Source organism: Streptomyces sp. So13.3 (assembly GCF_005860785.2).
Classification (GTDB): domain Bacteria; phylum Actinomycetota; class Actinomycetes; order Streptomycetales; family Streptomycetaceae; genus Actinacidiphila; species Actinacidiphila fildesensis.
Window position 1 is genome coordinate 5292501 of record NZ_CP048835.1, and the last position, 111745, is coordinate 5404245.

A 111745-nucleotide genomic window follows, 5' to 3' on the forward strand; every position below is an offset into this window, starting at 1 on the left:
CGACTGTTTACTAAAAACACAGGTCCGTGCGAAGCCGTAAGGCGATGTATACGGACTGACGCCTGCCCGGTGCTGGAACGTTAAGGGGACCGGTTAGTCACATTTCGGTGTGGCGAAGCTGAGAACTTAAGCGCCAGTAAACGGCGGTGGTAACTATAACCATCCTAAGGTAGCGAAATTCCTTGTCGGGTAAGTTCCGACCTGCACGAATGGCGTAACGACTTCTCGACTGTCTCAACCATAGGCCCGGTGAAATTGCACTACGAGTAAAGATGCTCGTTTCGCGCAGCAGGACGGAAAGACCCCGGGACCTTTACTATAGCTTGATATTGGTGTTCGGTTCGGCTTGTGTAGGATAGGTGGGAGACTTTGAAGCGGCAGCGCCAGCTGTTGTGGAGTCGTCGTTGAAATACCACTCTGGTCGTGCTGGATGTCTAACCTCGGTCCGTGATCCGGATCAGGGACAGTGTCTGGTGGGTAGTTTAACTGGGGCGGTTGCCTCCTAAAGAGTAACGGAGGCGCCCAAAGGTTCCCTCAGCCTGGTTGGCAATCAGGTGTTGAGTGTAAGTGCACAAGGGAGCTTGACTGTGAGACTGACGGGTCGAGCAGGGACGAAAGTCGGGACTAGTGATCCGGCGGTGGCTTGTGGAAGCGCCGTCGCTCAACGGATAAAAGGTACCCCGGGGATAACAGGCTGATCTTCCCCAAGAGTCCATATCGACGGGATGGTTTGGCACCTCGATGTCGGCTCGTCGCATCCTGGGGCTGGAGTCGGTCCCAAGGGTTGGGCTGTTCGCCCATTAAAGCGGTACGCGAGCTGGGTTTAGAACGTCGTGAGACAGTTCGGTCCCTATCCGCTGCGCGCGTAGGAATATTGAGAAGGGCTGTCCCTAGTACGAGAGGACCGGGACGGACGAACCTCTGGTGTGCCAGTTGTCCTGCCAAGGGCATGGCTGGTTGGCTACGTTCGGAAAGGATAACCGCTGAAAGCATCTAAGCGGGAAGCCTGCTTCGAGATGAGTATTCCCACCCCCTTTGAGGGGTTAAGGCTCCCAGTAGACGACTGGGTTGATAGGCCAGATGTGGAAGCCCGGTAACGGGTGGAGCTGACTGGTACTAATAGGCCGAGGGCTTGTCTAACTATTTTTGCTTCGCGTCCACTGTGTAGTTCTGAAGTAACGAACCGTGATAACACCCGGTTGGTTAACTTCATAGTGTTTCGGTGGTCATAGCGTTAGGGAAACGCCCGGTTACATTCCGAACCCGGAAGCTAAGCCTTTCAGCGCCGATGGTACTGCAGGGGGGACCCTGTGGGAGAGTAGGACGCCGCCGAACAATCATTGGCCTCAGGCCCGGGATCTCTGATCCCGGGCCTGAGGTTTTTTGCGTTGCGATGCTGCCCGGACGGCTGACACGATCGCCCTATGGGATACGAGATACGTGCCACCCAGCCGCACGAGTGGCAGCAGCGGAGGCAGCTGAGGCTGGCCGCGCTTCTGGATCCGGCGAGCAGCGTGGCCTTCGTCAACACCTACGAGACGGAAGCGGCCTTCCCCGAGGAGACGTGGCAGCGCAGAGGGACCACCCCCGGGTTCGTGGCCGTCAACGAGGCCGGCGAATGGGTGGGTTCCGCAACCGTGCTGGTGGAGGTCGGAGCGGCGTTCCCGGTCCCGCAGACCCATATCGTCGGCGTCTACATGGCGCCGGAGGGCCGCGGCAACGGGCTGTCCGAGCGGATGCTGCGGGCCGCGATCGACTGGTCCTGGGAACTGCCCGAGAAGATCGGCCGGGTCCGGCTGTGGGTGCACGAGGACAACGCGCGGGCGCAGGCGTTCTACGCGCGGCTGGGGTTCACGAGGACCGGCGAGACGATGGCGTTCCCGCTCGACGAGTCGCAGACCGAGTACGAGATGGAGCTCCCCCGCCCTTCCTGAGCACGAGCCCACGCAACCGCGGGGCTACGCGATGCGCTCCAGGTCGGCCGCGCTGACCTCGCCCAACAGACGCTCGCCCCGGGTCCAGCGCCGTACTTCGTCGACGGCGTAGGCGCCGAGGCGGCGGACCTCGCTGCCCTGGCAGCCGGCGATGTGCGGCGTGACCAGGACGTTGGGGAGGCCGAACAGCGGGTGGCCGTGAGGGAGTGGCTCCGGTTCCGAGACGTCGAGGTAGGCCTCCAGGCGGCCGGTGGAGCATGCGCGGACCAGGGCGTCGGTGTCGATGAGCCGGCCGCGGGCGGTGTTGATGAGTGCGGCGCCGTCGCGGAGCAGGGCCAGCCGCCGGGCGTCGAGCAGATGGTGCGTCTCGGGCAGATCCGGGGCATGGACGGTGACGACGTCGGAGGACCGGCACAGGTCGTCCAACTCCACGAGCTGGACGCCGAGTTCGGCGGCCGTCTGCGCCGATACATACGGGTCGGCGAGGAGCACGCGGTAGCCGGCGCTCGCGGTCGTGAGGCGGTCGATGACGCCTCGGCCGATACGGGAAGCCCCGATGACGCCGATGGTCGCCCCGTCGCCCCCCTGACGTTCGCCGAAGCCCGGCAGGTCGCCGCGGGCGTACTGGGTTGCGGTGCCCAGGGTGCGGCGGGCGGCCAGCACGATGGTGGCCAGAGCGAACTCGATGACCGGGCCCGCGTTGGCGTCGGCCGCGGAGGAGACGGAGATTCCGCGCTGCCAGACGGCCGGGTGCACATGGTCCTTGACGGTGCCGGCGGCGTGGATGACGGCGCCCAGCCGGGGGGTCGCGGCGAGGGTGTCCGGGCCGATGAGGGGGCAGCCCCAGCCGGTGATGAGCAGGTCCGCGGCGCGGAGTGCCGTGCGGGCCGCGAGGGTGTCGAAGCCGCTGGTGATGACGTCGGGATGGAGTCGTACGCAGCTCTCGAGCCGGGCCCGCAGATCGGCGGGGAGTACCGCGTCGACCACGTCCGCGCGCATGGCCAGGACTGCGGTCGGTCGGTCCGGCATGACAACCCCCACGATGTAAACGGTTACTTGATGTTGATCGGAGGCTAGAACGGCCAGCCCCTCAGGTCAAGAACAACACTGGTTGAAGGTCTTGACCCTGCGTAGTAACCGGTTTAGTTTCCTCCCACCTTGACCGTCAGGGAGGACGCGATGGCGATAGCCAATCGGGGCGCCACCGACCGCAGTCATGCGGTCGTAGCGCCCTTCGAGGAGCAGGAACGGGAGGGGTGGGCGGCCGAGCCGGGTGGGCCGCCCCGCCGGGACTCGCGGTGGAAGCGGTTTCGCAAGGACCGGGTCCTGCTGCTGCTGATGCTGCCGGGACTGGCGTACTTCCTGCTGTTCCACTACGGCGCGATGGCCGGCAACGTCATCGCGTTCAAGGACTACGTGCCGTTCGACGGGCTGTGGGCCAGCCAGTGGATCGGGCCGGAGAACTTCCAGCGGATGGTCGAGGACACCGACTTCTGGGCGGCCGTTGTCAACACCCTGTGGATAGCGCTGCTGCAGCTGGCGTTCTACTTCCCCGTCCCGCTCGCGCTCGCCATGCTCCTGCACAGCCTGACGAGGGACAGCGTCCGGCGTTTCGTCCAGAGCGTCGCGTATCTCCCGCACTTCCTGTCCTGGGTGATCGTCGTCGCGCTCTTCCAGCAACTGCTGGGCGACACCGGCCTGCTGAACAGCGCGCTCGGCGACGCCGGGCTGCACAGCGTCGACATCATCGGGAACCCCGATGCCTTCAAACCGCTGGTCGTGGCGCAGGTGATCTGGAAGGACGCCGGCTGGGGGACGATCATCTTCCTCGCCGCGCTCGCCCAGGTCGACGAGCAGCAGTACGAGGCGGCCGCGATCGACGGCGCCGGACCGTGGCGGCGCTTCTGGCACGTCACGCTGCCCGCCGTGCGGCCCATTGTCGTGCTGCTGCTGATCATGCGGCTCGGCGACGTGCTGTCCGTCGGCTTCGAGCAGATGCTGCTGCAGCGCCCGGCCGTGGGGCCGGAGGCGGCGGAGATCATCGACACCTTCGTCTACTACAAGGGCATCATCGGCGGCGACTTCGGGTTCGCCGCCGCCGCGGGGCTGTTCAAGGGCCTGGTCGGTGCCGCGCTGGTCTACACGGCGAACAAGATCGCCCATCGCCTCGGGGAGCAGGGGGTGTACCGATGAGCGCTGTCCGACCCAGCTGGATGGAGAAGCCGCGGCCGGTCACGCGGGCGGCGAAGGCCGTGGCGCTGACGGCGGTCGTGGCGCTGGTCCTCGTCCCGTTCCTGATCATCGTCTCGACCAGTCTGGCCTCCCACCAGGAGGTCGTGGACAACGGCGGCTGGGTGCTGTGGCCGCAGCACCCGACCCTGCGCGCCTACCACCAGATCTTCGACGGCGGGATCGTCGGCCATGCGCTGATGGTGAGCGCCGGGGTGACGATCGTCGGTACGGCTGTGAGCCTCGCGTGCACCATCGGACTGGCCTACGCGCTGAGCCGCCCCGGGGTCTTCGGCGGCCGCCCGGTGCTGCTGCTGATCCTCTTCACGTTTCTCTTCCCGCCCGGCATGATCCCCGGCTTCCTGCTGGTCAAGGGGCTGGGCATGCTGGACAGCTACTCCTCGCTGGTCGCTCCCGTGCTGATCAACGTCTTCAATCTGATCGTGCTGCGCGGCTTCTTCCAGTCGGTGCCCGAGGAACTGTACGAGGCGGCCCGGCTCGACGGGGCGGGGGACTGGACGGTGCTACGGAAGATCGTCCTTCCGCTCTCCAAAGCGGCACTGGCCGTCGTCGGGCTCTTCTACGCGGTCTCCTACTGGAACGCCTGGTTCTACGCCTCGATCTATCTCAACTCCGACCACTGGCCGCTGCAGCAGGTGCTGCGGACGTATGTGATCAACGGCGCGCAGATCGCCGACACCGGGGTGAGCGAGGCGGGCATGGTGTCGGCGCCGCAGACGATCCAGATGGCGGTGCTCGTCGTGGCCACGGTGCCGATCCTCGTCGTCTACCCCTTCCTGCAGAAGTACTTCACCAAGGGCGTGCTCACCGGCGCCATCAAGAGCTGAGCTCCCCGCCCACCTTCGCGAGTCCTCCGTTGCGAGTCTTCCTTCCGAAAGGACACCTCCGTTGAGTTCCTCGTCGTACTCGCGGCGTACCCTGCTGCGCTCGATCGCCGCCGGTGGCGCCGCCCTCGCGGTCCCGTCCGTCCTCACCGCCTGTTCGTCCTCCGCGGGCGGGCACGACGTCTCCAACGCCGGCAAGAAGCTGGCCGCCTGGCCGACGCATCTGCCCTTCCAGGGGCCGGTGCCTGACCTGCCGGGTTCGGCGAACGGTGTGCAGGCCGGCTTCACCTCCTACCCGAAGAACCTGGTGCGGGCGGTGGCCGCCAAGCCGGGTGACGGCAGCACGATCAAGGTGCTGACGATCACGTACGGGACGCCGCCCAAGGCGGCCGCGCAGAATAAGTTCTGGACGGCCGTCAACGAGGCGCTGGGCGTGAAGATCGAGTACACGGTCGTCCCGGACTCGGACTACCCCAACAAGATGGCGACGCTGATGGCCGGCGACGACCTGCCGGACATCATCAACATCGGCGGCGGGTACGTGCTGCCGCGCGAGGCCGAGTTCGTGCAGTCCAAGTGCGCCGACCTGTCGGAGTTGCTGTCGGGCGACGCCGTCAAGCAGTACCCGAACCTGGCGAACATCCCCAGGTACGCCTGGCAGGACATGGGCCGTATCGGCGGCCGGATCTTCGGGGTGCCGGTGGAGCGCTCCAAGCCCGGCAACCAGCTGTGGATCAACCGGAACCTGTTCGCCGGGGCCGGGATGAAGGACGGCTGGACCGCGGACGACTTCCTGGCCGTGTCGAAGGCCGCGACCAAGGGCAGGACGTACGCGCTGGGTGCCTCGCAGCAGGGCGTGTTCGGGCTCAACCTGCACGCGATGGCGTTCGGTGCGCCCTACGAGTGGAAGGTGGAGGGCGGCACGTTCACCGACGCGTACGCCACCTCCGAATTCCGGGCGGCCATCGAGTACATGGCGAAGCTGCGGTCGGCCGGGGTGTTCGAGCCGAACGCCTCGGCGACCTCGCAGGTGGATCTCAAGACGCAGTTCTACAACGGCACCGTCGGCTCGATGACGGACGGTTTCGGCGCGCTGATCAGCAACGTCCAGGGCATCAAGGGGAAGTTCGACCTGGACGTCGCGCTGCCGTACGACGCGAGCGGCTCGGGCGGTGCGAAGCCGGCGATCCAGCAGGCGCGCAACATCTTCGGCTACACCGTGCTGAAGAAGGCGTCGAACGACCGGATCAAGCTCATGCTGCGGGTGCTGGACTATCTCGCCTCGCCGTTCGGCAGCAAGGAGTACGAGCTGCTGCACTTCGGCATCGAGGGCACCCACTTCAGCCGCGGTGCCGACGGGTCGCCCAAGCTGAACGACCTGGGGCTGCTGGAGGGCAACACCAACCTGCCGTTCAAGTACCTGTGCGACGCGCCGCAGGTGCTCTTCATCCCCGGCCGGCCGGAGGCGGTCCGGATCAACCACGCGTGGCAGGTCAAGGCCATGCCGATGATGGTCCGCAATCCGCGCTTCGGACTGCAGTCGGCGACGCTGAGCCGGGTCGGCGCCACTATCGACCAGTATCTGAAGGACAGCGTGATGAGCATCGTGGCCGGACGGAAGCCGATCGGCGAATGGGACGCGGCGGTCAAGAAGATGCGCAACGACGGCCGCGCGAAGATGGCCGACGAGCTGGCCAAGGACTACGCCGCCAACACCTGAGCGGGCGCCTGAGCGGGCGGGGATCCGCTCTGCGGATCAGTGGGTGTGGAGGGCGCTGCCGCCGGGCGTGGCACGACTACGCTGGGTGGCAGCGTGGGGTGGGGCGCACGGAATCGGACGGCAGGCATGCGGGCATGACGGAAGCAGCATCACGGGCCGGCGGTCAGCGTCGGGTGACCATCCGGGACGTCGCCGAGCGGGCGGGCGTATCGGTCGCGACGGTCTCGCGGGTCCTGGCCGGGAACTATCCGACGTCCGCCGCGGCGCGCGCGAAGGTGCTGCGGGCGGTGAAGGACCTGGACTACGTCATCGACGCGCGGGCGCGGGCGCTGGCCGGGACCGGTCCGAAGACCGTCGCGGTGATCGTGCAGGCCGTCGACAGCCCGTTCTACGCCGAGGTCGCCCAGGGCGTCGAGCAGGAGGCCGCGGCCCGCGGCCGGCTGTGCCTGGTGTGCAGCCACGGCGGGGACATCGCGCGGGAGCTGGCGCTCGTGCAGATGATGCGCGAGCAGCGCGCCGAGGTGGTGGTGCTGGTCGGCGGCGCCGTCGAGGACGAACCGTACCGGGCCCGGCTGAACGAGTACGCGCACGCGCTGTCGGCGGCCGGGTCCCGGCTGGTGCTGTGCGGCCGCCCGGCGCCCACCCCGGACATGCCGGTGCTCGTCGTCGAGTACGACAACGAGGCGGGCGCCTATGCGATCACCAGCCATCTGCTGTCGGCCGGGCACCGGCGGATCCTGTTCCTCGGCGGGATCCCGGGCCACAGCACCTTCGAGCCGCGCCTCTCCGGGTACCGCCGGGCGCTCGCCGACCACGGTCTGGACCCGGAGCCGGCGCAGGTCTCCGGATCGGGCATGGGGCGGGACAACGCCTATGCGGCGGTCCGGTCCATGATCGCGGTGTCGGGCGGCAGACCGGAGTTCACGGCGGTCTTCGCGGGCGACGACCTGGTCGCGGCGGGTGCGATGTCCGCGCTGCGCGACGCCGGACTGCGGACTCCCGAGGACGTGTCGGTCGTCGGCTACAACAACGAGCATTTCGCGCAGGACCTCAACCCGCCCCTGACGACCGTGCACATCCCCTCGTACGAGCTGGGGCGCGAGGCGGTCAGGATCGCGCTGTCCGAGGACGTGTCGGGCGGGCCGGCGCAGCGCCGCCATCTGCTGGGCACGCACATCGTGGTGCGCGATTCGGTGGGACGGGCGCCGCGGGGCTGATGGTCCTGCCGGCCCATCAGGAACGGTGACGGCAGGAACGGTGACGGTTCGGGTTAGCCGAGCCGGACGGCGTCCGGGATCTCGTCGGCGATCGCGCCGACCGGATCGCCCAACGACAGGCGCACGTCCGCCTGTTGCCAGAGCGCCGTCCGCCAGCGGTCCCTGGCCTGTTCCGGCGAACGGAACACCGCGAGCACCGGAAGCCCGTCGGCCTGTCCGGTGGCCAGCAGCGCGGGCAGCTCCGGGATCGGAGCAAGCGCCGCGATGTCGTCGAGGACCAGCGTGATTGGTGGGTCGAGCCGACCGGCAGATGACCTCGCAGCCATGGACCGGCCGTGCTCGACCACGCTCGATACGAGTGCGGTCAGCAGTGGCATCGCACCCGGGCGGGCTCGTGGATCCTCGATCGCTTCACCCACCACGTAGAGCGTTCCCCTCTCGGAGACGAACGACTCCCAATCGGGTGCACCGGCTCGACCGGGATTGCAGGCGTCCCTGATATGGATGGAGTTGAGGCACTCCAGCCCCCGGTGTATCAGCGCTTGCGCGGCATCCCGGCGCTCGGGGTGGGCGTGGAGTATCGACTCCAACTCGCCGCTCCAGCCGGGAGCGGCCGTTCGCGCCGTACGCAGGATCCGTACCGCCTCGCCGCCCGCGGCGCCGCCCGCCGCCCAGCGGTGCACCTGACGGAACGGCAGTCCGTCGACGGCCGCCGCGTGCAGCCAGCAGCGCAGCAGCGTCTCCGCCGCCGCGAACGTGAGGGAGTCCAGGCTGCTGGTGGGCCGCAGCGGTGCGAGGAGTGCGGCGGCGCGGGTCGCCGCCTTCGGCGCGTCCTCGCAGCCGGTGTGCGGGGCCCAACGGAGGCGGCCCGGAAGGTCGATCAGATGCGCCGGATCGTAGACGGTGACCGGGCCCAGCTTGCTGCGGTTGCCGACGGTCCTGCGGTACGTCTCGGCGTCGGCGGTCGTGACGATCACCGCGCCGGCGGCGTTCAGGATCGCGGGCTCCACGGCCCGCTTGGCCTTGTCGCCGCGCGGGGCCGCGAACAGGGCGTACGTACGGGTCAGTTCACCGCTGGCGAGCGGGTCGGCCGCGGGCGGGGCGAGCGGCGGTATCCCGTGTCCCGTGGGGACGGCGGCGTTCTGCTGGCCGGGAGCGCCCTGGCCGCCCGGTACCGGGGCGAACTCCGGCTGGACGGGGGTGCCGTGGCCCTGCGGCGGCGCGGGGGCGGTGACCGGGGGCTGCGCCTCGTAGGCCGTGGGTACGGCGGGCGTCGGCTCCGGCCGCCGCTCGGGTTCGGGCTCCGGCTGACGTTCCCGCTCGCGGTCGGACTCGCGGTCGGGCTCACGTCGCCGGGGGCGGGGTACGGCGCCGATGTCCTCGGACTGTTCTCCTCCGGCGGTGTCCTGGGCGGCTTTCGCCGCCGCGCGGGCCTCGCGGCGGTTGGCGCGCACCACGCGGTACCGGGTGAGGACACCGATCAGGAAGACCGTCAGGACGAAGAGAACCATCAACTGGCCGATGAAGATGCCCCAGAAGAGCCCGGAGCCGGGGAGCTCGGGCGGCGGGGACTCCGGCCAGGCGCCGGGGATGTCGTGCGGGTCGCCGATGAGGTGGCGCATGGCCAGCGGGGTGCGGGTGAAGTGCACCGCGGTGGGCCACTGGCCGTGGGCGAACAGCCCCGCGATGCCGGTGGCCGTCCAGACCATGATGGTCATGCCCAGCAGAAAGCCGAGGATCCCGAGGATCAGCCCGTCGGGGACACCGCCCTCGGCCCGCCGCTCGGCGGTCCCGCGTCGCTCCGCCGCCACGTCAGGCCACCGCGTCGTCGGCCAACTGCTTCGCGAGCGAGACCTCCGCGGCCGCGGCCGCGTCGGCCACCGCCTCCGCCTCGACCTGGGCCGTGTGGTCGACGGACGACTGGGTCATCGCGCTGTCCGTGAAGACCAGCGGGCGTTCGGACTCGGTGATCAGGTGCTTGACGACCTGGACGTTGCCGTTGACGTCCCAGACCGCGATACCCGGGGTGAGCGTCGGGATGATCTCCACCGCCCACCGGGGCAGGCCGAGGACCAAACCCGTCGCGCGAGCCTCGTCGGCCTTCTGGGCATAGATCGTCCGCGTCGAAGCCATCTTCAGGATGGCGGCGGCCTCCTTGGCCGCTGCGCCGTCCACGACGTCCGACAGGTGGTGGACGACGGCGACGAAGGACAGGCCGAGGCGGCGGCCGAACTTCAACAGCCGCTGGAAGAGCTGGGCCACGAAAGGGCTGTTGATGATGTGCCAGGCCTCTTCGACCAGGAAGACGCGCTTGACCCGGTCGGGCCGGATCCAGGTGTGCTCCAGCCACACGCCGACGATGGCCATCAGGATGGGCATGGCGATCGAGTTGCGGTCGATGTGGGAGAGGTCGAAGACGATCAGTGGCGCGTCCAGGTCGATGCCGTTGGTCGTCGGGCCGTCGAACATGCCGCGCAGGTCACCGTCGACCAGCCGGTCCAGCACGAGGGCCACGTCCAGGCCCCATGCCCGGACGTCGTCGACGTCGACGTTCATCGCCTCGGCGGAGTCCGGCCTGGGATGTCGGAGCCGCTCGACGATGTCGGTGAGGATCGGCTGCCGCTCGGTGGTGGTCTCCGTGACATACGCGTGGGCGACCTTGAGGGCGAAGCCGGACCGCTCGTCCAGGGCGCGCCCCATCGCGACCTCGATGATCGTGCGGAGCAGCGCGAGCTGCCCGGTCGCGGCGATCGCCGGGTCCAGCGGGTTGAGCTTGATGCCGCCGTTGAGGGCGGCCATCGGGTCCAGGCGGATAGGAGTTATTCCGAGCGCCTTCGCGATCAGGTTCCATTCGCCGACGCCGTCCTCGCCCTGGGCGTCGAGCACGACGACCTGGCGGTCGCGGAAGCGCAGCTGGCGCAGCACGTACGTCTTCTCCAGCGCGGACTTGCCGTTGCCGGACTCACCGAGCACCAGCCAGTGCGGGGCGGGCAGCTGCTGGCCGTAGAGCTGGAACGGGTCGTAGATGTAGCCCTTGCCGGAGTACACCTCGCGGCCGATGATCACGCCGGAGTCGCCGAGGCCGGGGGCCGCGGTGGGCAGGTACACGGCCTGCGCCTGTCCGGTGGAGGTGCGGACGGGCAGCCGCGTCGACTCCACCTTCCCGAACAGGAAGCCGGTGAACGCGTCGGTGAGCGCGGCGAGGGGGTCCAGCATGGGCATGATGGGCCTCCTGTTAGCGGCGGATTCCGGTCGCGAACGGCAGCGTGTTCACGAACGCACGGTGGTGCTCGCGGTCGCACCACTCCAGTTTCAGATACGACTTACCCGCTGAGGCGCGGATCGTGCGCTTGTCACGCGCAAGGGCTTCGGGCGAGCGGGAGGAAACGGTGATGTAGCCGACGAGGTTCACTCCGGCGGCCCCGCTGGCGAGGTCCTCGCCGCGCTGGTCGACGCGGCCGTGGTGGGCGACGTCGCGCGGGTCGATCACCCGGTTCATCTTGGCGGCGCGGCTGGCGTCCGCGTCGTCGTTCGTCTTCTCGGTCAGCATCCGCTCGATGGCGACATCGGTCGGCTCCAGGTCCATGCAGACCGCGACCGTGCGGATCACGTCCGGGGTGTGGACGAGCAGCGGGGCGAGGAAGTTGACGCCGACGGGCGTCATCGGCCATTCCTTCACCCAGGCCGTGGAGTGGTGCCAGGGCGCGCGGGTGGACGATTCGCGGGTCTTGGCCTGCAGATACGTCGGCTCCGTCGCATCCAGCTCGGCCGGCCAGGCGTTGCGCCGGGTCATCGCCTGGATGTGGTCGATGGGGTGGTCCGGGTCGTACATCGAGTGGACGAGGGACGACAGCCGGGCCTGGCCGAGCGGCTGGCGGACCCGGATGTCCGCCTCGGCGAGCCGGGCGCAGATGTCGGTGAGCTCACGGGCCATGACGGCGGCGAGCCCCGCGTCCTTGTCGACCTCGGAGCGGCGGGTGACGGTCGCGCGGGCCAGCGCGTGGCCCTCGGCGGCCAGCTCGCGGGTGAAGTGCATACAGGCGACGAGATAGGCCCGGTGCTGCTCGGAGGAGGTCGACACCATCGACTGCAGCTGCTCGTAGGAGTCCTTGAGCCAGGACTCGGCCTGTGGGTCACCGCGCAGCGAGACGTCCTTCGCGTGCGCGTCCGGGTCGGCGGGCAGCGTACGGGCCAGCATCTGGAGGCGGGTGACGTAGCCGTCGCCGTTCGCCACGTGCTTGAGCAGCGTGCCGAACCGTTCCACCAGGGCTTCCTGGTCCTCGCTGTCGCGCAGCCCGACGCCGGGGCCCTCGATCTCGATCGCGGCGGTCACGGTCCTGCGGTCGATGTGCAGCAGTACGGCGATCTCGTCGGGGCCGAACGGCGCCGACAGCCAGTTGATCCGGCCGATGCCGGGCGGCGGCCCGACCTCGACCTCACGCCCGTCGAGCCCGATACCGGCCTCGGAGACCGCGGACCGGTAGGCGGGGGAGCGGCGCAGCGTACGGCGGTAGGTGCGGTTGATCTCGAACCAGCGGTAGAACGTCCGCCGCCGGTACGGCATGTAGACGGCGGCGAACGCCAGCAGCGGCCACCCGACGAGGGTGAGGATGCGCAACGGGAGTATCGGGACCAGCAGGCCGCACATCATGCCCAGGAACGCGCCGACGACGATCAGCGCGATCTCCCCGGTCTCCCGGTTCTTGCCGACGATCGCGTTCGGGCGGGCCTTGCCGATCAGATATGTGCGGCGCGGCTGGGTGAAGGGCTGGGACGTCACCGGCGATCACCTCCGTGCTTGTTTCCGTTGCCGTTGCTGTTGTTCCCGCGGTCCGGTGTGGTGCGGGGCGCGGGCGCCGCCGGGACACCGTTCGAACCTCCGCCACCGCCTCCGCCGCCGCTCGGGCCGGGGTTGCCGTTGCGGCTGCCGTGGGCGGCCACGCCGCCGGACACCGGGTTGGACGGCTGGCCGCCCCCACTGGTTGCCTGCTCCTGCGGACCACCGCGCGCGCTGTGCGTCTTGATGCCCTGCTTCACCAGCGCGGCGGGCGAGGAGATCACGGCCGCGGCCTGGGCGCCGCCGGCTTCCTTGCGGTTGTTCTTCAGGCTCACGACGTCATCGCCGAAGCCCGGCACGAAGCGGTAGATCATGAAGCTCGCGAAGATCGCCAGCAGGATGATCGCCAGTCCCGAGACGACGGCGGAGAACGAGTTCGGCCCGTCGGACGCGCTCAGCGCCCCCGCCAGGCCCAGCACGATCACGATCACCGGTTTGACGAGGATGACCGCGATCATGATGCCCGCCCAGCGGCGGACATGGCCCCACATGTTCTTGTCGACCAGCCCGGAGTACACCGCGGTGCCGAGCAGCGCGCCGACGTAGAGCAGCGCGGCCCTGATCACCAGCTCCAGCCACAGCACGCCGGCGGCCAGCACCGACACCATGGACACGACGATCAGCATGATCGGGCCGCCGCCGATGTCCTGGCCCTTGGCGAGGGCGGCGGAGAAGTTGCCGAAGAACGTGTTGGTGTTCGACGACGTGCCGGCCGCGATCACATCCGTCACGGCGTCCGTCGCCGACACCACCGTGTAGAGCACCAGCGGCGTGAACGCCGAGGCCAACACCGTCAGCCACAGGAACCCCACGGCCTCCGTCAACGCTTCCGTCAGCGGCACACCGCGCACGGCCCGCTTGGCGACGGCCAGCAGCCAGAGGACGAGCGTGAGGATCGTGGAGGCGGCGAACACGACGGCGTACTGGCGCAGGAAGGTGGTGTTGGTGAAGTCCACCTGTGTGGTGGACGTGATCGCCTTGGAGAGCTTGGTGATCACCCAGGAGGCGGCGTCGGCACAGCCCTTCGCGAGGGCGCTGAGGGGGTCGAGGGTGTCGGGGAGGGGGTTGGAGGGGCCGCCTCCGCCGCCTTTGCCCTTCTCGCAGTACTCCTTGGCGGGACCCGAGATGAGCGCGCAGGGGTCGCTGCTCGCCGTGGGGGCCGGCGTCGGAGTAGGGGTCGGGGCCGCGGCGGCGCGGGTCGCCAGGAGAACGGCGGCGGTCTGGATGCCCGCCACGACTCCTGTGAGCGAAAGGGCACGTAGACGTCGGCTACCGCGCATACGTGAACCCTCCGAAACCCTTGACCGCGTCCGCGATCTCGCCAGCACCGGACACCGGATTGTCGCCGCTCACTGGGGTCGGGCCCTTCTTCTGTCCGGTATCGAGGACCTTCCAGTCCGAACCGTTCCACTTCAGCGTGAAAGTGACGGTGAACCAGTTGTTCGTCACCGGTTTGGTCGAGGCGTTGCCCGCCAGGCCGAACATGCCGGCGCACCATACCGAGACGTTCGCCGTGTCACCGTCGAACTTGTCGATCTTCGTGCCGGCCGGGATGGTGCGGTCGACGAAGGTCAGACCGGCCGGGGCGGCACCGTCGGCGCTCAGCCCGATGCCGGCCAGGAAGGCCTTCGAATAGTTGGTGTCGAAGCCTGCCTGCATCGTGCCGACCGTGCTCCTGTCCGCGATCGCGTCGATGATCGCGTGGCGGCGGTCCGTGTTGAACATCCCGTCACCCCCCAGCGCCACCGCGTAGTTCGCCGCCGCGGACTGTGCCCCCTGCTCCGACTTCGCGAAGCCCGCCGCGATCCCCGCGTTGTTGCCCGTGACCGGTTTGTCGCCGGTCGGGGCGGTGGGGTTGGCGTTGGTGCCCTTGGTGCCGCCGGAGGACGCGCCGTCGGAGGCGGTGTTGCCACCGCCCCGGTTGGCGAGGACGATCACGGCGACGAGGAGGACGACGACGCCGAGGACCGTCACCAGGGCGCGGCTCGGCTTGGTGCGGCGTGGCGCGGCGCCGTGCCCGCCGTGCCCTTCGGGCATGCGGGTGCGCGTCGGTGGGCCGTCCTGGCCGGTATCGCTGCTGGGGTGAGTGGGCATCAGCACGCAGCCTCAGGTGGGGGAGGGGGCCTGGGACGGGCTCCCGGGGACATGGGACAGGCTGGCTCTGGGCTACACGACTACACGGCCATGCCGTAGACGATGGTGAACAGCGTGCCGAGGGATCCGATGATGAACACGCCGGTCAGGCCGGCGATGATCAGACCCTTGCCCTGTTCGGCGCTGAAGGTGTCGCGGAGGGCTGTCGCGCCGATCCGCTGTTTGGCCGCGCCCCAGATCGCGATGGCGAGGCAGAGCAGGATCGCTACCGCCATGACCACTTCGATCATCACGCGTGCTTCGTTCCCGAGGGACCCGAAGGGCCCCCAGTTGGGGGCGATGCCACCGATAATGGTGTTGATGTCGCCCTTTGTGGCTGCCAAGAACATATGGAACTCACCACCCCGCTCGGTCAGTTGGAGCCCTCGCCGGGGCGCAAGGGTCCAGGGTCTATCTTGGCCGATGTGTCAACCGGTTCTTGTCGACTCGGCGACTTTCTCGACGGATCCCCCGTGTGATCCGGACCGCAGCGTCCAGAATGTTGCACGGACCGGTGTTCGATGGGACGTAGACGACTACTCTGTGTATCACGAGCGTCACCGTAGGGCAACGATTGGAACGAAGGCGCGGACGAATGCTGCGGAAAGTCTGGCGCACCGTCACCATCGGTGCCCCGCAGCCCGTGCATCACTCCTGAGAGGGCATGGCTGATGGCGAAGAAGGTCTGGCTCACCGTCACTCTCGGCTTCGGGCTGTGCCTTTCGTTCATGGCGCTGCTGGTGATCGGCACGTTCTCGGCCGCCGCCGGGCTGGCCGGCGGGAGCGGCGGGTCGGTCACGCTCGCCAAGGGTTCGGTGCCCGCGATGTACCAGTCGATCGTGCAGAAGTGGGGCAACCTCTGCCCGGAGATCAATCCGGCGCTGCTGGCCGCACAGCTGTACCAGGAGAGCGGCTGGAACCCGCGGGCGCAGAGCGCCGCCGCCGCGCAAGGTATCGCGCAGTTCATCCCGGGTACCTGGGCGTCCCACGGAGTGGACGGGAACGGGGACGGGAAGCGGGATGTGTGGGACCCGCAGGACGCGATCCCGTCGGCCGCCTCGTACGACTGCGAGCTGGCCAAGTACGTGAAGGACGTGCCGGGGGACCACAGCGACAACATGCTCGCGGCGTACAACGCGGGTGCGTACGCGGTGATCCACGCGGGCGGGATCCCGCCGTACCGCGAGACGCAGAACTACGTGAAGACGATCAGGACGCTGGAGAAGAGCTTCGCCGCGCCCGTGGGCCGCGTGGCGCCGTCCCAGCAGGCCGCGGCGGCGATCTACTACGCGCAGGGCAAGCTCGGCACGCCGTATCTGTGGGGCGGCAACGGGACGGCCGACCAGGGCGGGCGGTTCGACTGTTCCGGGCTGACGAAGGCGGCCTACGAATCGGTCGGCATCGAACTGCCGCGGGTGGCCAACGACCAGTGGAACGCGGGGCCGCACCCGAAGCGGGACGAACTGCTGCCGGGCGATCTGGTCTTCTTCGCCACCGACCTCAACGACCCCCGGTCGATCCACCACGTCGGACTGTACGTCGGGGGTGGGTACATGATTAACGCCCCGTACACCGGCGCGGTCATTCGCTTCGACAAGATCGACACACCGGACTTCATCGGCGGGACCCGCGTGACGAAGGACGGAGCGCAGGCGCTGCCGACTACGGGCGCTGCGTGAGGCTTTGGCCTGGGGATGCGCTTTCCGATCTCTCTTGGATAACTTCCTGGTGATCATCCGGTAGAGACCGGAACGCTACGTACCGTGTCCGCCGTTGCACAGGGACAATGGCGCGAAGAAACGGCGTTCATGGCCTGGAGGCCAGCAGCGGGGCCGGAGTATGGACCAGGTAAGGGGCACCACCACATGGCAGAGCACGCAACCGACGGCTCGAACCCTGACGTGGGCCTGCTGCGCGACATCAACGGCCTTGCCAAGGACTCCCCGCACTGGGTCGACCGCTCCGTGGAGTTCATCGGCGAGTACGGGCTGATCGTGCTCATGCTGCTGCTGGCCGGCTGGTGCTGGTGGCGGGTCGCGCGGCGCAGCGAGCAGGCGCCCGCCGCGGTCGCCGGGGTGGTGTGGTCCGGCCTCGCCGCCGGCATCGCGCTGCTGCTGAACATCCCGGTGCGCGGTCTCGTGGAGCGGCCCCGGCCCTTCGTGGACCATGAGGGGCTCGACGTCCTGATCAAGGGGAAGTCCGACTTCTCGTTCGTGAGCGATCACGCGACGCTCACGATGGCCATGGCTGTCGGGCTGTTCATGGTCAGCCGCAAGGTGGGTGTCGTCGCCATACTGATCGCGCTCGCCGAGGGTTTCTGCCGGGTCTTCATGGGCGTGCACTACCCGACCGACGTGATCGGCGGCTTCGCCCTCGGTACCGCCACGGCGCTGCTGCTCGCACCGCTCGCGATGGCGCTGCTGACGCCCGTCACGGCGGCGATGGGCCGGTCCCGGATGCGCGGGCTCGTCCGGTCCCCGGCGCGGCGGGGTGGGGCGTACCCGATGCCCACCGCGTACGACAAGGACCTGGCGGCCTGAGCCCGCCGGCCGCCTGAGCCCGCCGGCCGCCTGAGCCCGCCGGCACCGGGGCCCGCCGGCACCGGGGCCCGCAGCGGGCCTACACGGCCTGCGGGTAGTCGAAGAGCCGGTCCGGGTCGTACTTCTTCTTCACCTCCGTCAGACGGGCCGCGGCGCTGCCGTAGTAGGCCTGGCGCCAGTCCTTCAGGGCCGGGTCGGCGTAGTTCTGGTAGGCGGCGCCCGAGGCGTAGCGGCGCATCGCCCCGTACAGCGTGTCCAGCCAGCTCGTCCGGCTGAGGGCGTCCGAGGCGATGTATTGCGCCAGGAAACGGGAACGGCGGTGCACGAACGCTGTCGCGCCGGGGTCGACCCGGTTGACCGCGCCGCCCAGGGCGGTCAGCGCCACGCTGCCGGCGCCGCCGCCGGAGAGCGAGCCGAGCCGCTCGACCTGGCCGAGCAGGGCCTGGATGCCCGCGGGCGACAGCGAGTGGTCGTAGAAGTCCGAACGGGCGGTGTACGTCTCGCGCTGCAGCCGGCCCTTGGGCGGCAGATGGCACTCGGCGGTGGTCAGGCCCGAGCAGCCGGCGTACGAGAACATCGCCTCCATGTAGGAGCGCGGGTGCGTCGAGAAGGAGGGTGATCCGCCTCCCGCGGTCCCGGCGAGCCGGTCGACGGCGTTGGCCAGATCGCTCCGCGAGCCGGTCGACAGGGTGGCGAGCGAGACCGTCGGAGAGCCGCCCGCCGGCCCCTCCAGGTGGAGCGCCGACCAGATGTGGTCCGGCTGGTCGGGTCCCCACTCCTGCCAGGCCCGGACGACGGCCGCCGCCCGGCTCCACGGCCAGGTGGCGTACCCCGTCACGACGGACGGCGCGGGGTGGGTCGCGAAGCGGAGCTCGGTGACGACCCCGAAGTTGCCGCAGCCCGCGCCGCGCAGCGCCCAGAAGAGGTCGGAGTTCGTGGTCGCGTCGCAGTCCAACTGCTTGCCGTCGGCGGTGATGATGGTGGCGCCCGTGAGGCTGTCGCAGGTCAGACCGTACGAGCGGCTGAGTACGCCATGGCCGCCGCCGAGGGTGAGACCGGAAACGCCGACCGAGGGGCAGGAGCCTGCGGGGACGGTCCTGCCGTGCTCGCCGAGGCGGGAGTACACATCGATGAGTTTCGCGCCGGCGCCGACGGTGGCGGTTGTTCCGCCGGTGCTGATCGCGTTGAGCCGGGACACGTCCAGGACGAGGTGGTCCTGGCCGCCGCCGGACCAGCCGCCGTACGAATGGCCGCCGCTCCTTACCGACAGCCGGACCGACCGGGAACGGCGTGCGAAGTCCAGGCACTCGCGGATGTCGTCCGGGCCCGAGGCGTAGGCGATGGCGGCGGGGCGCAGCCCGTCGAAGCGGGTGTTGTAGAGCCGGCGGGACGCGTCGTACGCGCTGTCGTCCGGGCGGATCAGCGCGCCGCCCAGGCCCTTGGCCAGGGCCGGCCAGTCCGGCGGTGAACCGGGGGTGGTGGAGGTGCCGGTCCCGCTCGGGGTGGTGGGGGCCGGGGTGCCGGAAGGACCCGGCGGCTTCGCGTCGGCGCTGTCGCCCGTGCTGCAGCCGGCCAGCCACGTCGACGCGGCGACGCCGTATCCGGCGCGGAGCGCATCTCGTCGGTTCACGGCCGCAGCCTCCTGCCCGGGGCCCGCCGTCGGCGGGCGACTGCTCACCCTCCTACCCGCCGCATGCGGTACGCAAGGGGCAGCAGGTGCCGGAAACGCCGCGAGTGGTGCGGGGCCGGGGAGTTCAGGTCGGGAAGATCGGGAAGATCGGGCCGGGGGACGCCGGGGGCGTCAGCCGCCGGTGTGCGCCTCGGCGTCCCGGCGGGCGCGGTCGCGGGCGCGGCGGGCGGGGCCTTTCCAACCGCAGGAACAGCGGGCGCTGGCGAAGGAGCCCTGGTCGGTGACCGTCGTGTGGTGGGTTCCGGACGGGGCGGCGGCGGACTGGATGAGCACACAACCACGGTACGGGACGGGGGAGCGGGTCGTGGAGGGGTTGCTTCCCTGCGCTCGCGGCCGGTGGCCGCTCCCCGCGCGCTCCCGTGCGACCGGGGCGTCACCCGCGGTTCGCGGCGGGCGCCGTTACGGGGGCGGGCGGCCCGTCGTTAGTCGGGCGAGGCCGGTGGCGGGATTCCCAGGGGGTAGCGGGCGATGGTGATGCAGCGCAGGCGGATGGTGACGGCCGCCGCCGCGGCGGGGTTCGTGTGCGGGGTGACGGTGCTGACCGGCTGTGCCGGGGACGGCGCGGCGGCCGACGGACCGGGCGCGGACTCCGGCGAATCCGTGCGCCGGTCGGCCGACGCCCTGATCCGGGCCGGGAGTTCGAAGGTCAGCACGTCGATGGAGATGGCGAGCGGCGGGACCCGGGTGGTGATCACCGGGTCCGGCGGGTTCGACTACGGCAAGGGCCAGGGTGAGCTGCGGGTCACCCTCCCCAAGGACGCCGCCGGGGCCGAGGAGCACCGCCCGGTCACCGAGCTGATGACGCCGGGTTCGCTGTACATGAAGGACCGCGGCGCCGGCGTGCCCGTCGACAAGTGGGTGCGGGTGGACACCACGCAGCTGTCCGACGGCAACCTCGTGACCGGCGGTGCGACCGATCCGCTGGCGGCGGCCGAACTCCTGCGCGGGGCGCAGCAGGTGGAGCTGGTCGGCGACGAGATGTTCCACGGGGTGAAGGTGCGGCACTTCCGGGGAGTGACGGACATCGCCCGCGCGGCCCGCGGTGCCTCGCCGGCCACCCGGCAGCCGCTCGCGGCGGCGGCCAAGGGATTCTCCGTGACGCAGGTGCCGTTCGATGTGTACCTCGACGCGCAGGGGCGGCCGCGGAAGGTCAGCCAGCGCTTCACCTTCAGCGGGACGGCGGGTGCGGCGGGTACAGCGGGTGCGGCCAAGCCGTCCGCGCCGAGCGATGTGACGGTGACGTCGATCACGCTGTTCGACGCGTTCGGTACGCCGGTGACCGTCGTTCTGCCGAAACCGGCCGATATTTACAACGGGAAGATCGTTACTGCACCTCCGAAATGACGGTGGGCGAAATGGTCCTTCCGTGCCATGCGCGGACCGTGTGCGGGTGCCTACTCTGACCAGTGGCCGATGAAACCGGCCACTGCTCGAGGACGAGGAGGTGGTGCACGTGGCTTTGTCTCGCGAAACGCACATGTCTACGCATAACGGGTCGAGTCAGGACTTCGTGGCCCTCGCGGAGATCGAGCTGTGCGGCGAGCTGATGATCGCGGCTTCCGCCGCCGGTGAGGAGCGGTTGAGCTTCGCCCGGATCGACGAGGTGCTCGAAGTGGACCGGACGACGGAGCTTCAGTCGGTGCGGATCCCCGCACAGGCGGCCCGGCGCCCGAACTGAACCACCGAACGACCGCATCACCGAACGACCGCATCACCGAAGAACCGCAGCACTGAACAAGCTCAGTACCGCATGACCGCAGCACCGGACCACCGTGGAGATATTCGTCTCGGTCGCCGGCCGGGTCCGTGGGAACGCTACGGGCCCGGCTGCCGGCCGGGGCTCAGGTGCGCAGCAGCCGGGCTATGGCCGCGGTCGCTTCGGCGACCTTGTCGTCGATCTGCGGCCCGCCCTCGGCGGCGGCCGCGGCGACACAGTGCCGCAGGTGCTCCTCCAGCAGCTGGAGGGCGAACGACTGCAGGCCCTTGGTACTGGCCGAAACCTGTGTGAGGACATCGATGCAGTAGACGTCCTCCTCCACCATGCGCTGGAGCCCGCGGATCTGACCCTCGATCCGGCGGAGCCGCTTGAGGTGGGCGTCCTTGTGGTCGCTGTAGCCGTGCGGGCCGGGCGGGCTGTGCGGTGCCGAAGCGCTCGGCGCGGCCTCCGCGGTCTCGTCGGCCTGGTCGGTCTCGGTGGTCGTCATCCCGTTCTCCCTGCCCGAAAATACCCCTGGTGGGTATATCTTACCGATCGGTGCCTTATGGGGGCACCTCCCAGCGTTAGCTGGGGGAGTGGCCCCGGTGAGGGGCAGTCTGTCCGATGGGCGACACTGGGTGACGCCGGTTAGCCGTGGCCGGATGATGCGCCTAGCATCAACGAGACCTGACGAGACCGAATCCGATGCACCCCGAGGACCTCACGTGCGCTTTCGTCTGACCCCCAGGGAGACGAGCTTCTATGACATGTTCGCCGCATCCGCGGACAACATCGTCACAGGTTCGAAGCTCCTCATGGAACTGCTCGGGGCCGATTCGGCCACGCGTATCGAGATCGCCGAACGGATGCGGGCGGCGGAGCACGCGGGGGACGACGCGACCCACGCGATCTTCCACCAGCTGAACTCCTCCTTCATCACCCCGTTCGACCGTGAGGACATCTACAACCTCGCGTCGTGTCTCGACGACATCATGGATTACATGGAAGAGGCCGTCGACCTCGTCGTTCTCTACCAGGTGGACGAGCTGCCGAAGGGTGTCGAGCAGCAGATCGAGGTGCTGGCGCGGGCAGCGGTGCTGACCGCCGAGGCGATGCCGAACCTGCGGACGATGTCCAACCTCACCGAGTACTGGATCGAGATCAACCGCCTGGAGAACCAGGCGGACCAGGTCCACCGCAAGCTGCTCGCACACCTGTTCAACGGCAAGTACGACGCCATGGACGTGCTGAAGCTCAAGCAGATCGTGGACGTACTGGAAGAGGCCGCGGACGCGTTCGAGCATGTCGCGAACACCGTGGAGACCATCGCGGTCAAGGAGTCCTGACCTTCTGTGGACACCTTTGCACTGATCGTGACCATTGGCGTCGCGCTCGGATTCACGTACACGAACGGGTTCCACGACTCGGCGAACGCCATCGCCACGTCGGTGTCGACGCGCGCGCTGACGCCGAAGGCGGCGCTCGCCATGGCCGCCGTCATGAACCTGGCCGGTGCCTTCCTCGGCAGCGGCGTGGCCAAGACGGTCAGCAAGGGGCTCATCGAGACGCCGCAGGGGCGGTCCGGGATGGCCGTCCTGTTCGCGGCCCTGGTGGGCGCGATCGTATGGAACCTGGTCACCTGGTACTTCGGACTACCGTCGAGTTCCAGCCACGCGCTGTTCGGCGGGATGGTCGGCGCGGCCCTCGCGGGCGGCATCACCGTCATCTGGTCGGGTGTGGTCGAGAAGGTCGTCATCCCGATGTTCCTGTCGCCGGTGGTCGGCCTGGTGGTCGGCTATCTGGTGATGCTCGCCATCCTGTGGATGTTCCGTAAGTCCAACCCGCACAAGGCCAAGCGCGGTTTCCGGATCGCGCAGACGGTCTCGGCGGCGGCGATGGCGCTCGGCCACGGTCTGCAGGACGCGCAGAAGACGATGGGCGTCGTGGTGATGGCCCTGACCATCGCTGATGTGCAGAACGGCGACTCGATCCCGACCTGGGTGAAGTTCGCGTGCGCGGCGATGCTCTCGCTCGGCACCTACGCCGGCGGCTGGCGGATCATGCGGACGCTGGGGCGCCGCATCATCGAACTGGACCCGCCGCAGGGCTTCGCGGCCGAGACGACCGCCGCCTCGATCCTCTACACGACGTCGTACGTCTTCCAGGCCCCGGTCTCGACGACGCATGTGATCACCTCGGCGATCATGGGTGTCGGCGCGACGAAGCGGGTCAAGGCCGTGCGCTGGGGTGTCGCCAAGAACATCGTGGCCGGCTGGTTCATCACGATGCCGGCCGCGGCCGTCGTCGCCGCGGTCAGCTACTGGATCGTCGCACTGATCTTCTGAGCACTGGACTTCTGAGCACTGGTCTTCTGAGTACGGGTCTTCTGACCTGCACAACCCGGAACGGCAAAAGGAATGGGCCCGCCCCCCTCACGGGGGCGGGCCCTTCGCCTTGCGGTGGCACCGCCATGCAGCACCGCAGGACGGCTCAGGTACCGGCCTAGCCGAAGCGGCCGGAGATGTAGTCCTCCGTGGCCTGGACCGACGGGTTGGAGAAGATCCGCTCGGTGTCGTCCAGCTCGATGAGCTTGCCGGGCTGGCCGATGGCCGACAGGTTGAAGAAGGCCGTGCGGTCGGAGACGCGCGCCGCCTGCTGCATGTTGTGCGTCACGATCACGATCGTGAAGCGGGCCTTCAGCTCGCCGATCAGGTCCTCGATCGCGAGGGTGGAGATCGGGTCGAGCGCCGAGCAGGGCTCGTCCATCAGCAGGACCTGCGGTTCGACCGCGATGGCGCGGGCGATGCAGAGTCGCTGCTGCTGGCCGCCGGAGAGGCCGGAGCCGGGCTTGTTGAGCCGGTCCTTGACCTCGTTCCAGAGGTTGGCGCCCTTGAGGGACTTCTCGACGACGTTCTCCAGCTCGCTCTTGCGGCGCATGCCGTTGAGCTTGAGGCCGGCCGCCACGTTGTCGAAGATCGACATGGTGGGGAACGGGTTCGGGCGCTGGAAGACCATGCCGACGGTCCGGCGGACCGCGACCGGGTCGACGCCCGACGCGTAGAGGTTCTCGTCGTCCAGCATGACCTTGCCCTCGACGCGGCCACCGGGGGTGACCTCGTGCATCCGGTTCAAGGTCCGCAGGAAGGTGGACTTGCCGCAGCCGGACGGGCCGATGAAGGCCGTCACGGAACGGGGCTCGACGGTCATCGAGATGTCGTCGATCGCTTTGTGGTTGCTGTAGTAAGCGGAGAGGCCGCTTACGTCGATGCGCTTCGCCATGGTGGGGTCTCCATCAGAGGTCGCTGGGTTGGTCGCGTCAGCGACCGGTCTTGGGGGCCTTCCAGCGGGCGATGCCGCGAGCCACCACGTTCAGGATCATGACGAAGGCGATCAGCACCAGGGCCGCGGCCCAGGCTCGGTCGTACGACGCGTCGTTGCCGTTCTGGAACTGCTCGAACACGTAGTACGACAGGGAGGACTGACCACCCTCGAAGGGGTTGTTGTTGATGATCTGGCTGCCGAAGACCAGCAGCATGATCGGCGCGGTCTCGCCGGTGATGCGGGCGACGGCCAGCATGACGCCGGTCGTGATGCCGCCGATGGCCGTGGGCAGGACCACCTTGAGGATGGTGCGCCACTTCGGGACGCCCAGCGCGAGGGACGCCTCGCGCAGCTCGTTCGGAACGAGCTTGAGCATCTCCTCGGTCGAGCGGACCACGACCGGCAGCATCAGGATCGTCAGGGCCATCGAGCCGGCGAAGCCGGACGGGCCGTTGCCGAGCATCAGGACCCACACGGTCAGGATGAACAGACCGGCGACGATCGACGGGATGCCGGTCATGACGTCCACGAAGAACGTGACGGCCTTGGCGAGCTTGCCCTTGCCGTACTCGACCAGGTAGACCGCCGTCAGCAGACCGATCGGGGTGGCGATCAGCGTCGCGATGCCGACCTGCTCGATGGTACCGATGATCGCGTGGTAGATGCCGCCGCCGGGCTGGATCGTGATGACCCCGCCCATCGAGTGGCTCAGGAAGTCGCCGTTCAGGACCTTGAGGCCCTTGGAGATCGTCGTCGCGATCAGCGAGTACAGCGGCACGATGGCCACGATGAAGCAGGCCCAGACGATGCTGGTGACGACGCGGTCCTTGGCCTGCCGGCGGCCCTCGACGGCCGTGGTCACCGCGTAGGTGCCGGCCACGAAGAGCAGCAGCGCGATCATGCCCCACTGGATCCGGCTCTCCAGCCCGGCCGCGAGGCCGATGCCGATACCGAGCAGGATCGCGGCGGCGGCGATGGCGGCCGGTGCCCAGCGGGGCATCCGGCGCTGCGACAGCCGGCGGGTCGCCGGGACCGCGGCGGGCGCCTTGTCGGCGATGGTGTGGCTCATGCGTTGGCCCCCGAGTACTCCTTGCGGCGGGCGATGATCAGGCGGGCCGCGCCGTTCACCAGCAGCGTGATGACGAACAGGACGAGGCCGGAGGCGATCAGCGCGTCACGTCCGAACGGTGACGCCTCGCCGAACTTGGCGGCGATGTTCTGCGCGAAGGTCCCGCCGACCGGGTCGAGGAGCTTCGCGGACAGCACCGGGGAGGCCGACAGGACCGTGGCCACGGCCATCGTCTCGCCCAGTGCGCGGCCGAGGCCGAGCATCGAGGCGCTGATGATTCCGGAGCGGGCGAACGGCAGCACCGACATCCGGATGACTTCCCAGCGGGTCGCGCCGAGCGCGAGCGCCGCTTCCTCGTGCATCTTCGGCACCTGCCGGAAGACTTCACGGCTGACGTTGGTGATGATCGGCAGGATCATGATCGCCAGCAGGATGCCGACGGTGAAGAGCGAACGGGCCGCGCCCTCGGGGTCGGTCTTGTCGAAGACTCCGGTCCAGCCGAGGTACTCGTCGAGCCAGAGGTTCAGGCCCTTCAGGTGCGGCACGAGGTAGATCGCGCCCCACAGGCCGTAGATGATGCTCGGGATCGCGGCGAGCAGGTCGACGACGTAGGCGAGCGGGGTGGCCAGCCGGCGCGGCGCGTAGTGCGAGATGAACAGCGCGATGCCGACCGCGATCGGGACCGCGAGGGCCATCGCGATCACGGAGCTGACGATCGTGCCGTAGATCAGGACGCCGATGCCGAAGACCGGCGGGGTCGCGTTGGCGTCCCATTCGAAGCTGGTGAAGAAGTTCGCGTGGTCCTGGGAGATGGCGTGCGTCGCGCGGATCGTGAGGAAGACCGCGATCGAGGCCATGACGACCAGGAGGAAGATGCCGGACCCGCGGGCGAGACCGCTGAACACGCGGTCCCCGATGCGGGTGACAGAACCCCGGGAGGGGGGAGGCAGTGCGCTGTCCGTCGGTGTTATGTCCATGAGGTTCTCCGGTCTGGGTGGGGGATGGCTCCCCCGGCGGCGGTGCACCGGATGTGCGGCCGGCCCCGTGCGGTACGGGGCCGGCCGCGCGTACTAGGAGAGGGTCGCGATCTGGGCGCGGACCTTGGTGGCGATCTCCGTCGGCAGCGGGGCGTAGCCGATGGAGGAGAGGCCCTTCTGGCCGTCCTCGCTCGCGATGTAGGTGAGGAAGGACTTCGCGAGCTCGAGCGTGTCGGCCTTGTTGCCCTTGTCGCAGGCGATCTCGTAGGTGACGAGGGCCAGCGGGTAGGCGCCCTCGGCCTTCGTGTCGTAGGCGAGCTTCAGCGACAGGTCGGTGCCGGTGCCGGTGACCTTGGCCTCGGCGATGGCCTTGGAGGCGTTCTCCGAGCTGGCCGCGACGGGGGCAGCGGCGCCGGTGGCGAGCTTGACCGTCTGCAGGTTGTTCGCGGTGGCGAACGACAGCTCGAAGTAGCCGATGGTGCCCTCGGCCTGCTTCACGTTCGAGGCGATGTCGGCGGAGCCGGGGGCGGACTGGCCGCCCTTGCCCTTCCAGGCCTTCGCGTGCTCGTAGGGCCACTCGGCCTTGGCCGTCGCGTTGAAGTACTTGGTCAGGTTGTCCGTGGTGCCCGAGTCCGTCGAGCGGTGGAACGCCTGGATGTTGCTGCTGGGGAGCTTGGCGGTCGGGTTGAGCTTCTTGATCGCCTCGTCGTCCCACTTGGTGATCGTCGAGTTGAAGATCTTCGCGAGGGTCGGCGCGTCCAGGACCAGGTTGTCGACGCCCGGCAGGTGGTAGCCGATCGCGATCGGGCCGCCGACCATCGGGAGGTCGATGCCCTGGCCGCCCTTGCAGATGGTCTTCGAGGCGGTGATCTCCTCGGGCTTCAGCGGGGAGTCGGAACCCGCGATGCTGACGGCACCCTGGTTGAACTGGGTGACACCCTCGCCCGAGGACGAGCTCTTGTAGTTGATGTTCGTGCCGGGGCAGGCCGCCATGTAGTTCTTGACCCACACGTCCATCGCGTTCTTCTGCGCGCTGGAGCCGGAGGCGAGCAGCTGACCGCCCTTGGCGCACGCGATGGAGCTCTTCGCGGCACCCGAGGTCTTGGTGTCGCCAGGCGAAGCGTTGTTGTCGGAACCACAGGCGGTCAGGACCAACGCGCTGGAAACCGCGACCGCGCCGACGGTCAGGGCGCGCAGTCCGCTGTTACGGGAAAGCTTCACCTTCTGTGTTCCTTCCAGGAGCCCGCCGGTGGACGGCGAAGCAGAGGTATGGAGGTCTGCATCCACCCGGCACAGCGTGATGCTCACCGGTAAGGCCGAAATTATGCAGAGGAAGTGAATCGACCAACGGGAGAGGGTGAACGCAAGGTGAACCTCGTCTATCAGTGCGGGGCGGCCTGTCGCCGACGGCGCTCCGAGGGGCGCGTGGGAGTCCTGGGACGCGTGGTGCCGGTCCGGGAAAGCCCTGGTCAGGGTGGGTCGGGCTGCCGGGTCGGCCAGGGCGTGTTGCGAAAGTCCCGCCTGGCCCACGACGCCTGGCACGCGCCCTAGCGCCGCCGGGCGGCGCCGGGCCGTACGGTCCGCAGCATGGCGTCGACGAGCGGGCGGTCGCGCTCGTGCGTGAGGCGGTTGCGCGCCGCCGCCGGGGGGAGCCAGACCAGCCGGTCGACCTCGTCGTTGACGGCGAAGGTGCCGCTGACGGCCTCGGCGGCCCAGTAGCGGACCTCCTTGGGGCGTCCGTCGGCGAGATAGCGGGCGGTCGGCAACGGCGCGCCGAGCACGCACTCCATGCCGGTCTCCTCGCGGATCTCCCGCAGCGCGGCGGCCACCGGGTCCTCACCGCGTTTGAGCTTGCCCTTCGGGTGCGACCAGTCGTCGTACTTGGGGCGGTGGATCAGCGCGATCTCCACGCCGTCGTCATGGGGCGAACGGCGCCAGAGGACCGCGCCCGCGGCCAGGACGGGGGGTTGTTCCCCCGGGGAACGCAGCATCGTGGCTCACCTCGAACCGGGGACGGCGGGGGTAACGGGGACAGCTGGGACGGTGGTGGCGGACGGTACGGAGGTGCGCTGCCAGAGCCGGGCGAAGGCGAAGCGGGCCGCCTCGACCTCCTGCCGCTGGTCGGCGTGGAGCACGCCCAGCGCGTACGCGGTCGCCGGGGCGATCCGCGGGGTGCGGGCGGCGGTCGCCACGGCATTGGCGGACTCGGCGGCCTCCCGGTGCCCCTCCAGCAGCCGGGCCGCGTCCTTGAGCCGGTCGTGCAGGCTCTCACCGGCACGGGTACCGGCGCCGGCGTCCTGATCGTCCGGGCCCTGACCGCCGTCGGAGCCGTCGGAGCCGCGGGCGCCGGGTTCGTCCGGCGGGCAGACCTCGGCGGCGTAGCGGCTGAGCCGCAGCAGGGTGCGGGCCTGGTGCCACGGTGCGTCCTGCAGGTCGCTGGACAGCTCCGGGCCGAGCGCGGCGCGCACGGCGTCGGCGTTGTACGGGTGCCCGGCCCGCGCCAGCGGCAGCGCGGCCGCCGCCTCGGCGAGCCGCTGGTGCGCCAGCCCCGCGAGCGGGGGCAGCCGCACGGTGGCGGGTGCGTCCGCCGCCGCGGACAGCGGCACCTCGGAGGCCAGTACGGCGACGGCGTCGGCCACCGCGTGGAACCGCGACGAGCCCAGCGCCTGCAGTGCGGCGGCGTGCGCCCGGGTGCGCGCCAGCGTCAGCTGCCGTTCCAGCAGCGCGGCCGCGCGGGCCGCCCCTGATGGCCAGCGGCCCCTGCGAGCCGAGGGCGGGCTCCTCGGGCAGGGCGGGGTCGTCGGGGTTGCCGGGGTTGCCGGGGTCGCCGGTGTCGAGGGCCGGCCGGTCGGGCTCCGAGGCCAGCCGGTGCAGGGCGGACAGCAGCCGCGCGAGCCGGGCGGCGTACTGGTGCTCGTGGGCCAGGGACGTCGAGACCCAGCCGAGCTCGGTGCGCAGCGGATCGGCCCAGCCGGGGTCGGTGAGCGTGCCGTACGTGTGCAGGGTCGCGGCGATCCGGCGGGCGGACCGGCGCAGCAGCAGGCTGGCGGCGGCACCTTCGTCGTCGGCCTGGGCACTCTGGCTGAGCGCGCGCAGGAACGTGGACGCCTGCTCATGGAGGTAGCCGGAGACCACCTCCCCGGCGCTCAGCGCGCCGAGGGCGGCCCCGCCGGCCGGTTTCCCGTCGAGGACGATTGCCGGCTGGCCGGCCTGGGCGTACGCGGTGTCACGGTGTCGCTGGGCCACGCCGGCGCCTCCGGGCGTCGATGAGCATCTCCTGGACATTGCGCAGCGGCTGCCCGTCGGGGCCGGTGCTGTGCCGGGTCCAGTTCCCGTCCGCCGCGAGGTGCCAGGACGCGGTGTCGTCCGCGGTCCCGGTCTCCAGCAGGCGGTTGAGGGTGGCGCGGTGGGCCGGGTCGGCGACCCTGACCAGCGCCTCGATGCGGCGGTCGAGGTTACGGTGCATCATGTCGGCGCTGCCGAACCAGACTTCGGGTTCGCCACCGTTGCCGAAGATGAACACCCTGGAGTGTTCGAGGAACCGGCCCAGGGTGCTGCGGACCCGGATGTTCTCCGAGAGCCCGGCGACACCCGGCCGGACCGCGCAGATACCGCGTACCCATATGTCGACGGGCACACCGGCCTGCGAGGCGCGGTAGAGGGCGTCGATGATTCCTTCGTCGACGATGGAGTTGAGCTTCATCCGGATGTACGCCGGGCGGCCGGCCCGGTGGTGGGTGATCTCCTCCATGATCCGGGAGACCAGACCGTCGCGGAGGTTGCGGGGCGCGACGAGCAGCCGGTTGTAGACCTCGCGGCGCGAGTAGCCCGACAGCCGGTTGAACAGGTGCGAGAGGTCCGCGCCGACCTGCGGGTCGGCGGTGAGCAGCCCCAGGTCCTCGTAGAGCCGTGCGGTCTTGGGGTGGTAGTTGCCGGTGCCGATGTGGCTGTAGCGGCGCAGCGTGTCGCCCTCCTGGCGGACCACGAGCGACAGCTTGCAGTGCGTCTTCAGCCCCACCAGGCCGTAGACGACGTGGCAGCCCGCCTCCTCCAGCTTGCGGGCCCACTTGATGTTGGCCTGTTCGTCGAAGCGGGCCTTGATCTCGACGAGGACGAGGACCTGCTTGCCCGCCTCGGCAGCGTCGATGAGCGCGTCCACGATCGGGGAGTCGCCGGAGGTGCGGTACAGCGTCTGCTTGATCGCCAGTACGTCCGGGTCGGCCGCCGCCTGGTCCAGGAAGGTCTGGACGGAGGTCGAGAAGGAGTCGTACGGGTGGTGCAGCAGCACATCGCGTTCGCGCAGCGCCGCGAAGATGTCGGGCGCCGACGCCGATTCGACCTCGGCCAGGTCGCGGTGGGTGCCGGCGATGTACTTGGGGTACTTCAGCTCCGGCCGGTCCAGGCCCGCTATCGCGAACAGCCCGGTCAGGTCGAGCGGGCCGGGCAGCGGATAGACCTCGGTGTGCTTCATCTTCAGCTCGTGCACGAGCAGGTCGAGCACCCGCGGAGCAATCGATTCTTCCACTTCGAGGCGCACCGGCGGCCCGAAGCGGCGCCGCATCAGCTCCCGCTCCAGCGCCTGGAGCAGGTTCTCGGTGTCGTCCTCCTCCACCTCCAGGTCCTCGTTGCGGGTGACCCGGAACATGTGGTGGTCCAGGACCTCCATACCGGGGAAGAGCTCCTCCAGGTGCGCGGCGATGACGTCCTCCAGCGGGACGTAGCGCTGCGGGCTCGCCTCGAGGAAGCGGGAGAGGATCGGCGGCACCTTCACCCGGGCGAAGTGCTCGTGCCCGGAGACCGGGTTCCGTACGACGACGGCCAGGTTCAGGGACAGGCCGGAGATGTACGGGAACGGGTGCGCCGGGTCGACGGCCAGCGGGGTCAGCACGGGGAAGATCTGCTGCCGGAAGAGGGTGAACAGGCGGGCCTGCTCCTTCTCCGTCAGCTCCGCCCAGCGGATGACGTGTATGCCCTCGTCGGCCAGCTGCGGTGCGATGTCGTTCTGGAAGCAGGCGGCGTGCCGGGCCATGAGCTCGCGGGACCGGGTGAGGATCAGGTCCAGTACGTCGCGGGGCTGCAGGCCGGAGGCCGAACGGGTGGCGACACCGGTCGCCATGCGGCGCTTGAGGCCGGCGACCCGGACCATGAAGAACTCGTCGAGATTGCTCGCGAAGATCGCGAGGAAGTTAGCCCGTTCGAGGAGCGGCGTGGCCGGATCCTCGGCGAGTTCCAGCACGCGTTCGTTGAACGCGAGCCAGCTGCGCTCGCGGTCCAGGAAGCGGCCCTGGGGGAGATCACCGTCGGCTTCGCCCTCGGAGGCGGGGCCGACAGCGGCCTCCACGTCGGGGACGAACTGGGGTCGGAAAGCGGTGCTGACCGTGCCTGTCCCCTTGGGCTGACCGGGGACACCGGCTTGATTCATCGAGGCCATGGAGTACGAGCCCTCCTCCGGTTCCGGCACGTCGAACACGTCGTACGGCTTGCCGGGAGCCCTCGGGGAGCGCCCTGGGGCCGTCCGTTCATTGTCCCGTGCCGAACGGGAAAGCGGCAGGTCGGGCGGTGGGGGGTGCTGCGGGTTGGGGGGAGGGGCAGCGGGCTGCATTCCGTGATGCTCGCAAGCCAGTCTGAATCAGCGGTAACGAGAACATGACGGGCCGGACAGCGGGGGGCGACTCCGTGGTGCACAAAGTCTCAGTACCGGCTCGGAACGATTCCGGTCCGGTGTCGGGCGGGCCGCGTCCCCCGCGGTGAGGTACATCGGGGACGGCGTACGGTCCTTCGCGATCAGCTCTCCGTGCGGTACATCAGGTCGGTCTCGTGGGTCGTGAAGCCCAGCCGCTCGTAGACGGTGACGGCCGGGATGTTGTCCGCGTCCACGTAGAGCATCGCGGTGGGCAGCTTCTCCTGGTCCGCGAGGTGCCGCAGGCCGATCGCGGTGAGCGCCTTGCCCAGGCCGCTGCCCTGCTCGTCCGGGTGGACACCGACGACGTAGACCTCGCCGAGCCGGTCCGCGCGGTGCACCTTCGTCCAGTGGAAGCCGACGACGTCGTCCCCGCGGACGGCGAGGAAGAAGCCCGCCGGGTCGAACCACCGCTCGGCCTCGCGGTCGTCCAGGTCACGCTGGGTGAGCGAGCCCTGCTCGGGGTGGTGGGCGAACGCGGCCGCGTTCACCGCCAGCCAGGCGGCGTCGTCCTGCCCGGGGACGAAGGTCCGTACGGTGATGCCCGCCGGGATCACCGGCTCCGGCAGCGCGGGGCCGCCGTCGAGCGGGCGGCGCAGCTGCCGCAGCTCCCGGAACAGGCTCAGCCCGAGCTGTACGGCCAGGTGCCGGGCGGCCGGGTGGCCGCCGTGCGCCCACACCCGCAGCCGCTTGCCGCTGGCGTCGAGCAGCGCCCGGCCGAGCGCGTGGCCGTGGCCGTGCGCGCGGCGGGCGGCGCTGATGAGGAACTCGGCGGCGGGCGGCTCGACCGGGTCGGTGTCCTCGAGCTGCCCGTAGCCGGCCAGCTCGTCGCCCACGTACAGCAGCAGGTGCCGCACCCCGGGGCGCGCCCCGCCGCGCAGATTGAGCCGGCCCTGCTCGGAGACCGCCCACTGCCCGTCGGCCGCCGCCGCCTCGCCGAGGAGCGCGAGGACGTCCCGCGCGGTGTCGGGCGCGAGCGCGTCCACGGTCTCGATCCGGCGGGTGGGCGTGCTGGGCTGCGCGGCGTCGGTCATGAACCCGAGCGTAGAGCCTGTCCGGCGGATAGTGGGGCCCAGGCATCGCCTGGTGGACGGGCGCCCCCGCCGAAGGCGGGGAAGGCTTGCGAGGCTCCCCCGTTACCGCTGGGAGGTGTCCCCGGCACCTGCGAACGCGGTGGTATGCGCCGTGGACAGGTCCGCTCCGCCGGCCACCGGATCACGGGAGGGAACGAGGACGGCCGCGAGGCAGGCCGCGGCTCCGGCGACGGCGAAGCCGGGCCAGTAGCCGGCGCCGGTGATCAGGGCGCCGATGACGGGCGGGACCAGGGCGGCCGTCAGGTTCTGGCCGGTGTTGTGGATGCCCAGCGCGCGTCCGGACCAGGCGGGCCCGGCGCCCTCGGCGGTGGCGGTGAAGGACAGCCCGTTGGTGCTGGCCGTGATGCCGATGGCCAGGACCAGGGCGACGTCGGTGAGGGGGGACGGGAAGGCCGCGGTCAGCGCGGTGGCCCCGATGACCGCGGCGGTGATCAGGGCGAGCTGCCGCATCGGCCGCATCCGGCTGCCCACCCGGTCCGACCAGCGGCCCACGACGATCCGCGAGACCGCGCCCAGCCCCTGGCCCAGCGCCACCAGCTGCCCGGCCGCGACCGGCGACCAGCCGCGTGCGTCGACCAGCAGCACCAGCGCGAAGGCACCCGCCGTGAACTGCGGGACGACCAGCAGTGCGCCGGAGCCGTGGATGCGCCACAGCACCTTCGAACCGCGGTACGGATTGGCGGTACGGACGGCCGTCCCCGCGCTCCTCGCGGCGCGGGCCGGGTCGGCGGCGAACGCGGCGATCAGGACCGCGATCACCCCGCAGAGCGCGGCGAGGAACGCGATCGCGCCCCGCACCCCGTACGCGGCGGCGATCGGCGGCATCGTCAGCGCCGCCATGGCCATCCCGAGCGGGGTGGAGGTCTGCCGGATGCCCATGGCCAGCCCGCGCTCCCCGGCGCCGAACCAGCCCATCACCAGCCGGCCGCTCGCCGAGTAGACGGAGGCCGAGGCCGCGCCCGCCAAGGCGAGGACCAGGCCGAACGCGGTCATCGAGCCGATCGTCGTGGCCACCCCGAGCAGCACGGCCGCCAGCCCCAGCCCCGAGGAGATGACGATGCGCTCGCCCCAGCGGTCGGCGGCGGCGCCCCAGGCGATCAGGGCCAGCACCAGCCCCGCCGTCGGGCAGGCGGCCAGCAGGCCGACCTGCGTGAGGGTGAGGTGCTCCGCGGAGCGCAGCTCGTCGGCGAGGGACGGGATCGCGTAGACGAACGCGCAGGCCGAGGTCTGCGCGGCGGTTCCCAGGGCGAGCATCAGCCAGCGCTTCGCCTGCGGGGGCGTCAGCGGGGACGTCGGCGGGAGCGTCCGGGCCGGTGGCTGAGGGGAGTTGGGCGTCTGCATCGCTGGGTGCGCCTCCTCGGTCGGTGGTGGACACAACTATGCCGCCGTACTGCATGGTGAGACAGGGTGTTTCGCATTCTGGGACGGTGCGTCGGCGGGACGGTCGGCCGGCCGCTGGAGCTCCGCGGAGTTCCGCGAGTCGAAATCAGCTTTTAACCCTCGAACGCCTGTCGCGCTACGCGCGTTGACCCTAGGCTCCCCGAATCGGCCACACCTGGACGGCTCTTTACCTTGAGGACTCAGAGGGAACCCATGTCTCTGGCACGTAGATTGACCGCCGCGGCCGCGGGGCTCGCGGCCATCGGCGCGCTCGCCGCCGCCGCGCCCGCGCACAGCGGCCACGGTGGCTACGGTGGCGGTCACGGCGGCAACGGCCACGGTGGCGGCGGCCACGACAGCCGCACCGTCGACCTCCAGCTGCTCGCGCTGAACGACTTCCACGGCAACCTGGAGCCGCCCGCCGGTTCGTCCGGCCGGGTCACCGAACTCCAGGCCGACGGCACCACGAAGACCGTCGACGCGGGTGGCGTCGAGTACCTGGCGTCGAGCCTGCGCACCGCCCGCAAGGGCCACGACCGCTCGATCACCGTCGCCGCCGGTGACATCGTCGGGGCCAGCCCGCTGATCTCGGGGCTCTTCCACGACGAGCCGACCGTCGAGGCGATGAACAAGCTCGGCCTGGACGTCACCAGCGTCGGCAACCACGAGTTCGACGAGGGCAGGACCGAGCTGCTGCGCCTGCAGAGCGGCGGCTGCCACCCGACCGACGGCTGCTACGAGAAGGGCCGGAAGTTCAAGGGAGCGGACTACCCGATCCTCTCGGCGAACGTCGTCAACGAGAAGACCGGCAAGCCGCTGCTCGCGCCCTACTCGATCCAGAACGTGAACGGCGTGCGCGTCGGGTTCATCGGCGTCACGCTCAAGGGCACCCCGAACATCGTCTCCGCCGACGGCGTCAAGGGCCTCAAGTTCCTCGACGAGGCCGAGACGATCAACAAGTACACGAAGGAACTGAAGCGCAAGGGCGTCAACGCCGTCGTCGCGCTCATCCACGAGGGCGGCTTCCCCGCGTCGCCCGCGTACAACTACAACTGCGATGCGGGCGGCGCCGGTTCCGGGATGTCCGGGCCCATCGTCGACATCGCCAAGACGACCTCGGCCGACGTGGACGCCCTCGTCACCGGCCACACCCACAACGCCTACGTCTGCACCATCCCCGACCCGGCCGGCAACCCGCGGCTGGTGACGAGCGCGTCCTCGTTCGGCCGGCTCTTCACCGAGCTGGACATGAAGTACGACCGCAGGACCCAGGACATCGTCCGCACGTCGGTCAAGGGCTCCAACCACGTCGTGGACCGCGTCCAGCCGAAGGCCGCGGACCTCACCAAGCTCGTCGACCACTGGCGCGCGCTGGCCGCCCCGGTCGCGAACCGCACGGTCGGCTACATCAGCGCGGACGTCAAGGCGAACGACGCCGACGGCAACGAGTCGCCGCTCGGCGACGTCATCGCCGACGCGCAGTTCGCCTACGGCAAGACCCGCGACCCCAAGACATCGATCGCGCTCATGAACCCCGGTGGCATCCGCACCGACCTCGTCTACGCGCCCTCGGGTACCGAGGGCCCCGGCGTCGTCACGTACGGGGAGGGCTTCGCCGTCCAGCCGTTCAGCAACACGGTGAACCTCGCGGATCTCACCGGCGCTCAGGTCATCACCGCTCTGCAGCAGCAGGTCAGCGGGGCGAACCAGGCTTCGCCGAAGATCCTGCAGGTTTCGTCGGGGCTGACGTACACGCTCGACCTGACGAAGACGGGCGCGGACCGCGTCGTCGCGGACACCGTGAAGCTCGGTGGGGTTCCGATCGATCCGGCCGGTGTCTACCGCGTCGCCATGAACTCGTTCCTGGCGGGTGGCGGGGACGGGTTCGCTGCTCTTGGCGCTGGGAAGAACCCGCTCGTCGGGGGGGACGACCTCGCCGCGCTCAATGCTTACCTGACGGCGAACTCGTCGGCTGCGGCGCCGCTTGTGCCTCCGGCGGCTGACCGGATCACGGTCGTCAAGTAGCACCGCCCAACGTGGAGTTGGGAGACGCGGGCTTAGCCGCGACAGGGGCCCGGGTCGCGGAAGGACATCCTTCCGCGACCCGGGCCTTCTGCTGCTCGGGGTCGCAGGGTTCGCGCATGGGTCAGTAAGGTCATATGACTGCAGAGTGACGTGCGCGCAACGGGACTTCGATGCACGGGGGGCATGGCATGACGAATCGTCCGACGGATTGGCACGTCCTGGATCTGGACGCCGCGCAGAACTCCCCCTTCACACTCTTCTGGTCCAGAGAGGACTGACAAGCACGTGAGCCGGTACATCGATGTGATCGAGCCGATGAGGCAAGCCTCGGATCAATCGATCGTGGCCTTCTGCGCCTCCTGCGCGGAGCAGGCGGCGTCGCTCTACAGGGGTTTGGGGAACGCCGAATTCCAGGAGAGGTTCGAGGAACTGCTCGAACTGTGCTGGGAGGCTGCCGGTGGCCGGGCGGACGAGGACGACTGCGTGGAAGCGCTGGAGGAGCTGGAGGTCGCACCGGAGCTGGATGAGGACGACTCCGACCGGCAGGAGTTCTATGCCGGACACTCCCTGGCCCTCATCGCCGGAACTCTCGCCGCCTCCATGAGACCTGACCCGGGCAAGGGCGAACTCTCAGGGCAGACGGTGGAGACGGTGCTCTCCGAATTCGACTGGGTGCTCGCCGGTAGCGTGCCGCGCGTCGTCAGAGCCGGTGACCCGCTGCCGGAACCGGGCTCGCTGCACACCGCCGCCCTGGACGCTCAGCGCACGGTCCTCGAAGCGATCCGCGACAACGGGTCGGGAGGCACGGGCGATCTCGATCTGACCCGGCTGCGTGAGGTCAGCCGTGAGCTGGCCGCTGAGATCACCCGTGCGCTCCCCGATGTTGCCGCGCATCGGGGCTGGGATGTGGCGGAGGTCTGACGACGCCAGTGGTCGTCCCGGTTCATGTCAGGCCGGGCGGGGCCATGGGGGCGCCCGGGAGGCGGACGGTGGCCACGGTGCCGCCGCCGCCGGCCGGGCGGAGGCTCACCTCGCCGCCGGACTGCTGGACGGTGCGGGCCACGATGGACAGTCCCAGGCCGCTGCCGGGCAGGCTGCGGGCGGAAGGGGAGCGCCAGAAGCGCTCGAAGACGTGCGGGAGTTCGTCCTCGGGGATACCGGGGCCGTGGTCGCGGACCGTCAGCACGCCGTGGTCCAGCCGTACTTCGACCGAGCCGGCCGGCGGGCTGAACTTCACCGCGTTGTCCAGCAGGTTCACCACCGCGCGTTCCAGAGCGACCGGCTCCGCGCGGACGTACCAGGGCGCCAGCTCGGCCCGGATCGCCAGATCGGGCCCTCGCAGCCTGGCCCGTTCCAGCGCGGCTTCCGCGATCTCGTGCAGGGCCACCACCTGGAGCGTGGGCTCCCCGTCAGGGCGGGAGAGCTCCTGAAGGTCGCCGATCAGCGCCGCCAGCTCCGTCATCTGCGCCTTCACACTCGCCAGCAGCGCCTTACGGTCCGCCGGGGGGATGGGCCGCCCGGCGGCCTCGCTGCGCTCCAGCAGTTCGATGTTGGTGCGGAGGGAGGTGAGCGGGGTGCGGAGCTCGTGCCCCGCGTCCGCGATCAACTGCTGCTGCCGGTCGCGGGACGATGCCAGTGCGGCCGTCATCGCGTTGAACGATTCTGAGAGCCGTGCGATCTCGTCCTCCCCTTCGACGGGGATCCGGACGCTGAGGTCTTCGGTCCGTGCGATGTGCTCGACGGTCTCGGTGAGGCGGTCGACCGGCTTCAGCCCGGCCCGGGCGATCAGCAATCCGGCGGCGCCGGCCCCGAGGACGCCGATGCCGGCGACCGCGAGCAGGACCCAGGCGAGGGTGTTCAGGGGGTCGGTGATCTCGGACAGCGGGCGGGCCACGGACAGGGCGAGCGGCTGTCGGCCGAGGGCCAGGTTGGTGCCCATGGTGTAGACGCGCAGCTCGGTACCGTCCGCGGTCGTCACATTGTGGGTGACGGCATGCGGAGTGCCATCGGGCTTGAGGGGATCAGCGGCGATGGCCTGGTCGACCTTCGTCACGGGGAAGGCTGCGGTGCCCTCGACCCAGCACGATTTGCCGTTGGGCTGGACCACTTGGGCGGATGTGTTGTTCGTGTTGATGAACGGATATCGCCCCGGGCCGACGTCCTGCACCGGCGGGGTGGCCAAGCATCCGTTCTGGTTGATCGATCGCGAGATCTGAGGAACCGCGTCGGCCTGGCGCAGCGACCGGTCCAGCTGCTCCGTGAGCTGCTGCTTCGTGATCAGCCAGCAGGAGAGTGCCACCGCGGCCACCGCCACCGCCACCGCGGCCGCCGTGAGGATCGCCAACCGCGAACGGAGTGGCAACCGCTTCATGACTTGCCGTCCGGCGCCCGCAGCGCGTAGCCGACGCCGCGGACGGTGTGGACGAGTCGGGGGAGGCCGTCGATCTCGGTCTTGCGGCGGAGGTACATGACGTAGACGTCGAGGGAGTTGGAGGAGGGCTCGAAGTCGAAGCCCCAGACGGACTTGAGGATCTGCTCGCGGGTCAGGACCTGGCGGGGGTGGGCGAGGAACATCTCCAGCAGGGTGTATTCGGTGCGGGTGAGTTCGACGGGGCGGCCGGCGCGGGTGACCTCGCGGGTGGAGGTGTCCATGCGGAGGTCGGCGAAGGTGAGGGCGTTGTCCTCGTCGGCTGCGGCCGCCGCGGCCGCGTAGGAGCTGCGGCGCAGCAGGGCGCGGAGGCGGGCGAGGAGTTCGTCGAGTTCGAAGGGCTTGACGAGGTAGTCGTCGGCGCCCGCGTCGAGGCCGGTGACGCGGTCGCCGACGGTGTCGCGGGCGGTGAGCATCAGGATGGGCACGGTCACACCCGTGGCGCGGAGCCGGCGGGCGGTGGTGAGGCCGTCCATGCGGGGCATCAGGACGTCCAGGATGATCGCGTCCGGCCGGTAGCCGTCGACCTGGTCGAGGGCCGCCATGCCGTCGGCGGCGATGGCGGTGTCGTAGCCCTCGAAGGCGAGGCTGCGCTGCAGCGCCTCGCGTACGGCGGGCTCGTCGTCGACGATCAGGATGCGGGCGGGGGCCTCGCCGTTCTCGCCGGGGCTCATGGGGGTCGCGACCTCGTGGTGGTGAAGGGGGGTGGGGACGGTTATCAGCCTCGCACGGCGGCGGGGCGGTGGCGTGCGGAGCCGCGTCGGACGGGTGCCGGGGTGGCGACTTCGGCGGCGCGGGGCGGCTGCGGGGCGGCTGCGGCGGCCGGTGTGACCGGCATTCCGTGCAGCAGGTCGAGGTCGGCGGGGCCGGTGCGGACGGCGGCGTCGGGTGCGGGGCCGCCCGCTCCCCAGGAGACGGCGGCGGCGAGGGCGTGCCGGGCACGGTTGACGTTGACGGTGATGGCGTTGGTGGTCATGGGACTGCCTCCCCTGAGGTGGAGCTCGGGTGCGGACCGCAGGTCAGTTGGTGCCGCCGCTGCGCAGTGAGTCGAGGTCGGCCTTCACGGTGTTGATCGGGATGGAGAAGCCGAGGCCGACACTGCCGGCGCTGCTGCCCGAGGAGCCGGACGAAGCGGCCGAGTACATCGCGGAGTTGATGCCGATGATCTCGCCGTTCATGTTGATCAGCGCGCCGCCGGAGTTGCCGGGGTTGAGGGACGCGTCGGTCTGGATGGCCTTGTAGGTGGTCGTGGAGTTGCCGGTGTCGCCGTTGTACTGGTTGCCGCCGAAGCTGAACGGCCACTGGTCGGAGCCGCCGCTGCCGCCCTGGCCCTGGCCCCGGCCCTGGCTCTCGTCGGTGGAGACGGTCACGTCGCGGTTGAGCGCGGAGACGATGCCGCTGGTGACGGTGCCGGTCAGGCCCTCGGGCGAACCGATGGCCACGACCTGGTCGCCGACGGCGATGCCGTCGGAGTTGCCGAGCTTGGCGGCGGTGAGGCCGCTGGCGTTGTCGACCTTGATGAGGGCGAGGTCCTTCTTGGCGTCGGCGCCGACGACCTTGGCGGTGGCCGTCCTGCCGTCGCTGTAGGTGACCTTGATGCTGGTGGCGCCGGCGATGACGTGGTTGTTGGTGATGATCTCGCCGTTGCTGGTGATGATCACGCCGGCGCCGGTGGACCGGCCGGCGTTCGAGGTCGCGCCGATCTCGACGATGCTCGGGCTGACCGCGGCGGCGACGCCGGCCACGCCGGTCTTGCTGGAGCTGGCGTTGACGGCGGCTGCCGCGGTGCTGACGGTGGGGTGCGAGGTGGTGTTGCCGATCAGCGCCACCGTTCCGCCGCCGACGACGCCCGAAGCGATCGCCACGGCGGCGAACAGGGCGATCGGCTTGCGGACCTTGCGCCGGGAGGTGGGGACGGGGGAGGGACCGGGCGAGGGCTGTGCACCGGGGGGCGGCGGCGGGTACATGCCGTCGGAACCGCTGCCCGCCGGGGGCGCCTGGTGTGTGGTGTGCGGTCCGCTGGGCCACACGGTGACCCCGGAGGGGGTCGTCACGGGCTGCTCCGGCTCGTACGCCGGCGGGGGCGGATAGGCCGCGTTCGGGTCGTAGTCGCTGTTGCTGCGCTGCGTGTGATCGGTCATGTCACTGACTTTGCGGCGGCAACATGAGAGCTTCCTGAGCGTCCGCTGAGAAGCCCGACAGAAGTAGGTATGCCCGATATAAAGGTCAGCGGCCCCAAGGGGGGCGGGCCTTTAGCGGGGCCTTACTGGCAGCCGCAGGAGGCCCGTACGACGAGCCGGGACGGGAACTGCCGCAGCCGGTCGCGACGGGTGCCGTTGACGCGCAGCGAGTCGTCCAGGACGAGGTCCACCGCGGCGCGGGCCATCGCCTCACGGTCCGAGGCGACCGTGGTGAGCGGCGGGTCGGTGAGGGCCGCTTCCTTCACGTCGTCGAAGCCGGCGACGGCCAGCCCGCCCGGTACGTCGATCCGCAGCTCGCGGGCAGCGCGCAGCACGCCGATCGCCTGGTCGTCGGTGGCGCAGAAGATGGCGGGCGGCCGGTCCGGGCCCGCGAGCAGGCCGAGGGCGACCTGGTAGGCGTCGTAGCGGTTGTAGGGGGCCTGGAAGAGCCGGCCCTCGATGGAACGGCCGGACTCCCGCATCGCGCGCCGCCAGCCTTCGACGTGGTCGGTGACGGGGTCACCCAGGACCGGGGTCTTCTCGGTGCCGCCCAGGCACGCCACGTACTCGTGGCCGTGCTCCAGCAGGTGGCGGGTGGCGAGCTGCGCTCCGCCGATGTCGTCCGTGACGACCGCGTACTCGTCGATCGCCTCCGGCCGCTCGTGCAACAGGACGATCCGGGCGTCCCACGCCTCTATCTCGGCGGCGGCGTTCGCGCTCGGGCCCTGGCTGATCAGGATCAGCCCGGAGACCCGCATGCCGAGGAACGCGCGGAGGTAGTGGATCTCGCGGTCGTCCAGATAGTCGGAGTTGCCGACGAGGACCATTTTTCCGCGGTCGGACGCCGCCTGCTCGACCGCGTGCGCCATCTCGCCGAAGAACGGCTGACGGGCATCGGGGACGATCAGGCCTATGAGGTCCGTGCGGCGGCTGGCCATCGCCTGGGCCACACGGTCCGGGCGATAACCGAGCTGCGCGATGGCCGCCTGCACCCGCTCGCGGGTGGCCGGGGCGACCGGCCGGGGTCCGTTGTTGATGACATAGCTGACGACGGCGGTGGACGTACCCGCCAGCCTGGCCACATCGTCACGCGTCACCTTTGCCACGGGCCGCAGTCTACGCGGGTCCACCCCGTCCGTTACGCGGATCTGTCGGCGCTCGCACGCGCTCGGGCCTGAGCCTGGGCCTCGGCTTGCGCCTGGGCCTGGGCCTGGGCCTTCGCGGCTTCCTCGGCGGCCCGCTCGACCTTTTCCGGGGTGACGAAGCGGTAGCCGACGTTCCGGACGGTACCGATCAGGGACTCGTGCTCAGGGCCGAGCTTCGCGCGCAGTCGCCGTACGTGGACATCCACCGTCCGGGTGCCGCCGAAGTAGTCGTATCCCCAGACCTCCTGCAGCAGCTGCGCGCGGGTGAAGACCCGGCCCGGGTGCTGCGCGAGGTATTTGATCAGCTCGAATTCCTTGAAGGTCAGATCCAGCACCCGGCCCTTGAGCTTCGCGCTGTACGTCGCCTCGTCGACCGACAGGTCGCCGTTGCGGATCTCCATCGGGCTGTCGTCGACGCCGATCTGCTGGCGGCCCATCGCGAGCCGCAGCCGCGCCTCGACCTCGGCGGGACCCGCGGTGTCGAGCAGGACGTCGTCGATGCCCCAGTCGGCGGTGACGGCGGCGAGGCCGCCCTCGGTGACGACCAGGACCAGCGGACAGCCGGGGCCGGTGGAGCGGAGCAGCTGGCACAGCGAGCGGACCTGGGGCAGGTCACGGCGGCCGTCGATCAGAATGACGTCGGCGCCGGGGGTGTCCACCAGGGCCGGTCCTTCGGCCGGTGCCACGCGGACGCTGTGGAGCAGCAGTCCGAGCGCGGGAAGTACTTCGGTGGACGGCTGGAGCGCGTTCGTCAGGAGCAGGAGAGAGCTCACTTGTCGCTCCCATCGGTCGTCCGGTACTGCTGCTGCACACTTTGCTTGCCCATTTGCGAACCCTCCTCGGTCCCTGCGAGGACGTACCTGGTGAAGCGGTGTTTCAGAAAGCGGTGTCTCAACATGTGGTCGGAAAACCTGGTTCAGAAAGCACGAAAGGACCCGGGGGCGACGCTGCCCGGATCCTCTTCCCCAGGAGAATAGCCCACATGGAGAGCCTCGGTGAGTCCCTGAACGGGCCTTTGTGTGTTTCATCGATCACTTCGGGTGGTCGGCGTGCGGTTCTGTTGACGGAGGACGGCGTACGAATCGAGGCCGAACACCGGCCGTCGGACGGCGGAACTTCCGGCGCGGGGAACCCGGCGTACGAGGGCTGCGCGATCGTGGTGGCGCACGGTTTCACGGGGGCGCTGGAGCGGCCCGCGATCCGCCGGGCGGCGGAGGTGTTCGCCGAGTTCGCGGGCGTGATCACCTTCTCCTTCCGGGGCCACGGTGGCTCCGGCGGCCGGTCCACCGTCGGCGATCTGGAGGTGCTCGACCTCGACGCGGCCGTGGGGTGGGCGCGACGCCTGGGGTACCGGCGGGTGGTCACGGTCGGCTTCTCGATGGGCGGCTCCGTCGTGCTCCGGCACGCGGCGCGGTCGCCGGAGGCGCTCGCGGGGCGCACGGAGGCACCGGCCGCCGGACGGCTGGGCGGCGTCCCGGACGCGGTCGTCTCGGTGAGCGCACCGGCCCGCTGGTACTACCGGGGGACGGCGCCGATGCGGCGGCTGCACTGGGTGGTCACCCGGCCCGCGGGCCGGCTCGTCTCACGCCTCGGACTGGGGACCCGGATCCACCCGCGCGAGTGGGACCCGGTCCCGCTCTCGCCGATCGAGTCCGCGGCGCTGATCGCCCCGACGCCGCTGCTGATCGTGCACGGCGACCAGGACGCGTACTTCCCGCTCGACCACCCCAGGTCGCTGGCGGGCGCCGCAGGGGATGCGGCCGAGCTGTGGATCGAGCCCGGGTTCGGCCACGCGGAGAACGCGGCCGACGACGCTCTGCTGCGCCGGGTCGGGGCCTGGCTCGGCACGGTCTGACCGGCTCGCGCCGGGGCTCACATCCCGGCCCCCGGACGGGTGTCATCATGGACGGCGGCTGTACCTCGCAGGAGCCGCAGGGAACCCGTGAGACCGCAAAGACAACGACAAGGAGCCGCTATGGCGGCAAGCGACATTCCGGTGACGCCCGCCCCAGGCGCCGGCACGATCCGCTACTGGGCCGCGGCCAAGGCAGCGGCCGGCACGGCCGAGGAGCCGTACCGCGCCGCCACGCTGGCCGAGGCGCTCACCGCCGCGCGCGAACGGCACGCGCGGCAGCCGGAGTTCGCGCGCGTGCTCCTGAGGTGCTCGTTCCTGGTCGACGGCAACCCCGTCGGCACGCGGGACCACGCGGGCGTGGCCCTGGCCGACGGCGGCACCGTCGAGGTCCTTCCGCCGTTCGCGGGTGGGTGACATGACCTCCTCCGACTGGGACGAGAACCCGCAGCAGAACCCGCATCAGAACCATCAGCAGAACCCGAACGCGTACGAGCCGTACGACCCGTACGCGGCCGGGCAGCCGCAGGCGCACCCCGGGCCGATGCCGCCCGCCGAGCCGGTGTGGCAGAACCAGGCCCCCGGCGATCAGTACGGCCGGCAGAGCCAGCAGCAGGGCCAGCAGCAGGGCCAGCAGCAGGGCCAGCAGCAGGGCCGGCCGCAGGGGCAGCAGTACGGCGACGGTTACGCGACGCCCGGCTACGACGCTCCCGCGCAGCAGCCGTACGGCGACCAGCAGCACGACCAGAACAGCGCCCCGCAGGCTCAGTACGACCAGTACGGGCAGTACCCGCCCTACGACCCGGCGGCGGAGGGCGACCACACCGCCGTACTGCCGGCCATCGACGACTTCCCGTCCCAGCCCGCGCAGACCGTCCCGGAACCGGCGTCCGCGGAGCCGCGGGCCGGTGGCAGGCGTGCCGCCCGTGGCCGGGCCGCGGCGCCCGCCGCCGGGCAGCGCACCGGTTCGCCGATCATCGCGCCCGGGATGCAGCCGGCCGCGCTGACCGCCGTTCTCGCCCTGCTGATCGCGGGCGGGGCCGTCGTCGGCCGTCCGGGGCTCGCGCTCGTGGTGGCGGTCCTGCAGGCCGTCACCGCCGGCGGCTGGTTCCGGCTGAACGGCATGTGGCCGGCCCGGCAGGGCATCGTGCTGGCCTTCCTGGCGGGCGTCACGGCGGACGTCGCGCTGCTCGCGACGGACGGCGACAACGTGCCGGCCGTGGTCGTCGGCACGCTGGGGACCTGGCTGCTGCTGGTCCTCGTGCTGCAGATGCGCCACCGGGGGACGACGGACGAGCGGCTGTCCTCGCTGACGGCCACTTCGGCGTCGACGCTGATGACCGTCCTGGCCACCGGCTTCCTCGCGGTCGCCTGGACACCCGGCGGCAGCGATCCGGTGGTGGTCGGCGCGGTGGCGGTCGCCGTCGCGACGCTCGCCCGCGCTCTGCCGCTGCCCGGCGCCGCCTCCGTCGTGGTGGCCGTGCTCGCCGCCGCGGGCAGCGGCATCGTCACCGGCCGGCTGACCGACCTCGGCACCCAGGGCGCGCTGCTGGGCCTGGCCGCCGGTGCCTGCGCCGTCATCGGGCTGCGGGTCGCCAGCTACGACTTCCCGTCGCGCTTCGTCCACTTCACCGCGGGCGTCGCACTCCCCCTGACGGCCGCGGCTCCGGTCGTGTACGTACTGGGCCGGGTCCTCACCGGCTGACGGAAGGCCGAACGCCCCGGTGCCGGAACCCCGTTGCCCCGAGTGGGCCGCTGTCACAACCTCACGACAAACGACAGCGGTCCACCCGGGTGCCGGGGGAAGGCGGGTTAGGGTCGGTCGATCACGCCTGAACCCGGGGAGCGCCATGCGAGCCGCACGAATACTGCTGATCGTCCTCGTCGTTCTCGGCGGGCTGTTCGTCGCGGCCGACCGCATCGCCGTCTCGGTGGCCCAGGACAAGGCGGCCGAGCGCGCCCAGCTGACCCAGGGCCTGAGCTCGAAGCCCGACATCTCGATCAAGGGTTTCCCGTTCCTCACGCAGGTCGCCTCGGACAAGCTCGATGACGTCAAGATCACCGCGCACGACATCCAGGCGGGCACCGGCGCCGAGCGGCTGCGGATCGACAGCTTCACCGCCGACCTACGCGGCGTGAACCTCTCCGGCGACTACCAGCGGGCGGTCGCCGACACGGCGGACGGCTCGGCGTTCATCACCTACGCGGACCTGTCGGCCGCCGCGCCTCCCGGAGTGACGGTGGCGTACGGGGGCGAGAGCAAGGACGGCAAGGGCCGGGTCAAGGTGACCGGCAGTGTGACGATGCCGCTGATCGGGACGGTCAAGCGCAGTGTCACCAGCGTGATCAGCGTGATCAGCGTCGAGCACGGCGACACGGTGCGACTGCACGCCGACGCGATACCGGGCGCCGACTCCATCCCCGGCCTCGACAAGCTGATCCGCGAGAAGATCGACTTCACCCGGAGCCTGGTGGGACTGCCCACGGGCATCAAGGTCCAGTCGGTCGTGACGACCCCGAGCGGCATATCGGTGGCCGCGTCCGGGACGAACGTCGTTCTCGCGGGCTGAGACGGCGGCGTCCGCACCTCAGTCGGAATCGGCGGCAGAATCGCTCCCGGGCCCGCCGCGTAAGGGCCGACCCTTCCCACGTCCCAATATCCGGACAATCTTGTCTCGGTATATGACACGCTGGTGACACTTTCGGGGAGGTTTCCCTACGATCGGGGTCATGAAGCGACAGGCGGATCTTACGAAGCGGCGGGCAGTCGACCTGTGCCGCGTCGCCGCCAGTCTCTGTCGCATGCCCTAGGGGCGGCAGCCTTCTACGTACCGGACCAGGCCCGACGGCCGTTCGTGTGCGCCTGCCTCCCCGGCGTTTCTCTCACATTCTGCGCAATGTCGCGCCCCCGTTCTGGCGCATCCGTACTGCCCCGGAGGAGAACAAAATGAGCCGCAGTGACGTCCTCGTGGACGCCGATTGGGTCCAGAGCCACATCGACGACCCCAAGGTGGTGATCGTCGAGGTAGACGAGGACACCTCGGCCTACGAGAAGAACCACATCCGTAACGCCGTGCGCATCGACTGGAAGTCCGACCTGCAGGACCCGGTCCGCCGCGACTTCGTCGACCAGGCCGGCTTCGAGGCCCTGCTGTCGGCCAAGGGCATCGGCAACGACGACACCGTGGTCCTCTACGGCGGCAACAACAACTGGTTCGCCTCGTACGCGTACTGGTACTTCAAGCTCTACGGCCACGACAGCGTCAAGCTGCTCGACGGCGGCCGCAAGAAGTGGGAGCTCGACTCCCGCGACCTGGTCGTCGAGGTCCCCGAGCGGGCCGCGACCACCTACAAGGCCAAGGAGCAGGACACCTCGATCCGCGCGTACCGTGACGACGCCGTCGCCGCGATCAACACGCTGAACCTGGTCGACGTCCGCTCGCCCGACGAGTTCTCGGGCAAGCTGCTCGCCCCGGCCCACCTCCCGCAGGAGCAGTCGCAGCGCCCGGGCCACATCCCGAGCGCCCGCAACATCCCGTGGTCGAAGAACGCCAACGACGACGGCACGTTCAAGTCCGACGAAGAGCTGACCAAGCTCTACCAGGACGAGAACGTCGACCTGGCGAAGGACACCATCGCGTACTGCCGCATCGGTGAGCGCTCCGCGCTCACCTGGTTCGTGCTGCACGAGCTGCTCGACCAGCCGAACGTCAAGAACTACGACGGCTCGTGGACCGAGTACGGCTCCCTCGTCGGCGTCCCGATCGAGCTCGGCGCCAACGCCTGAGTCCGGTTCCAGACCCGTTCAAGACCACCCCTCAAAGGATCAGACATGTGTGGAGCAAAGGCCGGCGGCCCGGACTTGGCAGGAGTTGACGTGGCGAGCGAGACGATCATTCAGGGTTCGGTAACCCGTGACGGCGAGCCGATCAGCGGCTACGTCCGGCTGCTCGACGGCGGGGGCGAGTTCACCGCGGAGGTCCCGACCTCGGCGACCGGACAGTTCCGCTTCTTCGCCGCACCCGGCACCTGGACCCTGCGCGCCCTCGTCCCGGGCGCCACGGTGGACCGTACGGTCGTGGCCCAGCAGGGCGCGGCGGCCGATGTGGCCATCGCGGTCTGAGGCACTGGGTCACTGCGTCTCCGAAGCATTGAGTCACCGCCGTCGAGCCGTTCCTCGACGGCGGTGACTCAAGCACTGAACGGCCGAAGGGCCGCACCCCTGGGTTGGAGCTTTATGGGGTGCGGCCCTTCGTGCTGCCTGTTTGCGCTGCTCGGAAGTACCGTGGAGCTATGTACGCGCGCCGGCGTCGCCACTGGTATTTCGCCATGATGGGCAGCTGCATCCTGCTGTTCGTCCTGGCGTGGGCCGTGGTGCGCCTGTGGTCGGTGCCGGCCGCCGTCGCGATGTGCGTGGTCGCGATGGTGATCCCGCCCTTCGCCGCCATCGTGGGAAACCGGCGCGAGCCCGGCGACTTCTGGGACGACCCCGCCGACAGCTGGCTGGAGGACGAACCGGCGGACGACTCCTGGATCAGGGACGAGGAGGCGGCGCGGGCGAGGGCGGCCGGAAAGCGGCCGGACGACGGGGACTTCGACGACAGGGCCCGGTAGACGATCCGGCCTAGTAGACGAGGGCCTGGACGCCGTCGGCCATGACTTCCTGCACGAAGACCTGCGCACCCGCGATCCGTACGCCCTCGATGACGTCCTTCTCCCCGATGTCCCGGCGGGCCGCGCACTGCGTGCACAGCGTGATGCCGCCGCCGGCGAGGATCCCGTCGATCAGGTCCGGCAGTGGTGCGGCGTGCGGGAGTTCGAACTCCGCGGCGCGGCCCGGGAGCGCGAACCACGCGGACTCACCGGTGAGCCACAGCGAGACCTCCACACCGCTGGCCACCGCGACCGCCGCCACCGTGAACGCCTGCGAGCAGCGCTCGGGCGCGTCCGCGCCCGCTGTCACCTTGATCACGAGCTTCTTCGCCATGGGCTCAGGCTAGCGGCTCTCCCACCAGCACCGTTGGCCCCACCTGTGTCCCATGTCACGGCAAAAGGATGGGGGCGCCGACGTGTCGGCTGGACATAATGCGATTCCACTCACACTGCGACACGCGTGCGAGTGCGAGTGCGAGTGCTGAGTTTGTGCCCGGGGGGGCTTCCTGTGGAACCTGTACGCCGTCGAGGCGCTGTCATCGCGGTGTCCGCCGGGATCGGAATGCTCGCGCTGGCCGGCGTGACCGCCGGAGTCGTGGTGGCGCTGGGCTCCTCGTCCGGCCATGCCGACGAGGCCGCTCCGTCGTCCCCGGCGCCCACCGTTTCGGTGACGGGCTCCCCGAGCGTCGATCCGTCCGCGTCGGCCACGCCCTTCCCCTCCGGCACGTCCACCGTCAAGGGCCAGGTCAGCCAGGGCACGCACACCGGTGACCTGCGCTTCTTCCTGCTGGCGCCGCCGAAGGACGCCGAGGTCTACGGCGACGAGGCGGGCAGCCCGCTCTCCGCGGCCGACCTCGCGAGCGGTACGAAGGACGAAGCGGCCATGAAGAGCGCGCTGGACCGCTACGGCTTCAGGTCCGGCGCCTACCGCACGTACCTGACCGCGGGCGGCGGCGCCGAGGTGACCGTCAAGCTCAGCCGCTTCGCGGACGCCGCTTCGGCCGCCGCGTACTACGAAGCCCACTACTACGAGGGCGACAAGCTGCCCCTGGCCGGCGGCTATCCGGCCCGCGCCTACCACCTGAAGTCCGGCTCCGAGGAGAGCACGGACTCCCTGCTGGCCATCTCGTACCAGGGCGATGTGCACATCACCATCACCGTGACCGGCGGCAAGGCCGCCGACCCGAAGCTGCTCCAGAACCTGCTGGACGCGGAGTACCAGCGCCTCAAGACCGGCCGCTGAGCTCGTCCTTCTTCCTTTCTTCCCTTTTCTCGCACCCCCCATGTGGAGATCACCATGCCCGAGGACACCCCTGCGCCCGAGCCCGCCCCGGAGCCACCACCGGAACCACAGGCGAGCCGGAGCGCAAGCCGCGTCGCCGTGGCCGCACCGCGCTGCTGATCGCCGTCGCGGCCGTCCTCGGCGTCCTCGCGGGCGCCGGCACCCCCGGGGGTGCCGGCTGACCGACCAGTAGATCGCGACGCAGCCGGACCCGTGGGCCGCCCCCGTGCTGCCCGTCGAACCGAAGAAGCCGCGCCGTGTGCTCCGTGCGGTGCTGCGCTGGACGTCGGCGGTGCTGGTCTTCGGAGCGCTCGGTGGCGGCGTCGCGTACGGAGTCACCCAGCCCGAGCGCACCAGGATCCCGGGTCTGAGGACGCCGGACGACGGACGCTGGGTCTATCAGCCGCTCGCCCTGCCCAAGCTGCCCGCGGGCAAGCCGGCCGCCCTGGACGACACGCTCAACCCCGGCGGCCGCCACTACGCGGACCCGCGGTCGCTCCTGCTGCCCGCCCCGGAGGGTGCCAGGCTCGACCCGGCGTTCCCCGGCGCCAAGGGCTGGCTGCCCACCGACCGCTACCGCAACGAACTGAGCTACACCCGGCTGGACGGCGCGCCGACGGTCGACGAGGAACGGGACCTGGGCACCAACGGTGCCGAGACCGGCGCCGTGGTGTACCAGTACGTGGAGTCCGGACCCAGCGAGGAGGCCCAGCTGCGCTACGCGTACATCTCCGCGGGCGACACCATCGGCCTCGTCGTCCTGTCCCACAAGGGCACGGTCCCCGTGGTGCCGTTCCGGCAGACGATCACGCTCCAGGCCCAGCTCCTCGGCTGAAGCGGCTGAAGCCGCTCCCGTACCGGCCCACGGAGCGGCCATCCGGGCCCGTCCCGGCCCGCCACGGCCACGGGGACGCACCTCACAGCGCCGTCCCCGTGGCCGCCGACTAGACTCGTCCCCGGTCCATTACCGCTTGCCTGCCCGAGGAGCACACTCGTGCGTATTGAGTACATCTTCGACGCCTTGCTCGTCCTGGTCTGCCTCGGCGTCGCCGCGTTCTCCGTCTTCGCGGTGGCGAAGCTGTACCAGGGCCAGCGCTGACCTCGGCCGCACGGACAACGGAACAGGGCACCACACCATGATCGAGATCCCGTCCGACCTTCACCCGGACCTCGTCCCGCTCGTCTTCCTCCTCGGCAGGTGGGAGGGCGCGGGCGTGTACGACTTCCCCGGGGCCGAGAAGTGCAACTTCGGGCAGGAGGTGACGTTCAGCCACGACGGCCGCTCCTTCCTGGAGTACACCTCCCACACCTGGGTGCTGGACGCCGAGGGCAAGAAGCTGCGCCCGCTGGAGAGCGAGAGCGGCTTCTGGCGGATCGACAAGGACCGCAAGGTCGATGTCACCGTCACCCGTGACGAGGGCGTCATCGAGATCTGGACCGGCGAGCTGGCCGACCAGAAGCCGCAGATCGACATCGTCACGGACGCTGTCGCGCGGCTGCCCGAGGCCCCGGAGTACTCCGGCGGCAAGCGGCTCTACGGCTACGTCAACAGCGACCTGATGTGGGTCGGCGAGAAGGCCACCCCGGCCGTGACGCTGCGCCCGTACATGTCCGCGCACCTGAAGAAGGTCGTCGACCCGCGGGAGTGGGCGAAGGACCTCAAGGACCTCCCCGACGACGGGATCGCCTTCTTCAAGTAGGACCCCCGCCGAAGCCCCGCTTCGGCCCTCGCGGCAGCCGGGATCCACAGCCCTACACTGGGGGCTGTGGTGACCACCGACTGGAAGAGCGATCTGCGGCAGCGCGGCTACCGGCTGACCCCGCAGCGGCAGCTTGTCCTGGAGGCCGTGGACGCTCTGGAGCACGCGACTCCGGACGAGCTGCTCACCGAGGTGCGTAAGACCGCCTCCGGCATCAACATCTCCACCGTCTACCGGACGCTGGAGCTGCTGGAGGAGCTGGGCCTGGTCAGTCACGCCCACCTCGGACACGGCGCCCCGACTTACCACCTCGCGGACCGGCACCACCACATGCACCTGGTGTGCCGGGACTGCGGCTCCGTCACCGAGGCCGAGGTGACGCTCGCCGCGCCGCTCACCGAGGGACTGCGCGAGGCGTTCGGCTTCGAGACGGACATGAAGCACTTCGCGATCTTCGGCCGCTGCGCCGCCTGCACCGCGAAGGCTTCCGCCGCCGAGTCGTAGGCTTATCGCCATGACCGTCATGTCGAAGAGTCCTTTGCTGTCGCTTCCCGGTGCCGTCCCCGCAGAGGGGCCGGACGAGGGTGTCGCCGGGCACTACGGCGACCTGTTCCGTGAACAGCGGGCGCTCGCCGACGGGACGGGCTTCGTGGACCTGTCGCACCGCGGTGTCCTCACCGTCAGTGGCGAGGACCGTCTCGCCTGGCTGCACCTGCTGATCACCCAGCACGTCGAGCAGCTTCCCGCCCACCACGCCACCGAGGCGCTGGTCCTCACCGCGCACGGGCACATCGAGCACGCGCTCTACCTCGTGGACGACGGCACGACGACCTGGATCCACGTGGAGCCCGGCACGCAGGGCGCCCTGCTCGCCTACCTGGAGAGCATGAAGTTCTTCTACAAGGTCGAGGCGGCCGACGCGTCGGAGCAGTACGCGGTCGTCTATCTGCCCGCGGGCGCCATCACGGCCGTCCCGGAGGGCTGGGCCGTCCGGGAGACCTCGTACGGCCGGGACGTCTTCGTGCCGCGCGCCGAGCTGGAGTCCTTCGCGGCCGGCGCGGGCCGGCCGATCGGGTCGCTGTCGCTGGAGGCGCTGCGGATCGAGGCGCACCGGCCGCGGCTGGGCCTGGAGACCGACCACCGCACCATTCCGCACGAGCTGGGCTGGCTGGAGACCGCCGTCCACCTGCAGAAGGGCTGCTACCGGGGCCAGGAGACGGTCGCCCGGGTGCACAACCTGGGCAAGCCCCCGCGCCGTCTGGTCTTCCTGCACCTGGACGGCAGCGAGGTGAAGCTCCCGCCGCACGGCTCCCCGGTCCGGATCGCCTCCGAGGGCGAGGAGAGCCGGCAGATCGGCTTCGTCACGTCCTCCGCCCGGCACTGGGAGCTGGGCCCGATCGCGCTGGCCCTGGTGAAGCGCAACACGGCGGCGGACGCGACGCTGCTGGCCGACACGACGGTCGCGTCGCAGGAGATCGTCGTAGCGCCGTAGTCCCCTGCGATGACCGCCGCGATGACGCCGCGGTGACCGCCGCGGCGATCAGATGTCGATGACCAGGGTGAACGGGCCGTCGTTCGTCAGCGAGACCTTCATGTCCGCGCCGAACCGGCCCGTTTCCACGTCCGCGCCCAGCGCGCGCAGCTGCTTCACCACCTCGTCGACGAGCGGCTCGGCGATCTCGCCGGGCGCGGCGGCGTTCCAGGTGGGGCGGCGCCCCTTACGGGCGTCACCGTAAAGCGTGAACTGGCTGATGACGAGCAGCGGGCCGCCGATGTCCGAGCAGGACTTCTCGTCCGGCAGGATGCGCAGGCTCCACAACTTGCGGGCCAGCTGCGCCGCCTTCTCCGGGGTGTCGTCGTGCGTCACCCCCACCAGAACGCACAATCCCGGCCCGGTGATCGACCCGACCGTCTCTCCGCCGACCACGACACTCGCTTCACTGACCCGTTGGGCAACCGCTCGCATACGGGCATTGTCCCGTGCATGTGCCAACACCACTCGCACGGGTGAGGGGGCGCACGCGACCGCAGGTCGTACGCCCGGTTGGACGCCAAGCACGCCCGCCGTCGGGGCCGTTCGGGTGCAGAGTCGCTGCGGGGTGTCCGCAGGCAGTGGGACCATCGGAACCTGGGCGGCTCCGGCCGCGACGAGGGGACGACAGGCATGACCACACCCGGCGCTGGAGAGACATCCGGTACCACCGCACCGATCGCACCGACCGCGCCCATCGAGAAGGGCCATCACATGCTGAAGGCCGACGCACTGGGGCCGCGGCCCCCGGGTCCGCGCAGCCCGCTCGCCGCGGACGTCCCGGAGCCCGAGATGGGGGCGCTGGGCCTCGGCGCCCTGCGCACCCTGCGACGCGACGCGCAGCAGGAGGAGGCGGATCTGTCGTATGTGCGCCGACTGCTGCACGGCCGGATCGACATCCTGCGGGCGGAGCTGGGGCGCCGCACGGCGCCGGACGCTCCGCTGCTGGACCGGCTGCCGGAGATCCTGACCGACGCGCCGTCCCTGCACCGCTCCTCCGCCCGGCACGTGACGCTGGGCACGCCGCTCACCGAGCGGGTCCGGCGGCTGGCCGAGGAGATGCTCTCCGAGGTCGAACTGTCGGACCTCGACGCCCGGACGGACCAGGACCTGCACGAGGGAATGGGGCGCCTCGTCCGCCATGAGCAGCAGGTCTCCCGGCGCCGGCAGACCCTCCAGCGGACGGTCGACGGCTGCAGCGCGGAGATCACCCGCCGATACCGTGACGGGGAAGCAAGCGTGGACGACCTGCTCGCCGAGGGCTGACGGCGATGACGACCGGTCAACCGCAGCGGCAGGCCAGGACCCGGGTCAGGACCCGGGCCGGGGCGCGAACCGGGGCGCGGGCTTGAGCGCGGTGGAGCGTCCCCATCCGGTGCTGGCGGAAGTCGTCCGGTCGGGCTTCGTGGAGGGGCTGCACCGCGGCTCGCTGGTCGTGCTGGACGCGGACGGCCGCGTCGGGCCGACGCTCGGCGACGTGACGTCGCCGGTCTTCCCCCGGTCGTGCAACAAGCCGATGCAGGCGGCGGCGATGCTGCGGGCCGGGGTCGGTCTGGACGGCGAACTGCTGGCGCTCGCCGCGGCCAGCCACTCGGGCGAGCCGTTCCATGTGGAGGGCGTACGGAAGATCCTGGCGGGCGCGGGCCTGACGGAGTCGGCGCTGCGCAATCCCCCGGACCTGCCGCTGGACGTCGAGGCGGCGGAACAGTGGCTGCGGGACGGCGGCGGCCGCGAGCGGATCCTCATGAACTGTTCCGGCAAGCACGCCGCGATGCTCGCCGCCTGTGTGGTCAACGGCTGGCCCCTGGAGACGTATCCGGACCCCGGCCACCCCTTGCAACGCCTGGTGCTGGACGTGTTGGGCGACCTGAGCGGCGAACCGGTCGAGCGGGTGGGCGTCGACGGCTGTGGGGCGCCGGTCGCGGCGCTGAGCCTCACCGGGCTGGCGCGGGCGTTCGCCCGCTGCGTCGGCGCACCGGAGGGCACCCCCGAGCGGAAGGTCGCCGACGCGATGCGGGCCCACCCCGAGTACGTCGCGGGCACCCGGCGGGCGGACACCTGGCTGATGCGGGAAGTCCCGGGCGTACTCGCCAAGGTGGGCGCGGAGTCGGTCCAGGCGGTGGCGCTGCCGGACGGCCGGGCGCTGGCGTTCAAGGTCGACGACGGGAGCAGACGGGCGCTCGGGCCGGTGCTGGCAAGGGCGTTGGAGCTGCTGGGAGTGGATTCGCCGGTGCTCGCCCGGATCGCCGACTCGCCGCTGCTGGGCGGCGGGGAACGGGTCGGCGAGGTGCGCGCGGTCTTCTGAGGCCCGGCGGGCCAACGACGGGACGGCCGCGTCGCGCCCGGCGCACCGGTGGTCACGTCAATCGCCCCTCCTCCGCGGAAAATCCGGATGCGCGTCACCCCGCCTCCGCATACGTTCGAGAGATGAGCCCCGACCTCCGCACCCTCGCCGCATCGGATCTGCCGGAATGGCTGCGCGCGCTGAACAACGCGTTCCTGATGCCGCCGACCGTCACCCCGGAGGAGGTCACCGCCCGCAGGCCGGGGATCGACCTGGAACGCACCCAGGGCGTGTTCGACGAGGGCCGCTGCGTGGCCACCTTCCGCAGCATGCCGCGTGAGCTCACCGCGCCGGGCGGCGAGTTGCTCGCCGCCAGTGCCGTCACCAACGTCTCGGTCACCGCGACGCACCGCAGACGCGGCCTGCTGACCCGCATGATGTCCCGCGACCTGACGGACGCCAAGGAGCGCGGCGAGGCGGTGGCGATCCTGATCGCCGCCGAGTACCCGATCTACGGCCGCTACGGCTTCGGCCCGGCGACGTGGATCAACGAGTGGGACGTCGACGTCCCCCGGTCCGGTCTCGACCGCCGCTGGGCGGGGCCCGCCGAGGGCAGGGTCGACCTGATGACGCCCGCCGAGATCCGCAAGATCGGCCCCGAACTCCATGAGCGGGTCCGGCGGCTGACGCCCGGGGCGATCGACCGCACCGACCGGTGGTGGGACATGGACACCGGCCTGCTGACGTTCCCGTCCATGCCCTGGAAGGAACCCTTCTACGCGGTGTACCGGGACGCCTCCGGCCAGGTCGACGGCCTGGCCACGTACTCGATCACGGACCACCGGTGGTCGAACAAGTTCCCCAGGGTGACGCTGGAGACGGGCAAGCTGATCGCGGCCTCCCCGGCCGCCGAGCTCGCGCTGTGGCGTTATCTGTTCTCCGTCGACTGGGTCACCGAGCTGAAGTCCGGCTATCGCGCCCCCGACGACATCATGCCCCTGCTGCTCGGCGACCCGCGCTCCGCCAAGGTCGAGACGAACGCCGACTTCATGTGGCTCCGGGTCCTCGACACCCCGCGCGCCCTGGAGGCCCGCACCTACACCGGCGCCGGTTCCCTCGTCCTGGACCTGCACGACGCCGCGGACCTGGCCGGCGGCCGCTTCCGCCTGGAGACGGACGCCGACGGCAGGGCCACCTGCACCCCGACCCGTGACGACGCCGATCTCTCCTTCGACATCGCCGAGCTGGGAACGCTGTACCTGGGCGACGAGTCCGTCCTGCGGCTGACCGCCCTGGGCCGCGTCACCGAGGAACGCCCCGGTGCGGCAACCCGCGCGGACACCCTCTTCCGCACCCCCCGCCGCCCCTGGACCCCGGACGGCTTCTGACCGCCGGGCCCCGCGGGGGCGGCCTACTGCGCCATCAGGATCGCGATCCCGGTGAGCGCGATGCAGGTGTAGGTGGTGCCCCGGTCCTTGCGGTCAAGGGCGATCAGTCCGAAGACGACAGCCCAGGCGGCGCCGTACCTCCACTGGACGAACTGCTCGAAAGCGAATCCGAGAACGGGCATGGCAGGTCCCTCCTTCGTGGCGCTGAGCGGTGGCAGAAGGCGGGTGGTGGCGGTATGTCCCGTACGCCGTTGGACGGTTGATGACGCTGACCCCCGTTGCGTCAACTTCGACAACTCATCTGCAAGTCGGAAGTCGACTGAGCTACTACTTCGTGTTTTCCCCAGTTGACTGAGATCCACAAACTCGAGTCAGTCAACTCCCATAAGTTGATGGAGAGTTGTAGCCTGGAATGCATGAGTCCGACAAGCTCGGGGCATGATGGCGCGGTGCCGCCCTTTCGGCGCATCGCGAATGAACTACGTGCCGAGATGGACAGCGGGGTGCTGGCCGCCGGCGATCAGATCCCGACCCAGGACGCCCTGAGCAGGCGGTTCAAGGTGTCCCGGGCCACCGTTCAACGGGCCCTGGACGAGCTCCGCAAGGGCGACTACATCGACTCCCAGCGCGGCCGGGGGTCGTACGTCCTGCGCGGTGGGACCTCGTCCCGGCCGGACCACGAGGGGCGGTCGCATTCGGGGCCCGGTCCGGCGGGGGTCGAGCTGGCCGAGCATCTCGAAGCCGCGTTCCGCGAGCCCCGGGTCACCCTGGACTCCTTCTCGCTCACCGCGGAGACGCTGAACTCGGCGTTGCAGGGCCCGATCCGGAGCATCCAGGCAGCTGAGATCGACCCTCCGCAGTCCGTGGCGGTGCGGCTGCTGCTGCCGGAGCCGGGCGCCCAGCTGGCCGTTCCGCGGCTCGTCGGCGACCCGGGGGACGGGCGCCCGCTGGAGCGGCTGCGGCGGCTGGCGCAGAGCCACGCAACCGGCCTGCAGAGCTCCGTCGGCCGGCTGAAGGACCTGGGCCTGGTGACCGAGGTGTCCGTCGAGATCAGATCCGTGAAGGTCAGCCCGGTGAACAAGCTCTACCTGCTCAACGGGACGGAAGCGCTCTTCGGCTACTACAAGGTTGTCGAGCGCACCGTGTCCTACCGCGGGGAGGACATGGAGATCTATGACTTCCTGGGGCTCGGGGCCACCCTCTTCCACTACTCCGCGGCCGGGGCGGGACCCGACCCGTACAGCGCCGAATACGTGAGGCGGTCGCAGGATTGGTTCGATTCCATCTGGTCAACCATTGCCGAGCCGTTGAGACTCTTCGAGTGACCTTCCGCCCGTCCTCCGCCGTTGGCCGGCGGGCCCGTCGAGAACTCATAGCCGCCGCTGGATGTGTGCTGTTCGATTTCGACGGTCCGCTGGCCAGCCTCTTCGGCAACCACAAGGCGCACGAGGTGGCCCGCGTCCTGCGGCGCAGTATCGACAGCTGGGGGCTGGCACCACCGTTGAGCGACCCGGACAACCCGCTCCAGGTGCTGCGGGACACGGCGCGGGCCTACGAGGGCACTCCTTCGGCCCATCGGGTCGCCGAACTGGACCGGCTCCTCACCACGGAGGAGATCCGGGCCGCCGGCTCCGCCGTGCCGACCGAACACGCGCACGAACTGGTCGTGTGGCTTGTCGGACACGGCAAGAAGGTCGCGGTGACGACCAACAACTCCGCCGCCGCGGCTAATCTGTATCTGAGGCGCATGGGGCTGGCCGAGTTCTTCGGCGCTCATGTGCACGGGCGGCTCGGAGACACCCTCCTGATGAAGCCCGATCCGTCCTGCCTTAAAGAGGCGATGCGGACTACGGGTGCACGGGCTCGCGACTGCCTGATGATCGGCGACTCCGCCGACGACTGCAGCGCGGCTCAAGGAGCCGGTGTCACCTTCCTTGGCTATGCGAACGACGCCAGGAAGCAGCGGGAGCTGGAGGACGCCGGAGCCAGGCACATCACCGACGCGCTCGTGCACCTCTTCGAAGAGCGTCGGCAAGAAGAGCGCCGGCAACCGTAACCGTGGTTCGTTAAGTGCGTACGGGGTCCGTTAAGGGTGACGTGGGACGGTGCTCGGCCACTACTGTCGACGCCACACACGCCGCGTGGGGCGGACGGTTCTCATCAGTATTTCTCATGAGCAGTTCTCCGACACCGTCAGACACAGCCTAGGAATCCGGTGACCACGACGACAGTGGCGAGGCTCCGTCCCCCAGCGGGAACGGACCGGGTGGAGGGCCCCTTTCCGGGCTACCACAATGTGACCTACGCGGTCAGCCCGGACGCCGTGTCCCGGCCCGGCCTGCAGTTCCACCGGCTGAAGCTGCGTGAACCGAGGCCCGGGGTCTTCTGGTTCGACCTGCGGCTGTTCCCCTCGGAGGACCAGCTGATCTCCGCGCTCCAGGGCTGCATCCCGCATATCCCGCCGGTCGCCGTCATCGACGACCACATGTCCACCACGGTCTTCATCGAGGGCCGGACACTGGGCAGTCTGCGGAGCGCGAGCGGCGGCAGAACGGTGGCTGCGGGATTCCTCGACCAGATCGAGGAGCTGTTCCAGCACCTCGTGGCGTGCGACACCGCCCGGCTTCCGAAGGAACGGCTCCGCCTCTGCACCTGTGACGACCTGCCCCGTGCGGAGAGCTCCACCGGATTCCTGCGCCGGGTCGTGCACTTCACCCTCGAACACGTCTACGCGCCCCACCGCGAGAGGTTCTCCGGCCTGCTGGCCGACCTCGACGTGCGCGAGGACGCGCTGAGCGCCTTCGAGGGCCGTCTGCCGGAACTGACCCCGCGCTCGTTCCGTCTGCTCCACGGCGACCTGCACTGCGAGAATTTCATCGTGGACAGCGCCGACGCGCTGTGGACCATCGACTGGGAACTCGCCCTGATCGGCGATCCGCTGTACGACCTCGCCACGCATCTGCACCTCATGCGCTATCCGAGTGCGCAGCGGCGCGAGATGATCGCGCGCTGGCTGCGGGCGGTGGGGGAGGAGGCCGGGCGGGGGGCCGGTGAGGATCTGCCGCACTACCTGGCCTACAAGCGCGTCCAATCCGTCATCACGGACGTCATCCGTGGGGCGACAGGTCTGGACGCCGCACTCGACTACGCGCAGCTGGGGCAGGTGGCCGCCGTCGTCGTGCGCGCGCTGCGGGACGCGCAGGAGCCACTGGGCCTGGACAAGGTCCCCTCCCGGGTGGCCGTGGAGGCCGCCTTCGAGGCGTGGCACAGCCGGCACGCCTCGCCCGTCACTGCAGGCCGAGGGCCATCCACTTGGCCGGGTCGGTGAGCGGTTCGAAGCCGATCTTCGCGTAGACGCCGTGGGCGTCGGCGGTGGCGAGGAGGATGCGGCGCAGGCCGGAGGGGGCGAGGTGGTCGCGGACGGCGGTCACCAGGGCGACGCCGAGGCCTTTGCCGCGGGTGGCCGGGTCGACGTAGACGTCGCAGAGCCAGGCGAAGGTGGTGTGGTCGGTGACGACACGGGCGTAGGCGAGCTGGGCGCCGGAGACGGTGTCGTAGAGGCCGAAGTTGAGTGAGTTCGCGATGGCGCTGTCCTGCTTCTCGCGGCTCCGGCCCAGCGCCCAGTAGGCGTCGGTGGAGAGCCAGTGGTGGATGCGGGCGGCATCCAGCCGGGCGGGGTCCGTCGAGATCTCATAGGTGTCGTCGTCCATGGCGGCGAGGCTGCCAGGCGGGGGCGGTGGCGTCGACCCGATATCCGCGTCATCCGGGTCGGTGCCGCACATCGGTGCAGCGTTGCTTACCTATGCAGCGGAGAACTATTAACTGGACCTTTACTGTCGTTGTGCGTCACGCTCGACGGATGGACCTAGACCGGCCGCTCGGCGGCATCCACGTGCCCTTGATCACGCCCTTCGACGCCGACGGGACGGTGGCCGCCGCCGCGCTGGAAGGTCTCGCGCACAGCGCCCTCGACGGGGGCGCGGCCGGACTCGTCGCGCTCGGCACCACGGCCGAGGCCGCGACGCTCGACGCGGAGGAGCGCGGCACGGTCACCGCGATCGTCGGCAGGGTGTGCCGGGAGCGAGGGGCCTGGCTGACGGTTGGCGCCGGATCGAACGACACCCGGCGCTCCGGCGCGGAGCTGCGCGCGCTCGCGGGCACCGAGGCGGCGGCCGCGCTCGTTCCTGTGCCGTACTTCACCCGGCCCTCCGAGGCCGGGGTGGTCGCGCACGTCGAGGCGTTGGCGGCGGACAGCCCGGTGCCGTTGATCATCTACAACATTCCGTACCGCACCGGGCAGACGCTCGGCATCGAGGCGCTGCTGCGGCTGGCCGCGATCCCCGGCGTCGTCGGGGTGAAGCACGCGGTCGGCGGGATCGACCAGGACACGGTGGCGCTGCTCGGCGCCGAGCTGCCCGGCTTCGCCGTCCTCGCGGGCGACGACGTCTTCGCCCCCGCGCTGCTCGCCCTCGGCGCGGCCGGTGCCGTGCTCGCCTCCGCGCATCTGCTGACCGAGCGCTGGGTGGAGCTGGCCAGGACCGGCGACCGGGCGCTGGGGCACCGGCTGGCGGCCCTCGCGGCGGCGGTGTTCGCCGAGCCGAATCCCACCGTCATCAAGGCCGTGCTGCACGCCCACGGCCGCATCCCGGGACCCGGCGTACGGCTGCCGCTGCTGCCGGCCGGCGGCCCATCGCTTGAGACGGCTCTCCGGGCATGGGACGCGGCGGGGGATACTCGGGTCCGTACGCACGCATTGATCGGAGAGGCGTCATGAGGATCGGAATCGTCGGAGCGACCGGCCAGGTGGGCGGAGTCATGCGCAAGGTGCTCGCCGAGCGCGCCTTCCCGGTGAAGGAGCTGAGGCTGTTCGCCTCGGCCCGTTCGGCCGGGAGCACACTGCCATGGCAGGACGGCGAGATCGTCATCGAGGACGCCGCCACGGCCGACTACTCCGGGCTGGACATCGTCCTGTTCTCGGCGGGCGGCGCCGCTTCGCGGGCGCTGGCGCCGAAGGTCGCCGCGGCCGGTGCGGTCGTCATCGACAACTCCTCCGCCTGGCGGCTGGACCCCGAGGTGCCGCTGGTCGTGTCCGAGGTCAACCCGCACGCGATCGCGGACCGCCCCAAGGGCATCATCGCCAACCCGAACTGCACGACGATGGCCGTCATGCCGGTCCTGCGCCCGCTGCACGACGAGGCCGGCCTGACCGCGCTGATCGCCACCACCTACCAGGCCGTCTCCGGCTCCGGGGTGGCCGGCGTCGCCGAGCTCGACGGCCAGATCTGCAAGATCGCCGACCAGGCCGCCGCGCTCGCCTTCGGCGGCGAGAACGTCGAGCTGCCGGAGCCGGGCGTCTACGCCCGCCCGATCGCGTTCAACGTGCTGCCGCTGGCCGGCTCGATCGTCGACGACGGCAGTTTCGAGACCGACGAGGAGCAGAAGCTCCGCAACGAGAGCCGCAAGATCCTGGAGATCCCGGAGCTGAAGGTCTCGGGCACCTGTGTGCGCGTGCCGGTCTTCACCGGGCACTCGCTGCAGGTCAACGTGCGCTTCGAGCGGCCGATCAGCGTCGAGCGCGCCTACGAGCTGCTGGCCGCCGCCCCCGGCGTCGAGCGCTCCGAGATCCCCACCCCGCTGCAGGCGGCCGGCCAGGACCCGACCTTCGTCGGCCGGATCCGCCGGGACGAGACCGTGGAGAACGGCCTCGCCCTCTTCTGCTCCAGCGACAACCTCCGCAAGGGCGCGGCCCTCAACGCCGTCCAGGTCGCGGAGCTGGTCGCGGCGGAACTGACCGCCGCGCGCTGAGCCCGGCGCGGAAGGGTCCCTGAGCCCGGCACGGAAGGGTCCCCGAGCCCCACCGCGCACCCGAAGCGTCACCGCGCCGACGCCCGTACGTGCTGACCGCCGTCAGAACGCCTTGCCGGTCTCCTCGGCGATCAGCACGTACGACGTCTTCCCGTCCAGCGACTCGCGGATGATGTCCGCGTGTCCGGCGTGCCGGGCCGCCTCCTCGATGAGGTGCAGCAGCACCCAGCGGGCGTTGACCCGCATCCCGGCCGGGAACCACGGCGCCTCCGGCAGCGGGACGCTGCCCTCCAGGTCCGGCAGGCTGAGGATGGTCTCCTCGGTCTGCCGCGCCACGGCCTCGTACTCCTCCAGCACCCCGGCCACGGTCTCCTCGCCGACCAGTTGGAAGTCCTCGTGCCAGTTCGACTCGTCGCGCTTGCGGGCGGGCGGCCGCCCCATCAGCGTGGTCTGGACCCAGTTGTCCTCGCAGCCCAGCGCGTGCTTGATCAACCCGCTCAGCGACAGCTCGCTCGCGCTCGGCCGGGACGCGGCCTGCTCGTCGGTCAGGCCGAGGACGGCCCGGCGCAGGGCGCCGCGCTGTGCCTCCAGGAAGGCCAGCAGGGCGTCCCGCTCGCTCTGCTCGCCGGTCTTTCCCGTGTGCACCAGTGTCGGCATGACGGCCACCTCTCGCTCGGTCTCGATACCTCGACTCTAGAGATCCATGCGGTCAGATTCTGTCCGCATCCGCACATGGGCAGCGGGAAGGTGTCAGGCGCCGAGCAGCCGGCGCGGCCCCGGCCCCTGCTCGCCGAGCGCGTCGTGCGGATTGGCCAGATGGCACTTGTCGATCGACAGACAGCCGCAGCCGATGCAGTCGGTGAGATGGTCCCGCAGTTGCTCCAGCTGGGCGATGCGGCTGTTGAGGTCGTCGCGCCAGCACTCCGAGACGTTCGCCCAGTCCGCGCGGTTCGGCGTCCGTCCCTCCGGCAGCAGACCGAGGACCTCGCGGATCCGCGCCAGCGGGATGCCGACCCGCTGCGAGACCCGGATGAACGCGACCCGGCGCAGCGTGTCGCGGCTGTAGCGGCGCTGGTTCCCCGAGGTGCGCCGGCTGCGGATGAGCCCCTCGCGCTCGTAGAAGCGCAGCGCGGACGGGGGGACGCCGCTGCGGTCGGACAGTTCACCGACAGTGGCTTCCTTGGCGTTCCAGGGGAGTTGGGTCATGGCCGCCACAGTAGCGCCGGATATGAACCAACGTTGAGGTATTGGCCCGCGGACCCCTGTCGGGAGGAGTCCGCGGACCCCTCCCGACAGCACCCGGAAAAAACTTTCGCGGACGTGTCGATCCGGACGTCTCCCGTTCGACGCATCAGTAGGAGCAGGGTTCGCACGACGGAAAACGTACGAGAAGGAGCCACCGCGATGCGCTACATGATGATGCTGAGGATCGAAGAGAACACCGACATGGTCCCCAGCGAGCAGCTGATGGAGGACATGGGCAAGCTCATCGAGGAGATGACGAAGGCCGGGGTGCTCCTCGACACCGGCGGTCTGCGGCCGACCGCGGAGGGCACCCGCATCAAGCTCTCCGGCGGCAAGCTGACCGTGATCGACGGGCCCTTCACCGAGGCGAAGGAAGTCATCGGCGGTTACGCGATGATCGAGACGAAGAGCAAGGAGGAGGCGCTGGAATGGGCCTCGCGCTTCCTGCGGATCCACGGTGACGGCTGGGAGATCGTGTCGGAGATCCGGCAGATCGAGGGGCCGAACGACTGACCGCCTCCGGCGGCCCGCCGCACTCCTCCCGCGGAAGGTTGCCGTCGCGCTGACGAGGGTGCTCTGATGGGTCGCCATGACGGAACCCAGCGCCCACCCCGACGCCCACCGCGCGATCGAGGCGGTGTGGAGGATCGAGTCGGCGCGGCTCATCGCCGGTCTCGTACGGCTGGTGCGCGACATCGGCCTCGCCGAGGAGCTGGCGCAGGACGCCCTCGTCGCGGCGCTGGAGCAGTGGCCCGGGTCGGGCGTCCCGGACAACCCGGGCGCCTGGCTCATGGCCACCGCGAAGCACCGCGCGATCGACCTCCTGCGCCGCAAGGAACGGCTCGCCCGCAGGATCGACGTGCTCGGGCACGAGCTGGAGACCGCGGGGCACGGCGCGCCGGCCGACGTCGAGGCCGTTCTCGACGGTGACATCGAGGACGATCTGCTGCGGCTGGTCTTCACCGCCTGCCATCCGGTGCTCTCCACCGAGGCGCGCGTCGCCCTCACGCTGCGGCTGCTGGGCGGGCTGAGGACCGAGGAGATCGCGCGCGCGTTCCTCGTCCCGGAGTCGACGGTCGCCCAGCGGATCGTACGGGCCAAGAAGACGCTCGCCGAGGCCCGCGTCCCCTACGAGGTGCCGGCCGGGCCGGAGCTGGCCGACCGGCTGTCGTCCGTCCTCGAGGTCATCTACCTGGTGTTCAACGAGGGGTACGCGGCGACCGCCGGCGACGACCTGATGCGTCCCGCGCTCTGCGCGGAGGCGCTGCGGCTGGGCCGCGTGCTGGCCGGGCTCATGCCGAAGGAGCCCGAGGTGCACGGCCTCGTCGCGCTGATGGAGATCCAGACCTCACGGTCGGCGGCCAGGACGGGACCGGAGGGCGAGCCGGTCCTGCTGCTCGACCAGGACCGTTCGCGCTGGGACCTGCTGCTCATCCGCCGCGGGTTCGCCGCGCTGGAGCGGGCCGCAGTGCTCGGGGGCCCGCCCGGCCCGTACGCGCTGCAGGCGGCGATCGCCGCCAGCCACGCCCGCGCCCGCACCCCGGAGGAGACCGACTGGCGGGCGATCGCCGGGCTCTACGAACAGCTCGCCGCGCGCGCCCCGTCGCCCGTCGTGGAGCTGAACCGCGCGGTCGCCCTCGCCATGGCGTACGGGCCCGCCACCGGGCTGGAGCTCGTCGACACGCTGACCTCCGAGCCGTCCCTGGCCGGCTACCACCTGCTGCCGACCGTCCGCGGCGATCTCCTCGCCCGGCTCGGCCGCTACGAGGAGGCGGGGCAGGAGTTCACCCGTGCCGCCGCCCTCACCCGCAACGCCCGCGAGCGCACCCTGCTGGAACAGCGGGTGGCGGACTGCGCACGCCGCAGGGCCGGAACCGCCCCGACGGGGTGAGGCGTTAGGCCGTGACGGCTCTCACACGGCGCAATCGAGCCTTTTGCAAGCGATGTGCTTGCAATAGTTAGCAACGATGGTGCAGCATCGGGACATGGCTTCACTGAACGTCGGCAACGTCGGCGAGTACCTGCGGGAGCAGCGGCGCAGCGCGCAGCTGTCGCTGCGGCAGCTCGCGGACGCCGCCGGGGTCTCGAACCCCTACCTCAGCCAGATCGAGCGCGGGCTGCGCAAGCCCAGCGCCGAGATCCTGCAGCAGCTCGCCAAGGCGCTGCGGATCTCCGCGGAGACCCTGTACGTCCAGGCCGGAATGCTCGAGGAGCGCGACCGGGACGAGCTGGAGGTCCACGCGGCGATCCTGGCCGATCCGACGATCAACGAACGGCAGAAGCAGGTACTGATCCAGATCTACGAGTCGTTCCGCAAGGAGAACGCCGTGGTGGAGGAGCCGGTGCCCGCGGACCCGCTGCCGGCGGACCCGTTCCCGGCGGACCCGGTGCAGCCGAAGACCGCTTGACCGGCGCGCATGGCAGCGCGCCCAGCAGACCGTACGCATGACCACGCGCCGACAACCCCCGTCCGGGAGGACCCTCATGGCGATCACCGATGACATTGTGAAGACGCTCAAGGACCCGACTCCGCTCTACGCGGTGGCCGGTACCGCCGACCTCGCCGCCGAGAAGCTGCAGCGGGTGCCCGCGCTGATCGAGAAGATCCGCGCCGAGGCCCCCGAGCGGTTCGAGAAGATCCGCAACACCGACACGAAGGTGTTCCAGGACCGCGTCACCGCGCAGGCCAAGGAAGCCCAGACGAAGGTGACCGAGGCCTTCGGCTCCGTCGAGCTGGACCTGAAGAAGATCGGCGAGTCCGTCCAGGACTTCGCGCTCCAGGGCGTCGGCCGGGCCGCCGAGGCCGCCGTGAAGGTCCAGGAGACCTACGGCACGCTGGCCGAGCGCGGCAAGGGCGCCGTGGCGACCTGGCGCGGCGAGGTGGCCGACGAGATCGAGGAGATCGCCGTAGCGGTCGAGCCCGACCCGCGGCCGGCCGCCCAGCCCGTCGCGGCCGAGGCTTCGGTGCCCGCGCCGGCGAAGAAGCCCGTCGCGAAGAAGGCCCCCGCCAAGAAGCCGGCGGCCAAGCCGGCCGAGTAGTGGACGCTTCTCAGCAGGACGCCTCTCAGCGGGACGGGCCGGGCACGCAGCGCGTGCCCGGCCCGTTGTCCCTGCAGGACCGGTACGGTGGCGGCGACGGTTTCCCGGGCGTACGGACGAGCTCGGCCATACGGACAAGGCGGTGGACGGCGTGCTGATCACGGGGTTCTTCGGGGTTCTGGCCCTGTTGTCATGGGGGCTGTTCCTCTTCGCGCTGTTCGCGTTCATCGATTCCGCGATCCGCCGCGAGGACGCCTACCGCGCGGCGGACAAGAAGACCAAGCCGTTCTGGCTGATCGTTCTCGGGCTCGCCGCCGTGGTGATGAAGTTCTTCTCGATCTTCTCGTTCCTGCCGGTCATCGGCCTGATCGCGGTGATCGTCTACATGGTCGACGTCCGCCCGGCCCTGAAGCAGGTCTCCGGCGGCGGCCGCGGCGACCGGCGCGGTGGCGGCAGCAGCAGTGACGGCCCCTACGGACCGTTCAGCCGCTGAAACCCGCGGGGACCGCGTTCAGCCGCTGGACCGCTGGATCTGGGCCGGCAGGCCGAGGATCCGGGCCGGGGCGACGCGGTCGAGCAGCACGACGGCCACATCGTCCGTCAGCTCCCCGCCGTTCAGCTCACGTGCCTCGGTGACGGCCGCGTCCAGCAGGTCCTCGCCGCGCAGTCCGCCGGCCAGCTGACGGGTGATCATCCCGACCATCCCGTCCTGGCCGAGCCGCTGTGTGCCCTGGCCGATCCGGCCCTCGATCAGCCCGTCGGTGTAGAGCATCAGGCTCCAGGACGCGCCCAGTTCGACCTCGATCCGGCTCCACGCGGCCTGCGGCAGCAGCCCGAGCGCCGGGCCGCCCGCCTCGTACGGCAGCAGTCGCGGCACCCCGTCGGCGCCGGTCAGCAGCGGGGCCGGGTGCCCGGCCAGATACAGATCGGCGCGCCCGCCGTCCGGTGCGATGTCCAGCGTGCAGAGCGTCGCGAAGATCTCGTCGTCGGCGCGCTCGTTCTCCAGCACCTTCTGCAGGGTGCTCAGCAGCAGGTCGCCACTGAGCCCGGCGAACGTCAACGCCCGCCAGGCGATCCGCAGTTCGACACCGAGCGCGGCCGCGTCCGGGCCGTGCCCGCAGACATCGCCGATCATCGCGTGCACGGTGCCGTCCGATGTGCGCACCGTGTCGTAGAAGTCGCCGCCGAGCAGCGCGCGGCTGCGGCCCGGCCGGTACCTGGCCGCGAAGCGCAGATCCGCGCCCTCCAGCAGGGGGGTGGGGAGCAGTCCGCGTTCCAGCCGGGAGTTCTCCTGGGCGAGCAGCCGGGTCTCGGTGAGCTGGCGCTGCGCGAGGTCGGCGCGCTTGCGCTCGACGGCGTAGCGGATCGCCCGGGTCAGATGGGAGCCGTCGAGCTCGTCGCGGGAGAGATGGTCCTGCGCGCCGATCCGTACCGCCTCACCGGGCTCGCCCACTTCACCCGCATCCTCCCCGGTCAGCACGAGGACGGCCGTGGTGGGCGCGAGGCGCAGCAGCCGGCGCAGGCTCTCCAGCCCGTCGCCGTCGAGGACCAGCAGGACGCAGTGCACGTCGTCGGTGAGCAGCCGCTCGGCCTCGGTGAGATTGCGGGCCCGGCGGATGCGTACCCGGGTCCCGCCGCCGTCGAACAGCTCGGGCGCGGTGAAGGTGCCCGCCGGATCGTCACCGATGACCAGCAGCGTCAGCGCCGGCACGGAGGCGTCCTGGCGCTGCCGGGGTACGGGCAGCACGGCGAAGCCGTCCGCCTCACCGGCGCGCGGTACCTCTGTTGCGGTCATCGGACTGATCCTTCCCTCCCCCCGAGGGTCATTGACAGGCGACCATAGCGGCAGCGCGCGGTGTGGCGGGAGGCCACGAGGTAAACCGCCTGTGTCATATGCAGCGGTCAGGAGGGGATTTCAGCTCCGATACGACGATCCGGGCATGACAAACGTCACCCGGCCTCCGTACTTCATTCACAACATGTGCAACATCGGTCACCCGGGACGGTCACCCGGGACGGTCACCCGGGACGGTCACCCGGGACGGACCACACCGAGGATTCGCATGGAGCCCGCCCCCGCCACGGTGACGTTCCTGCCGGGCCGCGGGGCGTGCACGATCGCGCCGTCCCCGACGTAGATCCCCACATGGCTGGCGTCGTCGAAGTAGATGATCAGGTCCCCGGGACGCATCAGGTCGACCGGCACGTGCGGCAGCAGCCGCCACTGCTCCTGCGACGTCCGCGGAATGTTCCGGCCCGCCGCCGCCCACGCCTGCTGCGTCAGCCCGGAGCAGTCGTACGAGGACGGCCCGTCCGCGCCCCACTCGTACGGCCTGCCGATCTGCGCCGCCGCGAACGCCACCGCACGCCTGCCCTGCGCGCTCGCGTCGCCCGCCGCCTTGGGCAGTTGTGCCAGCTTCTTCGCCGCGTCGCTCCGCGTCCACGCCAACTGCGCCTGGTACGCGGTCTCGTCCTCCAGCCGCTGCAGCCGAAGGCGCTCCTGCTCCTTCAACGAGGCCAGCAGCGCCTTCGCCTGCGCGAGCCGTGACTCGACCTGGGCCTTGGCGGCCGCGGACTTCTTCCGGGTCTCGACCAGGGCCTCCCATTCGGCGGTGGCCGCGTGCGCGTAGCCGTCCAGCGCCGCTTTGGTGGACTTGAGGTCGCTGATGGTGGTGTTCGCGGCCCGCGCGCCGCGTTCCGCGAGGCTCGCGTCGTCCAGGAACGTGTCGGGGTCGGAGGACAGCGCGAGCTGTATCCCGTCCGGCATCCCACCGCTGCGGTACTGCGCCCGCGCCATCGCGCCCACCTGGTCGTTCAGCGTGCCGAGCCGCGTCTGGGCGTTGTCCAGCGAGATGGCGAGCGCGACCAGGTTCTTCTGCTGGACGAGCACCTTCTCCTCGGCCGCGTTGAACGACTCCGTGGCCGCTTCCGCCTGACGGTAGAGGGTGTTCACCTCGGCCTGCACCTGGGCGAGCGTCCTGGGCCGGTCGGCGTGCGCCGCCCCGGGCACCGCCAGCGTCGCTGCCGCGCAGAGCAGGGCCGTACACACGACGGTCGCGCCGCGCGATGGTTTCGCCACCATCGTCACCACCTCGTATCTGACGGGTCGTCAGGATCGTCACATGGGTGGGGATGGTGCCACGAGGTGCCGCAATGCGACAGGGGCAGAAGGGAATTGGCGGCGGGTCGCGCTCGTCAGACCTGCGCTCCGCGCGGCGCCAGCGCCTCCCAGCGCACCGTGACCTCGCCCTGCCGCCAGCGGTCCGCGCGATCCGTGACGGGCCAGCCGCTCTCCGCCAGGAGGCGCACACTGCGGATCCAGCGCTGGCGCGCGCCGAGTGACGCGAACGGCGCCGCCGTCGCCCACGCCCGGTCGAACTCCGTCAGGAACGCGTGCACCGGCTCGCCCGGGACGTTCCGGTGGATCAGCGCCTTCGGCAGCCGCTCCGCCAGATCGGACGGCCGGTCCAGCGATCCCAGTCGGGTCGCGAACGTCACCGTGCGCGGCCCCTCAGGCCCGATCGCCACCCACACATGCCGGCGGCCGATCTCGTCGCAGGTGCCCTCGACGAGCAGCCCGCCGGGCGCCAGCCGGGCGCGCAGCCGGTCCCAGACGGCCGGCACCCCGGCCTCGTCGTACTGCCGCAGCACGTTCGCCGCCCGGATCAGGGCCGGCCGTCGCCGGTCCGGAAGAGGCACTTCGAACCCGCCGTGCGCGAACGTCAGCCCGTCCCGCCGGTACGGCTCCGCCGCGGCGACCCGGGCGGGGTCGATCTCCAGCCCGACCACTTCGGCATCGGGCCGGACGGTACGCAGCCGCCCCAGCAGCTCGACCGCCGTCCACGGCGCCGCCCCGTACCCGAGGTCCACCGCCACCGGATCGGCCGCCCGCCGCAGCTCGGCCCCGAGCGCGCACGCGATCCACCGGTCCATCCGGCGCAGCCGGTTCGGATTCGTGGTGCCACGGGTGATGGTGCCGACGGGTCTCGCCATGGTTCGACTGTAGGTGCTGGCACCACGGGCGCAGGCGCGGGTGCATCGGCCCCGGCCCCCGCACCCCACGGAAAAAGTTCGGCAAAGCGGAAATGGGAACGGTCGGTTCCGGCGTTCCACGGTTGAACGGACCCGTCCGGCCGAATGGAGAGCGGCGTGACCCAGCACATGGCACGGCTCGGTGCCCTGCGCGGCTACGCGCAATCGCGCGGTCACGCGCAGTCGCGCCGACTGCGCTGGCCCGCCCACGGCCGCAACGCTCCACGCCGCGTGGCGATGCTCAGCGTGCACACCTCGCCCCTCGACCAGCCCGGCACCGGCGACGCCGGCGGGATGAACGTCTACATCGTGGAGCTCGCGAAGCGCCTCGCCGAGATCAACATCGAGGTCGAGATCTTCACCCGCGCCACTACCGGCGCCCTCCCGCCCACCGTGGAGCTCGCTCCCGGCGTCCTCGTCCGGCACATCGACGCCGGCCCCTACGAGGGACTGGCCAAGGAGGAGCTGCCCGCCCAGCTCTGCGCCTTCACTCACGGGGTGATGCAGGCCGAGGCCGGCCACCGCCCCGGACACTACGACCTCGTGCACTCGCACTACTGGCTGTCCGGCCATGTCGGCTGGCTCGCGGCCGAGCGCTGGGGCGTCCCCCTCGTACACGCCATGCACACCATGGCGAAGGTCAAGAACGCCGCGCTCGCCGAGGGCGACACCCCCGAGCCGGCCGCCCGCGTCATCGGCGAGACCCAGATCGTGGAGGCCGCCGACCGGCTGATCGCGAACACCGACGAAGAGGCGGACGAACTGGTCCGGCACTACGGCGCGCAGCCCGCCAAGGTGGCCGTCGTCCATCCGGGGGTGAACCTGGACCGGTTCCGCCCGGCCGACGGCCGCGCCGCCGCCCGGGGCCGCCTCGGTCTGCCGCAGGACGCCGTGATCCCGCTGTTCGCGGGCCGCATCCAGCCGCTCAAGGCCCCTGACGTGCTGCTCCGCGCCGTCGCGGTCCTCCTGGACGAGGACCCGTCGCTGCGCGAGCGGCTGGTCGTCCCGGTGGTCGGCGGTCCCAGCGGCAGCGGCCTCAGCAAGCCGGAGCGGCTGCACAAGCTGGCCGCGCGGCTCGGCGTGAGCGACGTCGTACGGTTCCAGCCGCCGGTCGACCAGCAGCGGCTCGCGGACTGGTACCGGGCCGCGACCGTGCTGGTGATGCCCTCGTACAGCGAGTCCTTCGGGCTGGTCGCCATAGAGGCGCAGGCCTGCGGCACACCGGTGATCGCCGCGGCCGTCGGCGGGCTGTCGGTGGCGGTCAGGGACGGCGAGACCGGTTTCCTGGTCCCCGGCCACGACCCGGCCGACTACGCGCGGGCGCTGCGCCGCTTCATCGACCAGCCGCACCTCGGCGAGCAGCTGGGGGAGGCCGCCGCCCGGCACGCCCGGGCGTTCGGCTGGGGGAGGGCGGCGGCGTCGACCGCCGACGTCTACACCGACGCGATGCAGGAACACCGCCGTCACCTACGATCGGCTCATGGCTGAGCAGGGGCAGACAGCACGAGCGGGACAGGCCGAGCAGGCCGCCCGCGACACCGTCGAGCAGGCGCTCAAGGAGGCCGGGCTGGAGTGGGAGAGCCCGCAGCCCGGCACCTTCGTCGCCAAGATCCCCGGCACGCGCAAGCTGTCCACCACCTGCTCGCTGATCGTCGGCAAGCACACGCTCTCCCTCAACGCGTTCGTCGTCCGGCACCCCGACGAGAACCAGGAAGCGGTCTACCGCTGGCTGCTGGAGCGCAACCTCCGGCTGTACGGGGTGAGTTACGCGATCGACCGGCTCGGCGACGTCTATCTCACCGGCCGGATCCCGCTCGCCGCCGTGACCGCCGACGAGGTCGACCGGCTGCTCGGCGCGGTCCTGGAGAACGCGGACGGCTCGTTCAACACGCTTCTCGAACTCGGATTCGCGGCCTCGATCCGCAAGGAGTACGCCTGGCGCGTGTCGCGCGGTGAGTCGACGCGCAACCTGGACGCGTTCACGCATCTGACCGGCGCGGACAAGCCGGCGGCGACCGACGACTGACCGCACAGCGGCGAACAAGCTGCAGCTCCACCACCTAATACGGTCCGACCCCTTCCCGCCGCCAGCCGGGACATGGCACCCTCATGCCGTCGCACATCTGAATGGCGTTCAGATACGTGAAAGGCGGGGTCATGGCGATCAGTCGCAGGAGACTGCTCACGGGAGCAATTCAGGTCAGCACGGCGGCGGTGGCCGCCGGCGCGCTCGGCAGCCGCACCGCCTTCGCGGCCGCACCGGCCGCACCGCCGTCGAACAGCGTGCCGTCCCCCCTCTGGGCGGAGTTCAAGGCCGCGCCTTACACCCACCCGCAGATCCCGAACGTCGCCCGCGCGGGCTACAACGGCGGCGAGCGGAACTTCCCCCGCCGCCCCGTCCGCGCCAACGTCCTGCACTACGGCGCCAAGCCGGACGGCTCCGCCGACGCCGCGCCCGCCATCAACCGGGCCATCGCCGAGGTCGGCAATCGCGGCGGCGGCACGGTCCTGCTGCCGCGCGGCACCTACCGGATCGACGACGTCATCCAACTCGGCTGGAGCAACGTCACCCTGCGCGGTGAAGGCAGCGGCACCACCAAGCTCTTCGCGACGCGCTCGCTCACCGAGATCATCGGCGCCTACGGCAGCCGCTACGGCGGCAACAAGTCGTCCTGGTCCTGGGCCGGCGGCCTGGTCTGGGTCTGCCCGCGCGAGCGTTACCGCACCCTCACCGACGCGATCAAGGCCAAGGCCTGGCCGTTCGAGGGCTGGACCGGCAACAAGCGCGACGAATGGCAGACCTTGGCCGCCATCACGGCCGTCGCGAAGCAGGGCGACTTCACCGTCACCGTCGACGACCCGTCCCGCCTCCGGCGCGGCGACCGCGTCCTGCTCCAGCTCGCGGACGATGCCGGACACACCCTGCTCGACCACATGGCGGGCGACGTGGACGGCGCCGCCACCTACGACTGGTCCGACAAGACCAAGGTGCTCTCGTACGTCCCCTACGAGTGGCCGGCCCGCGTCACCGGCATCCGCGGCCACCGCGTCACCCTCGACCGGCCGCTGCCGCTCGACACGCGCCTCGGCTGGGCGCCGAAGCTGACGACGCTCATCGACCCCGTGGTCAACTCCGGTGTCGAGGGCCTCACCATCGAGATGGTGGAGACCCCGCAGGCCCAGCATCTGCTCGACACGGGCTACAACGGCCTGGTCCTGCAGTGCGCGTGGGACTGCTGGGCGGACGACGTGCACGCCGTCAACGTCGACAACGGCTTCCTGCTCGTCGCCGCGAAGGGCTCCACACTCCGCCGCACCCGCGTCTCCGGGCGCGGCAGCCACCACCCGTACTGCTGCCGCGAGGGGTCCCACGACAACCTGATCGAGGACTTCGCCATCGACCAGCGCACCGTCATCCCCGCCCCGGCGGGCACCCAACTGCACGGCATCAACGTCGAGGGCCTGTCCAGCTACAACGTCTGGTCGCGCGGGCGGATGGACATGGGGACGTTCGACACCCACCGCGGACTGCCGTTCGCCAACGTCCGCACCGAGATCACCGTTTTCAACGACGGCTCGCACGGCGGCGACGCCAGCGCCGGGCCGCTCTACGGCGCCCGCTTCACCCACTGGAACATCACCGTCGCCAACGGCCGCGCGGGCTGCGTCAGGATCGACGACATCGCCCCGTACAGCGCCACGGTGGGCATCTCCGAGGTCACCCCGTTCGGCCAGATCGACGTCCCGGACTTCACCGGCCCGCTCCACTCCCGCCTGGAGTCCTACGGCACCCCGGCGGTCACCCCGCCGAACCTCTACGAGGCCCAGCGCCACCTCAACGGCTGCTCCTGACGGCAGCAGCGGATGCCGGTGCCGGCCCGGAGGCCGGCACCGGCCCCTCCATCTCCACCGCTTCCACCAGTACTTCCGCGCTCTGCACCGTTCCCCGCGTCCGCAGCAGCGTCCAGTACCCGGCGGCGGCGACCGTGCCGACGACCGCGCAGGCTCCCCACGCCGCGCTGCCGCCCCAGTGGTCGAGGGCGAAGCCGCCGGCCAGCGGGCCGACGAAGGAGGCGGCGGACCAGGAGAGCGAGAACATGCCCTGGTAGCGGCCGCGGGCCCGTGCCGGCGCGAGGTCGGCGACGACCGACATCGAGGCGGGGGCGTGCACGATCTCGCCGAGCGTCCACACCGTGACGGTGAGGGCGTAGAAACCGACGGAGCCGGCGAACGCGGTCAGGCCGAAGCCCCAGCCCATCAGCAGGGTGCCGGCCGCGAGCAGCGCGGCCGGGCTGCGGCCGGTCATCATGCGGGTGACCGGGATCTGGAGCAGTACGACCAGCAGTCCGTTGAGGCCGATGACCAGCCCGTACTGGCTCGCGGTGAACCCGGAACGGCCCATGTCGACCGACAGGGTGGTGGCCCCCTGCTGGCCCACGGTCCCGAGCAGGAAGGTCAGCCCGACCAGAGCCATGAACCGCCGGTCGCGCAGTACCTGGCCGAGCCCGGCGGGCTCCTCGTCCACGGTCGCCGAGGCCTCGACGGCCGGCAGCGTCTCCTTGACCTTCCAGAAGACGACGACCGCGCACAGCAGGGTCATCAGCGCGTCGCCCAGGAAGAGCCAGACATAGCCCTGGGCGGCGATGAGCCCGGCGACGCCCGCCGAGACCCCGAAGCCGATGTTGATCGCCCAGTAGTTGAGGGCGAAGGCCCGCACCCGGTCCTTGGGCGGCACGAGGTCGGCCAGCATCGCCTGGAGGGCCGGCCGGGAGGCGTTGCTGGTGACGCCCACGAGCCCGGCGACCGCCGCGATCGCCACGGGGTGGGTGACGAAGCCGAGCAGGGCGGTGACCGCGGCCGTGCCGAGCTGGGCGACGAGCATGGTGGCGCGCCGCCCGACGCGGTCCGCGAGAACGCCGCCGACGACGGACGCGACCGATCCGCCGAGCCCGTAGAGGGAGGCGACGAGACCGGCGTAGGAGGCGGAGAAGCCCCGGTCGACGGTCAGGTAGAGCGCGAGGAAGGTGACGACGAATCCGCCGAGCCGGCTGACCAGTGTGCTGGTCCACAGCCACCAGAACTGGCGCGGAAGCCCCGACATGGTCTCGCGCACAGCCCGTCTGACGTCCGGCACTCAGGCCCCCCTGTGTAATGGTCACTTGCGACCGGAGGAGGTTACCGTGGACAGGTGGGGAGGCGCCAGAGGATTTCCATTAGGCTCGGGCCATGGCTGCTGCGTACAAGCTGATCCTCCTCCGCCACGGCGAGAGCGAATGGAACGCTAAGAACCTGTTCACCGGCTGGGTGGACGTCAATCTGAACGAGAAGGGCGAGAAGGAGGCGGTCCGGGGCGGCGAGCTGCTCAAGGACGCCGGCCTGCTCCCCGACGTCGTCCACACCTCGCTGCAGAAGCGTGCGATCCGCACCGCGCAGCTCTCCCTCGAAGCCGCGGACCGGCACTGGATCCCGGTGCACCGCTCCTGGCGGCTCAACGAGCGGCACTACGGTGCGCTCCAGGGCAAGGACAAGGCGCAGACCCTCGCGGAGTTCGGCGAGGAGCAGTTCATGCTCTGGCGCCGGTCCTACGACACCCCGCCGCCGCCCCTCGAGGACGGCACGGAGTTCTCGCAGAGCGACGACCCGCGCTACGCGTCGATCCCGAGCGAGATCCGTCCGCGCACCGAGTGCCTCAAGGACGTCGTTGAGCGCATGCTGCCGTACTGGTACGACGGCATCGTCCCGGACCTGCTGGCCGGCCGCACCGTCCTGGTCGCCGCGCACGGCAACAGCCTGCGCGGTCTGGTAAAGCACCTCGACGGCATCTCCGACGCCGACATCTCCGGTCTGAACATCCCGACCGGCATCCCGCTCTCCTACGAGCTCGACGCCGACTTCCGCCCGCTGAACCCGGGCGGCACCTACCTCGACCCGGACGCCGCGAAGGCCGCCATCGAGGCCGTCAAGAACCAGGGCAAAAAGAAGTAGCGAAGGACGCAGGACGCGCGAAGGGCCCCACCCGGATCCGGGTGGGGCCCTTCGTCCCGCAAGGGGTGGTCGTCAGGGTCTCAGGAGGTGCAGCCGCCGCATTGGCAGGCGCCGCCGGACTGGCATCCGCACCCGCAGCTCGCACCGCAGCCGCACGCTCCGAGCACGGGCAGCTGTACCCGCACGAGCTGCGGGGGACGGTCGAGTGACGGCTGGTCCCGGATGGTCGACGGGGTGGGGGAATCCTGCATAAGTACCCTCCTCGGCTGGGCTACCGCACGCAGTCGAAGCCGCCACGTGCGGGCGCATCAGCACCCATTGAACGCGCCCGGAGGCAGGCGCATCAACGGCGCGCGGAGGCACGACAGGGCGCGGGCCGGGACCGTTCGGGCCCCCCGCCCGACAGATCCCGAACCCTGACCCCGTTGGCTGCCGGACTCCGTCAGACCCCGTCCACCTGCGTCGCGGGCGGCGTCAGCTCGTCGGCGTGCTCGCCGGTGACCAGGTAGACGACGCGCTTGGCGACCGATACGGCGTGGTCGGCGAACCGCTCGTAGTACCGGCCGCACAGCGTCACGTCGACCGCCGTCTCGATGCCGTGCTTCCAGCGGTCGTCCAGCAGGTGCTGGAAGAGCGTGCGGTGCAGCTCGTCCATGCGGTCGTCGTCCGCCTCCAGCTGCAGCGCGTCGTCGACGTCCTTGGTGACGATGACCTCGGCGGCCTTCGCCATGAGGCGCTGGGCGAGCTGGCCCATCTCCAGGATGGTGCTGTGCAGGTCGTTCGGTACGGCCGACTCGGGGAAGCGCAGCCGGGCCACCTTCGCGATGTGCCGGGCGAGGTCGCCCGACCGCTCGATGTCCGCGCTCATCCGCAGGCTGGTGACGACGATGCGCAGGTCGGTGGCGACCGGCTGCTGCCGGGCCAGCAGGGTGATCGCCCGTGCTTCCAGGTCGCGCTGCAGGGCGTCGACCTTCTCATCGGCCGCGATCACGCTCTCGGCGATGTTCAGGTCCGCGTCCAGCAACGCGGTGGTGGCCCGGCCGATGGCGGATCCGACGAGCCGGGCCATCTCGACCAGCCCTTCACCGATCGAGTCGAGCTCCTCGTGATATGCGTCCCGCATCGCTGTCCTTCCGTCCAAACAGAGGCGTCTCCTCCACGCTCCCACGCTGATGGGCGTACGCGTACCGCTCGAGCATCCCGAGTGAATCAGCGCCTACGTCAAGGTGAACTCTTGGCAACGGGCGTTCGAGAGGTAGCTCTCAAGGCTGTGGAGCACCCCTTATGGCCGCCTAACCTGGGGGTATGGACGTGAACGCGGCTCTTGCCGCAGCCAGTGCGATAGCCGGTCTGTGTACCGGTGTGATCGCTGTGCTCGCGTTCCGCTGGAGTGAGCGGGAACAAGCCCGCCCCACCCGCACGGCCCTGCGACCCGATGGCGCCGGCGTACTGCCGCCCGGAGTGGACACCGTCCTCTCCGTACTGCGTTCCTCGGCCGTCGTCCTCGATGAGGGCGACACGGTGGTCAAGGCCAGCTCGGCGGCGTATGCCCTCGGACTGGTCCGCGGCGGCCGCCTGGCCGTCGACCAGATGCTGCAGATGGCCCGTGAGACCCGGCGGGACGGCGAGATACGCCAGGTCGAACTGGATCTGCCACGAAGAGGAGCCGGCCGCGGCGAGGGCCTGGCGGTCTCCGCCAGAGTCGCACCGCTCGGCTCCCGGCTGGTCCTCCTCCTCGTGGAAGACCTGACCGAGGCCCGCAAGATCGAGGCCGTACGCCGTGACTTCGTCGCGAACGTCAGCCATGAGCTCAAGACCCCGGTCGGCGCGCTGTCACTGCTCTCCGAAGCCGTGATGGACGCTTCCGACGACCCTGAGGCCGTCATCCGCTTCGCAGGGCGGATGCAGATCGAGGCGACCCGCCTCACCAGCCTCGTCCAGGAGATCATCGATCTCTCCCGGGTCCAGAACGACGACCCGCTGGACGACGCGGAACCGGTCGACGTCGACGATCTCGTCGCCGAGGCCATAGACCGCTGCCGCCACCAGGCGAACGCCAAACAGATCACCATGGCCACCGGATCAGCCCCTGACCTGCACATCTGGGGCAACCGCGGCCAGCTCGCGGCAGCTCTCGGCAACCTCGTCGAGAACGCCGTCAACTACAGCCCGGCCCGCACCCGCGTAGGGATAGCCGGCCGCCGGATCCCCTCCCCGGGCGGCGACCTCATCGAGATCTCGGTCACCGACGCCGGCATCGGCATCTCGGAGAAGGACCGGGACCGGATCTTCGAGCGGTTCTACCGCGTCGACCCGGCGCGCTCCCGCGCCACCGGCGGCACGGGTCTGGGCCTGTCCATCGTCAAGCACGTGGCCGCCTCGCACGGCGGGGAAGTCACCGTGTGGAGCGCAGAAGGACAGGGCTCCACCTTCACCCTGCGGCTGCCCGAGGCCGGCATGGCACGCGATCACGCCCTGCTCGGCACCGAACCGGAGGACGACGAGTCCCCCGGTGGCGGGGGCGGCCCCGCCGGAGACCAGCAGTTCTACGAGAACTATTCCGATCACATCCCTGCCCCGGAGGTCCTTCCGTGACCCGTGTACTCGTCGTAGAGGACGAAGAGTCCTTCAGCGACGCGCTGTCGTACATGCTCCGCAAGGAGGGCTTCGAGGTCGCCATAGCAGCGACCGGGCCCGACGCGCTGGACGAGTTCGAACGCAACGGCGCCGACCTGGTACTGCTCGACCTCATGCTGCCGGGCCTGCCCGGCACCGAGGTCTGCCGCCAGCTCAGGCTCAAGTCCAATGTCCCGGTCATCATGGTGACGGCCAAGGACAGCGAGATCGACAAGGTCGTCGGCCTGGAAATAGGCGCAGACGACTACGTGACCAAGCCCTTCTCCTCCCGCGAGCTGGTGGCCCGTATCCGGGCCGTCCTGCGCCGCCGCGGGGAGCCCGAGGAGCTGTCCCCGGCCGCCCTGGAGGCCGGCCCGGTACGGATGGACGTCGACCGCCACGTGGTCACCGTCTCCGGCGGAAAGGTCGACCTCCCGCTCAAGGAGTTCGACCTGCTGGAGATGCTGCTGCGCAACGCGGGCCGCGTGCTGACCCGTATGCAGCTCATCGACCGGGTGTGGGGCGCCGACTACGTGGGCGACACCAAGACGCTCGACGTCCACGTCAAGCGGCTGCGCGCCAAGATCGAGCCGGACCCGGGCGCGCCGCGCTACCTGGTCACGGTGCGCGGCCTGGGCTACAAGTTCGAGCCGTAACCCCGCCGGCGGGCCGTTCCGCGGACCCGCCCGCTTCCCCGCACAGCACGACGGGCCCGGCAGCACACGCTGCCGGGCCCGTCGTCGTGCGCGGATCGCGCGGTCAGCTCTTCTTGGTCGGCGTGGCCGTACCGGTCGGCGTGCCCGTCCCGCTGGGGGTGGCCGTGTCGGTCGGGGTGGCCTTCCCGCCGTTCTCCGGGGTCCCGGTGGCCGTCGGAGTGGTCTTGGCGGGCGGCTCGGCGGCCGGCGACGGGGCGCTGCTGGGGCCGTACTTCTCGTAGTAGCCCGCGGCGGGCAGCACGTTCGCCTCGAGGGCGACCTCACCGGTCGCGCTGAACGTCAGCGCGATGCGCTGGAAGTCGCCGTCCTTGAACGCCTCGTTGCTGTTCGGGATCGTCGCGGCGGCGTTGCCCTCCCCGCCGAGCAGCACCGAACCGTGCGCCGGGACGGTGACGGTCTTGCTGCCGGCGGTGCCGGACAGGGTCGCCGTCAGGGCGTCGCCGACCTTCAGCGACTGGAGCGTCTGGTCACCGTTTCCGTTGTTGTAGATGCGGGCCGAGACCGACGCGGGGCCGGAACCGGCCTTCTCCGTCAGGATCACGGCGTTCTGCACCTGGATGTCGCCGACGGTGGTCGCGGCATTGTCGGGGCGGACCTCGTGCGTCTGCGCGTTGTTGCCGGCGCCGCAGGCGGCGAGCGGGGCAATCGAGAGCGCGAGGGCGGCGGCGAGGGCACCGCGTCGAAGGCTGCTGCTCACGGCGGCGGCATCTCCTAGACAGGTAGGGAAGATCTTCCAGCGGGCTTACATTACTCAGCCTTCGTCCCGCCTCCGCACCGGGCCGCCCCTCGGCGGGGCGGTCTCACCCGACCGGGGTGGCCGGGATTGCATTCCGGCATTCCGCCACGGGATTCCGGCGGACCGGGCAAGATCCATTTATCGTGCACCGATCGCCTCCGTTCCGCGACTTCGGAAAATTGGATCATCGCGTCAACGAGGTCCGAACGGAGTAGCGAAGATCCACTCTTCGGAGATCGACAAATGGGGACGTAACACCCCTTCCGCTGGCGCGCCGTTGGGTGTAACGGGCGCGTTTCACCTCTGTCGTATACCGGCTCCGACCTGCGAATACCCCTGCTCGGTACGCCCCTCCAGCACGTTCCGGTAGGGGTTGTCAAGCCCTGAGATATGCCCTGACCTGCGAAAACACCATTCAGAAGAGGCCGTTCACGTGTTACCCTGGATAGCCACGGAAGGGGTACCTGTCACATGACGTTCAAGGTTGGCGACACCGTGGTCTATCCCCATCACGGGGCCGCGCTGATCGAGGCTATCGAAATTCGCCAGATCAAAGGCGTGGACAAGACCTACTTGGTGCTCAAGGTCGCCCAGGGCGACTTGACGGTACGCGTACCCGCGGACAATGCGGAGTTCGTCGGCGTGCGCGACGTGGTTGGTCAGGAGGGGCTGGACCGGGTCTTCGAGGTGCTTCGCGCGCCGTACACCGAAGAGCCGACCAACTGGTCCCGCCGCTACAAGGCAAATCTGGAAAAGCTCGCCTCCGGCGATGTCATCAAGGTCGCAGAGGTGGTCCGCGACCTGTGGCGTCGTGAGCGTGAGCGCGGGCTGTCCGCCGGCGAGAAGCGCATGCTCGCCAAGGCGCGGCAGATCCTGGTCAGCGAGCTCGCGCTCGCTGAGAACACCAACGAGGACAAGGCCGAGGCTCTGCTCGACGAGGTCCTCGCGTCCTGACGCGAGTTCTGCCGCGGTACCCGGTTCCGGCCGGGTGCTGCGGCATGCTTGTGTCCTGACGCAGATCGTTGATCGTTCTGTTCTGCTGTTACCGCTGTTTACCGTCTTCTGCTTTTGTTCTGCTCCGACGTCTCGGCGTGCACAACCCTGCGGACTTCTCACGGAAGGGGTCCGCAGCGTCACACGTTGAGCCGATACCCACCTCGGCCAAGGACACAAACCTCTGAGTACCGCAGCTGTCATCCCCGCCGCCGGACGAGGCGTCCGGCTCGGCCCCGGCACCCCCAAGGCGCTGCGCTCCCTCGGCGGCATCCCGATGCTGGTGCACGCCGTGCGCGCCATGACCCGCTCCCGGGCCGTCTCCCTCGTCGTCGTGGTCGCGCCGTCCGACGGTGTGGCCGAGGTCCAGGCCATGCTCGACAGCCACGGGCTGCCCGAGGGCAAGGACATCAGGGTCGTCGCCGGCGGCGGGACCCGCCAGGAGTCGGTCCGGCTCGGTCTGGCCGCGCTCCCCGAGGACGTCGACATCGTCCTCGTCCATGACGCCGCCCGCCCGCTGGTGCCCGTCGAGATCGTCGACGCGGTCGTCGCGGCCGTACGGGACGGGGCCCCGGCCGTCGTCCCCGGCCTGCCGCTGGCCGACACCGTCAAGCAGATCGACCCCGGCACGAACATCGTCACCGGCACGCCCGAGCGCGCCCTGCTGCGCGCCGTGCAGACCCCGCAGGGCTTCCGGCGGGACGTGCTGGCCACGGCGCACGCGACGGTGCCGGGCGACGGCGAGGGCGCCACCGACGACGCGGGCATGGTCGAGCGGACCGGCGTCCAGGTCGTGGTGGTACCCGGCCACGAAGAGGCCTTCAAGGTGACCAGGCCGCTGGACCTGGTGCTCGCCGAGGCCGTACTCGCCCGCAGGAGGGCCACCGATGGCTTCTGACGCTTCTCCGTCCTCGTCCATGCGTCTGCCGCTCGTCGGCATCGGCACGGACGTGCACGCCTTCGAGGCCGGCCGCGAGCTGTGGTGCGCGGGCCTGCACTGGCCGGACGCCGGTGACGGCCTGGCCGGCGACTCGGACGCCGACGTCGCCGCGCACGCGGCCTGCGACGCGCTTTTCTCCGCGGCCGGGGTCGGCGACCTCGGCGCGCACTTCGGCACCGGACGGCCCGAGTGGGCCGGAGCGTCCGGCGTCACGCTGCTCGCCGAGGCGGCCCGCATCGTCCGCGAGGCCGGCTTCGAGATCGGCAACGTGGCGATCCAGGTGATCGGCGTCCGCCCGAAGATCGGCAAGCGCCGCGACGAGGCCCAGAAGGTTCTCTCCGAGGCCATCGGCGCCCGCGTCTCGGTCTCCGGCACGACGACCGACGGGCTCGGCCTCACCGGCCGCGGCGAGGGACTGGCGGCCATCGCCACCGCGCTCGTGCTGCCGGCGGCTCCGGCCCCGGCTGCCTGAACCCGCCCTCCACCAGCCTTCCCCGGGGCCGATTCCGGACCGGATCCATGGCTGATTCGGTGCCGATCCGGAGCCGATTCGGGCCCGATCCGGAGCCGATTCGGGCCCGATTCGGAGCCGGATTCCGAGTCCGACCGGGGCTTGAGGGGGTTACCCCCGCAGGCAGGAGCCACGCCCGGAAGATCGTCCGGCCCGCTCCCCCCTGCAACCCGAGCGGAGCGCACTTGGCACGGCGTTTCGCCCACTACCCTTGTTGGCGTGACTATTCGCCTGTACGACACCAGCGCTCGGCAGATCCGTGATTTCACCCCGCTCACGCCGGGCTGTGTCTCGATCTACCTCTGCGGTGCCACCGTGCAGGCGGCCCCGCACATCGGGCACATCCGGTCGGGCCTGAACTTCGACATCATGCAGCGGTGGTTCGCCTACCGCGGCTACGACGTCACCTTCATCCGGAACGTCACCGACATCGACGACAAGATCATCACGAAGTCGGCCGAGCAAGGCCGCCCGTGGTGGGCGATCGGCTACGAGAACGAGCGGGCCTTCAACAACGGCTACGACGTGCTCGGCTGCCTGCCGCCCACCTACGAGCCGCGGGCGACCGGCCACATCCCCGAGATGGTCGAGATGATGCGCGAGCTCATCGACCGGGGCCACGCCTACGTCGCCGACGGCAACGTCTACTTCGACGTGCGCTCGTTCCCCGGCTACCTGGAGCTGTCCAACCAGGAGCTCGACAACCTGCGCCAGCCCAGCGGGGAGGGCGAGACGGGCAAGCGCGACCAGCGGGACTTCGCCATGTGGAAGTCGGTCAAGCCCGGCGAGCCGTCCTGGGAGACCCCCTGGGGCCGCGGCCGCCCCGGCTGGCACCTGGAGTGCTCGGCGATGGCCCACAAGTACCTGGGCTCCGCCTTCGACATCCACGGCGGCGGCATCGACCTGATCTTCCCGCACCACGAGAACGAGATCGCCCAGGCGAAGGCGTTCGGCGACGACTTCGCCGGCTACTGGGTGCACAACGCCTGGGTCACCATGAGCGGCGAGAAGATGAGCAAGTCGCTCGGCAACTCGGTGCTCGTCTCCGAGATGGTCCAGCGCTGGCGCCCCATCGTGCTGCGCTACTACCTCGGCACCCCGCACTACCGCTCGATGATCGAGTACAGCGAGGAAGCACTGCGCGAGGCGGAGTCCGCGTTCGCGCGCATCGAGGGCTTCGCGCAGCGGGTCGTCGAGAAGTGCGGTCCTGTCGCGCCGGCCGCCGAGGTGCCGATCTCCTTCGCCGAGGCGATGGACGACGACCTCGGCGTCCCGCAGGCGCTGGCCATCGTCCACACCTCCGTCCGGCAGGGCAATTCGGCCCTCACGGCGGACGACAAGGAAACCGCGATCGCGCGTCTCGCCGAGGTCCGTGCGATGCTCGGTGTACTGGGACTGGACCCGCTCGACGAGCAGTGGGCCGGCGGCGGGCACGGTGACGACCTGCACGGCGTCGTGGACTCACTCGTCCGGCTGGTGCTGGAACAGCGGCAGGCGGCCCGGGAGCGTAAGGACTACGCGACCGCCGACGCCATCCGCGACCAGCTCCAGCAGTCGGGGCTGGACATCGAGGACACCGCGTCCGGACCCCGGTGGTCGCTCGGCTCGCGCTGAGCGCGTCACCGTGCCGTCCGCCGGCGTACCAGACCCGTCCGCCGTACCAGCTCCGCCCGAACAGCCCAGTCCCCCTATACGTCAGTACATTTTCAGCAGCGAAGAAGTGAGAGTGCCCCATGGCCGGGAACAGCCAGCGCAGGAACCGCCGTACCTCCAACAAGAAGGGCATGAAGGTCGGCACCGGCGGTCACCGGCGTAAGGCTCTGGAGGGCAAGGGCCCGACCCCGCCCGCCTCGGACCGCAAGGGCCACAAGAAGAACCGCGTCGCGAAGGCCGTGGCCAAGCGGACCGTCTCCTCGCAGTCGCGCCGCCCGTCGGGCCGCGGCGCGAAGTCCACGGCCGAGCTGGTCGTCGGCCGTAACTCGGTGGTCGAGGCGCTGCGCGCCGAGATCCCGTCGACCGCGGTCTACGTCCAGCAGTACATCGACACCGACGACCGGGTGCGCGAGGCGATCAAGCTCGCGACCGACCGCGGTGTCCCGCTCATGGAGGCCGCGCGCCCCGAGCTGGACCGGATGACGAACGGCCTGAACCATCAGGGCATGGTCCTGCAGATCCCGCCGTACGAGTACGCGCACCCGGAAGACCTGCTGGAGACCGCCGCCAACAGCCACGAGGCCCCGCTGATCATGGCGCTCGACGGCATCACCGACTCGCGCAACCTCGGTGCGGTCGTCCGCTCCATGGCCGCGTTCGCCGGTCACGGCGTCGTCGTCCCCGAGCGCCGCGCGGCGGGTATGACCGCCGGTGCGTGGAAGACCTCGTCGGGCGCCGCCGCCCGCGTCCAGGTCGCCCGCGCCACCAACCTGACCCGGACGCTGGAGGCCTACCAGAAGGCCGGTCTGGTCGTCGTCGGCCTCGCCGCCGACGGTGCGACGGACCTGCACGAGCTGGACGCGCTCGCCGGCCCCGTCGTGATCGTCGCCGGTTCCGAGGGCAAGGGGCTGTCCCGCCTCGTCGGCGAGACCTGTGACTTCCTGGTGCGCATCCCGATGCCGGGTGGCGCGGAGTCCCTCAACGCGGGCGTCGCCGCCGGCATCGTCCTGTACGAGGCGGCCCGCCGCCGCGCGTGACCCCTTGGCGGCCGCGCGCCACCCCTTGTGCGTGACGCCTTGCGCGTGACTTCTTGTGGGTGACGTCGGGTGCGCGGTTGTTCGTGTGTGACCGACCTCCGTGGACGCTGACGAGGACCCGGACCGGATCACTTCCGGTTCGGGTCCCGATCCTTTCGGAGTCGGCCCCGCATCGTTCCCGGCCAGCGCCCCGATGCTGTTGATCTTGACGGGTCTCGGACATCCATCGGTGCGTCGGCAGTGTCCTAAACGTCTGTCACTCGGTTAGTGGAGTGTGGACACCAGAACACCCCGCACTCCTACGGGGGGTGGGACGCCCGGGTTCGACGAACCTGCCCTGAGCATGCTCAAGGTCCCGAGCGACCCGGCCCAGGTCATCGTCAACCACGCGAGTTTCCGCGTCCGGCTCGGCGTGACCTCGGCCCGTGCCCTGAGCCTCGACGAGACCGCGCGGATCCCCGTCATTCCCAGCTCCGTCAGGCGACGGGCCGCACCAGTGGTGTGGTCCGGCCGGACCGAGCCCGGCGACCCGGCTGCCGGCCGGCTCCTGCAGGCGGTCCGCCACGCGGGCCACGCGGGCGCGGAATCCGGCTCCGGACGCTCCGGCCCCGACACGCCCGCCGGCTCGACGCAGCTGCTGCCGCGGATCGACATCGACGAGGCGGCGACGCCCGGCGTCGTCGGCCCGCGCATGCCGGAACCCGAGCTGCTGCGCGGCGTCCGGCCCGCCCGTGGCGCCTTCGACGATGACTACGACGGCTACGACGACGAGTTCGGTGACGGGCGCGATGACCGCCGCGGCAAGGGCCTCGCGGCCGGACCGGGCGAGAAGAACGGGATCCGGCGCGGCCGCAACGCCGAACCGATCCGGCACGCCTGGTACCCCGGGCACCGGATGAACCTCGGCGTCGTCCTGCTCCCGCTGCGCGTCTTCCTCGGCTTCATCTCGGTCTACGCCGGCATGAGCAAGCTGTGCGACCCCGTGTACTTCGACGGCGGCGAGCGCGGCTCGATGGTCAAGTGGCTCACGTCACTGCACCCGTGGGCCGCCGCGGCGCCGCTGCGCGATCTCGCGCTCACGCACCCCGTGGGCGCCGGGCTGACCATCGCCTTCCTCCAGGTCATCGTCGGCGTGCTGACGATCTGCGGGCTGTGGCAGCGGGTCGCCGCGTCCCTCGCCGCCGCGCTCTCCGTGGCGCTGCTGGTGACGGTGACCTGGCGCACGGTCCCGGTCTACGACGCCCCGGACTTCATCTACCTCGCCGCCTGGAGCCCGCTGATCATCGCGGGCGCCCCCGTCTACTCCGTGGACGGCCGCCTCGCGGGCGAGGCGTGGCGGCGGCTCGGGCCGCGCGCCGAACTGTGGGACCTGCGCAGGCGGGTGCTGCGCCGGGGTGTGGTGCTGGCCACGATCTTCGTCGGCCTGACGCTGCTGTGCGGATCGGTGCTGGGTGCCGCGGTGCGGTCCTCCAGCACCCACACGGACGTGCCGACCCCGGCGCGCATCCCCGTCAACAACCTGCCGGGCACCCCGCTGCCCGAGGTGTCGGGGACGGCCACACCCGGCAAGCCCAAGCCCACCCCGAAGCCGTCGAAGTCCGCCGGCGCCAAGAAGAAGCCGACCAAGTCGCCCTCGGCGTCGCCGAGCGGCACCCACAAGAGCGGCAGCACGGGCAGCGGCAGCAGCAGCAGCAAGCCCCGCGAGTCCTCCTCGCAGCCGACGCAGCCCAGTTCCCCGCACCAGTCGCACCGTCCGACGACGTCCCCGACGACCAGCAGCGGCACCGTGCACGACCCGATCGGCGGCCTCCTGGGCAGCGGATCGCCCGCCGGCCTGCTGCTCGGCCGGTCGGGACCGTCCGGCGACACCGGAGGCACCGGCGGGTCGGCCTGACGGGTCGGGTCGGGTCGGCAGGATGACATGGCGGTGGCCCGCACCCTTCGGGGGTGCGGGCCACCGCCATGTGCGTACGGGGGCCGTGGGCGCCGTGGAGGGACCGTAGGCGACCCGGAGGCGGTGGAACGCGTGAGAGGGGCTCAGCGGCCCGCTCAGCGCCACGGCGGGCGGACGGGGGTCCGTCTTCAGCGGTTGCTCAACGGCTGAGAGCGGCCAGCTCCTTGGCGGCCTCGGTGAGGTCCTTCGCCGTGTCGATGGCCCGCCAGTACGCGCCCTGCGGGATCGGGAAGCCGGCGAGGCGGCGTTCGCGCGCGAGCCGGGGGAACGTGGTGCGTTCATGGTCGCCGAGATCCGGCAGCAGCCCGGTGAACTCCGGGTCGAAGACGTACACGCCCGCGTTGATCAGGAACGGGGAGGGCGGCGCCTCGATGAAGTCCAGGATCTGCCCGAACTCGTTGGTCTCCACGGCGCCCCACGGGATCCGGGGGCGGGCCAGCGCCAGCGTGGCGACCGCGGCGCGCTCGTGATGGAACGCGGCCATCTCGCGCAGCGAGAAGCGGGTCCAGATGTCGCCGTTGGTGGCGTACCAGGGCTCGTCGGGGCGCGGGAGCGACGCGGCGGCGTACTTGAGCCCGCCGCCGCGACCCAGCGGTTCCTTCTCGACGACGGTGGTGACGTTCAGCGGCAACCGGGCCGCGTCCAGCCACTCCTGGAGCACTTCGGCGAGGTGGCCGCACGAGACGACGGCGTCGGTGACGCCCTCGGCGGCCAGCCAGTCGAGCTGGTGGCCGATGATCGGTGTCCCGGTGCCCGGGATCTCGACCATCGGCTTGGGACGGTCATCGGTGTAGGGCCGCAGTCGCGACCCCTGCCCTCCGGCGAGGAGGACGGCCTGGGTCACGGTAGGAGCGCCGTTCGTCATGCTGGGCACCCTACGGGACCTCGAACGCGTGATGACGGCGTCCCCGGGCGGCAGGGGACGCCCGTCATGGTCAGTAGACGGAGGCGACGCCGGTCGCGAACGAGGTGTCGCACACCGGACGCGAGAAGGACTGGGCGCGCACCGGACCGTACTTGGCGACGGCGGCGCGGCCGAGCGACCGGGCGATCGACGTGCAGTACTTTGCCAGTGACGGCCTGGTGGCCATCTCCGCCTGCAGGTCGGTCAGTACAGTGCTCGCGGACTTGTCCTGGAGCTCGTCCAGCAGTCGGGTGCGCAGCACCTCCTGCGGCTCCTTCGAGGACGGCACGATCTCCGGTTTGTCGTGCGAGGCCGTGAGCACCTGGGCCTCGGAGGCCGAGGTCGCCCACGGGACGCGGGTGACGGCGAGGGTCCCGGACAGCACGAGGACGACCGGGAGTACGAGCGCGAATGTCTTGCCGATGCGGCGAGCTACCTGGTTCACGCTCGCGATCGTAGCGATGGGTGATGATTTGGCGACATTTAGTCACCCTGCCGGGTGAGGGGAATCGCTGATACGGGTGCGGCCGGTTGACGAACGGGATCGAAAAGCCCGGTGTGTGTAGGTATTTGTCGACACCGGAATGATCAACGCGGACGCAACGCGGAACGGCCGCCCGCGGGTTGCGCGAACGGCCGTTCCGTACTGCTTATATGCCCGTTGGCCCGTTGGCCACGTTGGCCCTTCGGGTTGAGCGTCAGTGGGTGAGGCGCTCACCGGTGGAGGTCGAGAACACGTGGGCCTCGCCACCGCGCGGCACGACGTGCAGCACGGAGCCCTTCTCCGGGATCTCGCGGCCGCCGACCCGGATGACCAGGTCCTGGTGCTCGCCGCTGACCTCGGCGCTGCCGTAGACGAAGCCGTCCGCGCCCAGCTCCTCGACGACGTTGACCGTGACGGCCAGACCGGCCGGCTCGTCCTTCGACAGCGACTTGGCCTCGCCGTTCACGATGTCGAAGTGCTCGGGGCGGACGCCGACGGTGACCGTGCGGTCGCCCTTGTCGGAGGCGGCCGCGATGGCGTCGCGCTCGACGGCGACGATCGAGTTGCCGAACTTCACGCCGCCGTCGGTGATCGGGACCTCGACGAGGTTCATGGCCGGCGAGCCGATGAAGCCGGCGACGAACAGGTTCGCCGGGCGGTCGTACATGTTGCGGGGGGTGTCGACCTGCTGCAGCAGCCCGTCCTTGAGGACGGCCACGCGGTCGCCCATCGTCATGGCCTCGACCTGGTCGTGGGTGACGTAGACCGTGGTGACGCCCAGCCGGCGCTGCAGGCTGGCGATCTGCGTACGGGTCTGCACCCGCAGCTTCGCGTCGAGGTTCGACAGCGGCTCGTCCATGAGGAACACCTGCGGCTCACGCACGATCGCGCGGCCCATCGCGACACGCTGGCGCTGACCACCGGAGAGCGCCTTCGGCTTGCGCGCCAGGTAGTCGCTCAGGTCCAGGATCTTCGCGGCTTCCTCGACCCGCTTGCGGATCTCCGCCTTGTTCACGCCGGCGATCTTGAGCGCGAAGCCCATGTTGTCCGCGACGGTCATGTGCGGGTACAGCGCGTAGTTCTGGAACACCATCGCGATGTCCCGGTCCTTCGGCGGCAGGTGGGTGACGTCGCGCTCACCGATGCGGATCGCTCCGCCGTTGACGTCCTCGAGACCCGCGAGCATGCGCAGGGAGGTCGACTTCCCACAGCCGGACGGACCGACCAGAACCAGGAACTCGCCGTCCCCGACCTCGATCTCCAGGCCGTCCACCGCGGGCTTCTCCGAGCCCGGGTAGATACGGGTCGCCTTGTCGAACGTGACAGTAGCCATAGCTGTTGCACCCCTCACCGGCAGGAACGTGCCGGACGATCCGAGTAAAGGAAGGATTGGTCTAGTCCGCCATATGCGAACTGACCGTGACGCTACCCGCCGCCTGCCCCTTTGTCAGTAGCCCCCGGTCACCGACTTTCCCCACACCCGGCACCCCCCGCCTTGAGTACACTTCTCCTGGCCCCGCACCCGCACCACCCACCCGCGGACCCATGCCCCCTTAGCTCAGCTGGCCAGAGCACCGCTCTTGTAAAGCGAAGGTCGTCGGTTCGAATCCGACAGGGGGCTCCCCGCACCACCCGCCCGAGCCGCACCAGCGGCCCGAGCGAGCACCACATCGTGACCACCACAGACGGCCCCGGACACCGCGTCCGGGGCCGTCTGCGTGAGCGCTGCGTGAGCGGCCGGCCCGGCCGGAGGCGGCGTCGATGGCGGCGGCCGCGACGAATCTGCGGAACGCGACGCACAAGCTGCCCAGGCGCTGAGCGCCTACCGCCACGCGTCCGGAACCAACGGCCCGTACCACTTCAAGGCCACCGTCACCTGGAAGATCGGCTGGACGGGCACTGGCAACCCCAAGCCGGTCGATCTCCCCGACGGGACCTTCGGTACCACCACGGACCTGACCGTCCGCGAGATCCAGGCCGTCGTCCGCTGACCTAAGTCGGCGACCGCTTGGCTGGGTCAGGCGCGGGGGATGGGGCTGAACCCCCGTTGTTGAACGCCCTCGTGGCCCCTCTCGCGTTCACCCGGGCCGCCCGTGAGCCGGTCAGCGGGTGAGGAGGGTGGCCAGTTGGGTGGCGAAGGCCGGGGCGTGGGGGAGGTAGCCGGCGTGGTTGCCTGGGAAGTCGGTGATGGGGATGCCGAGGCGGGTGGCCAGGACGGTGTTGGGGCGGTAGGGGAGGAAGCCGCGGGAGTCGCGGCCGCCGGCCAGGGCCAGTTGGGGGGTCACGGTGGCCAGGGCGGTCAGGTCCGGGAGGTGGTTCGTGACCGGCAGGAGCTCGTGGGCCAGGAAGCGGTCGGTGTTGGCGGCCATCCGGGTGACGAGGTCGCGGATCTGTGGGGGGAGCTCCGTGTGGGGCAGGGGACCTTCGGTGTCCAGGCCCATGCGGGCGCCGAAGACCTCCATCGCGGGTCCGACGCCGTCGCGGAGGTAGATGGCGTGGACGTTCCTGAGGAAGGCGATGTGCTCGTCGGCGTCGGGGAGCACGCCGAACAACGGGGGTTCGTGGGGGACGGCGATGCGGACGCGGTCCGGGTGCCGGGTGAGCAGGTCGAGGGCGACGATGGCGCCCGAGCTGCTGCCGAACACGTGGGCGGGCTCGTCGGTGAGGGCGGCGAGGAGGAGGCGGGCGTCCTCGCTGTCGGTCGCGACGCTCATGTCCTGCGGCGGGCCCTCCACCGGGCTGCGGGAGTTGCCGCGCCGGTCGTAGGTGACGACGGTGTAGCGGTCGGCCAGGGCGCCGGCGACACCCTCGAAGACACCGGCGTCGCCGGAGCCGCCGTGGATCATGAGCAGGACGGGACCGGAGCCGCGGATCTCGTAGTGGAGGGTGGCTCCGGGCACTTTGAGCGTGTCGGTCCTGGGCGCGTTCGTCGACGGCGCGTTCATCGGTCCTCCTGGGGCGTTCCGGGGTCCTGGCCGGCGCTGCCCGGATCCGTCAGGTCTTGGTGGCCCTGGCGGATCCGGGCAACGACTCCACTGTGGACCGCGTCACCGACAGGGCGCTGATACGCGGCCGACGCGGGCGTCCTGGACGGCGAAGGTCCTGTCCAGGCCGGTGAGGTGGAGGAGTTTGCGGAGGTGCGGGCGGACGCCGGTGAGGTGCAGCCGGCCGTGCCGTGCGCTGATGAGGTTGTGGGCGTGGACGAGCACGGAGAGCCCACGGCAGTCCATGAACGTGACGCCGGTGACGTCGATGACGAGGTCGGGAGGGCGGCCCCCGTGCTCCCGGCGGGCGAGTCCGTCCAGCCGTCGGCTGATGTACGGCGTGGCCATGAGGTCGATCTCGCCGTGGAGTTCGACGACCGGCACGGTGCCGCGGGTGCTGACACGGACGGCGAAGGCGGGGCTCGGTTGGTCTGGTGGGACGAGGGGCACGGGGGCTTCCTTCCGGAGAGGTTCCACGGAGGTTCCACGGGAGGCGTACGGGCTCGGCCGGACCGGCCCTACGCGGCGTGCAGCGCCAGGGTCGGCGACAGGCGGGCCGCGCGGACCGCCGGATAGAGGCCGGCGACGGTGCCGATGATCAGCGTGGCGCCGAAGCCGCCGCTGACGGCCCACGGCGGTACCACCCACGGGAGGCCGCCGGTGGTGGCGTAGACGAAGGTGGCGAGGGAGCCGAGGGCGATGCCCGCCAGGCCGCCGAGTCCGGAGAGCATGAGGGACTCGGTGACGAACTGGATGCGGATCTGGCCCCTGGTCGCGCCCAGGGAGCGGCGCAGCCCGATCTCGTAGCGGCGTTCCAGCACCGAGATGATCATGGTGTTGGCGACGCCGACACCGCCGACCAGCAGGGCGACCCCGCCGAGACCGAGCAGCAGATTGGTGAACGCGCCGTCCGTGGCGGCCTTCGCCTGCAGTGCCGCCGAAGGATCCGTGACCTTCACGACCTGCGGGTTCTGCGGGTTGGCCGTGCGCGGGACCAGGTCGCGTACGGCGGCGACCGCGGCATCGGTGGAGCGTTCGTAGACGGACGTGGGATGGCCGTCGAAGCCCAGCAGCCGTTCCGCCGCGTCCCACCCGACGAGGGCGGAGCGCTCGATCTCGGGGGCGAGCGGCAGCGGGTCGAGGATGCCGGTGACGGTGAAGTACCGGCCGCCGATGAACACCTGCTGCCCGGGGGCGGTGATGCCGAGGCGGTCGGCGGCGACGCTGCCGAGCACGACGGACGGGTACCTGCCGGTGGCCTTGTTGAGCCAGCTGCCGCTGCGCACCGACCCGCGCAGGGTCTTCAGCAGCTCCTCGGTGGTCGCCTTGACGGCGATGCCGCCGGTGTCGCCCTCGGGGATCTTCTCGGAACGGCGTACCGACTGCTTGATGTCGCCGGTGGCGCCCACCTGCTCGACGCCCGGGATCCGGCCGATCATGCCCGGGGCCTCCTTCGGCAGCCGGGCGTCCTGGCCGGTGAACAGCGCGTCGCCCGGGGTCACCACGAGCATGTTGGTGCCCAACCGGTCCAATTCCCGTATGAGTTGGGCCTTGCTGGAGGACGAGATGCCGACCACCGCGATCATCGTCGCGATGCCGAGCGCGATGCCCAGCGCGGACAGGACGACGCGCAGGGGGCGGCCGCGCAGCCCGGCGGATCCGACGTGGAACACATCGCGGGCGCTGAGCCGGGCGGGGGAGAGTGCGGTGCGCCTCATACGGCGACCGCTCCGGCGTCGGTCCCGGTGCCGGGTGCGGAGTCAGGTGCCGCGTCCGTCCTGGCATCAGCACCCGTCCCGCCACTCGTGCGGGCCTGTCTGGTGTCCGCCACCACCCGGCCGTCGCGGATCCGCACCTGGCGGGGCAGCCGGTCGGCGATCTCGCTGTCGTGGGTGATCACGGCGATGGTCGCGCCTTCCTTGTTGAGATCGTGCAGCAGCTCCATGACCGCCTCGCCCGAGGCGGAGTCCAGGGCGCCGGTGGGCTCGTCGGCGAGCAGCAGGTCGGGTTCGCCGACGACGGCGCGCGCGATGGCGACGCGCTGCTTCTGCCCGCCGGACAGCTGGTGCGGCTTGTGGTCCATCCGGTCCGCGAGGCCGACGCGCTCCAGCGCGGCGGCGGCCCGGCGGCGGCGTTCGGCGCGCGGCAGCCCCGAGTAGAGGAGCCCCTCGGCCACGTTGTCCTGGGCGCTGATGCCGGGCACGAGATGGAACGCCTGGAAGACGAATCCGACGTGCTGGGCGCGCAGCGCGGAGAGCCTGCCGTCGGACAGCGCGGCGACGTCGTGGCCCGCGATGGCGACCGAGCCGGAGGACGGCCGGTCCAGGGTGCCGACGATGTGCAGCAGGGTGGACTTGCCGGAGCCGGACGGGCCGACGATGGCGAGCAGTTCGCCGTCGTCGATCGTCAGGTCCACGCCACGCAGCGCCGTGACGCCGCCCGGGTACTGCTTCCCGACGCCCACGAGTTCGACGACGGTGTTCGGGGCGGTACCGGTGGAACTCACAGCGACGGCACCCCGACCTTCATGCCCTCGCGCAGCCCGCCGCCGCTGATCTCGACCCGCCCCTGCCCGAACATGCCGAGCTCGACCGCGACGTCGCGCGCCTTGCCGTTCTCCACGACCTGGACGCCGAAGCCGCCGCTGGGCAGCGCCAGCAGGGCGTTGACGGGTACGGACAGCACGCCCTGGTGGGTCTGGCCGGTCAGGTTCACCGTCACCGGGGACTTGTCGAGGCCGCCGACCTTGGACGGGTCGTCGAAGGTGACCGTGACGGAGATCCTGGGTGTCTTGTCCTGCGGGTCCTCGCCCTCCTCGACGGTCTTGCCGATGGAGGAGACCTTGCCCTGCGCGGTCCCGCCGCCCGGCAGATCGACGGTGACTTTGGTGCCGGTCCGCGCCAGCTGACCGTCGGCGACCTCCAGCTTGAACTCGACGATCCGCTCGGAACTGGTCGTGGTCAGCACCGGCTTGCCGGGACCGGCCTGGTCGCCGACGGTGGAGTCCGCCGACTTGATCCGTACCGGGCCGGCGGAGAAGGCGATCTGGTCGGGGCCGGTCGTGCCGGTCCTCGGCAGGTCGTGGTCCTTCTGCCAGCGCTTCACGGCATCGGCGGTGCCGGCGGTGAACGTGCCGTCGGCGGCCAGGCCGGAGCCGAAGCCGAGGGCGCGCAGATTCTCCTTCAACTGCCGGACGTCGTCGCCCTTGTCGCCGGTCTTCAGCGTCCGGTACATGGGGGTCGTGCCGTACATCAGCCGTACGGGCTTGCCGTCGACCTCGTACAGCCTGCCGTCGCGCGCGACGGAGGAGCCGGCGCCGGCGACCCAGGTGATGGTGCCCATGGCGCCCGCGTTGATCTTGCGCTCCTTGGAGTACCCGAGCGTGCCCTGCTTCTGGGTGCTGTCGCTGAGATCGCCGCGCTCGATCGGGGCGGTCGCCGGCGGGAGGCCGGAATTCTGCTGGGTCACCCCCTTGTCGGGGGCGGCCAGCGCGGTGACGGCCACGCCGCCCCCGGCGACGACCACGACCACCGCCACGGCGGCCAGAACGATTCTCTTGCGCTTCATCGACGTATTCCCGTCCGTCCCCTGCGTGCTCGGCCGCGTGCTCTGCGTTTCGTGCCTTGCCTGCGTTCGGCGTGTTCCGTGCGTTCCGTGCGTGCTCTTGCGCATGCCGTCGGTCACGCCGGTCGTCAGTCGACGGAGCAGAGCTTGTTGGCCTTGTCGAACTTCTCCTTCTCCGCGCCCTGCGGCATCGGCATGGCCTTCTGCATCCCGCCACTGCCGCCAAAGTTCGGATCGGGCATGTCGACGCCGTTCCTACGCATGCACTGCGCGAACTTGAGAGCCTTGTCCTTGTCCGCCTGGGATATTTCTCCCGACGGATTCGCGCTGAACTGCTTGCAGGCGTCCATCGCCTTCTTCATCGACGCCTCACTGCCGTTCCTGCCGATCGTCATGCCCCGCGGGTCCTCGCCCGGCTTGGGTTCCTGCACGTCCATGCCGTTGTCCCGCAGGCACTTGCGGAACTTGAGCGCCTTGTCGGCGGCGGTGTCGGCCGAGCTCTTCCCGGGCGATCCCTTCGCGTCGGAGTCCGTATCGGAGCCCGAACAGGCGGAGGCGAAGAGGGCGAGAGCGGCCAGTGCCGCGGCGCCGGCGGAAACGCGGTTGCGATTTCTCATGGGATTCTCACTTTGCGGCTGTTCCGGATAGTGACGGGAGGAGATTGACAGCCGCAGAGCTCTCGTTTCTCTAAGCGAGGTCCTTTACAACGCCGAAAGGTCCCCATCGGGTAAACAGGGGCACATGCGTGTTTTGCTGGTGGAGGACGAGGAATTCCTGGCCGAAATGGTGGCCGACGGGCTGCGCCGTGACGCCATCGCGGTGGACGTGGCGTCGGACGGCGCCGAAGGGCTGCGCAAGCTCCGGTTCGGCGCCTACGACGTGCTCGTCCTGGACCGCGATCTGCCCGGGGTCCACGGCGACGAGGTCTGCCGCCGGGTCGTGGAGCAGCGGCTGCTCACCCGGGTGCTGATGCTCACCGCCGCCGGCACCGTCCGCGACCGGGTGGCGGGGCTCGGCCTGGGCGCCGACGACTACCTCACCAAGCCGTTCGCCTACGACGAGTTGCTCGCCCGGGTCCTGGCACTGGGCCGCCGGGTGCACCCCGCGCTGCCCCCGGTGATCGAACGCGCCGGCCTCGTCATGGACGGCGCGCGCCGCCAGGCGAGCCGCGACGGCCGGTATCTGAGCCTGTCCCGGAAGGAGTTCGCGGTGTTGGAGGTACTGATGCGCGCGGACGGCGCGGTCGTCAGCGGCGAGGACCTGATCGAGCAGGTGTGGGAGGAGGACACCAGCTACCGCACGAACGCGGTCCGGGTGACGCTCAGCAAGCTGCGCACCAAGCTCGGCGAGCCGCAGGTGGTGGAGACGGTGCCGGGCGTCGGCTACCGGATCGCCGACGTTCCGGGGGACCGGTCGCCGAACGCAGCCGCCGGGGACCAGGCCCTGAACTCAACCGCCGGGGAGCGGACCCCGAACTCCGCCTCCCGGGTCCAGGCCCCGAACTCCGCCTCCCGGGACCGGTCATGAGCCGGTTCCGTCTGCGGCTCTGGCGGCTGAGCAGTGAACGGGCCCGGCTGACGAGTCTGTACGGCGGGCTGCTGGTGCTGGCCGGCGGCGTGCTGATAGCCCTCGTGTACTCGCTGGTGCGCAGCGGTCTCTACTCCACCATCAGCCTTGCCGTCACCACCGCCGTCCCCATCGGCGGCGGCCCCCGCTCCCCGTACGCCCTGCCGACCCGGCAGTTCGCCGAGGCCCAGCCGGCGCTTCCCCTGCAGGGGCAGACGTTCGACGCCGCCAAGGCGCACGCGGCGACGAAGATGATCACGACGGCGGCGGAGAGCGCGGCCCTCAGCAAACTGCTGACGGTCTCGCTCATCTCGCTCGCCGTCTTCGCCGTGCTGTCCGTGGCGCTGGCCTGGTGGATGGCGGGACGGGTGCTGCGTCCGGTGGGCGTCATCACGTCCACCGCCCGCCGGCTGTCCGGTGAGAACCTGCACGAGCGCATCAAGCTGAAGGCGCCGCCCGGCGAGCTGAAGCAGCTCGCCGACACGTTCGACACCATGCTCGACCGGATAGAGCAGCTGGTCTCCGCCCAGCAGCGGTTCGTCGCCAACGCCGCCCATGAGCTGCGGACGCCGCTGGCCGTGCAGCGTGCCGCGGCCGAGATCGGGCTGGCGGACCCGGACCTGGATCCGGAACGGCTCGCGCGCCTGCGCGGCAAGCTCATCGACGTCGCCGATGACAGCGAGAAGCTGATCGACGGACTGCTGCTGCTCTCGGCCAGCGACCAGGGGCTGGAGCGCGTCGGGCCGATCGCGCTCGACGCGACCGCGGCGAGCGTTGCGACGGCGCTCGCGGACCAGGCGGGCGAGCACGGGGTCACCGTCGGGACCGAACTGCGGCCGCTGACCGTGCAGGGCGAGGCCGTGCTGCTCGGGCATCTGGTGCACAACCTGGTGAGCAACGCGATCCGCTACAACCACCCGGGCGGGCAGGTGCGGGTCAGGGTCGGCGCGGACGGCCTGGAGGTCGTCAACACCGGCCCTGAGGTGCCGGCCGCCGAGGTGCCGGAGCTCTTCGAGCCCTTCCGGCGGATGCAGGCCCGCCGCCACGGGCCGGGGGAGGGGGCGGGACTCGGGCTCTCCATCGTCGCCTCGATCGCCCGCGCGCACGGGGCCGTGGCCACCGCCGCAGCGAATCCGGGCGGCGGCCTGACGGTCCGCGTGGCCGGCTTCCAGCCGGCCGGCTCCAGGAAGCCGGTTTCTCAGCGGTCCTAGCGGTCCTGGTCCTAGCGGTCCTGGCCCTAGCGGTCCTAGAGGTTCTGGCCCTGGCGGTCCTGGCGGCTTTAGAGGTCGAACTCCTTGGGGTCGATGCCCACCGCGAAGCACGCCTCGCGGACGACACCCTGCTCGGTCTTGTCGAAGTCACCGTCGGCGCCGCCGATGACGATGCCGATCTGGATGACGGCGCGGGCCTCGGTCGGCTTCTTCTGGACCTTGCCGATCTCCTGCAGGATCCCGACCTTGCCGAAGTCGAAGTCGGCGGTCAGCTTGCCGAGGTAGGCGTCGAACCGGCGCTGCAGGTCATCGGCCGGGAAGTTCTGCAGTACGTCGTTGCCCGCGATCAGCGACGCCACGCGCTGGCGCTCGGACGGGTCGATCTGACCGTCGGCGGCGGCGACCAGTGCGCACATCGCCATGCTCGCGTCGCGGAACGCCCCGCTCTTGAGGTCGTTCTTCTTGGCGGTGAGCTGGGTCTGCATGGTCTGCGCGGACTCCTTGAAGCGATTCCACAGGGCCATGGTGGTGTTCTCCTCGACGCATTGGCTTTCGATCTCGCCCAGGGAACTCCCCGGAGGCCCCATGGAGTTCCCTGGCGCCCCCGGGCCGGGCATCGCCCGGGGGCGCGCGGGACGGCACGCGACCGGCGGCCAAGGATGCGGCGGCTACGGGACCAGCACGACCTTGCCCATCGTGGCGCGGGTCTCCAGCGCCCGGTGCGCGGCGGCGGCCTCCGCCAGCGGGAAGCGCTGCACCGCAGGTACGAGACGGCCGGCGGCGGCCTCCGCGAGGGCCGCCTCCTCCAGGGCGCGCAGGCCCTCGGGGCCGCCGATCGCCTTCATCATCGGCGGGCCGATCACGGTCTGCGAGGTGATCCCACGAGTGGCCAGTTCCTCCTCGCCGAGCTCCAGCGGTCCGCCGGCGGACCAGCCGTAGACGAGGTGCCGGCCGCCCTTGCCGAGCAGGTCGACGGCGGCGCGGCCGAGCGGGCCGCTGACGGCGTCGAAGACGACGGTCGCGGACCGGCCGCCGAGGGCGGTGCGCACCTGGTCGGTCCAGCCGGGGGTGTTGTAGTCGACGGCCACGTCCGCGCCCAGGCCGCGGATCCGTTCGACCTTGGCCGGGCCGCCCGCCGCTCCGACGACGGTCGCGCCGAGGTTCTTGGCGTGCTGGACGAGCAGGGTGCCGATGCCGCCGGCCGCGGCGGTGACGATCACCACGTCCTGGTCGGTCAGGTCCGCGAACCGCAGGATGCCGAGGGTGGTGCGGCCGGTGCCGATCATGGCGATGCCCTCGGCGAAGTCCAGGTTCTCCGGCAGCTCGTGCAGTTTGCCGGTGTCGGTGACCGCGGTCTCGGCGTAGCCGCCGGGGACCATGCCGAGGTGGGCGGCGACGCGCCGGCCGAGCCAGCGCGCGTCGGTGCCCTCGCCGAGCGCGTCGACGGTGCCGGCGACCTCGCGGCCGGGGATCGTCGGCAGCTCGGGCAGCGGGTACGGGCTCTTCGGGTCGCCCTGGCGGAAGACGGTGTCGATCACGTGGACCCCGGCCGCGCCGACGGCGATCCGCACCTGCCCGGGACCCGGAACCGGGGTCTCGGTCTGCTCGTACGTCAGGTTCTCGGCGGGGCCGAAGGCGTGCAGACGGGCGGCGCGCATGGCGTTTCTCCGGATCTTCGGGCGGTGCGGGCGCCTGGTGGCGCCCGCACCGCTCATCCTTCGACGTGAACCTAGGTTCACGTCAAGGCCGGAGGTCCGGAGGAAGCCGGGAGGTCCGAAGGCGTCCGGGAGACCCGGGGCCTGCGCTACCGCGTTACGACGACCGGGCCAGGAGCTTCTGCTTGGCCTGGGCGTACTCCTCCTCGGTGAGGTCGCCGCGGCTCTTCAGCTCGGACAGCTTGTGGAGCTGGTCCACGCTGTCGTCCTGCGTGCCCGCCGCTTCGCGCACGTACTGCTTGAAGGCCGTCTGCTGAGCCTCCACCTGCTTGACGTCGCGCTGGCTCATGCCCTTGCCGCGCACGATGACATAGGCCAGCACGCCGACGAAGGGCAGCAGGATGACCAGGATCATCCAGCCCGCCTTGGCCCAGCCGCCGAGCTCGCGGTCGCGGAACAGGTCGCCGATGATCCGGAACAGCAGGAAGAACCAGAGCACCCAGAAGAACAGCAGAAGCATCGTCCAGAAGAGGTCGAGCATCGGGTAGTTTTCCATGACTCAAGGAGAAGCTCTGGTCAGAACCGGCGCATCCGGGGTTGACCCGAATGGGTCACACGCGCGGGAAGCGGGCCCGCAGGTCCCAGATCGCCGGGTTGTCGCCGAGGCCGTCGTGCATGTCGGTCAGGTCCGCGATCAGGTCGTGCAGGAAGTCGCGTGCCTCGCGGCGGAACGTCGTGTGGTGCAGGGAGAGCGGCGGCTCGTCCTCGGCCCAGTCGGCGACGACGTCCACGTAGCCGAAGCGCCGCGCGAAGCGGAGCCGGTCCGTGGACTCGGTGAAGTCGAACTCGGCGTACTGCGAGCGCGAGGCGCGGCTGCCGCGCGGGTCCTGGTCCAGCCGCTCGACGATGTCGCACATCGCCCACGCGAAGTCGAGCACCGGGACCCATCCCCAGGCTGTGGACAGTTCGCGCTCGCCCTTCGCGAGGTACACATCGCCGCAGAACAGGTCGTGACGCAGGGAGTGGACGGTCGCGGTGCGGTAGTCCGTCTGCGGGGGGTCGGGAAAGCGGCGGGAGAGGGCGTAGCCGAGGTCGATCACACTGTCGATCGTCGCACGCGGTACGACTGCGGAATGACGCGGCGGAACGACGCGTGGGCGCGACCCGGTCCGCGTCGGTGCAACAGCCGCCGGCCGGTCCGGGTCGGCGCAGCAGCCGCCGGCCGGCCGCGTGGTCAGCGCAGCAGCCGCTGCTCCTTGGCCACGGACACCGCTCCGGCCCGGGTGTCGACGCCGAGCTTGTCGTAGATCCGGCCCAGGTGCGTTTTGACGGTCGCCTCGCTGATGAACAGGGCGCGGGCGATGTCGCGGTTGCCGAGGCCCTGCGCGAGCTGGGCGAGGATGTCCAGCTCGCGTTCGGTGAGGTTCGGGCGCGGGGCGCGCATCCGGGCCAAGACGCGGCTGGCGACCGGCGGCGAGAGGGTGGTGCGGCCCTGGGCCGCCGCGTGGATCGCGGCGAACAGCTCCTCGGGCCGCTCCGCCTTGAGCAGATAGCCGGTCGCGCCGGCCTCGATGGCGCGGGTGATGTCGGCGTCGGTGTCGTACGTGGTCAGCACCAGGACGTGCGGGGCCGCGTCGGGCGCCTCGACGGCCGAGGTGATCCGCCGGGTGGCCTCGACGCCGTCGATCCCGTTCCCCAGCTGGAGATCCATCAGGACGACCTGCGGACGCAGCCGGGCGGCCATGACGACCGCCTCCTCGCCCGTCCCGGCCTCGCCGATCACGTCGATGTCGCCCGCGCTGGCGAGCAGCGCGAGGAGCCCGGCGCGTACGACGGCGTGGTCGTCGCAGACCAGCAGCCGCACGGGGGCGGGCGTGGGCGTGGGTTCCGGTACGGCGGCGGAGGCGGTCACTGGTGCTCCAGGGGGATCGTGGCGGTGACGACGGTGCCTTCGCCCGCGCCGCTCTCGACGGTCAGGGTGCCGCCGAACTGGCGGAGCCGGGCGCGCATCGCCGGCAGGCCGTGGCCGCGGCCCGCCCCTTCGGCGGCGGCGCCGGAGCCGGGGGCCGCGCGGTCGGCCGGGTCGAAGCCGCGGCCGTCGTCCGCGATGTCCAGGACGGCCTGGTCGCCGAGGTACGACAGGGTGATCACGGCGGCCGAGGCGCCGGCGTGCTCGCGCACATTGGCCAGCGCGCCCTGCGCGATCCGCATCAGCGCGGCCTGCGCGGCGGCCGGCAGCCCGCCCGATGCCGTGCCGCTCGGGGTGGTTCCGATCGGCGTTCCGCCAGGGCTTCCGTCCAGGTGGAAGCGGACCGGCAGGCCGCTCTCCGCCGACTCGCGTTCGGCCAGCGCACGCAACGCGTCGTGCAGGGTGCCGCCGTCGGCGAGGTCGGCGGGCGCGAGGTCGTGCACGAAGGCGCGCGCCTCGGCGAGGTTGCGCGCGACGATCGAGGTCGCGGTGGTGACGTGCGTCCTGGCGGTGCCGGGGTCGCTGTCCCAGGTGCGGGCCGCGGCCTGCAGCAGCATCTGCTGGCTGGACAGGCCCTGCGCCAGGCTGTCGTGGATCTCCATGGCCAGCCGCTGCCGCTCGGCCAGCGCGCCCGCGCGCCGCTCGGTCGCCGCGAGCTCGCGCTGGGTCCTGACGAGGTCGTCGATGAGTGCGTGCTGACGGGCGGCCTGCCGCTGCATGTGCAGGAAGACGGCGGTGGCGAGGCCCGCGACGGCGGGCGGCAGCAGGAGGAGGTTGGGGTCGAAGCCGTCGGCCAGCCGGAGCTGGGAGATGACGACCAGGACGGTGAGGGCCGCCACGAGGATGATCGCGGCACGTGCCGGCAGGGTCCGCAGCCCGCTGTAGAAGAGCGGGATCGCGCACCAGGCGAAGCTCGGCGCGAGCAGCACGATCACCACCCAGGCGACGACGACGGCCGCCAGCCACAGACGGTGGGCCGAGGGCCCAGCCCTTCCGGCGGCCGGACCGAGCGCGTACAGGACGGCGAGCGCGACGCTCAGGCCGATCACCCACGGCACCCTGGCGGCGCCCGGATGGTGCACCACGAAGCGGGTCAGCGAGGCACCCAGCAGCACGACGAACGCGGTGTGCATGACGAGGGTGAGCCAGCCCGCATCGGGGTCGGCGGTCTCCGCCGCCGGTCGCGGGGTGGTGCTCACGTGGATCTCCTCGTCGTCGGCCGCTCCTGCCCCCGTATCCCTTTATCGCCCGGCCCCGCCGGCCCCGCATCATCCGATCGGTTGACGGCCCCGTCATCCATCATGCCCGCGGGGAGGGGCCGGCTCGCCGACCCTGATCGGCCCGGTCCGGGCCGAGGATCGAAGGGCAGGCCCGGTGCGGGCCGCACCGATTCTCTGAGGAGTGACCGTGAAGATTTCCGCTCGTGTTCTGGCCGGGTCCCTCGCTGCAGCCGCTCTCGGCGCCGGCGTTTTCGGCAGTGTGTCGGCGTCCGCCGCCCCGGCGCCCGCCGCGAAGACCGCCGACGTCCGGCCGTCGCAGACCGTCCGGACGGCGCATCTGACGATCGACGCCGCCGCCAAGGGCGCCCAGGCCGCGCTCGACGCCGCCGAGAAGGCCGGCCAGCACGTCACCGTCGCGGTCGTCGACCGCAACGGGAACACCGTCGTCACCCTGCGCGGCGACGGCGCGGGCCCGCAGTCCTACGAGTCCGCCGAGCGCAAGGCGTACACCGCGGTCTCCTGGAACGCCCCCACCTCGGAGCTGGCCGAGCGGCTGGCCCAGGCCCCGAACCTCAAGGACATCCCCGGCACCCTCTTCCTGGCCGGCGCCGCCCCCGTCACCGACGGCGGTGCGCCCATCGCGGCCATCGGTGTCGCCGGCGCCCCCAGCGGCGACCTGGACGAGCAGTTCGCGCGCGTCGGTGTGGCGGCTCTCGGGAAGTGACCGCTCTCGGGAAGTGACCGCCGCACGAACGCCGACGGCCTCCGGATCAGGGTGCGATCCGGAGGCCGTCGGGAGGTGGAGCCGGTGTCAGAGGTTGACGCCGAAGTCCGTGGCGATACCCACGAGGCCGGAGGCGTAGCCCTGGCCCACCGCGCGGAACTTCCACTCCGCGCCGTTGCGGTACAGCTCGCCGAAGACCATCGCGGTCTCGGTGGCCGAGTCCTCGCTCAGGTCGTAGCGGGCGATCTCCGCCTCGCCGGCCTGGTTGACGATGCGGATGTAGGCGTTGCGGACCTGGCCGAAGTTCTGGCTCCGGGTCTCGGCGTCGTAGATCGAGACCGGGAAGACGATCTTGTCGATGTCGGCCGGGAGCGCCGCCAGGTTGACCTTGATCTGCTCGTCGTCGCCCTCGCCCTCACCGGTCTTGTTGTCGCCGGTGTGCACGATGGACTGGTCGGGCGTCGCCTTGTTGTTGAAGAAGACGAAGTGGCCGTCCGAGTAGACCTTGCCGGTGGTGTTCACAGCGATGGCGCTCGCGTCGAGGTCGAAGTCGGTACCGGTGGTGGTACGGACGTCCCAGCCGAGACCGACCGTGACCGCCGTCAGGCCAGGCGCCTCTTTGGTCAGCGAGACGTTGCCGCCCTTGGACAGGCTTACAGCCATTGGGAGTCCCCTCCATGGAGATGGGTTGTTGCCGACGAAGCTACCGTCACCCGTCACAACGCCGTCAGAGGACTGTCTGGTTCCCTTCGAAGGATTCACGATTGGCCACAGCGGCCGAAACCACCGTGGAAAACCCTGTGACGGGAGCCGTCGGAACACGGGATCATAGGACGCATGTCCGGTCCCCTTGTCATTCGCGGCTCCGTCTCCGTCCCGGAGGCCGAGCTCCTGTGGCGTTTCTCCAGGTCGTCGGGGCCGGGCGGGCAGCATGTGAACACCAGTGACAGCCAGGTCGAGCTGCGCTTCGACCTCGCCGGTACGGAATCCCTGCCGCCGGTCTGGAAGGACCGGGCGCTGGAGCGCCTCGCGGGCAAGCTCGTCTCCGGCGTTCTGACGGTCAAGGCCTCCGAGCACCGCTCGCAGTGGCGCAACCGGGAGACGGCGCTCGCCCGGCTGGCGTCGGTGCTGGCGACGGCCACCGCCCCGCCGCCGAAGCCGCGCCGTCCGACGAAGATCCCGCGCGGGATCAACGAGCGCCGGCTGCGGCACAAGAAGCAGCGCGGCGAGACCAAGCGCGGCCGCGATCAGCGTTCCTGGGACTGACGCCGGGACTTTCGCAACACGCCCTAGCCGAGCTGCCGGTAGCGGCCCTTGAAGTAGACGAGCGGTGAGCCGTCGGCGCTCGGCGTCTGCGCGGCGAGCACCCGTCCGATGACGAGGGTGTGGTCCCCGGCCGTGACCCGTTGTTCCGTCTCGCACTCCAGCACCGAGAGCGCCCCGCCGAGTATCGGCGCCCCGGATCGGGCGCCGCGGTAGTAGGCGACGTCCTCGAAGAGCAGCCGGTCGCTGATCCGCCCGCGCATCGCGAAGCGCCCCGCGATGTGCCGCTGGCTCTCGCTGAGCACGGACGCCGCCCACAGCGGCTGCCGCTCCAGCAGATCGTCCATTCGCGAGTCCGCCCGAACGCTCACCAGTACCATCGGCGGTTCGAGCGAGACGGACAGGAACGCGGTGGCCGTCATGCCGACGTCCTCGCCCCTGGGCCCGTCCTCCGGGTCATGAGCGGTGACGAGAACGACGCCGGCCGCGAGGCGGGCCATCGCGGCGCGGAAGTCGTCGGGGTGGGCCATGATCCCAGGATGGGGGACAGCGGTTGTCTGCAGCACACCAAGGACGGTACGTCCCCGTTCTGGCCCCGCGCATCGGGCTTCAGGACCAGGACCGGTCCGGGCCCGGCTTAGGCCGGTACTAGCCGGGTCCTAGGCCCAAAGCCATACGCTCCGTGGTCAAGCCCGGACAAACTCCTGTGACTTGAGTCACAAGGGGCAGGAATTGTTGACCCTGTGTACCGGCCGAACTGCTCGCTGTGATTCAGTTGCCGTGGCAATCGGACGACAAGAAATCCCAGGAGTTGCTGTCGAGGGCTCGGAGAGAGGCATGGACACCGAGTCGGAGCCGTATGTCCGTCTCGCGACCCTGCGTCAGCTGCACCAGGTCGTAGCAGACCTCAATACGGCACGAAGTCTCGCCGACACCCTGCAGGCCGTGGCCGACGGGGTGGTCAACGGGCTGGGCTATGAACTCTGCGCCGTGAACCTGGTGCGCCCGGACGGCGACCTGGTCGTCGCCGCCTTCGCCGGAAGTGCCGCCGCCGAGTCACTGCTCGCCGGCCGCGTCGGATCCCGCGCCTCGTGGGAGCGCCGGCTGAACATGGGTGAGCGCTGGGGGATGTTGCGGTTCATACCGCACACCGAGGGCTGGGTCCTGGTCGACGACGACGTCCCGCAGTGGCACACCGACGGCCCGCCGCCCCGCTTCCCGGACGAGTGGCACCCCAACGACCGGCTCTACGCCCCGATGTACGCCTCCGCGAACATCGGCGGGGAGCTGATCGGCGTCATCTCCGTCGACAAGCCCACCAACGGCCGGCACCCGGGACCGTGGGGGTGCGAGGCGCTCCAGATGTACGCCTTCCAGGCCGCCATCGCCATCAGCAACGCCCGGCTGCGGGCCAACATGCAGCGGGCGCTGGTCCGGCTGGAGCGCGACCAGCAGGCGCTGCGCGCCAGCGAGGAGAGCTTCCGGCAGGCGTTCGAGTACGCGCCCAGCGGTATGGCCATCGCCGAGATGGGCGGCGACCAGCACGGCAAGCTGCTGCGTGCCAACGACGCGCTGTGCCGGCTGCTGGGCCGGCCCGCCTCCGTGATGCGCCGTTACTCGTTCTCCGACCTCGTCCACCCCGAGGACGTCGGCCTGCTGCTGCGGACCTCCGCCGAGGGCGGCCGGGCCGAGCTGCGTCTGGCCCGCCGCGACGGCACCTATGTGTGGGTCTCGCTGCGCAACTCCGTCGTCGCGGACACGGCGGACGGCCCGCGCTTCCTGCTGACCCACGTCGAGGACATCGAGGAGCGCAAGGGTCGCGAGATGCAGCTCGCCCACCGCGCCAGCCACGACTCGCTGACCGGGCTGCCGAACAGCGCTGAGCTGCGCGCCCGGCTCTCCAGCCGGCTCTGTCAACGGCCGGACGACGCGGTGTCCGACGCCGCACCCGACGAGTTCGCGTTCAGCTACGGCTTCGGCCCCGACGAGATGGCCAGCCCCATGGGGGCGGTCAGCGGCTACGACCTGCACACCCACACCATCGCGCCGGACGAGAGCGTGGACTCGGGCAGCAAGGGGCTGGCCGTGCTCTTCTGCGACCTGGACGGCTTCAAGTCGATCAACGACCGGTTCGGTCACCACACGGGCGACGCCGTTCTGATCGAGGTCGCCCGCCGGCTGGCGAGCGTGGTCCGTGACGGCGACACCGTGGCCCGGCTCGGCGGCGACGAGTTCGTGGTCCTCGCCGACGGTCTGGGCCCGGCCGACGCGCAGGACCTCTCGGTGCGGCTGCGCAACGCGATCATCCCGCCCATCCGGGTCGACGGCCGGGCGGTACGCGTCGGTGCCAGCTTCGGCATCGGCTGGGCCGGCTGCGGTATGACCGCCGACGAGATCCTGCACTCCGCGGACCAGCGCATGTACATCGAGAAGCGCTCCCGCTCGCGCAACCACCGCCGCGCGGGCTGACCGCCGGGGCCGCGCGGGCTGACCGCCGGGTCGGGGCGAGGCCGGTCCGCAGGTCCGCAGGGGTGGGATCGGACGGCCCCCCTGTGATCGGGTCGTGACCCCCTGAGTCCACTGAGGGGCGATATCGGGGCGGAACGGGACCAATGCGGGACCACAACGGGACCAATGCCGGGTTCAAGGGGGTTCCCTCCACCTTGCGGAGTACCCGAGATCGATCTGGCGGTTGACCCCGGACCGCCATTCCCCTGCATACGCTGGGTAATGTGCAGCGCCTCTACTCCTTCCTCCGCAGACACCCGACATGGGTCGACAGCTTCTGGGCTCTCGTCCTGCTCGGGTTCAGCGCGCTGTGGGTGATGGAGAACAGCCAGGCATCGCAGTTCTCCCGGCTGGCCGCGATCCCGATCGCGTTCGGGCTGAGCGCCGTCGTCGCGCTGCGCCGCCGGTCGCCGGAGAACACGCTGCTGCTGGTCATCGCCCTCGGGATCGCCCAGCTCCTGCTGGACGTCCGGGTCAATCCCGGCGACTTCGCGATGCTGGTCGCCGTCTACACCGCCGCTGCCAACGGCGCCCGCTGGTCCTCGCGGCTCGCCCTCGTCGGCGGTCTGAGCGCCTCGCCGATCTCGACCCTGCGCTGGCCGGAGGACAACCCGTACTCCAGCACCTGGGTCGGCATCGCCCAGGTGATCTTCGTGTCCGTCCCCTTCGCGCTCGCCTGGGTCATCGGCGACAGCCTCCGCACCCGCCGCGCCTACTACCTACAGCTGGAGGAGCGCGCCGCCCGGCTCCAGCGGGAGCGCGAGGCGCAGTCCAAGGCCGCGGTCGCCGCCGAGCGGGCCCGTATCGCCCGTGAGTTGCACGACGTGGTGGCGCACAACGTGTCGGTGATGGTGGTGCAGGCGGACGGCGCCGCCTATGTGCTGGACGCGTCGCCCGAGCAGGCCAAGCAGGCGCTGTCGACGATCTCCAGCACCGGCCGCCAGGCGCTCGCCGAGATGCGCCGGCTGCTCGGTCTGCTGCGGGCGGGCGACGACAGCGGCGGCGAGTACGTGCCGCAGCCCGGTGTCGACCAGCTCGCCGAGCTCGTCGAGCAGGTGCGCGGCGCCGGCCTGCCGGTCCGCTTCGAGGTGACCGGCGAGGCCCGTCCGCTCTCCAGCGGCGTGGAGCTGACCGCGTACCGCATCGTCCAGGAGGCACTGACCAACACCCGCAAGCACGGCGGCATCGACGCGACCGCCACCGTCCAGCTCGTCTTCGCGGACGCCGAACTGGACCTGCTCATCGAGGACGACGGGCGGGGCTCCCAGCACGAGCTGTACGAGGACGGCGGTCAGGACGGCCTCGGGCAGGGCCTGATCGGGATGCGCGAGCGCATCGCCATGATCGGCGGCACGCTGGAGGCCGGGCCACGGCCCGGCGGCGGCTTCCGGATCAGCGCCGTGCTGCCCCTCAAGACGGGACGCTGACGCCCCCGGCGCCCCCCGCCGTCCCGCCCCGCCGGGTCATCCCCGCCGACCCCCAGAAGCCGATTTCCAGCAGAAGAGGACCAGAACACGATGGCGATCCGCGTAATGCTCGTCGACGACCAGGTGCTGTTGCGCACCGGTTTCCGCATGGTGCTGCAGGCCCAGCCCGACATGGAGGTCGTCGCGGAGGCGGGCGACGGCGCGGAGGCGATCGAGGTGCTGCGCTCCACCAAGGTGGACGTGGTGCTGATGGACGTCCGCATGCCGCGCCTCGACGGCGTCGAGGCGACCCGCCAGATCTGCGGCGGCCCGGACCGCAAGCCGGACGACGGCGGCCCGCGGGTGCTCATCCTCACCACCTTCGACCTGGACGAGTACGCCTTCTCGGCGCTCAAGGCGGGCGCCAGCGGCTTCATGCTCAAGGACGTCCCGCCGGACGAGCTGCTGGGCGCGATCCGTTCCGTGCACAGCGGGGACGCGGTCGTCGCCCCGAGCACCACCCGCCGCCTGCTGGACCGCTTCACGCCGATGCTGCCCAGCTCCGGCGCCCCGGACAACACGGCGGTGAACCGGCTGACCGAGCGCGAGCGCGAGGTGCTGTTGCTCGTCGCCCAGGGGCTGTCGAACGGTGAGATCGCGCGGAAGCTGGTGCTGTCCGAGGCGACGGTGAAGACCCACGTCGGCCGGATCCTCACCAAGCTCGACCTGCGCGACCGCGTCCAGGCGGTGGTACTGGCCTACGAGACGGGCCTGGTACGCGCCGGCACCGGCGGCCACTAGGCTCCGGCTCCAGGCTTCAGAGTTCGCTTTTCATCGAACAGTTGGCGAGGGGTGGCTGTCATGCGTGCAATCGAATTCGGAGAGTTCGGCGGACCCGAGGTCCTGCGGGTGACCGAGGTTCCGGTGCCGGAGCCAGGACCCGGTGAGGTGACCGTCGACGTGGCCTACGTCGGGGTGAACTTCGCCGACACCAAGGCCCGTGCCGACGGGTACCGGGTGCCGGCGCTGCCGTTCCGTCCCGGTCTCGAGGTGTCCGGCCGGATCCGTGCCGTCGGCGCCGGCGTCGAAGGTCTGGCCGTCGGGCAGCAGGTCGCCGCCCTGACGCCGCACAGCGGCTACGCGGAGGTCGTCACGGCCCCCGCCGTCACCGTCTTCGCGCTGCCCGGTGGCGTGTCCCTGCGGGTCGGTGCCTCCCTGCCGACCGTTCTGCCGACCGTTCAGGGCCTGGTGCACGAGGTCGGCCGGCTGCGCGCCGGAGAGACCGTACTGGTCCAGGGCGCGGCCGGCGGGGTCGGCACGGTCGCCGGGCAGGTGGCCCGGCTCGGTGGGGCGGGTGCCGTCTACGGGGTCGTGTCGCGGCCGGAGAAGGTCGCGGAAGCGCTCAAGTACGGCTACGACGAGGTGTTCGTCGGCGACGACTTCGCCGCGGAGGTCCGGCGGGCCACCGGCGGCCGTGGCGTCGATCTCGCGCTCGACCCGGTCGGCGGCGACACACTCCGCCGCAGCCTGGACTCCCTCGCGCTGTTCGGCCGGCTCGTCTCCTTCGGCAATGCCGGCGGCGGCGCCCCCTGGCAGCTCGGCCAGCCCGAGCTGTACCCGCGCGGCCTGTCGGTGGCCGGTTTCTCGATCCTCACCATCGCCGAGAACGAGCCGGAGCGGCTGCGCGCGATCGCCGACAGGTCGTTCCAGCTCGTCGCCGGCGGCAAGGTCGAGCTGCCGGTCACCGCCGAATTCCCGCTGGAGGAGGCCGCCGAGGCACACCGCCTCATGGACACCCGCACCACCACCGGCAAGCTGCTACTGCGCGTCGCGGGGGAGTGACGCGGGAGGTGCGGCGCGTTCGCTCCCGGGCCCGGTTCAGTCCTGCTGCAGGCGCTCCACGAACGCCCGCACCGCCTCCGCGACATCGTCGACCGTCCACTCCAGCGCCGACGCGGCAACCGTCACCTCGGTCACCGCCATACCCGGCACCTCGCTGTCGAACCACTTGCCGAACACGACGGACTTCGTCTCCAGCGCCTGTCGCAGCCCGGCCGCGTCCAGGACCGAGGCCGGGTACGGCAGCCACACCTGGAACTGGTGGGTGAAGGGCACCGGGGGGTTGATCCGGAAGAACGGCACCGCGCCCTCGAGGCCGTCCCGGAGCCCCTCCACGACGTTCTTGGCGTGCGCCA

General features: G+C 70.7%; 111 protein-coding genes, 1 tRNA gene, 2 rRNA genes and 2 pseudogenes (2 of these 116 only partly in view). 61 read left to right on the plus strand and 55 right to left on the minus strand.

What is annotated here, in order from left to right; all coding sequences use genetic code 11:
* The 3 genes from C8250_RS23810 to C8250_RS23820 form a co-directional block, all read left to right on the plus strand.
* A 23S ribosomal RNA gene (locus tag C8250_RS23810) occupies positions 1-1140 on the plus strand (it extends 1985 nt beyond the left edge of the window).
* Positions 1141-1218: 78 nt separating this feature from the next.
* Positions 1219-1335: ribosomal RNA gene (rrf, locus tag C8250_RS23815) — 5S ribosomal RNA — on the plus strand.
* Between the two features lie 89 nt (positions 1336-1424).
* Positions 1425-1934, plus strand: a complete 510-nt coding sequence (locus tag C8250_RS23820; protein WP_138358447.1) for a GNAT family N-acetyltransferase — start codon at positions 1425-1427, stop codon at positions 1932-1934.
* 24 nt (positions 1935-1958) lie between these two features.
* On the opposite strand, the gene C8250_RS23825 is transcribed toward C8250_RS23820, so the two are convergent.
* Entirely contained in the window at positions 1959-2963 is a 1005-nt protein-coding gene (locus C8250_RS23825; RefSeq protein ID WP_232485408.1) for a hydroxyacid dehydrogenase, read from the minus strand.
* A gap of 309 nt (positions 2964-3272) precedes the next feature.
* On the opposite strand from C8250_RS23825, the gene C8250_RS23830 reads away from it, so the two are divergent.
* From C8250_RS23830 to C8250_RS23845, 4 genes are all read left to right on the plus strand, one after another.
* Positions 3273-4127 (plus strand): ABC transporter permease subunit, encoded by an 855-nt coding sequence (locus C8250_RS23830; RefSeq protein ID WP_138358495.1) that lies wholly within the window; start codon positions 3273-3275, stop codon positions 4125-4127.
* Entirely contained in the window at positions 4124-5011 is an 888-nt protein-coding gene (locus tag C8250_RS23835; RefSeq protein ID WP_138358449.1) for a carbohydrate ABC transporter permease, read from the plus strand. Before C8250_RS23830 ends, C8250_RS23835 begins: the two co-directional genes overlap by 4 nt.
* 61 nt (positions 5012-5072) lie before the next feature.
* Positions 5073-6728 (plus strand): extracellular solute-binding protein, encoded by a 1656-nt coding sequence (locus C8250_RS23840; protein WP_138358451.1) that lies wholly within the window; start codon positions 5073-5075, stop codon positions 6726-6728.
* Positions 6729-6862: 134 nt separating this feature from the next.
* On the plus strand, positions 6863-7945 hold the full coding sequence (locus C8250_RS23845; RefSeq protein WP_138358453.1) for a LacI family DNA-binding transcriptional regulator: 1083 nt from the start codon (positions 6863-6865) through the stop codon (positions 7943-7945).
* Positions 7946-7998: 53 nt separating this feature from the next.
* On the opposite strand, the gene C8250_RS23850 is transcribed toward C8250_RS23845, so the two are convergent.
* The 6 genes from C8250_RS23850 to C8250_RS23875 form a co-directional block, all read right to left on the minus strand.
* The gene (locus tag C8250_RS23850) at positions 7999-9756 is read right to left on the minus strand and encodes a type IV secretory system conjugative DNA transfer family protein (RefSeq protein ID WP_138358455.1); all 1758 of its coding nucleotides are present in this window, start codon (positions 9754-9756) and stop codon (positions 7999-8001) included.
* A 1-nt stretch (position 9757) separates the two neighbouring features.
* Positions 9758-11161 (minus strand): ATP-binding protein, encoded by a 1404-nt coding sequence (locus tag C8250_RS23855; protein WP_138358497.1) that lies wholly within the window; start codon positions 11159-11161, stop codon positions 9758-9760.
* 19 nt (positions 11162-11180) lie between these two features.
* The gene (locus C8250_RS23860; protein ID WP_138358457.1) at positions 11181-12725 is read right to left on the minus strand and encodes an SCO6880 family protein; all 1545 of its coding nucleotides are present in this window, start codon (positions 12723-12725) and stop codon (positions 11181-11183) included.
* A complete protein-coding gene (locus C8250_RS23865) occupies positions 12722-14062 on the minus strand; it encodes a hypothetical protein (protein WP_138358459.1) in 1341 nt (446 codons plus the stop codon). The genes C8250_RS23860 and C8250_RS23865 overlap by 4 nt, the downstream gene beginning before the upstream one ends.
* Entirely contained in the window at positions 14052-14876 is an 825-nt protein-coding gene (locus C8250_RS23870; RefSeq protein WP_138358461.1) for a hypothetical protein, read from the minus strand. The genes C8250_RS23865 and C8250_RS23870 overlap by 11 nt, the downstream gene beginning before the upstream one ends.
* Positions 14877-14956: 80 nt before the next feature.
* Entirely contained in the window at positions 14957-15265 is a 309-nt protein-coding gene (locus tag C8250_RS23875; protein ID WP_138358463.1) for a hypothetical protein, read from the minus strand.
* Positions 15266-15586: 321 nt separating this feature from the next.
* Here C8250_RS23875 and C8250_RS23880 point away from each other — a divergent pair, with 321 nt between their 5' ends.
* Both C8250_RS23880 and C8250_RS23885 read left to right on the plus strand, forming a co-directional pair.
* On the plus strand, positions 15587-16594 hold the full coding sequence (locus C8250_RS23880) for a bifunctional lytic transglycosylase/C40 family peptidase (RefSeq protein ID WP_138358465.1): 1008 nt from the start codon (positions 15587-15589) through the stop codon (positions 16592-16594).
* A gap of 186 nt (positions 16595-16780) precedes the next feature.
* Positions 16781-17455 (plus strand): phosphatase PAP2 family protein, encoded by a 675-nt coding sequence (locus tag C8250_RS23885; protein ID WP_138358467.1) that lies wholly within the window; start codon positions 16781-16783, stop codon positions 17453-17455.
* A 79-nt stretch (positions 17456-17534) separates the two neighbouring features.
* On the opposite strand, the gene C8250_RS23890 is transcribed toward C8250_RS23885, so the two are convergent.
* Both C8250_RS23890 and C8250_RS23895 read right to left on the minus strand, forming a co-directional pair.
* Positions 17535-19085 (minus strand): FAD-binding oxidoreductase, encoded by a 1551-nt coding sequence (locus C8250_RS23890; protein ID WP_138358469.1) that lies wholly within the window; start codon positions 19083-19085, stop codon positions 17535-17537.
* A 171-nt stretch (positions 19086-19256) separates the two neighbouring features.
* Positions 19257-19418 (minus strand): hypothetical protein, encoded by a 162-nt coding sequence (locus C8250_RS23895; RefSeq protein WP_187144964.1) that lies wholly within the window; start codon positions 19416-19418, stop codon positions 19257-19259.
* 195 nt (positions 19419-19613) lie between these two features.
* Between C8250_RS23895 and C8250_RS23900 the strand changes: the two genes are divergently transcribed.
* Positions 19614-20489 (plus strand): hypothetical protein, encoded by an 876-nt coding sequence (locus C8250_RS23900; protein ID WP_138358471.1) that lies wholly within the window; start codon positions 19614-19616, stop codon positions 20487-20489.
* Positions 20490-20622: 133 nt separating this feature from the next.
* A complete protein-coding gene (locus tag C8250_RS23905) occupies positions 20623-20823 on the plus strand; it encodes a hypothetical protein (RefSeq protein ID WP_138358473.1) in 201 nt (66 codons plus the stop codon).
* A gap of 163 nt (positions 20824-20986) precedes the next feature.
* Here C8250_RS23905 and C8250_RS23910 read toward each other — a convergent pair whose 3' ends face one another.
* Positions 20987-21349, minus strand: coding sequence for a metal-sensitive transcriptional regulator (locus C8250_RS23910; protein ID WP_138358475.1), 363 nt, complete (start codon positions 21347-21349; stop codon positions 20987-20989).
* Between the two features lie 217 nt (positions 21350-21566).
* Here C8250_RS23910 and C8250_RS23915 point away from each other — a divergent pair, with 217 nt between their 5' ends.
* Together C8250_RS23915 and C8250_RS23920 are read left to right on the plus strand one after the other, a co-directional pair.
* The gene (locus C8250_RS23915; protein ID WP_138358477.1) at positions 21567-22187 is read left to right on the plus strand and encodes a DUF47 family protein; all 621 of its coding nucleotides are present in this window, start codon (positions 21567-21569) and stop codon (positions 22185-22187) included.
* A 6-nt stretch (positions 22188-22193) separates the two neighbouring features.
* A complete protein-coding gene (locus C8250_RS23920) occupies positions 22194-23186 on the plus strand; it encodes an inorganic phosphate transporter (RefSeq protein WP_138358479.1) in 993 nt (330 codons plus the stop codon).
* A gap of 157 nt (positions 23187-23343) precedes the next feature.
* Here C8250_RS23920 and pstB read toward each other — a convergent pair whose 3' ends face one another.
* The 9 genes and pseudogenes from pstB to C8250_RS23965 form a co-directional block, all read right to left on the minus strand.
* On the minus strand, positions 23344-24120 hold the full coding sequence (pstB, locus tag C8250_RS23925; protein WP_138358481.1) for a phosphate ABC transporter ATP-binding protein PstB: 777 nt from the start codon (positions 24118-24120) through the stop codon (positions 23344-23346).
* A gap of 37 nt (positions 24121-24157) precedes the next feature.
* Complete coding sequence (pstA, locus tag C8250_RS23930; protein WP_138358483.1) at positions 24158-25231, minus strand: phosphate ABC transporter permease PstA; 1074 nt, start codon at positions 25229-25231, stop codon at positions 24158-24160.
* Entirely contained in the window at positions 25228-26208 is a 981-nt protein-coding gene (gene pstC, locus C8250_RS23935) for a phosphate ABC transporter permease subunit PstC (protein WP_138358485.1), read from the minus strand. The genes pstA and pstC overlap by 4 nt, the downstream gene beginning before the upstream one ends.
* A 93-nt stretch (positions 26209-26301) precedes the next feature.
* Entirely contained in the window at positions 26302-27429 is a 1128-nt protein-coding gene (gene pstS / locus C8250_RS23940) for a phosphate ABC transporter substrate-binding protein PstS (protein ID WP_138358487.1), read from the minus strand.
* Positions 27430-27755: 326 nt separating this feature from the next.
* Positions 27756-28199: an NUDIX hydrolase gene (locus C8250_RS23945; protein ID WP_138358489.1), complete on the minus strand. Its 444-nt coding sequence runs from the start codon at positions 28197-28199 to the stop codon at positions 27756-27758.
* A 6-nt stretch (positions 28200-28205) separates the two neighbouring features.
* Positions 28206-29493, minus strand: a pseudogene (locus C8250_RS23950) (CHAD domain-containing protein).
* Positions 29435-31810, minus strand: coding sequence for an RNA degradosome polyphosphate kinase (locus C8250_RS23955; protein ID WP_138354038.1), 2376 nt, complete (start codon positions 31808-31810; stop codon positions 29435-29437). The pseudogene C8250_RS23950 and the gene C8250_RS23955 overlap by 59 nt, the downstream one beginning before the upstream one ends.
* Positions 31811-31992: 182 nt before the next feature.
* Entirely contained in the window at positions 31993-32922 is a 930-nt protein-coding gene (mshD, locus tag C8250_RS23960) for a mycothiol synthase (protein ID WP_138354039.1), read from the minus strand.
* A 102-nt stretch (positions 32923-33024) separates the two neighbouring features.
* Positions 33025-34323 carry an MFS transporter gene (locus tag C8250_RS23965; RefSeq protein WP_138354040.1) on the minus strand — a complete coding sequence of 433 codons (1299 nt, stop codon included), beginning with the start codon at positions 34321-34323 and terminating at the stop codon, positions 33025-33027.
* Positions 34324-34575: 252 nt separating this feature from the next.
* On the opposite strand from C8250_RS23965, the gene C8250_RS23970 reads away from it, so the two are divergent.
* Together C8250_RS23970 and C8250_RS23975 are read left to right on the plus strand one after the other, a co-directional pair.
* On the plus strand, positions 34576-36387 hold the full coding sequence (locus tag C8250_RS23970) for a bifunctional metallophosphatase/5'-nucleotidase (protein ID WP_138354041.1): 1812 nt from the start codon (positions 34576-34578) through the stop codon (positions 36385-36387).
* Positions 36388-36672: 285 nt separating this feature from the next.
* Positions 36673-37308, plus strand: a complete 636-nt coding sequence (locus C8250_RS23975; protein ID WP_138354042.1) for a hypothetical protein — start codon at positions 36673-36675, stop codon at positions 37306-37308.
* A 22-nt stretch (positions 37309-37330) separates the two neighbouring features.
* Here the strand turns inward: C8250_RS23975 and C8250_RS23980 are convergent, their stop codons facing one another.
* From C8250_RS23980 to C8250_RS24005, 6 genes are all read right to left on the minus strand, one after another.
* A complete protein-coding gene (locus tag C8250_RS23980; protein WP_138354043.1) occupies positions 37331-38758 on the minus strand; it encodes a HAMP domain-containing sensor histidine kinase in 1428 nt (475 codons plus the stop codon).
* Positions 38755-39489, minus strand: coding sequence for a response regulator transcription factor (locus tag C8250_RS23985; RefSeq protein ID WP_138354044.1), 735 nt, complete (start codon positions 39487-39489; stop codon positions 38755-38757). The genes C8250_RS23980 and C8250_RS23985 overlap by 4 nt, the downstream gene beginning before the upstream one ends.
* 44 nt (positions 39490-39533) lie before the next feature.
* Complete coding sequence (locus C8250_RS23990) at positions 39534-39791, minus strand: hypothetical protein (RefSeq protein ID WP_138354045.1); 258 nt, start codon at positions 39789-39791, stop codon at positions 39534-39536.
* Between the two features lie 43 nt (positions 39792-39834).
* Complete coding sequence (locus C8250_RS23995) at positions 39835-40956, minus strand: trypsin-like peptidase domain-containing protein (protein WP_138354046.1); 1122 nt, start codon at positions 40954-40956, stop codon at positions 39835-39837.
* A gap of 122 nt (positions 40957-41078) precedes the next feature.
* Entirely contained in the window at positions 41079-42101 is a 1023-nt protein-coding gene (locus tag C8250_RS24000) for a LacI family DNA-binding transcriptional regulator (RefSeq protein WP_138354047.1), read from the minus strand.
* 32 nt (positions 42102-42133) lie between these two features.
* Positions 42134-42913 carry a response regulator transcription factor gene (locus C8250_RS24005; protein WP_138354048.1) on the minus strand — a complete coding sequence of 260 codons (780 nt, stop codon included), beginning with the start codon at positions 42911-42913 and terminating at the stop codon, positions 42134-42136.
* A 287-nt stretch (positions 42914-43200) separates the two neighbouring features.
* On the opposite strand from C8250_RS24005, the gene C8250_RS24010 reads away from it, so the two are divergent.
* The 7 genes from C8250_RS24010 to C8250_RS24040 all read left to right on the plus strand — a co-directional run bounded on the left by C8250_RS24010 (position 43201) and on the right by C8250_RS24040 (position 48606).
* Complete coding sequence (locus C8250_RS24010) at positions 43201-43995, plus strand: alpha/beta fold hydrolase (RefSeq protein WP_232485409.1); 795 nt, start codon at positions 43201-43203, stop codon at positions 43993-43995.
* A gap of 120 nt (positions 43996-44115) precedes the next feature.
* Positions 44116-44409, plus strand: coding sequence for a MoaD/ThiS family protein (locus tag C8250_RS24015; protein ID WP_138354050.1), 294 nt, complete (start codon positions 44116-44118; stop codon positions 44407-44409).
* 1 nt (position 44410) lies between these two features.
* Positions 44411-45697: a hypothetical protein gene (locus tag C8250_RS24020; RefSeq protein WP_138354051.1), complete on the plus strand. Its 1287-nt coding sequence runs from the start codon at positions 44411-44413 to the stop codon at positions 45695-45697.
* Between the two features lie 145 nt (positions 45698-45842).
* Positions 45843-46562, plus strand: a complete 720-nt coding sequence (locus C8250_RS24025; RefSeq protein ID WP_138354052.1) for a DUF2993 domain-containing protein — start codon at positions 45843-45845, stop codon at positions 46560-46562.
* 377 nt (positions 46563-46939) lie between these two features.
* Positions 46940-47779, plus strand: coding sequence for a sulfurtransferase (locus tag C8250_RS24030; protein ID WP_138354053.1), 840 nt, complete (start codon positions 46940-46942; stop codon positions 47777-47779).
* Positions 47780-47824: 45 nt separating this feature from the next.
* Positions 47825-48115 (plus strand): DUF1416 domain-containing protein, encoded by a 291-nt coding sequence (locus C8250_RS24035; RefSeq protein WP_138354054.1) that lies wholly within the window; start codon positions 47825-47827, stop codon positions 48113-48115.
* 170 nt (positions 48116-48285) lie between these two features.
* Entirely contained in the window at positions 48286-48606 is a 321-nt protein-coding gene (locus tag C8250_RS24040) for a DUF3099 domain-containing protein (RefSeq protein ID WP_138354055.1), read from the plus strand.
* Positions 48607-48616: 10 nt separating this feature from the next.
* Here the strand turns inward: C8250_RS24040 and C8250_RS24045 are convergent, their stop codons facing one another.
* Entirely contained in the window at positions 48617-48979 is a 363-nt protein-coding gene (locus C8250_RS24045; RefSeq protein WP_138354056.1) for a DsrE family protein, read from the minus strand.
* A 210-nt stretch (positions 48980-49189) separates the two neighbouring features.
* Here C8250_RS24045 and C8250_RS24050 point away from each other — a divergent pair, with 210 nt between their 5' ends.
* The 5 genes from C8250_RS24050 (at position 49190) to C8250_RS24070 (ending at position 53119) form a co-directional block, all read left to right on the plus strand.
* Positions 49190-49888 carry a hypothetical protein gene (locus C8250_RS24050; protein WP_138354057.1) on the plus strand — a complete coding sequence of 233 codons (699 nt, stop codon included), beginning with the start codon at positions 49190-49192 and terminating at the stop codon, positions 49886-49888.
* Positions 49889-50186: 298 nt separating this feature from the next.
* Positions 50187-50762 carry a hypothetical protein gene (locus C8250_RS24055; protein WP_244809334.1) on the plus strand — a complete coding sequence of 192 codons (576 nt, stop codon included), beginning with the start codon at positions 50187-50189 and terminating at the stop codon, positions 50760-50762.
* Between the two features lie 301 nt (positions 50763-51063).
* The gene (locus tag C8250_RS24060) at positions 51064-51627 is read left to right on the plus strand and encodes an FABP family protein (protein WP_138354058.1); all 564 of its coding nucleotides are present in this window, start codon (positions 51064-51066) and stop codon (positions 51625-51627) included.
* Between the two features lie 66 nt (positions 51628-51693).
* Positions 51694-52131 (plus strand): transcriptional repressor, encoded by a 438-nt coding sequence (locus C8250_RS24065; RefSeq protein WP_138354059.1) that lies wholly within the window; start codon positions 51694-51696, stop codon positions 52129-52131.
* 19 nt (positions 52132-52150) lie between these two features.
* On the plus strand, positions 52151-53119 hold the full coding sequence (locus C8250_RS24070) for a glycine cleavage T C-terminal barrel domain-containing protein (protein ID WP_138354145.1): 969 nt from the start codon (positions 52151-52153) through the stop codon (positions 53117-53119).
* 48 nt (positions 53120-53167) lie between these two features.
* On the opposite strand, the gene dtd is transcribed toward C8250_RS24070, so the two are convergent.
* Positions 53168-53593 (minus strand): D-aminoacyl-tRNA deacylase, encoded by a 426-nt coding sequence (gene dtd / locus C8250_RS24075; protein ID WP_138354060.1) that lies wholly within the window; start codon positions 53591-53593, stop codon positions 53168-53170.
* 279 nt (positions 53594-53872) lie between these two features.
* Between dtd and C8250_RS24080 the strand changes: the two genes are divergently transcribed.
* The 3 genes from C8250_RS24080 (at position 53873) to C8250_RS24090 (ending at position 56830) form a co-directional block, all read left to right on the plus strand.
* Complete coding sequence (locus C8250_RS24080) at positions 53873-54424, plus strand: ABC transporter substrate-binding protein (protein ID WP_138354146.1); 552 nt, start codon at positions 53873-53875, stop codon at positions 54422-54424.
* 82 nt (positions 54425-54506) lie between these two features.
* Entirely contained in the window at positions 54507-55463 is a 957-nt protein-coding gene (locus tag C8250_RS24085; RefSeq protein ID WP_187145376.1) for an asparaginase, read from the plus strand.
* A gap of 122 nt (positions 55464-55585) precedes the next feature.
* Positions 55586-56830: a GNAT family N-acetyltransferase gene (locus tag C8250_RS24090; RefSeq protein WP_138354062.1), complete on the plus strand. Its 1245-nt coding sequence runs from the start codon at positions 55586-55588 to the stop codon at positions 56828-56830.
* A 23-nt stretch (positions 56831-56853) separates the two neighbouring features.
* On the opposite strand, the gene C8250_RS24095 is transcribed toward C8250_RS24090, so the two are convergent.
* The gene (locus C8250_RS24095; protein ID WP_187144965.1) at positions 56854-57012 is read right to left on the minus strand and encodes a hypothetical protein; all 159 of its coding nucleotides are present in this window, start codon (positions 57010-57012) and stop codon (positions 56854-56856) included.
* A 267-nt stretch (positions 57013-57279) separates the two neighbouring features.
* On the opposite strand from C8250_RS24095, the gene C8250_RS24100 reads away from it, so the two are divergent.
* From C8250_RS24100 to C8250_RS24110, 3 genes are all read left to right on the plus strand, one after another.
* Positions 57280-58155 carry a GntR family transcriptional regulator gene (locus C8250_RS24100; RefSeq protein ID WP_187144966.1) on the plus strand — a complete coding sequence of 292 codons (876 nt, stop codon included), beginning with the start codon at positions 57280-57282 and terminating at the stop codon, positions 58153-58155.
* A gap of 65 nt (positions 58156-58220) precedes the next feature.
* On the plus strand, positions 58221-58886 hold the full coding sequence (locus tag C8250_RS24105; RefSeq protein WP_187144967.1) for an HAD-IA family hydrolase: 666 nt from the start codon (positions 58221-58223) through the stop codon (positions 58884-58886).
* Positions 58887-59096: 210 nt separating this feature from the next.
* The gene (locus C8250_RS24110; RefSeq protein WP_138354065.1) at positions 59097-60158 is read left to right on the plus strand and encodes a phosphotransferase; all 1062 of its coding nucleotides are present in this window, start codon (positions 59097-59099) and stop codon (positions 60156-60158) included.
* Here C8250_RS24110 and C8250_RS24115 read toward each other — a convergent pair.
* A complete protein-coding gene (locus C8250_RS24115) occupies positions 60118-60540 on the minus strand; it encodes a GNAT family N-acetyltransferase (RefSeq protein ID WP_138354066.1) in 423 nt (140 codons plus the stop codon). The two genes, C8250_RS24110 and C8250_RS24115, sit on opposite strands and share 41 nt — an antisense overlap.
* A gap of 149 nt (positions 60541-60689) precedes the next feature.
* Here C8250_RS24115 and C8250_RS24120 point away from each other — a divergent pair, with 149 nt between their 5' ends.
* Positions 60690-61604, plus strand: coding sequence for a dihydrodipicolinate synthase family protein (locus C8250_RS24120; RefSeq protein WP_138354067.1), 915 nt, complete (start codon positions 60690-60692; stop codon positions 61602-61604).
* The gene (locus C8250_RS24125) at positions 61601-62635 is read left to right on the plus strand and encodes an aspartate-semialdehyde dehydrogenase (protein WP_138354068.1); all 1035 of its coding nucleotides are present in this window, start codon (positions 61601-61603) and stop codon (positions 62633-62635) included. The genes C8250_RS24120 and C8250_RS24125 overlap by 4 nt, the downstream gene beginning before the upstream one ends.
* 102 nt (positions 62636-62737) lie before the next feature.
* On the opposite strand, the gene C8250_RS24130 is transcribed toward C8250_RS24125, so the two are convergent.
* A complete protein-coding gene (locus C8250_RS24130; protein WP_138354069.1) occupies positions 62738-63292 on the minus strand; it encodes a DinB family protein in 555 nt (184 codons plus the stop codon).
* Positions 63293-63385: 93 nt separating this feature from the next.
* Positions 63386-63841, minus strand: a complete 456-nt coding sequence (gene soxR, locus C8250_RS24135) for a redox-sensitive transcriptional activator SoxR (protein WP_138354070.1) — start codon at positions 63839-63841, stop codon at positions 63386-63388.
* 198 nt (positions 63842-64039) lie between these two features.
* Between soxR and C8250_RS24140 the strand changes: the two genes are divergently transcribed.
* From C8250_RS24140 to C8250_RS24160, 5 genes are all read left to right on the plus strand, one after another.
* Positions 64040-64393, plus strand: a complete 354-nt coding sequence (locus C8250_RS24140; RefSeq protein ID WP_138354071.1) for a YciI family protein — start codon at positions 64040-64042, stop codon at positions 64391-64393.
* Between the two features lie 76 nt (positions 64394-64469).
* Positions 64470-65771, plus strand: a complete 1302-nt coding sequence (locus C8250_RS24145; RefSeq protein ID WP_138354072.1) for an RNA polymerase sigma factor — start codon at positions 64470-64472, stop codon at positions 65769-65771.
* A gap of 94 nt (positions 65772-65865) precedes the next feature.
* Positions 65866-66288, plus strand: coding sequence for a helix-turn-helix transcriptional regulator (locus C8250_RS24150; protein ID WP_232485410.1), 423 nt, complete (start codon positions 65866-65868; stop codon positions 66286-66288).
* A gap of 76 nt (positions 66289-66364) precedes the next feature.
* Entirely contained in the window at positions 66365-66919 is a 555-nt protein-coding gene (locus C8250_RS24155; RefSeq protein WP_138354073.1) for a hypothetical protein, read from the plus strand.
* A 151-nt stretch (positions 66920-67070) separates the two neighbouring features.
* Positions 67071-67412, plus strand: coding sequence for a DUF2516 family protein (locus tag C8250_RS24160; protein WP_138354147.1), 342 nt, complete (start codon positions 67071-67073; stop codon positions 67410-67412).
* 18 nt (positions 67413-67430) lie between these two features.
* Here C8250_RS24160 and C8250_RS24165 read toward each other — a convergent pair whose 3' ends face one another.
* The 3 genes from C8250_RS24165 to C8250_RS24175 form a co-directional block, all read right to left on the minus strand.
* Positions 67431-68714, minus strand: coding sequence for a PP2C family protein-serine/threonine phosphatase (locus C8250_RS24165; RefSeq protein WP_138354074.1), 1284 nt, complete (start codon positions 68712-68714; stop codon positions 67431-67433).
* A 237-nt stretch (positions 68715-68951) separates the two neighbouring features.
* On the minus strand, positions 68952-70001 hold the full coding sequence (locus tag C8250_RS24170; RefSeq protein ID WP_138354075.1) for a C40 family peptidase: 1050 nt from the start codon (positions 69999-70001) through the stop codon (positions 68952-68954).
* A gap of 113 nt (positions 70002-70114) precedes the next feature.
* Positions 70115-70912, minus strand: coding sequence for a class I SAM-dependent methyltransferase (locus C8250_RS24175; protein ID WP_138354076.1), 798 nt, complete (start codon positions 70910-70912; stop codon positions 70115-70117).
* Between the two features lie 168 nt (positions 70913-71080).
* Here C8250_RS24175 and mshA point away from each other — a divergent pair, with 168 nt between their 5' ends.
* The 3 genes from mshA to C8250_RS24190 all read left to right on the plus strand — a co-directional run bounded on the left by mshA (position 71081) and on the right by C8250_RS24190 (position 74803).
* Complete coding sequence (mshA, locus tag C8250_RS24180) at positions 71081-72439, plus strand: D-inositol-3-phosphate glycosyltransferase (protein ID WP_138354148.1); 1359 nt, start codon at positions 71081-71083, stop codon at positions 72437-72439.
* Positions 72432-72977, plus strand: a complete 546-nt coding sequence (locus C8250_RS24185) for a YbjN domain-containing protein (protein WP_138354077.1) — start codon at positions 72432-72434, stop codon at positions 72975-72977. Before mshA ends, C8250_RS24185 begins: the two co-directional genes overlap by 8 nt.
* Before the next feature lie 131 nt (positions 72978-73108).
* Positions 73109-74803 (plus strand): glycosyl hydrolase family 28-related protein, encoded by a 1695-nt coding sequence (locus tag C8250_RS24190; RefSeq protein WP_138354078.1) that lies wholly within the window; start codon positions 73109-73111, stop codon positions 74801-74803.
* Here the strand turns inward: C8250_RS24190 and C8250_RS24195 are convergent.
* Positions 74787-76052 carry an MFS transporter gene (locus C8250_RS24195; protein ID WP_138354149.1) on the minus strand — a complete coding sequence of 422 codons (1266 nt, stop codon included), beginning with the start codon at positions 76050-76052 and terminating at the stop codon, positions 74787-74789. The genes C8250_RS24190 and C8250_RS24195 overlap by 17 nt on opposite strands.
* A gap of 125 nt (positions 76053-76177) precedes the next feature.
* Between C8250_RS24195 and C8250_RS24200 the strand changes: the two genes are divergently transcribed.
* Entirely contained in the window at positions 76178-76936 is a 759-nt protein-coding gene (locus C8250_RS24200; protein WP_138354079.1) for a phosphoglyceromutase, read from the plus strand.
* A gap of 442 nt (positions 76937-77378) precedes the next feature.
* Here the strand turns inward: C8250_RS24200 and phoU are convergent, their stop codons facing one another.
* A complete protein-coding gene (phoU, locus tag C8250_RS24205) occupies positions 77379-78059 on the minus strand; it encodes a phosphate signaling complex protein PhoU (protein WP_138354080.1) in 681 nt (226 codons plus the stop codon).
* Positions 78060-78241: 182 nt separating this feature from the next.
* Between phoU and C8250_RS24210 the strand changes: the two genes are divergently transcribed.
* Positions 78242-79531 (plus strand): ATP-binding protein, encoded by a 1290-nt coding sequence (locus tag C8250_RS24210; RefSeq protein WP_138354081.1) that lies wholly within the window; start codon positions 78242-78244, stop codon positions 79529-79531.
* On the plus strand, positions 79528-80208 hold the full coding sequence (locus C8250_RS24215; protein WP_138354082.1) for a response regulator transcription factor: 681 nt from the start codon (positions 79528-79530) through the stop codon (positions 80206-80208). Before C8250_RS24210 ends, C8250_RS24215 begins: the two co-directional genes overlap by 4 nt.
* A gap of 103 nt (positions 80209-80311) precedes the next feature.
* Here C8250_RS24215 and C8250_RS24220 read toward each other — a convergent pair whose 3' ends face one another.
* Positions 80312-80965 (minus strand): DUF461 domain-containing protein, encoded by a 654-nt coding sequence (locus tag C8250_RS24220; RefSeq protein WP_138354083.1) that lies wholly within the window; start codon positions 80963-80965, stop codon positions 80312-80314.
* A gap of 510 nt (positions 80966-81475) precedes the next feature.
* On the opposite strand from C8250_RS24220, the gene C8250_RS24225 reads away from it, so the two are divergent.
* The 6 genes from C8250_RS24225 (at position 81476) to C8250_RS24250 (ending at position 88032) form a co-directional block, all read left to right on the plus strand.
* Positions 81476-81958, plus strand: a complete 483-nt coding sequence (locus tag C8250_RS24225; RefSeq protein WP_033174074.1) for a CarD family transcriptional regulator — start codon at positions 81476-81478, stop codon at positions 81956-81958.
* Positions 81959-82181: 223 nt separating this feature from the next.
* Positions 82182-82895, plus strand: a complete 714-nt coding sequence (gene ispD, locus C8250_RS24230; protein ID WP_138354084.1) for a 2-C-methyl-D-erythritol 4-phosphate cytidylyltransferase — start codon at positions 82182-82184, stop codon at positions 82893-82895.
* Complete coding sequence (gene ispF / locus C8250_RS24235) at positions 82885-83409, plus strand: 2-C-methyl-D-erythritol 2,4-cyclodiphosphate synthase (protein WP_138354085.1); 525 nt, start codon at positions 82885-82887, stop codon at positions 83407-83409. The genes ispD and ispF overlap by 11 nt, the downstream gene beginning before the upstream one ends.
* A 258-nt stretch (positions 83410-83667) precedes the next feature.
* Positions 83668-85062, plus strand: coding sequence for a cysteine--tRNA ligase (gene cysS, locus C8250_RS24240; protein WP_138354086.1), 1395 nt, complete (start codon positions 83668-83670; stop codon positions 85060-85062).
* 119 nt (positions 85063-85181) lie between these two features.
* Entirely contained in the window at positions 85182-86138 is a 957-nt protein-coding gene (gene rlmB, locus C8250_RS24245) for a 23S rRNA (guanosine(2251)-2'-O)-methyltransferase RlmB (RefSeq protein WP_138354087.1), read from the plus strand.
* 343 nt (positions 86139-86481) lie between these two features.
* Positions 86482-88032, plus strand: a complete 1551-nt coding sequence (locus C8250_RS24250) for a DoxX family membrane protein (protein WP_138354088.1) — start codon at positions 86482-86484, stop codon at positions 88030-88032.
* A 199-nt stretch (positions 88033-88231) separates the two neighbouring features.
* On the opposite strand, the gene C8250_RS24255 is transcribed toward C8250_RS24250, so the two are convergent.
* The 3 genes from C8250_RS24255 to ugpC all read right to left on the minus strand — a co-directional run bounded on the left by C8250_RS24255 (position 88232) and on the right by ugpC (position 90813).
* The gene (locus C8250_RS24255; RefSeq protein WP_138354089.1) at positions 88232-88957 is read right to left on the minus strand and encodes a nucleotidyltransferase family protein; all 726 of its coding nucleotides are present in this window, start codon (positions 88955-88957) and stop codon (positions 88232-88234) included.
* A 70-nt stretch (positions 88958-89027) separates the two neighbouring features.
* The gene (locus C8250_RS24260; RefSeq protein WP_138354090.1) at positions 89028-89441 is read right to left on the minus strand and encodes a hypothetical protein; all 414 of its coding nucleotides are present in this window, start codon (positions 89439-89441) and stop codon (positions 89028-89030) included.
* Positions 89442-89694: 253 nt separating this feature from the next.
* Positions 89695-90813, minus strand: coding sequence for a sn-glycerol-3-phosphate ABC transporter ATP-binding protein UgpC (gene ugpC / locus C8250_RS24265; protein ID WP_138354091.1), 1119 nt, complete (start codon positions 90811-90813; stop codon positions 89695-89697).
* A gap of 214 nt (positions 90814-91027) precedes the next feature.
* Between ugpC and C8250_RS24270 the strand changes: the two genes are divergently transcribed.
* Positions 91028-91101: transfer RNA gene (locus C8250_RS24270), tRNA-Thr, on the plus strand.
* A gap of 481 nt (positions 91102-91582) precedes the next feature.
* Here the strand turns inward: C8250_RS24270 and C8250_RS24275 are convergent.
* The 6 genes from C8250_RS24275 to C8250_RS24300 form a co-directional block, all read right to left on the minus strand.
* Positions 91583-92425: an alpha/beta hydrolase gene (locus tag C8250_RS24275; RefSeq protein ID WP_138354092.1), complete on the minus strand. Its 843-nt coding sequence runs from the start codon at positions 92423-92425 to the stop codon at positions 91583-91585.
* Between the two features lie 102 nt (positions 92426-92527).
* Entirely contained in the window at positions 92528-92914 is a 387-nt protein-coding gene (locus C8250_RS24280; protein WP_187144968.1) for an STAS domain-containing protein, read from the minus strand.
* 68 nt (positions 92915-92982) lie between these two features.
* Complete coding sequence (locus tag C8250_RS24285; RefSeq protein WP_138354094.1) at positions 92983-94182, minus strand: ABC transporter permease; 1200 nt, start codon at positions 94180-94182, stop codon at positions 92983-92985.
* Complete coding sequence (locus C8250_RS24290) at positions 94179-94970, minus strand: ABC transporter ATP-binding protein (protein WP_138354095.1); 792 nt, start codon at positions 94968-94970, stop codon at positions 94179-94181. The genes C8250_RS24285 and C8250_RS24290 overlap by 4 nt, the downstream gene beginning before the upstream one ends.
* Complete coding sequence (locus tag C8250_RS24295; protein ID WP_138354096.1) at positions 94967-96031, minus strand: peptidoglycan-binding protein; 1065 nt, start codon at positions 96029-96031, stop codon at positions 94967-94969. Before C8250_RS24295 ends, C8250_RS24290 begins: the two co-directional genes overlap by 4 nt.
* A 125-nt stretch (positions 96032-96156) precedes the next feature.
* Positions 96157-96645 (minus strand): hypothetical protein, encoded by a 489-nt coding sequence (locus tag C8250_RS24300; RefSeq protein ID WP_138354097.1) that lies wholly within the window; start codon positions 96643-96645, stop codon positions 96157-96159.
* A 124-nt stretch (positions 96646-96769) separates the two neighbouring features.
* Between C8250_RS24300 and C8250_RS24305 the strand changes: the two are divergent.
* Together C8250_RS24305 and C8250_RS24310 are read left to right on the plus strand one after the other, a co-directional pair.
* Positions 96770-97420: pseudogene (locus tag C8250_RS24305) on the plus strand (response regulator transcription factor); the annotation flags it as partial.
* A 131-nt stretch (positions 97421-97551) separates the two neighbouring features.
* Positions 97552-98805 carry an ATP-binding protein gene (locus C8250_RS24310; protein WP_232485411.1) on the plus strand — a complete coding sequence of 418 codons (1254 nt, stop codon included), beginning with the start codon at positions 97552-97554 and terminating at the stop codon, positions 98803-98805.
* 68 nt (positions 98806-98873) lie between these two features.
* Here the strand turns inward: C8250_RS24310 and C8250_RS24315 are convergent, their stop codons facing one another.
* The 6 genes from C8250_RS24315 to C8250_RS24340 form a co-directional block, all read right to left on the minus strand.
* Positions 98874-99329: a TerB family tellurite resistance protein gene (locus C8250_RS24315; protein ID WP_138354099.1), complete on the minus strand. Its 456-nt coding sequence runs from the start codon at positions 99327-99329 to the stop codon at positions 98874-98876.
* A gap of 144 nt (positions 99330-99473) precedes the next feature.
* Positions 99474-100463 carry a zinc-binding dehydrogenase gene (locus C8250_RS24320; protein WP_138354100.1) on the minus strand — a complete coding sequence of 330 codons (990 nt, stop codon included), beginning with the start codon at positions 100461-100463 and terminating at the stop codon, positions 99474-99476.
* 154 nt (positions 100464-100617) lie between these two features.
* Positions 100618-101016, minus strand: a complete 399-nt coding sequence (locus C8250_RS24325; protein ID WP_138354101.1) for an SHOCT domain-containing protein — start codon at positions 101014-101016, stop codon at positions 100618-100620.
* Between the two features lie 55 nt (positions 101017-101071).
* Entirely contained in the window at positions 101072-101560 is a 489-nt protein-coding gene (locus C8250_RS24330; protein ID WP_138354102.1) for a hypothetical protein, read from the minus strand.
* A 134-nt stretch (positions 101561-101694) separates the two neighbouring features.
* Positions 101695-102372: a response regulator transcription factor gene (locus C8250_RS24335; RefSeq protein ID WP_138354103.1), complete on the minus strand. Its 678-nt coding sequence runs from the start codon at positions 102370-102372 to the stop codon at positions 101695-101697.
* Entirely contained in the window at positions 102369-103562 is a 1194-nt protein-coding gene (locus C8250_RS24340; RefSeq protein ID WP_138354151.1) for a sensor histidine kinase, read from the minus strand. The genes C8250_RS24335 and C8250_RS24340 overlap by 4 nt, the downstream gene beginning before the upstream one ends.
* A gap of 274 nt (positions 103563-103836) precedes the next feature.
* Here C8250_RS24340 and C8250_RS24345 point away from each other — a divergent pair, with 274 nt between their 5' ends.
* On the plus strand, positions 103837-104373 hold the full coding sequence (locus tag C8250_RS24345) for a heme-binding protein (RefSeq protein WP_138354104.1): 537 nt from the start codon (positions 103837-103839) through the stop codon (positions 104371-104373).
* 87 nt (positions 104374-104460) lie between these two features.
* Here the strand turns inward: C8250_RS24345 and C8250_RS24350 are convergent, their stop codons facing one another.
* Complete coding sequence (locus tag C8250_RS24350) at positions 104461-105036, minus strand: TerD family protein (protein WP_138354105.1); 576 nt, start codon at positions 105034-105036, stop codon at positions 104461-104463.
* Between the two features lie 174 nt (positions 105037-105210).
* Between C8250_RS24350 and arfB the strand changes: the two genes are divergently transcribed.
* Entirely contained in the window at positions 105211-105639 is a 429-nt protein-coding gene (arfB, locus tag C8250_RS24355) for an alternative ribosome rescue aminoacyl-tRNA hydrolase ArfB (protein ID WP_138354106.1), read from the plus strand.
* A gap of 23 nt (positions 105640-105662) precedes the next feature.
* Here arfB and C8250_RS24360 read toward each other — a convergent pair whose 3' ends face one another.
* Complete coding sequence (locus C8250_RS24360) at positions 105663-106166, minus strand: flavin reductase family protein (RefSeq protein ID WP_138354107.1); 504 nt, start codon at positions 106164-106166, stop codon at positions 105663-105665.
* A gap of 307 nt (positions 106167-106473) precedes the next feature.
* Between C8250_RS24360 and cdgB the strand changes: the two genes are divergently transcribed.
* The 4 genes from cdgB to C8250_RS24380 all read left to right on the plus strand — a co-directional run bounded on the left by cdgB (position 106474) and on the right by C8250_RS24380 (position 111392).
* Positions 106474-108105, plus strand: a complete 1632-nt coding sequence (gene cdgB / locus C8250_RS24365) for a diguanylate cyclase CdgB (protein WP_138354108.1) — start codon at positions 106474-106476, stop codon at positions 108103-108105.
* 263 nt (positions 108106-108368) lie between these two features.
* Complete coding sequence (locus C8250_RS24370) at positions 108369-109571, plus strand: sensor histidine kinase (RefSeq protein WP_138354109.1); 1203 nt, start codon at positions 108369-108371, stop codon at positions 109569-109571.
* 90 nt (positions 109572-109661) lie between these two features.
* Positions 109662-110351, plus strand: a complete 690-nt coding sequence (locus C8250_RS24375; protein ID WP_138354110.1) for a response regulator transcription factor — start codon at positions 109662-109664, stop codon at positions 110349-110351.
* Positions 110352-110411: 60 nt separating this feature from the next.
* The gene (locus C8250_RS24380) at positions 110412-111392 is read left to right on the plus strand and encodes a zinc-binding dehydrogenase (protein ID WP_138354111.1); all 981 of its coding nucleotides are present in this window, start codon (positions 110412-110414) and stop codon (positions 111390-111392) included.
* A 36-nt stretch (positions 111393-111428) separates the two neighbouring features.
* Here C8250_RS24380 and C8250_RS24385 read toward each other — a convergent pair whose 3' ends face one another.
* Positions 111429-111745 carry the 3' end of a beta-eliminating lyase-related protein gene (locus C8250_RS24385; protein ID WP_138354112.1) on the minus strand. It continues 820 nt past the right edge of the window, so only the last 317 of its 1137 coding nucleotides appear in the window; the start codon falls outside the window, past its right edge; it ends in the stop codon at positions 111429-111431.

What these genes read in the sequence shown, in the direction of transcription:
- C8250_RS24070 (WP_138354145.1), top strand. Translation starts at nt 52,151, where the DNA reads ATGTCGAAGAGTCCTTTGCTGTCGCTTCCCGGTGCCGTCCCCGCAGAG.
- C8250_RS23820 (WP_138358447.1), top strand. Translation starts at nt 1,425, where the DNA reads ATGGGATACGAGATACGTGCCACCCAGCCGCACGAGTGGCAGCAGCGG.
- C8250_RS24295 (WP_138354096.1), bottom strand. Translation starts at nt 96,031, where the DNA reads ATGAAGCGCAAGAGAATCGTTCTGGCCGCCGTGGCGGTGGTCGTGGTC.
- C8250_RS23845 (WP_138358453.1), top strand. Translation starts at nt 6,863, where the DNA reads ATGACGGAAGCAGCATCACGGGCCGGCGGTCAGCGTCGGGTGACCATC.
- ispF (WP_138354085.1), top strand. Translation starts at nt 82,885, where the DNA reads ATGGCTTCTGACGCTTCTCCGTCCTCGTCCATGCGTCTGCCGCTCGTC.
- pstB (WP_138358481.1), bottom strand. Translation starts at nt 24,120, where the DNA reads ATGGCGAAGCGCATCGACGTAAGCGGCCTCTCCGCTTACTACAGCAAC.
- C8250_RS23965 (WP_138354040.1), bottom strand. Translation starts at nt 34,323, where the DNA reads ATGCAGACGCCCAACTCCCCTCAGCCACCGGCCCGGACGCTCCCGCCG.
- C8250_RS24170 (WP_138354075.1), bottom strand. Translation starts at nt 70,001, where the DNA reads ATGGTGGCGAAACCATCGCGCGGCGCGACCGTCGTGTGTACGGCCCTG.
- C8250_RS24285 (WP_138354094.1), bottom strand. Translation starts at nt 94,182, where the DNA reads ATGAGGCGCACCGCACTCTCCCCCGCCCGGCTCAGCGCCCGCGATGTG.
- C8250_RS23905 (WP_138358473.1), top strand. Translation starts at nt 20,623, where the DNA reads ATGTCTACGCATAACGGGTCGAGTCAGGACTTCGTGGCCCTCGCGGAG.
- C8250_RS24045 (WP_138354056.1), bottom strand. Translation starts at nt 48,979, where the DNA reads ATGGCGAAGAAGCTCGTGATCAAGGTGACAGCGGGCGCGGACGCGCCC.
- C8250_RS24225 (WP_033174074.1), top strand. Translation starts at nt 81,476, where the DNA reads ATGACGTTCAAGGTTGGCGACACCGTGGTCTATCCCCATCACGGGGCC.
- C8250_RS24350 (WP_138354105.1), bottom strand. Translation starts at nt 105,036, where the DNA reads ATGGCTGTAAGCCTGTCCAAGGGCGGCAACGTCTCGCTGACCAAAGAG.
- C8250_RS24210 (WP_138354081.1), top strand. Translation starts at nt 78,242, where the DNA reads ATGGACGTGAACGCGGCTCTTGCCGCAGCCAGTGCGATAGCCGGTCTG.
- C8250_RS23945 (WP_138358489.1), bottom strand. Translation starts at nt 28,199, where the DNA reads ATGCTGCGTTCCCCGGGGGAACAACCCCCCGTCCTGGCCGCGGGCGCG.
- C8250_RS24125 (WP_138354068.1), top strand. Translation starts at nt 61,601, where the DNA reads ATGAGGATCGGAATCGTCGGAGCGACCGGCCAGGTGGGCGGAGTCATG.
- C8250_RS24060 (WP_138354058.1), top strand. Translation starts at nt 51,064, where the DNA reads ATGATCGAGATCCCGTCCGACCTTCACCCGGACCTCGTCCCGCTCGTC.
- C8250_RS24150 (WP_232485410.1), top strand. Translation starts at nt 65,866, where the DNA reads ATGGCTTCACTGAACGTCGGCAACGTCGGCGAGTACCTGCGGGAGCAG.
- C8250_RS24140 (WP_138354071.1), top strand. Translation starts at nt 64,040, where the DNA reads ATGCGCTACATGATGATGCTGAGGATCGAAGAGAACACCGACATGGTC.
- C8250_RS23865 (WP_138358459.1), bottom strand. Translation starts at nt 14,062, where the DNA reads ATGCGCGGTAGCCGACGTCTACGTGCCCTTTCGCTCACAGGAGTCGTG.
- C8250_RS24255 (WP_138354089.1), bottom strand. Translation starts at nt 88,957, where the DNA reads ATGACGAACGGCGCTCCTACCGTGACCCAGGCCGTCCTCCTCGCCGGA.
- C8250_RS24315 (WP_138354099.1), bottom strand. Translation starts at nt 99,329, where the DNA reads ATGGCCCTGTGGAATCGCTTCAAGGAGTCCGCGCAGACCATGCAGACC.
- C8250_RS23855 (WP_138358497.1), bottom strand. Translation starts at nt 11,161, where the DNA reads ATGCTGGACCCCCTCGCCGCGCTCACCGACGCGTTCACCGGCTTCCTG.
- C8250_RS24015 (WP_138354050.1), top strand. Translation starts at nt 44,116, where the DNA reads ATGGCGGCAAGCGACATTCCGGTGACGCCCGCCCCAGGCGCCGGCACG.
- C8250_RS24020 (WP_138354051.1), top strand. Translation starts at nt 44,411, where the DNA reads ATGACCTCCTCCGACTGGGACGAGAACCCGCAGCAGAACCCGCATCAG.
- C8250_RS24250 (WP_138354088.1), top strand. Translation starts at nt 86,482, where the DNA reads ATGCTCAAGGTCCCGAGCGACCCGGCCCAGGTCATCGTCAACCACGCG.
- C8250_RS24185 (WP_138354077.1), top strand. Translation starts at nt 72,432, where the DNA reads ATGGCTGAGCAGGGGCAGACAGCACGAGCGGGACAGGCCGAGCAGGCC.
- C8250_RS23910 (WP_138358475.1), bottom strand. Translation starts at nt 21,349, where the DNA reads ATGACGACCACCGAGACCGACCAGGCCGACGAGACCGCGGAGGCCGCG.
- C8250_RS24195 (WP_138354149.1), bottom strand. Translation starts at nt 76,052, where the DNA reads ATGTCGGGGCTTCCGCGCCAGTTCTGGTGGCTGTGGACCAGCACACTG.
- C8250_RS23880 (WP_138358465.1), top strand. Translation starts at nt 15,587, where the DNA reads ATGGCGAAGAAGGTCTGGCTCACCGTCACTCTCGGCTTCGGGCTGTGC.
- C8250_RS23985 (WP_138354044.1), bottom strand. Translation starts at nt 39,489, where the DNA reads ATGAGCCCCGGCGAGAACGGCGAGGCCCCCGCCCGCATCCTGATCGTC.
- ugpC (WP_138354091.1), bottom strand. Translation starts at nt 90,813, where the DNA reads ATGGCTACTGTCACGTTCGACAAGGCGACCCGTATCTACCCGGGCTCG.
- cdgB (WP_138354108.1), top strand. Translation starts at nt 106,474, where the DNA reads ATGGACACCGAGTCGGAGCCGTATGTCCGTCTCGCGACCCTGCGTCAG.
- C8250_RS24320 (WP_138354100.1), bottom strand. Translation starts at nt 100,463, where the DNA reads ATGCGCGCCGCCCGTCTGCACGCCTTCGGCCCCGCCGAGAACCTGACG.
- C8250_RS24130 (WP_138354069.1), bottom strand. Translation starts at nt 63,292, where the DNA reads ATGCCGACACTGGTGCACACGGGAAAGACCGGCGAGCAGAGCGAGCGG.
- C8250_RS23870 (WP_138358461.1), bottom strand. Translation starts at nt 14,876, where the DNA reads ATGCCCACTCACCCCAGCAGCGATACCGGCCAGGACGGCCCACCGACG.
- C8250_RS24035 (WP_138354054.1), top strand. Translation starts at nt 47,825, where the DNA reads ATGTGTGGAGCAAAGGCCGGCGGCCCGGACTTGGCAGGAGTTGACGTG.
- C8250_RS24025 (WP_138354052.1), top strand. Translation starts at nt 45,843, where the DNA reads ATGCGAGCCGCACGAATACTGCTGATCGTCCTCGTCGTTCTCGGCGGG.
- C8250_RS23970 (WP_138354041.1), top strand. Translation starts at nt 34,576, where the DNA reads ATGTCTCTGGCACGTAGATTGACCGCCGCGGCCGCGGGGCTCGCGGCC.
- C8250_RS23900 (WP_138358471.1), top strand. Translation starts at nt 19,614, where the DNA reads ATGGTGATGCAGCGCAGGCGGATGGTGACGGCCGCCGCCGCGGCGGGG.
- pstC (WP_138358485.1), bottom strand. Translation starts at nt 26,208, where the DNA reads ATGGACATAACACCGACGGACAGCGCACTGCCTCCCCCCTCCCGGGGT.
- mshD (WP_138354039.1), bottom strand. Translation starts at nt 32,922, where the DNA reads ATGACCGACGCCGCGCAGCCCAGCACGCCCACCCGCCGGATCGAGACC.
- C8250_RS24115 (WP_138354066.1), bottom strand. Translation starts at nt 60,540, where the DNA reads ATGGACGACGACACCTATGAGATCTCGACGGACCCCGCCCGGCTGGAT.
- C8250_RS23830 (WP_138358495.1), top strand. Translation starts at nt 3,273, where the DNA reads ATGCTGCCGGGACTGGCGTACTTCCTGCTGTTCCACTACGGCGCGATG.
- C8250_RS24360 (WP_138354107.1), bottom strand. Translation starts at nt 106,166, where the DNA reads ATGGCCCACCCCGACGACTTCCGCGCCGCGATGGCCCGCCTCGCGGCC.
- phoU (WP_138354080.1), bottom strand. Translation starts at nt 78,059, where the DNA reads ATGCGGGACGCATATCACGAGGAGCTCGACTCGATCGGTGAAGGGCTG.
- rlmB (WP_138354087.1), top strand. Translation starts at nt 85,182, where the DNA reads ATGGCCGGGAACAGCCAGCGCAGGAACCGCCGTACCTCCAACAAGAAG.
- C8250_RS23875 (WP_138358463.1), bottom strand. Translation starts at nt 15,265, where the DNA reads ATGTTCTTGGCAGCCACAAAGGGCGACATCAACACCATTATCGGTGGC.
- C8250_RS23885 (WP_138358467.1), top strand. Translation starts at nt 16,781, where the DNA reads ATGGCAGAGCACGCAACCGACGGCTCGAACCCTGACGTGGGCCTGCTG.
- C8250_RS24120 (WP_138354067.1), top strand. Translation starts at nt 60,690, where the DNA reads ATGGACCTAGACCGGCCGCTCGGCGGCATCCACGTGCCCTTGATCACG.
- C8250_RS24340 (WP_138354151.1), bottom strand. Translation starts at nt 103,562, where the DNA reads ATGCACACCGCGTTCGTCGTGCTGCTGGGTGCCTCGCTGACCCGCTTC.
- dtd (WP_138354060.1), bottom strand. Translation starts at nt 53,593, where the DNA reads ATGCGAGCGGTTGCCCAACGGGTCAGTGAAGCGAGTGTCGTGGTCGGC.
- pstA (WP_138358483.1), bottom strand. Translation starts at nt 25,231, where the DNA reads ATGAGCCACACCATCGCCGACAAGGCGCCCGCCGCGGTCCCGGCGACC.
- C8250_RS24095 (WP_187144965.1), bottom strand. Translation starts at nt 57,012, where the DNA reads ATGCCCGTTCTCGGATTCGCTTTCGAGCAGTTCGTCCAGTGGAGGTAC.
- C8250_RS24300 (WP_138354097.1), bottom strand. Translation starts at nt 96,645, where the DNA reads ATGAGAAATCGCAACCGCGTTTCCGCCGGCGCCGCGGCACTGGCCGCT.
- C8250_RS24200 (WP_138354079.1), top strand. Translation starts at nt 76,178, where the DNA reads ATGGCTGCTGCGTACAAGCTGATCCTCCTCCGCCACGGCGAGAGCGAA.
- C8250_RS24375 (WP_138354110.1), top strand. Translation starts at nt 109,662, where the DNA reads ATGGCGATCCGCGTAATGCTCGTCGACGACCAGGTGCTGTTGCGCACC.
- C8250_RS24275 (WP_138354092.1), bottom strand. Translation starts at nt 92,425, where the DNA reads ATGAACGCGCCGTCGACGAACGCGCCCAGGACCGACACGCTCAAAGTG.
- mshA (WP_138354148.1), top strand. Translation starts at nt 71,081, where the DNA reads ATGGCACGGCTCGGTGCCCTGCGCGGCTACGCGCAATCGCGCGGTCAC.
- arfB (WP_138354106.1), top strand. Translation starts at nt 105,211, where the DNA reads ATGTCCGGTCCCCTTGTCATTCGCGGCTCCGTCTCCGTCCCGGAGGCC.
- C8250_RS24310 (WP_232485411.1), top strand. Translation starts at nt 97,552, where the DNA reads ATGAGCCGGTTCCGTCTGCGGCTCTGGCGGCTGAGCAGTGAACGGGCC.
- C8250_RS23990 (WP_138354045.1), bottom strand. Translation starts at nt 39,791, where the DNA reads ATGACCACCAACGCCATCACCGTCAACGTCAACCGTGCCCGGCACGCC.
- C8250_RS24165 (WP_138354074.1), bottom strand. Translation starts at nt 68,714, where the DNA reads ATGACCGCAACAGAGGTACCGCGCGCCGGTGAGGCGGACGGCTTCGCC.
- C8250_RS24190 (WP_138354078.1), top strand. Translation starts at nt 73,109, where the DNA reads ATGGCGATCAGTCGCAGGAGACTGCTCACGGGAGCAATTCAGGTCAGC.
- C8250_RS23835 (WP_138358449.1), top strand. Translation starts at nt 4,124, where the DNA reads ATGAGCGCTGTCCGACCCAGCTGGATGGAGAAGCCGCGGCCGGTCACG.
- C8250_RS23980 (WP_138354043.1), bottom strand. Translation starts at nt 38,758, where the DNA reads ATGAAGCGGTTGCCACTCCGTTCGCGGTTGGCGATCCTCACGGCGGCC.
- C8250_RS23825 (WP_232485408.1), bottom strand. Translation starts at nt 2,963, where the DNA reads ATGCCGGACCGACCGACCGCAGTCCTGGCCATGCGCGCGGACGTGGTC.
- C8250_RS24040 (WP_138354055.1), top strand. Translation starts at nt 48,286, where the DNA reads ATGTACGCGCGCCGGCGTCGCCACTGGTATTTCGCCATGATGGGCAGC.
- C8250_RS24080 (WP_138354146.1), top strand. Translation starts at nt 53,873, where the DNA reads ATGCTGAAGGCCGACGCACTGGGGCCGCGGCCCCCGGGTCCGCGCAGC.
- soxR (WP_138354070.1), bottom strand. Translation starts at nt 63,841, where the DNA reads ATGACCCAACTCCCCTGGAACGCCAAGGAAGCCACTGTCGGTGAACTG.
- C8250_RS24380 (WP_138354111.1), top strand. Translation starts at nt 110,412, where the DNA reads ATGCGTGCAATCGAATTCGGAGAGTTCGGCGGACCCGAGGTCCTGCGG.
- C8250_RS24175 (WP_138354076.1), bottom strand. Translation starts at nt 70,912, where the DNA reads ATGGCGAGACCCGTCGGCACCATCACCCGTGGCACCACGAATCCGAAC.
- C8250_RS24155 (WP_138354073.1), top strand. Translation starts at nt 66,365, where the DNA reads ATGGCGATCACCGATGACATTGTGAAGACGCTCAAGGACCCGACTCCG.
- C8250_RS23955 (WP_138354038.1), bottom strand. Translation starts at nt 31,810, where the DNA reads ATGCAGCCCGCTGCCCCTCCCCCCAACCCGCAGCACCCCCCACCGCCC.
- C8250_RS23995 (WP_138354046.1), bottom strand. Translation starts at nt 40,956, where the DNA reads ATGACCGATCACACGCAGCGCAGCAACAGCGACTACGACCCGAACGCG.
- C8250_RS24090 (WP_138354062.1), top strand. Translation starts at nt 55,586, where the DNA reads ATGAGCCCCGACCTCCGCACCCTCGCCGCATCGGATCTGCCGGAATGG.
- C8250_RS24145 (WP_138354072.1), top strand. Translation starts at nt 64,470, where the DNA reads ATGACGGAACCCAGCGCCCACCCCGACGCCCACCGCGCGATCGAGGCG.
- C8250_RS24325 (WP_138354101.1), bottom strand. Translation starts at nt 101,016, where the DNA reads ATGGAAAACTACCCGATGCTCGACCTCTTCTGGACGATGCTTCTGCTG.
- C8250_RS24030 (WP_138354053.1), top strand. Translation starts at nt 46,940, where the DNA reads ATGAGCCGCAGTGACGTCCTCGTGGACGCCGATTGGGTCCAGAGCCAC.